The following is a 109,471-nucleotide window of genomic DNA, read 5'->3' as shown; positions in this document are numbered from 1 at the left end:
CCCACAGGCAAGAACCCCATTCTCGCATCGAGAGAATATTCTTCCCCATGGGATCATCCCGGGCCCGGTCCTGACAAGACCGGGCCCGGTGGCGTCGTCAGCCGATCCGGACGGGCAGCGCCCGCGGCCCCCGCACCTGCCCCGTCGCCCACCTGACGGCGGCGGGATCGGCGAGCGAGAACGACGGGATCCGCTCCAGCCACACCTCCAGCGCCACCCGCAGCTCCATCCGCGCGAGATGGGAGCCGACGCAGCGGTGGATGCCGAGCCCGAACGCCGCGTGCCGGTTGACCTCCCGGTCGATGACGACCTCGGCGGCCTGCGCGAACTGGGCCGGGTCCCGGTTCGCGGCGGGGAAGGACAGCAGGATCCAGTCCTCGGCCTTCATCTCGGCCCCGTGCCAGGTCATGTCCTCCTTGACGAGCCGGGCCATCGTGACGGGGGCGTAAGCGCGCAGGAACTCTTCCATCGCGGTCGGGAGGAGCGAGGGCTCGGCCACGAGGCGCGCCCTGTCGGCGGGGGTCTTCGCCAGATGCCACAGGGACGCGCCTATCGCGCTCCACGTCGTGTCGATCCCGGCGATGAGCAGCAGCCCGATCGTCCCGGCGACGTGCTGGGGGCTGAGCGGGCGGCCGCCGAGTTCGACGTCGATGAGGTAGCTCGTCAGGTCGTCGCGCGGGTTCGCGACGTGGTCGTGGATCTGCGCGTACAGGTAGTCGAACAGCACGGAGATCTTCGCGCCGCGCTCCTCCAGCGGCAGGTCGATCCCCTCCAGGACGTCCTCGACGAACCCGCGGAACTTCGGCCCGTCTTCGGGTGGGAACCCCAGCATGTCGGAGATCACCCGCATGGGGATGTGCTGGGCGTACTCCTGGGCTGCGTCCACGACCTCGCGCCCGGCCAGGTCGTCGATGAGCGCGTGGCAGAACGCGCGCGTCGCCTCCTCGCGGCGGGCCACCGCCGACTTGGTGAACGCCGGGAGCAGCAGCTTGCGCGCGCCCTGGTGGAACGGCGGGTCCGACGAGATCGGCGGGATCGAGCCGACCGGGGCGAGCCCCCGTGAAGGCCGGTAGTTGCCTACGACGATCGCCCGAGAGCTGAACTTCTCGGTGTCGTAGGCGATCTCCGCGACGTCCTCGTAACGCGTCGGCAGCCACGCCCCGCCGAACCGCTCGGTCCGCGCGATCGGGCAGCGCCCGCGCAGGTCGTCCTGGATGCGGTACGGGTCCGCCGCCCACTCCTCGTCGAGGTGCGAGAAGTCCGTCGTCCAGTCCTCGACCGGCCCGGTGAGCCGCTGCGACACCGTCCCGCGGCCGGTGGGCCGCTCCTCCCTGGAGAACCTGTCTTCGTTGCTCACGTCAGGCCTCCTCGGTGAGCAGGACGGCGCGCTCCGGGCAGTTCACCGCGGCCCGCCGCGCGTCGGCCAGCGCCTCGGGCGGGATCACGCCATCGGGGAGCAGGACGGTCCCGTAGCCTTCGTCGTCCTCGCCGAACACCTCCGGCGCGAGGTCATAGCATCTGCCGTGCCCCTGGCAGAGTCCGGTATCAATCGCTACTTTCACCACGGTCCCCCTCTTACTGGTACACCGTACGACTGTTTACACCGTACCCACCCAAAACCTCTAGACCTTGGGCCTGCCGTCTTCGGGGCGGGCCTCAGGCGTCCCACGCGTCCGGGACGCCGCGCTCGTGGTGCTCGCGCAGGCGGAGCAGCAGCTCCACGAGCAGCTCGCGCTCCGCGGGCGAGAGCGGCGTGAGGACCTGGTCCTGGAGATCGGCCTGGAGTTCGTCGAGGCGCTCGAGCCGGTGCCTGCCTTGCGCGGTGAGCGTGATGACGTTGCGGCGCCGATCGGCCGGGTCCGGCGCCCGCTCGACGAACCCGCGCTCGGCGAGTTCGTTGAGCAGCCCGACCATGTCGCTGCGATAGATCCCGGTACGCCGGCTCAGATCGGCCTGGCTGGCCGGCCCGAACTCCCGGAGCGAGGCGAGCACCGCGTAATGCCACTTCCGTGCGTCCTCGGCCGCGAGCCCGGCCCCGACCACCCGGTCGGCGTCCGCCGCGGCCATCGAGAGCAGCCTGCTCGGCAGCCTCCGCAGCCTCTCGGGCGTCTCCCGGACCGCGCCATCGCCGGTCTCCACCGTCTCCTCGGTACTGGCCATGCCCGAATTCTAACGCGGTTTGTGTTAGCCCGACTAACGATGTAGATTCGTTCATGGGGCTAACGTTAGTCGCACGAACGTTAGCGCCGTGAACGCCAGTCGCCCGTGCGTACGAGAAGGATTCGGAGCCCAGCCATGAACGTCACCGCCCCGCCTTTCGGCTCAGCCCTGATCGGCCAGACCGAGAAGGCGCTCAACGCCCTCCTCGAACGCCGGCTCACCGGCACCGGCCTCACCGAATCCCAGTGGGTCACCCTGACCCTCACCGCCACCGCCACCGGTCCCGTCGACCGCGCCGCGCTGATCGCCCACATCCACCAGACCACCCGCTTCCCCGAGTCCGCGATCTCCGCCCATCTCACGGAACTCGCCGCCACCGGCTTCCTCACCGTGGACGACGCGGGCCGGGTCTCGGTCACTCCCGAAGGCCGTACCCGCTGGACCGGGATCCGCACCGATCTCGGCTCCCTCACCCAGGGCCTGTGGGGCGATCTCCCAGCCGAAGACCTCGCCGTCGCCGAACGCGTCCTCGGCACCGTCCTCGCCCGCGCCAAGGCCGTCCTGTCCTGAGGTGGAGCCGAGGTCCCCCGCCCGGCTCTCCGCGCGACCGTAGTCGGCAGCCCCCGCTTCGGCGTCTGGCGAACTCCACCAGGCGGTCTCCGTCATGAGGCCGGCGTGACCTCCGCACCGGGTAGGCGGGGTCGGCGGGTGCCGGTGCTCGGGCTTGCCCGTCCGCCTCACAGTCCGGCCCCGCGCGCACCGTCCCGATCCACCGCCGCACCGAGGCCCGCCGAACACAGGAGGAGGAACGACGGTCCATGAGGACCGTGCTCGGGCGGGAGTACCGGTGCTCGTGTGCTCGTTCAGAACATGCTCGCCCGGATGACGCGGCCATCGCGGAGGACGAGGTTCACCCGGGCGTCGTTGTGGTCCGCCGTGGCCGCGAAGACCCGGTCGTCCTCGGCGATGATGCGGAGGACGTGACCGGCGGCGGTCTCCAGGGCCGTCACCTCGGTCAGGGACAGGCCGAGGAGGTCGGGGCGGTCGCGAGCGGCCCGGGAGCTGAACCAGGGGTCGGACTGGGGATCGTACGGGCTCATGGACGGCTCACCTTCGCTCTGGCCCGGCGATCTCGCCAAGCGGATTCCGCGGGGCGGCTCCTCGACCCGGCCGGAGGCCGCGGAGCCGTCGTCACCTCGGGGTGCGCCGGCCAGGGCGCCGTCGCACGGCCGCGGTCGCGCTACTGCGCGCCGGTGCCGCGATCGTGCTCATCGGTGTCCCGACCGAGGCGCGCCTACCGATGGTCTCTCCTTTCGCTCGGCCGAGGAAGGGCGGACTGCGCGGCACCGCGTCGGCGGCGGACAAGCCCTTTCAAGGCTCGTCAGGGGCGGGGCGGTGGAAGGTGGTGCGGTAGGCGCTGGGGCGTTGGCCGGTGTGTTCGGCGAAGAGGGCGGCGAAGGTGGCGGGGTCGCGGTAGCCGACCGCGGCGGAGATGGCGGCGACGGTGTGGTCGGTGGTTTCGAGGAGGTGGCGGGCGCGGCGGACGCGCGCGGACTGCAGGTGTTCGAGGGGGCTCCGGCCGGTCTCGGCGGCGAAACGGCGCAGCAGGGTGCGGGTGCTGACGTTGAACGTGTCCGCCAGGACGGTGAGGTCGTACCGGGTGGTGAGGTGCTGGTCCAGCCACCGCATGACCCTGCGGGAGAAGTCGTTTCCGGGCTGCGGGAGGAGGCGGGCGTCGACGTACGGGGTCTGGGAGGACCGTGCGTCGTCGAGGAGCGCGATCCGTGCGGTCGCTCGGGCGACGGCCGCGCCGCTGTGCCGGCGGATCAGGTCGAGTGCGAAGTCGTACATGGCGCTGAAGGCCGCGGTCGTCGTCACGCCCCGGTCGGTGACGACCAGGAGTTCGGGCCGGACGTCGGCGTCCGGGCAGTGCCCGGCCAGGTCTTCGGCGAGGAGCCACGCGGTCGTGGCCCGGCGGCCCTGGAGGAGCCCGGCCTCGGCGAGCAGGAACGCGCCGACGCAGATCGAGACGACCGCTCCGCCCGCGGCGGCGTGCGCGCGGATCGCCGCGATTTCGGGGGCGAGGGGCGCGAGTCTCGCTTCGACGTCGAGGCCCGGCAGGAGTTCGAACCCCGGCACGACGAGGACGTCGACCTCGCGCAGCGGTGTGACGGCCAGCGCCGTGCCGCCCGAGGCCACGACGCGACGGCGCGGTGAGACGACCGATACCTCGTATCCGGCGTGGTCCGGGCCGGCGACGTGCGCGGCCATGGTCAGGAGGTCGGGCACACCGAACACCTCTGACGCGAAGCATCCCGGATACGCCAGGACACCGACCCGCAATGCGCTCACCCTCGCCTCCTTTGGCGAGATCACCCTCGCATATGGCGATCCAGCCCGTCGCCCAGGGCCGGCGCGTCGGTCCACACTGCCGCCATGAACGCTGCCAACGAACGCTTCGACGACCCGATCACCGACTTCACCCGCCGACTCGTGGACGTGGAGGGGGTGGCGAAGACGGTGTACACCGCCGGTTCCGGCCCGGCCGTCGTACTGATGCCGGAGATGCCCGGTATTAGCCCTGACGTCCTTCGGCTGGCGCGGTGGATACGGGACGCGGGCTTCACCGTCCACGTCCCCTCGCTCTTCGGGGCCGACGGCGCCCATCCTACGGCCGAGGGCGGTACGGAGGTCATGCGTCGCGCGTGCGTCAGCGCCGAGTTCCGCGCCTTCGCCGGCGGCGGCACCAGCCCCGTCACGACGTGGCTCCGCGGGCTCGCGCGCCAGGCCCACGCCGCCTGCGGCGGTCCGGGCGTCGGCGCGGTCGGCCTGTGCTTCACCGGGAACTTCGCCCTCACCATGATGCTGGAGCCCGCCGTGATCGCCTCGGTCGTCAACCACCCGTCCCTGCCGCTGGACGACCCCGCCGCGCTCGAACTCGGCGACGCGGACGCCCGCGAGGTCGCCGCACGCATCTCTCGCGACGGCCTCAAGGTGCTCGCCTACCGTTTCGACAACGACCGATGGTGCACCGGCCGACGCTTCGCCGCCTACCGAGCGCTCCTCGGCGACGCCTTCGACGGCCGCGTCCTCGCGGGAGACTCCGCCAATCCCGGGCCGCCCCCCTTCTTCCGCGACGTCGTCGCCTCCCCCCACAGCGTCGTCACCGCCCACTTCGTCGACGAGGACGGCCACCCCACGGCGCAGGCCAGAGACGAGATCCTCGCCTACCTCACCGACCGCCTGATCACCCCGGCCTCCGAAGAGGCGACCGCCCACTGACCCCGCAGGAGGACCGACATGCCGCGCGGGCCCAGTCCGGAAACCCGCCCCCACCACGGGCGTCGGACCCGCTGCATGGCCGGCCGGGCGCCCGATGGGCGTGCGGTACCGGGCGGCGGACCACACCTCGCGCACGAGGCTTCACGACCTGCGGGAGCGGCGGACGGAGACGATCGACCACCGGGAAGCCCCGCGGGAGAGCGTCGACGCCTTTCCAACGAGTACGACGCGCCACACCACCTGAAGGATGGGTGAGGAAGGCAGGAGCGAAAGGAGGAGAAAGGGAGCCGGGAGGGCGTCAGCGCAGGAGGTCGGCTTGGTGCAGGTGGTCGAAGATGATCTGGTCGACGGGGGAGACCCGGTCCCGGTCCCGGTAGGAGAGCCAGACGACCTCGACGATCTCGCTGCTGGCGACGGGACTGCCGACATGCTCGGCGGTGTAGCAGGTCATCCGCACCACGACACCGGAGGAGTGGCCGTGTGCCTGCGCCTCGAAGACGCCGACGAGCCCGGCGGTGTCCGGAAGGATCTTGACCGAGAGCTCTTCCTCGACCTCGCGCACGAGGGTGTCCAGGTCGCTCTCACCGGGCTCCCGCTTCCCCCCGGGCAGGTAGTACACGTCCTTACCGCGCGACCGCGTACTGAGAACTCGCCCCCCGTCCAGGCGAATCCAGGCGATCTTGTCAACGATCGGCTGCACAGAGCCTCCTCCCTTTCGGCTTCCGCGCACCCTAGCCGGGCCCGGGTAAAGGCCGCACCAGAACGAACAAAGGAAGCCCCCGGCGATGTGCACTTCGACTCCCACACCCGGGCTCACCACCGCCCATCTCCACCCACAGGGGCCGCGACCGAGCCCCACCAGATGATCGCCCCGTCCAGCGGCTCCGCTGATCCCTTCAGGGCGCCTTGCAGACCACCGGCCGAGAGAAGCCCCCATCGAACGTGCCGCTCAATGCCCGGCCATCGTCCCCGACGGGGGCCATTGCCCTGGCAAAGATTGCGCGAGTCCTGAGAGCTGGTCCCCCTTTCAGGGGAACCTTCACTTGCCGCGTCCCGACGCCGCGCGTGCAAAGGCTCCTGGACACCACCTTCTGCCCGCGCATCGGTGGCGCGCGCGCTCGTCCCGCTCCTGCTCCGGACCGGTCCGAGATCCGCCACAAGGTCGTAGACCGCGGGCGCGGATCAAGAACGATTCCATCTCGGTCGGCGGTGATGAAGATCGAATATTGGGCCGCCCTAAGGCCCTGGCGTAAGGCGCAGGTCTTTCACTGAAAGCGAGTGGTTGCGTACAGATGCGGGAATTGCGAGGCCGGAGGGAGGCAGGGGAACAATTGTGGTTCCACCGAAATCTATATGGGTGGTTTTTGGTCATGGGGTGGGGACAGGTGGCGCAGATACGTCATCCGAGAGCGGGATTGATCTTGTGGGGCGGGTGCGCATGGTGGAGGGGGAGTCATACCCGTAGGAGGGTCGATTCCGGCTTCCCGACCTGGACTTCTGAGGAGGTTTCGGCAACGAATGGGAAACGGGGCTGCGGGGGTGGCCGGATGGTGCCAGGATGAGAGTTTCGCTGATCGGCTAGGGGTTCAGGAGCGGGGAATGCAGGCGAACGAGACGACGCTGAGGGATCTCCTGGAAGGACAGAAGCAGCTCCAGATCCCGCTCTACCAACGTCGATACGCCTGGGAGACCCGGCAGCTCACCCAGTTGTGGACCGACATGGTCGGGGTGGCCGACGGCCAGGTCGCATCCCACTTCCTCGGGGCCGTCGTGCTCGCGCCCAGCCAGAAGAGCACCCCGCAGTTCGGCCAGTGGACCGTGGTCGACGGGCAGCAGCGCCTCACCACGCTGGTGATCGCGCTGTGCGCGCTTCGCGACCACCTCGCGCCGGAGCGGCCCGAGGTCAAGGAGCAGCTGGACTTCCTGTTCCTGACGAACAAGTTCAAGCAGGGCGACCTGTTCTTCAAGCTCCTGCCGACCCAGTCGGACAGGCAGGCGTTCAAGGCGTGCGTCGAAGGCGGGCACGCTGAAGCGCTGTCCGGTCATGTCGGCACGGCCTACCAGTTCTTTCGCAATCGCTTCCAGCAAGCGGACGACCCCGCGATACCGGACTCGGTGTCCCGCTTCGAAGAGGTCGTCCTCGACCGGCTGAGCCTGGTCAACATCGGGGTGGACAAGGACGACAACGCCTTCCGCATCTTCGAGTCGATCAACAACACCGGAATGCGGCTGAACCAGGTCGACCTCATCCGCAACTACGTCTTCATGTGCCTGCCCAATCGGGGTGAGCACGTCTACGCCAAGTACTGGCGCCCCATGCAGGAGCTGCTGGCCGATCCCAAGGCACTCGACCAGTTGATGTTCCTGGTCCTGGTCCTGCGCCAAGGGGACAAGGCCAAGCACACTGACGTCTACCGCGGGCACCAGGAGATCCTCGAGCAGATCTCCGATGATGAGGAGAAGGTCGAGGCCTACGCTGCGGACCTCTACACGAGGGCCAAGCACCTGAAGACGATCCTCGATCCGTCGCGGGAGGGCGAAGCCGTCCGCGACCATCTCCGCTTCCTGAAGGAGTGGGAGGCCCAGACCACCTATCCGGTGATCATGCGGGTGCTGGAGCTCCGGGAGTCGGGCGAGGCCACAGACGGGGACCTCGCCCAGGCCCTGTCCTACCTGGAGAGCTTCCTCGTCCGCAGGATGATCGCCTCGATGCCGACGAACAACCTCAACCGCATCTTCATGCGCCTGACGCCCTTGCTGGACGGTGAGGACAGGGTGCAGGACATCATCCGCCAGGAACTCTCGGCCCAGCAGCGCTGGGTCACCGACACCGAACTCCGCGAGGCCGTCAGGACCAAGCCGTTCTACATCGCGGGCCGCGGGCACCAGAAGAAGCTGGTCCTGCGACGTCTGGAACAGGCCCTCGGCGGCAAGGAGAAGGTCGATCTCGACGGCACGACGATCGAGCACGTGCTGCCCCAGCACCTCACAGACTCCTGGAAGCGCCAGCTCTCCGAGGACGGCGAGGACGCGCGCGATCTGCACGCCGCCCTCGTGCACACCTTGGGCAACCTGACGCTCACCGGCTACAACTCGGAGCTGGGCGACGCGCCGTACGAGGACAAGCGGGAGCAGCTCCTCCAGACCAGCATCGAACTCACCAAGAGCGTCACGATGCACGAGGTGTGGGGCCGGCGTCAGATCCTCCAGCGCGCGGACCTGATTGCCGACCTGGCGATCGGCCTGTGGCCGGGCCCGCTGGAGGCCGAGCAGGACAAGGCCCCCAGTAAAGACTGGACCTTGCTGGGCGACGCCGTCGCCATTCTGGAGCCAGGCTCCTGGACTTCTTACAACGATCTCGCCCAGCTGGTCGGCACCGCCCCTCAGCCGCTGGCCGGGTTCATAGCCAACGCCGTCCTGCCCGGCGCCCACAGGGTGCTCACCGCATCCGGTCAGATCTCCGCCGGCTTCCGGTGGGCCGACCGCAGCGACCGTCGTGACGTGCGCGAGGTACTGCTCGCCGAGGGACTGACCTTCGACGAAAAGGGCCAAGCCGACCCGGCTCGACGCCTGTCGGCGGCCGAACTGGCGCAGCGCCTCGACCTCCCGGGAGCCGAGGACTTCGCAGAGCCGGACCCGGTCCACGTGGATCCCTCGCAGATGGAGAAGTGGGAGCTGCGCTATCACCGCCAGCTCGCCGCCCGCTCCGGTCCCGCCGTCGCGGGGACGGTGAGTGCACTTCTCGACCACTGCCGGGACCATGGCTACAAGCTGACCTTCGGCACGGCCCCGACGCTGGGCCGGTGCACTCCGGTGATCAAGCACAAGGGCGTCGACTACTGGCTGCTCAACCTGTACCCCGAGACCGCCGACGTAGCCTTCAACGCGCTCGCCAAGCGCCCTCTTTTCGACGACCTGGAGATTCGCGAAGAGATCCGGCAGTACCTGAACACCGCGCCCGGCATCGACCTTCCCGCGTCGAAGGTGAGCCTCTTCCCGAGCTTCCCGTGCTCGGTGCTGGCCGACCCGGGGGCCTGGGACACCGTCGTCGCGGTTCTGGACTGGTTCGCCCATCGGGTTTCGCTGATCGAATGAGAGTGTGCGGCCGGGCAGCCGAGCACAGGCAGCATGTAGTGGGGCACGACGAGGAGCAGGGCGAAGCGTGGACGTTTCCGGGTCCATCAGGATGGATTGCTTCGAGAGTGATTGAGCCTTCTTTTACGGCCCGAGATCACTCCGGCATCCTGACGCCTGCTTTGCGGTGTTTATGCCGAGGTGAACGAGGAGGACTCACGCCTAATGGCGTGAGTCCTCCTCGGCGCTTCTGCTACCAGTGCTCCGGCCTTGAGGCGGGGGTGAAGGGCCGCTGCGAGGTCCGGGCCGTTCAAGCCCCGGGCGCGCGGCCGCTATGGGCCGACGTTCTGCTGCTCGATGTGCTGGCGCAGGAGGCTGACCGGCGCGCCACCGACCGATCTGGCGTAGCAGGAAGTCGGCCGGAGCCGATTGCCGCGGTGGTGGTGGCGGGTGAGTTCGGGGAGCTCTTGCCGGATCCTGCGGGACGATGCCCTCTTTCAGGGAGTTGGCCAGGCGTGGCAGGGCGATTTTGGGAGGGGGTTCACCAGCAGGTGGACGTGGTCGTCGTTCTCGTTGGACTCGGTCGGCTCGACTTCGAGGTCAGCACACATGTCGCACTGAAAGTGCCGATGTCGACACAGTGGGTGGCTGTTGTGTGGGAGGGTCGGGGGTGTGCAGCTCCGTTATGCCTTCCGCCTCTACCCGACCGCAGGTCAGTGCCGGTCGTTGGCGAGTGCGTTCGGGTGTGCGCGGACGGTCTATAACGACGGGTTGCGCGCACGGGAGACCGCACGTGCGCAAGGGTTGCCGTTCCCCAAGGCCGGGGACTTGTCGAGGGCGTTGATCACGGAGGCGAAGAGGACTCCGGAGCGTGCGTGGCTGTGCGAGGTGTCGGTGGTGGTGTTGCAGCAGGCCTTGCGGGATCTGGATGCGGCCTGGCGGAATTTTTTCGACGGCTTGGCGGGGAAGCGTCCGCGTATGGGAGTGCCTCGGTACCGGTCGCGGAAGGATTCCCGTCAGTCGGTGCGGTTCACCGCGAACGCCCGCTGGCAGATCACGCCCGGCCGGAAACTCCGGCTCCCGAAGATCGGGGACGTGACGGTGAAGTGGTCGCGGAGCCTACCGTGCGTGCCATCGTCGGTGACGGTGATCAAGGACGCGGCAGGCCGGTACTTCGCGTCGTTCGTGGTCGAGACCTCATCCGAGCCGTTGCCGGAGACCAACGCTGTGATCGGGATCGACCTCGGCTTGGCGCATTTCGCGGTCCTGTCGGACGGCACGAAGATCGACAGCCCGCGTTTCCTGCGCCGCGCGGAGAAGAGGCTCCGGCGTGCTCAGAGGAGTCTGACCCGCAAGGAGAGGGGTTCGAAGAACAGGGCGAAGGCGCGGGTGAAGGTCGCCCGGGCGCACGCCAAGGTCGCCGATGCGCGCCGCGATTTTCACCACAGGTTGTCCACTGGGCTGGTCCGCGAGAACCAAGCGGTCGCTGTGGAGGACCTGGCGGTGAAGGGCCTCGCCCGCACCCGCCTGGCGAAGTCCGTGCACGACGCGGGCTGGTCGCAGTTCGTGAACATGCTGGAGTACAAGGCCGCCCTGTACGGCCGGACCCTGATCCGGATCGGCCGGTTCGAGCCGACCTCGCAGATCTGCTCGGTGTGCGGGGTGAAGGATGGCCCCAAACCCCTCAACATCCGGGAATGGGAGTGCCCGCGCTGCGGGAGCGTCCATGACCGGGACATCAACGCGGCGATCAACATCGCCCAGGCCGCCGGGCTGGCGGTGACAGCCTGTGGAGCGCAGGTAAGACCGGGACTCGTCCCGGCGCAGCGCGGAGAAGCAGGAACCCGCTCCAAACTGACACCCGCGTGGTGATGCCGGGGGCCAGGGCGCCGCTCATGTAGGCGACGATCGCGTCGCGGCCGGAGAAGCGCAGCGGGCCCTCGCCGACGTGGGAGCCGTAGTCGGCGGTGGCGTCGGGGGCGAGGGTGTCGGCGAACTCGTCCCACAGTTTCAGGTCGAGGGTGCGCAGGTACCGGTACTTGAGGCGCTGGATCTCCTCCACCGCCGCCAGGCGGGCTGTTGTCGCGTCCATGGACGGCAAACTAGAACGTGTTCTTGTTCGAGGCAAGGCCCTCGCGTCACGGGTCGATCCGCCGCGCGGGGGAGGGCGGAGATGGCTCGCACCGGCGATGTCCGGGAGGGGGCTCCCGGGCGAGGATCCGAGGCATGAACAAGAACCTGGTCTTCATCGCCGCGCCGCTGCTCACCGTCGTCTACGGGGTCATCAGGCTGCTCGACGGACGGGACGGCGAGCGCGGCCCCGGGCTCGCCTGGACGTCCGGGCACCTCGCCTTCCTCGTCGGGGTCGGGCTCTTCGCGGTCGCGCTGTGGGAGATGCGCAGGAGGGCGGGGAGCGGCACCCTGGCCACCGCGACGGCCGTCGTGGCGCTCGTCGGCGCCGGTTGCCTGGTCGCGCAGTTCGGGATCGACATCGTCGTCGGAGCCCTCGCGGAGGACCACGCGGCCATGGGGTCGATGTCCGAGACGGTGTCGGGGGTGCCCGGCGTCGAGCTCGCCGTCTACGCGCTGGGTCCGATCCTCTTCTACGTCGGGCTGATGGTCGCGGCCTGCCACCTCGCCGCCGTCGGCGAACTGCCCGCGTGGGGCGCGGGGCTCGTCGTGCTCAGCGTGCTGACGGCCTTCGCCGGGAACGACCTGATCCCGGTCGCCGGCCTGCTGCTGGCGGCCGGGCTGGCTCCGCTCGCCCGGAGCCCGCGCGGGTCCGTCACCCTCGCCGCCTGATCGCCCGATCCATGACGACTGTGGCAGAATCCGGCGCCGTGTTCGCTTCCACGCTCTTCGACCGGGCGCGTCGCCTGGCGGGGTCGCCGTGGGCGGACGCGGCGCTCGCCCTCGTGCTGGCCGCCGCGCAGGTCGCGCCGCTGCTGACCAAGACCAGCGAGTCGGGGGCGCCCTGGCACTGGTGGGGGTACGCGGCTGCGATAGGCGCGTCGCTGCCTATCGCAGCACGAAAGCGGGCTCCTGTGCTGGTGCTCCTGGTTTCCATCGCCTTCTCCGCGTCGTACGACCTCATCGAGCCGCTCGCGCCCCAGCCGCTCTGGTACGGCGTCCTGGTCGCGCTGTACGGGATCGCCGCCCTGTGCCCGACGAAGGTGCGGCTGACGGTCTTCGCCGTCGTCTGCGGGGTGGGGATGCTCACCGTGGGCTCGGCGGACACGGCGGCCCGGGGCATCGTCATGTACGTCGCGGCGTACGCGCTCGGGAGGGCCGCGGCGGGAAACCGCGCGCAGGCCGAGGCACTGGAGGAACGTGCCGTCAGGCTCGAACGGGACCGTCTGGTGGACGCCGAGCGCGCGGCCGAGCGCGAACGCGCGCGGATAGCCCGGGACATGCACGACGTGCTCGCCCACTCGATCAGCCTCATGGTCGTCCAGGCCGAGGCGGGCGCGGCCGTGGTGGAGGCGTCGCCGGGGCGCGCGGAAGGAGCCTTCGAGGCCATCGCGGGCACCGGCCGCGACGCGCTGGACCAGCTCCGCCGGATGCTGTCGGTCCTCAAGGACACCGCGGAGAGCCGCGCGCCGCAGCCGACCGTCGGGGACGTGCCCGCGCTCGCCGACCGGGTCCGCGGCGCCGGACTGGAGGCCGTCTGCGCGGTCGAGGGCGAGCCGCGCGCCCTGCCCGCCGACTGCGGTGTCGCGGCCTACCGGATCGTTCAGGAAGCGCTGACGAACGCGGTCAAGCACGCCGGGGCGGCCCGCGCCGAGGTACTGCTGCTTTGGCACGACGACGCGCTGGAACTGCGCGTCAGGGACGACGGCAGGGGTGTGCCGAGCGCGCTCCCTTCGGGCGGGCACGGGCTGATCGGCGTCCGGGAGCGGGCCGCGGCCTGCGGCGGCACCGCGACCGCCGGGCCGCGCGCCGACGGCCTTCCGGGATTCGAGGTGAGCGCGCGGCTGCCCCTCGCCGCGCGGGACGAGAGGACGGCGGCACGGTGATCCGCGTAGTGGTGGCCGACGACCAGGAACTGGTCCGCGCGGGGTTCGCGATGATCCTCGACACGCAGCCGGACATCGAGGTGGTCGCCGAGGCCGCTGACGGGTTCGCGGCGATCGGGGCGACCCGGGAGCATGCGCCCGAGGTCGTCCTCCTCGACATACGGATGCCCGGCATGGATGGAATCGAGGCCGCGCGGGTCATCTGTGCGGAGACATCCTCGAAGGTGGTGATCCTTACGACCTTCGACCAGGACGACTACCTCTTCGACGCGTTGCGCGCCGGAGCCAGCGGGTTCCTTCTGAAGGACGTGCGCCGTGACGACCTCGTCCACGCCGTACGCGCGGTCGCCTCGGGGGACTCCCTTCTGGCCCCGTCCGTCACCCGTACTCTCATCGCCGCCTTCGCCTCCGGGGCCGCGGCCCTGCCTCCCCAGACGTCACGCCTCGACGTCCTGACGGCCAGGGAGACCGAGATCCTCCGCCTCCTCGGCACCGGCCGGTCCAATGCCGAGATCGCCGCCGCTCTGGTCGTCAGCGAGCACACCGTGAAGACGCACGTCAGCAACGTCCTCGCCAAACTCTCCCTCCGCGACCGCGTCCAAGCCGTCATCGCCGCCTACGAGACCGGCCTCATCCACCCCGGCACCCGCCCGGCCTGACCCGGATCGGCGTGCTCCGAGGGCAGCCCGCGGCCGAATCGTGATCGGCGGCGCCGCCGACCGCGCGAAGACACGCTATGCGCCGGTGAGGTGCGGGCGATTCCGCATCCCGCCGACGGTGAATATCGCGGTGCCGAGCGCGGAACGGGTCGGCCGTGATCTTTCGGAGAAGGAGGTGCGCGGTCGAGATCCCGCGCCGCGCCCCGGTCCGCGGAGGCGCGGCGCCTTCGACGGGTCAGGGGATCCGCGCGGACACCGTCTGGACGACGAGGGGGCTGATGTCGTCGCGCCAGGCGAAGTCGGCGGGGGCGTACCGGCCTTCGAAGGCGACGGTCGTGTGGCCGCCGACGCGGAACATGACGGGGCCCTTGCGGCACACCCACACGGTGTCGAAGAGGGCGCTGAGCCCGCACGCGTCGGCGCCGTGCGCGCCCTGTTCGGTGCCGACGGAGGGGGCGAACCGGGTGTAGTAGCGCTCGATGAGGTCGGGGTGGGCGATCGCTTGGATCTCCACCCAGAGCCGGGTGCTCTGGTAGGTCTCTCCGGGCAGGCGCATCGCGTAGATGCAGCGGCCGTCGAACGCCGTGGCGTCGTCGGACGAGCCAGGGTCCGCCGCGAACTCGGCGGGGGAGACGCCGGTCACCGACACGGTCCCCGAGGCGATCTCCTCGGCCTCCGGCAGGATCGCCAGGACGTCGTCCTGCGTGACGAGGCGGCAGGCGCTCGGCCACTCCCGTGCCGGGAGCACCTCGTCCTTGTCGAACGAGGGAAGGGCCAGAGCCTGCCCCGGAGGGGCCGCCGCGCCGATCTCGACCTCGCCTTCCGCGAGCGGCCCGCCGTCCCGGTAGAGGAACGCGGCCGACCCGAGCGCGATGACCGCGATCACCAGCGTGACGATGACGAGTGCCGCGCACCCCGGAGGCCGACGTATCTTCCGCATCGGTCGATTGTGGTGCACTCCGTGGCGGAAAGGAGGACCCGGTCATCTCGTCCGGCGACGCGCGGCCGCACCGCGCCGTGTCATCGTGGCCTCCGCCCTCCGTTCTTCGCCCTAGGTTGGACCCTTGCGCAGCGACCCCGGGAGGACCGCATGACCGCACCCGTGCCCTTCGACGCGGAAGCCGAGTTCGACAGGCAGATGGCCGTCCTCGTCGAGCACGGATATCCCGAGGGGGCGGGGCTCGATCCCGAGGGGTTCACTGCGCTGCTCGAGCCCCTGCGCGGCTCGGTCCGGACGGCGACGGCACCCGATCCCGAGGGCGGCACGGTGCCCTTTGTTCTGGTCGTCACGCGGGAAGTCGTCCCGATCGAGTGGGCGATGCCCAGAACGTCCCTGCCGCGGAAGCGGGGTCCCGGCAAGCCGGGATTCGTCGACAGGTCCTTCGAGCCCGGCTCGATCGAGCGGTTCGTTCCGATCGACGGGGTCGAGTTGCCCGATGCTCGCGCCTACCTTCTGCTCGATGTGGAGCGGGGCGAGGAGTTCTGTAACGCGGTCCCCGAGGACGCCATGGCCGTCATCGTTGACAGGGGTCGCACCCTCCTCACCCTCGAGGAGGGGATCGCGCTGATCACGCAGTTCCCCGGCGTCCTCGTGAAGAACAAGTGTTTCTCTCTGGGGGCCTCGCGCTGCGGGGACCGGCGTGTGCCCGCCCTGTGGATCAGCGGGAACGCGCCGAAGCTCGGCTGGTGCTGGGCGGGCAACCCGCACACCTGGCTCGGTATGGCCTCGGCGTCGGGCCGCGCCGCGCGCTAGGGACGTGCCGGCCTGATCCGCGTGCGGAGCAGGCAGAACTCGTTGCCTTCCGGATCGGCGAGGACGAACCAGGACTCTTCGCCGGTCTGCCCGACGTCCGCGCGCGTCGCCCCCAGCTCCAGGAGGCGTTCCAGCTCGGCGTCCTGGTCGCGGTCGGTCGGGCTGACGTCCCAGTGCAGCCGCAGCCGCCCGCGCTTGGGCTCCCGGGTCGGCGAGAAGATGATCGTCGGCGCGATACCGCCGAACCCTTCCGGTGGGCCGATCTCCACGCCGCCCTCCTCCCGGTCCAGCACGGTGTAGCCCAGCACCGCGCACCAGAACCCGGCGAGCAGTTCGGGGTCCCGGCAATCGAGGATGAGTTCGCTCAGACGGCATCCCATGAGGCCTTGTCTCCCTACTCCGGTTTCGTCCGACGGAGCGGGCATACCGGTCTCCCGGCCGGTCAAACCCGGTGGGCCCTAGGACTCGGAACGGTCGGGGATCTCCTCGGGTTTGTACCTGGGGAGGCGGCTTGCGGGGAGGATGGCGAGGGCGCTGACGCCGGCGAGCGCGAGGAGGCCGAGGCGGAGGGTGTTCAGGCGGGCGTCGGTGTTGACGCGCACCGCGGCGGTGACCTGTGCCGGGGTGGCGTCGGTGGCGGAGAGGACCTCGCGCAACCGGTCGTTGCGGACGAAGTTCACCCGGTCGAGGTCGACCTGGGAGACGAGCGTGTCGGGCAGCTTCGGGTGCGCGGCGACGGCCAGGGCGACGTTCGTGCCCAGGACCGCGACGAGGACCGCGCCCGCGACGGCCGTGCCGAGGGCGGAGGCGAGGTTCTGGGTCGTGCCGCGGATCGAGCCGACGTCGCCCGCGAGCTCCTTCGGGGCGGCGCTGACCAGGACGTTGAAGACCAGCGTGACCAGGGCGCCCTGGCCGAGGCCGAAGAGGATGAGGCCGAGGATCGTCGGGAGGGTCTCCCAGTTGTTGGTGACGACGAACGACAGCCAGAGGAGCGCGGCGGTCGTCAGGCCGAAGGCCCACATGCCGATCGTGCGCGGCGGGTACCTGCGGTACAGCCGCACGATGAGCGTCGCGGTCACGAACACGGTGATGTTGAACGGCATCATCGCGAGGGCGGTGTCGAACGGGGTCCGGCCCTGCACGATCTGGGTGTAGAGCGGGATCGTGAAGTTGACCGCGGCCTCCATCGCGACGATGACGAACATCGCGTAGACGGCGGCGCGCTCCTGCGGGGAGCCGAGGACGGACAGGTCGACGAGCGGCACCTTGCCCTGGGCCGTGCGGCGCCGGGTCCACAGGAAGAACGCCTGCCCGAGCACGATCCCGATCACGATGAGGATCGGTGCGGGGGACACCGGCCCGAAGGAGAACGGCGCGTCCGGTTCGGCGCGCAGGCCGCCCCAGCCCTCGATGTTGTTGAAGCCGAGGGTCAGGCACACGACGCCCAGGCCGATGAGGATCGCGGCGACCACGTCGATCTCGATCCCGGGGTCGCCCGCGTCGGAGCGCAGTCTCAGGCTCAGCACGAGCACGATGGCGGCGACGGCGATCAGGATCGCGAACACGGGCCGCCAGCCGACGAGCGTGCCGAGCGCGCCGCCGAGGAAGAACGCGGTGACGCCCGAGATCGCGCGGGCGGACCCGAGCGACCCGATCGCCGTCTCCTGCTGCGCGCCGCGGTAGTTCTCCGCGATGAGCGCGACCAGCGACGGCACGATCATCGCCGCGGACGCCCCGGCCAGCGCCTGCGCGGCGATGACCCAGCCGATGGACGGCGCGAGCACCATGATGATCTCGGCGACCGCGAAGAGGGCCACGACGGTCCGGTAGATCCGCACCCAGCCGAAGCGCTGGCCGAGTTTGGCGCCGACCATCACCAGCGCGGCGACCGCGAGCCCGTAGACGACGATCGCGGTGCTCACCGCGGTCGGCGGCACGCCGAACTCCTCGACCATGCCGCCGATGGAGACGGGCAGCGCGGCGACGTTGAACGACATCAGGACCTGGGCGAGGAACAGCCCGATCATCGGCGCCCATGAGGTGCGGTGCGCGGCGGCCGGCGCGTTCGTCGCGGTGCTCATGCTTGGTCCCGTTCTGTCCCGCGGCCCGCGCTCCGGTGCGCGGCGGAGGCGAAGACGTTGAGTCCGAGGCTTCTGGACAGGAAGGCGGTCGCGCGCTGGCCGCGCACGCTGTTGCCCGCCGGGTCGAGCGGCGGCGAGAAGGTGCCGATGCCCGCCTTGCCGGGCGACACGGTGACGATGCCGCCGGAGACGCCGGACTTGCCCGGCAGGCCGATCTCGAACAGCCACTCCCCGGACCGCTCGTACAGGCCGGTCGCCGCCAGGACGGCGAGGGTGTCCCGGCACACGTCCGCGGGCACGACGCGCTCGCCGGTGACGGGGTTGACGCCGCCGTCCGCGAGGGTCGCCCCCATGACGGCGAGGTCGTGCGCGTCGACCAGGAGGGCGCACTGCCGGGTGTAGACGTCGACGACGTTGAGGGGATTGCCCTCGATCCGGCCGTAGCTCTCCAGGAGCCGGGCGATCGCCTTGTTCCGCTGGTTCGTCGCCGATTCGGAGGCGTAGACGAGTCCGTCGACCTCCAGGGGGCGGCCCGCGAACGCGGACAGGCCGTCCACGATGAACGCCCACTTGGTCTCGGGATCGCCTCCGGGCGCGAGGGCGGTCGTCGCCAGCGCGCCCGCGTTGACCATCGGGTTCATCGGGTGGCCCTCGTTCAGCTCGACCGCGATGACCGAGTTGAACGGGAGGCCCGTGTTGTTGACGCCGACGCGCTCGAGCACCTCCTCGTGCCCGAGGGCCGCGCAGACCAGGGCGTAGACGAACGCCTTCGAGATCGACTGGATCGTGAACCTGTGCCGGGAGTCGCCCGCGTCGTGCGTGCCGCCGTCGACCTCGACCACCGCGACGCCGAACAGCGAGGGGTCGGCCGTCGCCAGCTCCGGGATGTAGTCGGCGACCTCGCCGTCGCGGAGGTCCCGCTCGCGGTCATGGGCGGCCAGGACGAGTGACTCGACGTCGTCCCGGCCGGGCAGCGCGCCGGTGGAGGCCCGCTGCGCCACGTCGTGCACGCCGAGATCCAAGTGGCACCTCCTTCTGCTCGGCCGCGTGCGGCGGTGATCAGGAGATTCTGCAAATGATCTCCACGTAAACGCGCGAAAGCCCCAAGCGGCGGCTCTGCCGGCCCGGCCGGGGCCGGTTGACCTGCGAAAACTTTGTCAGCACCCCCTTGCGCCCTCGGTTGAATTGGGGTTCAATTCTTCGTTGTAAGGATTGAAACCGGATTCAGAGCTTGAGGAGAGGGGTCCGCGTGCCCTACCGGCCGACGGAGGCGACCCGGCGCAACGCCGAGTTGAAGCGCGCGGGGTTCCTGCGCGCGGCCCGGGAGCTGGTGGCCGCGCGCGGCTTCGGCGCGGCGACGGTCGCGGCGATCGCGGCCGAGTGCGCGGCGAGCGTCGGGTCGGTCTACTCCTACTTCGACGGGCGCGAGGATCTGCTCGCCGAGGTGTTCCGGAGCGCGGCGGGGCACGAGCTCGAAGTCGTGCGCAAGGCGGTCGCGGAGGCGGGGCCCGGCGCCCCCGAACGGCTCGACGTGGTCATCCGCACCTTCGCCGGCCGCGCCCTGCGCGGCCGGCGGATGGCCTGGTCCCTGCTGTTCGAGCCGGTGACGCCCGCGGTGGAGGCCGAGAGGCTGGTCTACCGGAGGTCCTACACCGACCTCATCGCGGAGATCCTCCGCGACGGCGTCGCCACCCGCGCCTTCGCCGCCCAGGACACGACCCTCGCCGCCTCCGCGGTGCTGGGCGCGATCTCCGAGGCGCTCATCGGCGGCCTGCGCCCGTCGGACGGGGACGAGCCCGCCCCGTCCCCGGACGGAGCCGCGATCGTCGAAGGCATCCGCCTGTTCTGTTTCCGGGCTCTCGGCACCGAGGAGACGCTGTGACCACCACCCACGAAGTCGTCAACCAGGCACCCCCGCGCATCGACGTGAACGAGTACCTGACCAACCAGGCGCTGGTCGAGGCCGTCAAGCGGTACGACGCGCAGTGGGCGGCCGGGGACCTCGACGGCGTGGGCGTCCTCGTCGGCCGGGCCGACTTCCAGCGGGACGCCGAACTCGCCAACACGATCACCCCCGTGTTCAACGGCCACGACCGCTGGGGCCACCGGGTCGACGCCGTCGACTTCCACCCGGCCTACCACCGCATCATCGGCACCGCGATCGAGCACGGCGCGCACACGTCGTGCTGGGCCGACCCGCGGCCCGGCGCGCACGTGGCCCGCGCCGCGACGTTCATGCTGTTCGCCCAGATCGAGCCGGGCCACGCCTGCCCGGTGAGCATGACGCACGCGGTCGTCCCGTCGCTCGCCTTCGCCCCCGGGCTGGCCGAGCAGTGGATCCCGCGCGTGTACTCCCGCGTCTACGACCCCGAGCTGCGCGACCCGGCGACCAAGCAGGGCGCGATCTTCGGCATGGCCATGACGGAGAAGCAGGGCGGCTCCGACGTCCGCGCCAACACCACCCGCGCGGTGGACGCCGGCGACGGCACCTACCGGCTCACCGGCCACAAGTGGTTCTGCTCCGCGCCGCAGTCCGACGCGTTCCTCGTGCTCGCGCAGGCTCCCGGCGGGCTCTCGTGCTTCCTCGTCCCGCGCGTCCTGCCCGGCGGCGACCGCAACGTGTTCCGCATCCAGCGGCTCAAGGACAAGCTCGGCAACAAGTCCAACGCCTCGTCCGAGATCGAGCTGGACGGCACCACGGGCTGGCTCGTCGGCGAGGAGGGGCGCGGCGTGCGGACCATCATCGAGATGGTCGGCCAGACCCGTCTGGACTGCGTGCTCGGCAGCACCGCGGGCATGCGCCAGTCCGTCGCGGAGGCCGCCTGGCACACCCGCCACCGCAGCGCGTTCGGCGCGACCCTGATCGACCAGCCCGCGATGACCGCGGTGATCGCCGACCTCCAGCTGGAGGCCGAGGCCGCCACCTGGACCGCGCTGCGCCTCGCCGCCGCCTACGACCGCGACGACGACGAGTCCGCCGCCTTCCGCCGCCTCGCCACGGCCGTCGCCAAGTACTGGGTCTGCAAGCGCGGCCCGAACCACGCCTACGAGGCGCTGGAGTGCCTGGGCGGCAACGGCTACACCGAGCAGTTCCCGCTGGCCCGCCGCTACCGCGAGCAGCCCGTCATGGCCGTGTGGGAGGGCTCAGGCAACGTCATCGCCCTCGACGTCCTGCGCGCGATGTCCCGGGAGCCGGACTCCGTCGAGGCGGTCGACCGTGAGCTCGCCTCGGCGCTCGGCCAGTACCCGGTCTACGACGCGCACATCGCCGAGACCCGCAGGCTCCTCGGCCGCGTCGCCAAGGATCCCGCCGCCGCTCCGGCACTGGCCCGCCGTGTCGTCGAGGCGCTGGCGCTCGGGCTCCAGGGCGCCGTCGTCATCAAGGAGGCCCCCGCGGCCGTCGCCGACGGGTTCGTCTCCGCCCGCCTCGGCGCGGACCGCAGCTTCGAGTACGGCGCGCTCGACCCGTCGCTGGACCTCGCCGCGATCGTCGCCCGCGCCTGACGCCTCGGGGCGCGCGCCCTCCCCGCCGGCGCGCGCCCGTTCCACCCCGATCCTGAAGGACCCCGCCATGCACCTCACCGCAGTCCTGGAGCGCGCCGCGCGCCGCGCACCCGCCAAGGCGGCACTGGTCACCGACGACCGGACCGTCACCTACGCCGAGCTGCTCGACCTCGCCCGCAGGGCCGCGACGGTGTTCCGCGACGCCGGCGTCGAGCCCGGCGACCGGGTCGCGGTGATGACGTTCAACACCCCGGGCTTCGTCGTCGCGGCGTTCGGAGCCTGGTTCGCCGGGGGCGTCCTCGTGCCGGTCAACCACAAGCTGACCGTCCCGGAGGCCCGGTACGCGATCGAGCACAGCGGCGCCGTCGTCGGCGTCGTCTCGGGTGAACTGGCCGGGACCGCCACCGCGGCGGGCCCGGACACCGCCTGGTTCACCACCGAGACGACCGTCGCGGGCCTGCCCGATTTCGACGCGTCGACGAGGGCGGCCGCGCCGATCGACGCCCCGGTCTCCGAGGACGAGGACGCCCCCGCGCAGTTCCTCTACACGTCCGGCACGACCAGCTCGCCGAAGGGCTGCGTGCACACCCACCGCACCATCTCGGCGGTGGGCCCGCTCATCACCAGCACCCTCGGGTTCACCCGCGATGAGCGGTTCCTGCTGGCGATGCCGATCTGGCACGCCGCGCCGCTCAACGACTGGCTGCTCACGATGGTGTTCCTCGGCGCGACCACGGTCCTCCAGCGCGAGTACGACCCCGTCGGCTTCCTGCGGTCGGTGGAGCGGCACAAGGTGACGGCGTTCTTCGGCGCGCCCATCGCCTACCTCGCGCCGGTGCAGCTCGCGCGGGCCGGGAGGCTGGCGCTCTCGGACTTCGACCTGTCGAGCGTCGACAAGTGGCTGTACGGGGGCGCGCCTCTCGGCGAGCAGGTGGCCCGCTCCCTGGTCGAGGCGTACGGGACCGACAGGTTCTTCCAGGTCTACGGCATGAGCGAGATGGGCCCCGTCGGCACCGCCCTCTACCCGCAGGAGCAGCTCACGAAGGCCGGGTCGATCGGACGCGGCGGTATGCCGGGCGTCGACCTTCGGGTCGTGGCCGCCGACGGCAAGGACGCCGGACCGGGCGGGACCGGCGAGATCTGGCTGCGCGCCGACACGAGGATGACCGGCTACCACGGCGACCCCGCGGCGACCGACGAGGCGTTCGCGGGCCCCTGGTTCCGCACCGGCGACGTCGCGAGGATCGACGAGGACGGCTTCCTGTTCATCGTCGACAGGCTGAAGGACGTCATCATCGTCGGCGGCGAGAACGTGCACTCCCAGGAGGTCGAGGAGGCCCTGCGCGGGCACGCGAGGATCACCGACGTGGCGGTCGTGGGCCGTCCGCACGCCGAGTGGGGCGAGACCGTCGTCGCGGTCTGCGTGACCGCGGATGGCGCGGACATCTCACTCGAGGAGGTCCGCGACTTCCTCGCCGACAAGATCGCCCGCTACAAGCTCCCGCGCGAGGCCGTCACCGTGGCCTCGCTCCCGCGCAACCCCTCGGGCAAGCTCACCAAGCACGTCATTCGTGACGGCCTGGTCAGGACCGGCGCCTGACCCGAGGCCCCGAGGGAGGCGCCCGAACCCCGGGGCGTCTCCTTCGGCGTCTCGACCGTGCCGACCGCTCGCGGATGCTCCGCCTGGTCTTCGTCTGCACCGGCCGTTGATCGGGTTGCGCGGGATGAAAGCGGCGGAAGGGCCTAAAGTGGGTGGAGGGTCTTCCCGGGGGCGGTTCCCGGGCGATCCTCGGATGAGGATCCCGGTGCGCTGATGAGCCGCGCGCCGGGGCGCGTCGTGCGGGGACGGTGGGAGAAGCGCGTTGAGGGCTGGAGGACGGGTGGAGCTGCTCGGGCGGGCCGAGATGTGCGCGACGCTGGACACGCTGCTCGACGCCGTCCGGGGCGGGCAGAGCAGGTCGCTGGTTCTGTACGGTGAGGCGGGCGTGGGCAAGTCGGCGCTCCTGGACTACCTGGCCGACCGGGCCGAAGGCTGCCGGATCCTGCGCGCCTCCGGCGTCGAGGCCGAGATGGAACTGGCCTTCGCCACCCTGCACCAGCTCTGCCTGCCCGTGATGAGCCACGTCTCCGCGCTGCCGGAGCCGCAGGCCGACGCGCTGGGCACGGCCTTCGGCCTGCGCGCCGGACCGCCTCCCGACCCCTTCCTCGTGTGCCTCGCCGCGCTGGGCCTGCTGGCCGCGGCGGCCGAGGAGAGCCCGCTCGTCTGCGTGATCGACGACGCCCAGTGGCTGGACGAGGCGTCGGCCAAGGTGCTCGCCTTCGTCTCGCGCCGCCTGTTCGTCGAGTCGGTCGCCTGCGTCTTCGCGCTCCGCGACGCGGGCCCGGGCGACGCCTTCGCCGGCCTTCCGGCGCTGGAGGTGCACGGGCTGGGCGACCGCCACGCGCGGACGCTGCTCAGCGCGCACCTGCCCGGCCCGATGGACGGGCGGGTGCGCGACCGGATCATCGCCGAGGCGCGCGGTAACCCCTTGGCCCTGATCGAACTGCCACGGGAGTCCTTCGCTCTGTCGGCGGGAGGCGGCCACGAGGACTCCAAGAGCCTTTCGGGCCGGCTGGAGAACGGCTTCAGGCGGCAGTGGGAGGAGCTGCCCGTCGAGACCCGGAAGCTGCTGCTGCTCGCGTCGGCCGAACCACTCGGCGATCTGGCGCTGCTGTGGCGGGCCGCGGACATCCTCAGCGGGGTCGGCGCGAGCGCGGCCGGCGCCGTCGAGGACATGATCGACTTCGAGGGCAGGGTGCGTTTCCGGCACCCGCTCGTCCGCTCCGCGGTCTATCAGGCGGCCTCCGCCGCGCAGCGCCGCGAAGTGCACCGGGCGCTGGCCGAGGCCACCGACGTCGAGACCGATCCCGACCGGCGCGCCTGGCATCGCGCGAACGGCACCGCGCGCCCCGACGAGGACATCGCGGCGGAGCTGGAGCGGTCCGCCGGGCGGGCACAGGCGCGCGGCGGGCTCTTCGCCGCGGCCGCCTTCCTGGAGCGGGCGAGCGCCCTCACCCCCGACCCCCTCCGCCGCGCGGAGCGCCTGATCGCCACCGCGCGGGCCAAGTACCTGGTAGGGGAGCCCGAGGCCGCCCTCTCGATGCTCACCTCGGCCGGCGCGCGCCCGCTGGACGAGGTGCGGCGGGCGGAGGTCGAGGTGCTGCGCGCCGAGATCGCGATGACGTCGGGCCGGGGCGCGTCGGCGCCGCAGATCCTGCTCGGCGCGGCCCGCCGGCTCGCCCCGCACGACCCCGGCCGGGCCCGGGACACCTATCTCCACGCGATGCTGGTGGCGGTCGGCGGACGCCGGACCCCCGCCGGCACGGAGGTCCGTGAGGTGGCCGCGGCCATCAGGGCGGCGTGGTCGCCACCGGAGACGCCGACCGCGTCCGACCTCGCCCTCGACGCGCTGGTCCGCGACTGCACCGAGGACCCGCAGGACGCCGCACCCGCGATCCGCGCGTCCGTGCGGGCCTTCATGGACGGGGACGCGACGCCCGTCGAGGCGTTCGGCTGGACCTACGCGGCGTTCCCCGCGGCCCTGTGCGCCTGGGACGACGTGGCGGTCCGCGAGCTCGCCGACCGCTTCGTCGGGTTGCTGCGGGGCGCGGGCGCGCTGGCGATGCTCCCGATGGCGCTGACCCTGGCCACCACGAGCCGCTACCTGGAAGGCGACCTCGACGGGGCGAGCATCCTGCACGAGGAGATGCAGGCGCTGGTCGAGGCCTCCGGCGCGCGCACCTCCTACGGGGTCATGGTCCGTTCGGGCGACACGATCGCCCTCGCGGCCTGGCGGGGACGGCGGGCAGAGGCCGAAACCGCCGTGGCGGAGGTGCTGGCCGAGGCCACCGCGCACGAGGACGCCGGGACGATCATGCCCTGTCACTGGTTCCTCAGCATCCTGTACAACGGGCTCGGCCTCTACGACCTGGCCAGGGACTCCGCCGAGCGGGCCGCCGAGCACACGATGGGGTGGGGTCCCGGGCGGCACTGGTCGCCCGCCGAACTGGTCGAGGCCGGCGTCCGTTCGGGCGACCGGGAGGCCGCGGCCCGCGGGCTCGCGCGGCTCTCGGCGACCACCCGGGCGGCCGGGACCTCCTGGGCGCGCGGGGTCGAGGCCCGCTCGCGCGCGTTGCTCAGCGAGGGCGCCGAGGCCGATGGGCTGTACCGTGCGGCGATCGACCTCCTCGGCCGGAGCCGCATGCGCGTCGACCTCGCCCGCGCCCACCTCGTCTACGGCGAGTGGCTGCGGCGCGAACGGCGCAGGACCGACGCGCGCGAGCACCTGCGCACCGCCGTGGAGATGCTCACCGAGATGGGCCTGGACGGTTTCGCCGACCGGGCCTCGCGCGAACTCGAGGCCACCGGCGAGACCGCCCGCAAACGCGTGCTGGAAACCGCCGCGGAGCTCACTCCCCAGGAGTCGCAGATCGCCCGCCTGGCCCGCAGCGGCCTGACGAACAAGGAGGTCGCCGAGCGCCTTTTCGTCAGCCCCCGCACGGTCGAGTACCACCTGCGCAAGGTCTTCGCCAAGCTCGGCGTCACCTCCCGCGCGCAGCTCCCGGCGGTGCCCTGACCCGTGCCCGGAGGCGAAGGGGCCGTGCCGTCGCGGGTGCGGCGGCTCAGGGGCGGGTGGGGGCGTGGGCCTTCAGCCAGGGGTGGAGCAGGGGGAGGACGTTCGTGCTGAGCATCGCGGTCAGGTGGTCGAGGCCGGGCAGGAGGGCGACGGTCCAGCCTTGGGCGGTGAGGGAGACGTCGTGGGCGGTGAGGGCGGTGGCGATGCGGACCGTCGTGTCGCCCCAGCCGGGGCCGTAGGCGATGTCGTCGTCGGACCCGGCGAAGGCGAGGCGGGGGACGGTGAGGGCGCGGCCGGCGGCGGTGTCGTCGAAGCCCTGGAGCGCCTCGTAGAGGGTGACGAACTGGCGGGTGACGGCGGGGTCGGGGGCGGCCTGGACGGTGTCCCAGTCTCCGGGGACGACCTCCTGCGCGGTAGCGGGAGGCGGGTTCGTCGCCTTCGCGTGGGCGGCGCGGGTGACGGCGAGCATGGCGGCGTAGGGGCCTTCGGCGGGCGGGTAGCCGCCCATGGCCAGGGCCCAGAGGCGGTCCGTGCGGAGGGCGAGCTGGAGTCCGGCGAGGGCGAGCCACGAGTAGCCGTAGTAAGCGAAGGCGTCGGCTTCCGCGGCGTCGGCGACGGCGAGGAGATCGGCGGCGAGCTGGTCGGGGGTGAGGGCGCCGGGGACGCTCATCCGGTGGCCCTCGTAGTCGGCGGTGACGACGGTGAAGTCGGCGGCGAGCGCCTCGGCGAGGAGCCTGCCGAGGTCGGGCTCCGCACCCCAGGCGCGCATGGCGGCGGCCGTCTCCGGGTCGTGCGGGGAGGTGCGGACGGGGAGCAGAACGGCGGGTCCGGAACCGCGGATCGTCGCGGTGAGGGTGGAGCCGTCGGACAGGCGCACCGGCAGGTCGGGCATGGGTCCTCCTATTGGTATACGGTGTAGAGAAATTATTACCGTACACCGTAGGGGAATCATGGCGACTCGGCCCGGCGCCGCCGACGACGCGGAACTGCTCAAGCTGCTGTGGCGCCGTCCGGGCGCGCAGACGCCGCGCGGTCCCGGCCGCAAGGCGTCCCTCACCCTCGACGCGATCCTCGGCGCCGGGATCGCCCTCGCCGACGACCGGGACTCGCCCGCGCTCTCGATGCGCCTCGTCGCCGACCGGCTCGGCTGCACCCCGATGGCGCTCTACTCGCACGTCGCGAACAAGCAGGCCCTGCTGCGGCTGATGTACGACCGCGTGCACGCCGAGTTCCCCGACCTCGCGGGCCCCGACCCGTCAGCCCGTGTCCGCGCGTGGGCCGACGCCCTGGCCGACCTCTACGCCCGCCACCACTGGCTCACCGAGGTCTCCTGGGCCCGTCCCGTCCTCGGCCCGCACGAGCAGGCCGTCCTGGAATCGCTGCTCGCCCATCTGGAGCCGCTCTTCCTCCCCGCCGATCGCGCCCGCGCCGTCGTCTCCGCCCTCTTCGCCCTGGCCCGCAACACCGGCCGCCTCATCGGCGACGCCCGCCACGCCGAACGGACCCTGCCGGAGGCCACCTGGTGGGCGACCCACTCGGCCGCCTTCCAGGAAGCCGCCCCCGACTTCCCCGGCCGTTTCCCCCTCTCCGCGGCCCTGGGCGCCGCCCCGAGGCCGGCCCCTCTCCCGGAGGAGGGCACCTACCTGGAACGCACCGCCCGCGCCGAACTCCACAACGCGGTCCTGCTCCTCCTCGCGGGCGCGGCGTCCCCGTGACCGGCGCTCGTCCCGCGTGCCGGAGTCAGGGGCGGCGCATCGCGAGCCGGGGGCCGAGCTCGTGCAGACCCGCGTCGATCTCGGCCTGCCAGTGCTCCCGGAGCCGCGGGCCCCACGCGGAGGGTGGCAGCTCCTCGAAGCCGAAGTGCCGGTACCAGGGGCCGTTCCACGGCACGTCGCGGAAGGTGAGCAGGGTGAGGCCATCGCCGGACTCCGCGATGGCGGCCCGGAGCAGCACGGCCCCGAACCCCTTGCCGAGCCGGTCGGCGGCCACGGAGATCTGCTCCAGATAGGGCAGGCCGTCCACGTCGGACAGCGCCGCGAACCCGAGCGGCGGATCGCCCACGACGAGCACCCGCGCCGTCCCGGCCACCTGCTCGATGACGGTCGGCCCGGCCTCGAACACGATCCCGGCCTCCGCGAACAGCGCGTCGCCGCTCGCCTCGATCCCGGGCAGCACCCCGAGGTCCCGCGCTTCGGCCCACCGCGCCTTCACCCGCGCACCGCGCTCTCGCCCAGCTCCAGCAAGGATCCCGGACCGCCCTCACACGGCCGCCAGCCCCGCTCGATCCCCTCCGCGACCGCCGCGATCACCATCGAGGGCGTCACCGCCGCCGTGGGCGGCTCGAGCCAGTTCCCCGGATGCGCCCTGGGCAGCGTCACCACCAGGCGTGACCTGGGCTCCTCGGCCCTCTCCACCACGAACGTCAGCGGAGTCCACCCCATCGCCTGGCAGTACGTGGGCCGCCTCCGCACCTTCCACCGGAACCCCGTCCCGCCCACCTCGATCAGCCGCGAGCCCTTCTTCGCCATCGCCATGCCGAGGACCCTACGTCCGCCCCTCGATCCGGCCAACGGATTTATCGCGGCCCCGCCGACGGCTCCGGGTAAGGGTCGGGGACGCGGCGGTAGCGGCCGGGGGCGACGCCGTGCGCACGCTTGAAGGCGTGGGAGAGGGAGTACTCCGAGGCGTAGCCGGTCCGGGCGGCGACGTGGGCGAGGGAGGTGTCGGTGTCGCGCAGGAGGCGGGCGGCGAGGGTCATCCGCCACCAGGTCAGGTAGCCGAGCGGCGGGCGCCCGACGAGGGCGGTGAAGCGGCGCGCGAACGCGGCCCGGGAGAGCCCGGACGCCTCGGCCAGCGTCCGCACGGTCCAGGCGCGGGCAGGATCGTCGTGCAGCGCGCTCAAGGCGGCGCTGACGGCCGGGTCGCGGAGGGCGGCGGCCCAGCCGATGCCGTCCGGCTGCTCGGCGGACCAGGCGCGCAGGATGTACACCAGCAGCAGGTCGAGCAGGGCGAGGACCGCCGTCTCGGAGCCCGGAGTGGGGTACTCGGCCTCGGCGCGGAGCAGGGCGATGGCGGTGCCGAGCCGCGGATGCCGTCCCGCGGAGAGCCTGACCGCGTCGGGCATGCCGCCCAGCAGCGGATGCACCCGGCCGGGCGCGAGCCGGTAGCCGCCGCACAGGGTGACGGTGGCGGGTCCGTCGCCGTCGCCGACGGTGTCGGAGACGAGCAGGGGCCGACCGGTCTCCGGGTCGCAGACCGGCGCGGCCATCGGCCGGGAAGGAGAGTCGGCGAGTCCGTAGCCGTGCCCGTGCGGGAAGAACACGAGGTCGCCTTCGTCGAGCCGGACGGGATCGCCGACGGGCGGCACGAGCCAGGGTGTGCCCGCGACGACGATCTGGAATCCGGCGGCATAGGGGACTTCAGGGAAGAACTGCCCGAAGGGTGCATGCCAGGCGACGAGGGCGGAACTGGGCCGTCCCGCGCGCATCACGGCGACCACGTCACTGACAAAGTCCATGCGGCGAGACTATGGCGCAAGAAGTCGAGACTTCTCGGCATTCAGCGTCTCGTCACCCCTCCCTAGGGTCGGACCCATGATGAACGCAGCGAGGTTCACCCGGTACGGCCCGCCCGAGGTCATCCGGATCGAGCGGGTCCCCGTCCCGGAGCCCGGACCGGGAGAGGTGCTCGTCGAGGTCGCCGCGACCTCGTTCAATCCGACCGAGGCGGCGCTGCGCGCGGGGCTGCTGCGGGCGATGCTCCCGCTCGACCTGCCGTACACGCCGGGATGGGACGTCGCGGGGACCGTCGTGCGCGGCGCGGGCCGGTGGTCGGCGGGCGACCGGGTGCTGGCCCGGGTCGACGCGGGCGGAGGAGCGGCCGGTCACGCGGTCGCGAAGGCCGCGGAACTCGTCGCGGCCCCCGCCGCGCCGCCGCTCGCCCACGCGGCGGCGATCCCGGTCGCCGGCCTGACGGCATGGCAGGCCGTCGTCGAGCACGCCGCGGTGGGGGAGGGCGAGCACGTCCTCATCAACGGGGCGGGCGGCGGGATCGGCGGCTTCGCCGTCCAGCTGGCCAAGTCGCGCGGCGCGTTCGTGACGGCCACCGCGAGCCCGCGCAGCGCCGAGGCGGTCCTGGCCCAGGGAGCGGACCGCGTCGTGGACTACACCGCGCGGGCCCTGCCCGGCGGCTTCGACGTCCTGATCAACCTGGTCCCCGCGCCCCCCGAGGAGGCCGCCGCGCTCCCCTCCCTCCTCCGGCCGGGCGGCCGCGCGGTCTCCGCCGCGGCCCCGATCCCCGGCCACCCCCATTTCGCGGCCCGCAACGACCCGGCGGTCCTGGCCCGGCTCGTCTCCCTGATCGACGCGGGCGCCCTCACCGTCGACATCGCCGAGACCCTTCCGCTCACCGAACTCCCGGAGGTCCACGCCCGGAGCGAACGGGGCGCCGTGCGCGGCAAGATCCTCATCGTCCCCTGAGGGGCGCGCGCAGCCGGGAGCCCCGGCGGTGGGCGGCTCGGCACGGTCGGGTCGCCTTGACGGGCTCGGTGCCGCCCGCGTATCCGTCAGGAGACCTTGACGATTCGGGTTGCGCGAAGGCTCATCGTCAGGGATTCTTGACGACCATGACATTGAGCCTTCCGGATCTGCCCGGGCACGAAGGCCGTGCCGCCGCCCTGTTCGCCGAAGGGGCGAGCGCGCCCGCCGGATATCAGGCGGTCTGCTCGTGCGGGTGGACGGACCGGCGGCGGTACCCGGCGACGCCCGAGGGGGTGGAGGGCGCGGAGTACCAGTGGTGGAGCAGGCACGTGCCGCCGCTGCTCGCCGCGGCGCCGCCCAAGGAACTCGTGATCAAGTCGAACGTGCTCGGCGAGCAGATCATGAAGCTCGCGGGGGAGCGGCCCGTCGCCGCCGTCGCGCTGCTCGCCCGGATGGAGCGCTGGCAGCGCGTCCTGCTCGACCAGGCCGTCGACCGGGCGCGTGAGTCGGGCGCCTCCTGGTCCGAGGTCGGCGACGCCATGGGCATCTCCAAACAGGCCGCGCACGAGCGTTTCCGCCGTGGCTGACCAGGCCGGATGGGCAGGCCATTTGTCCTGATTGGACCTGGTGTCCGCGTGGGTTCCGGGAGGAGCGTGGTGACCATGGTGGATTTCGGAGCGGTCCTGGGGATCGCGCTCGTCGCGTTGGGAATGGTGCTGACGCCCGGCCCGAACATGGTGTACCTGGTGTCGCGGTCGGTCGCCCAGGGGCGGCGGGCCGGGCTCATCTCGCTGGCCGGCGTGGCCTGCGCGTTCGGGCTGTACGCGGTGGCGGTGACGGCAGGGCTCATGGCGGTCTTCGCGCTCGTGCCCGTGCTCTACGTCGCGCTCAAGCTGGCCGGGGCCGCCTACCTGGGCTGGCTGGCCTGGCAGGCGCTGCGCCCCGGCGGACGCTCGTTGTTCGCGCCGCGCGAGCTCGCGCCCGACCGGCCCCGGCGGCTGTTCACGATGGGGTTCGTCACCTCGCTCCTCAACCCGAAGATCGCGATCCTCTACGTGTCGCTGCTGCCCCAGTTCGTCGAGCCCGAGCGCGGCGACGTGGCGCTCCAGAGCCTTCTGCTCGCGCTGGTGCAGATCGTTGTGGCGGTTTTCTTCAACGGCCTGTTCGTCCTCATAGCCGGGTCGCTGTCCGCGTTCCTGTCCGCGCGCCCGTTCTGGCTGACGATCCAGCGCCGGGTGACGGGCTCCGTCCTGGCCGCCTTCGCCGTCCGGATGGCCACCGACCGCGCCCCCGCCCCCGTCTGACGGGAGTAGACCGGAGGCGAGAGGGAGAGAACGCAAGAAGGGGGGGCGAAAATGAAGATCGTGGTCATCGGGGGCAGCGGGCTGATCGGGCGGCAGGTCGTCGCGAGGCTCGCGGAGCAGGGGCACGAGGCGGTCGCCGCGTCGCCGTCGAGCGGCGTGAACGCGGTCACCGGGGAGGGCGTCGCCGCCGCGCTGCGCGGCGCCGACGTGGTGGTCGACGTGGCGAACTCGCCGTCGTTCGAGCCCGCGGACGTGCTGGCGTTCTTCACCGCGTCGACCGGGAACCTGCTCGCGGCCGAGGCGGAGGCGGGCGTCGGCCACCATGTGGCACTGTCGATCGTGGGGACGTCGCGGCTGCCGGACAACGGCTACTTCCGGGGCAAAAGGGCGCAGGAGAAGCTGATCGAGGCGTCCGGCATTCCGTACACGATCGTGCAGGCCACCCAGTTCTTCGAGTTCCTCGGCGGGATCGCCGACACCGCGGCCCAAGGCGGCGCCACGGTGCCCGTGCCGCCCGTCGCGTTCCAGCCGATGGCCGCCGCCGACGTCGCCGAGGCGGTCGCGCGCGCCGCGACGGCCCCGCCGCGCGACGGCTTCGTGGAGGTCGCCGGACCGGACAGGCTCCGCTTCGACGAGGTCGTCCGCGCCGCCCTCCGCGCGAAAGGCGACTCCCGCGAGGTGGTCGCCGACCCGGACGCGGAGTACTTCGGCTCGACGCTCGAAGCGGGCAGCCTCGTCCCGGACGGCCCCGCAGACCTGGGCCGCACCTCCTTCGCCGACTGGCTGAAGACCACCGGTAACGCCTAGGAGACCCTCCCGAAGAGGGCGAGAAGACTCGCCTCGACCTCCCCCGGGCGTCCGGGGAAGGTCAGGCGGGGTCCAGGTCGTGGAGCACGCCCGAGGCGACGGCGGTGAGCTTGTCGGGGTTGGCGAGATTGTGCAGCGCGGTGATGCGGCCGTCCGGGCCGACGTCGAGGCTGACGGTCGCCAGCACCCGGTCCGGCGCGCGGAACACCAGGGCGGGCGCGCCGTTCAGGGTCACGACCCCGACGCTCATCTCTTCGGGGGCGACGCCCTCGTAGGGGCGGCGGGCCACGCCCGCGAACCACGCGGCGACCCGCTCCGCGCCGAGGACGGGCTTGAGCGCCTGGCGGACCTTGCCGCCGCCGTCCGTCCACAGGGCGACGTCCGGGGACAGCAGGTCCATGAGGGCGTTGATGTCGCCGCCGCCCGCCGCCGCGAGGAACCGTTCCGTGACGTCCCGCTGGACCGCCCTGTCGGCGGTGAACCTCGGCCGCCGCGCGCGGACGTGCTCGCGCGCCCGGTGCGCCGCCTGCCGGACCGCGGCCTCCGACCGCGCGACGGCCTCGGCGATCTCCGCGTACTCGAAGGCGAAGACCTCCCTCAGCACGAACACCGCGCGCTCCAGCGGGCTCAGCGTCTCCAGCACGACGAGCAGCGCGACCGAGACGGTGTCGGCGTCCGGCGCCTCCTCGCGGGTCAGGACGGGTTCCGGGAGCCACGGGCCGACGTAGGACTCGCGCCGCACGTGCGCCGAGCGCAGCTTCTCCAGGGCCAGGTTCGCCGTGGTCCGCGCCAGGTACGCCTTTGGATCGGCGACCGCGGACCGGTCGGCCGCGGTCCACCGGAGCCAGGCGTCCTGGACGGCGTCCTCGGCGTCCGCCGCGGTGCCCAGCACCCGGTAGGCGACGGAGAACAGGAGTCCCCGGTGCTGCTCGAACACCTGCTGCCCGGTCGTCGGGCCGGTCATCGGACGCCCCGGGTGGCCCGGCCGCCGCGCGTCCAGAAGGCGCCGGAAGCGGGCATCCGGCGCATGCGCAGGAACGTCGGCCAGGGCGAGGCGATGACCGTCTCCTTGTAGCGGACCGCCGCGCGGCCCGTCAGGAAGGCCGAGCGCGGCGTGCCGTCGGGACGGGTGAACTGCACGACGGCGTCCGCGCGGCCCAGGCTCACCGGAATGTGGAAGTACCCGAACCGGAACGGTTCCGGCGCCCTGCCACCGAGGCTCCGGACGATGGAGAGAGCCGCGTGCACCCCGGTCGGCATACCGCTCTGGCAGGTTCCGTGCATCATGCCGTAATTCTGCCGGACCGCCGCGGCATCGCCCACCGCGTACACCTCGGGGTGGGACACCGAGCGGAGCGCCGCGTCGGTGACGATCCTGCCCCGCCCGTCGACGGCGAACCCGGCGGCTTCGGCGAGCGGTGCGACCCGGGTGCCGCCCGTCCAGACGACGGCGTCGGAGGGCACCTCCGTCCCGTCGGCGAGGACGACGGCGTCGGGGAGCACCTTCACCGCCTCGCCCGTGCGCACCTCGACGCCGAGGCGGGCGAGCGCGTCCTGGAGGTGCTTCCTGGCGCGCGGGTGCATCCCCGCGCCGGGCTCCTGCCTGCCGAGAAGGACGACGCCGAGCCGGGGGTGTCTCTCGGCGATCTCCGCCGCGGTCTCGATCCCGGTGAGGCCGGTGCCCGCGACGACGACCGTGCCTTCGGCCAGCGCGTCGAGCCGCGCCGCGAGCAGGGCCGCCTCGGCGGGCCCGTCGAGGGCGAACGCGTGGTCCGCGGCGCCGGGCACCTCGGTGGTGTCGGTGACGGAGCCGAGCGCGTAGACGAGGGTGTCGTAAGACAGCGCCGTCCCGGCCTCGGTGCGCACGAGCCGGGCCGCGGCGTCCACCGCCGTCACCCGGGCCCGGACGAACTCGGCCCCGGTGCCCGCGAGCGCGTCCGGGATGCGGTGCCCGGCGGGCGCCCATCCCGTCCCGGCCTGGTGCAGCCGCATCCGCTCGGTGAACACCTCGCTGCCGTTCACCACCGAGACCCGCACCCCGTCCCGCTTCCTCAGCCGGGCCGCGAGCTGCACCGCGGCCGCCATGCCCGCGTACCCGGCGCCCAGCACGACCACCCGGTGTCCGTTCCGCACGTCCATCTCCGCCTCCTCAGGCGCCGCCGACTCCGTGTCGCCGACACCCACCAGATGGACTCGGCCCCGCCGCTGTGACATGACGCCGAGGTGACCCGTGTCACAGGGGTGAGGCGGGGCGGCGAGCGCGGATTCGCGGGGATCGTCGCCGGTCCAATCGCCTGCTCGATGGGCGATTTCGCAAGATTTTCTTTACCGCCGGACCCTTGGCGTGGCGTGCATTGTTCGATTTATCGTGAAATGTGCCGTCCATAGTTATCTGTGCATTTTGTCCGCACGCCGGAGGGCACCGTCGCCGGTCCATCCGGCACGAGCCATCTCGATGGGGGACCTTGATGAATCCCAAGAACCTGCTGGTAGGAACCGCTCTCCTCGCCGGACTCGCCTTCGCGCCGGCCCACGCCGCCACGGCCGCCGCCGTCCAGGCGTCCGCGCAGAAGACCAGCGTGGTCACGGGCGTCGAAACCGTGGAGAAGGTCAAGCCCAAGAAGAACCGGCAATACAACAGGGGCTACCGAGACGGCTACCGCCAGGGCGTCAAGGACGCCCACCGCACCTGCAGCAAGAAGAGCTCCCAGCGCAGCTACTCCTCAGGGAAGAAGGACGCCTACACGAGGGGCTGGGTGAAGGGCTACAACGACGGCTTCTCCTGGTGGTGCCGCCACCACCACTGACAGACCGCTGCTCCGGACCGCGCCGGGTGCCCCGAAAACGGGCATCCGGCGCGAACGCGTCCGGCCGGGGCCATCGGTCTTACCCGTGCGCGCCAAGGCACTGCCCCTGGCTGCCAGTTCGGACGGGCACGCCGCCCGCGGACACCGGCCGTGGCCTGGCCCGTCGCCCTGGGGACGGGACGGGCGCCGGTCCCGCGGGGCTGGGCAGCGCACCGGAGGATCCGTGAGAATCCGGGGTAAGGGACGCGTTCGTCCCGGTCAGCCTCGTGATTCTCGGTACCGCCGCTCGTCCGTCGCGTGCCAGGGAGGAATATGTGCTTCTCCTCGACACCGCCGACGTCCGGCCGCAGGACCGGATCGAGGTCTACCAGGCGACCGTGCTCGGTCAGACCGGCAGCTGCGCCGTGGAGCACGAGCCCGGCCCCGACGGCCACATCGCCAAGCGGCTGGAGGGGTGGCGGTTCGGGCCCGTCGCCATGTACTTCAACTCCGGTACGGGCATGCGCTACTGGCAGACCTCGCGGCACCTGCGCATGGACTCCTGGAACACCATCTCGGTCCTGACCCAGGCCACCGGGCACGGCAGGTTCATCTGGAACGACTACCGGCAGACCATCACGGCGAAGGATCTGTTCGTCACCACCAAGTCCGCCGGCTACTGGGAGCGCAACTGGTCCGGCCCCGGCTCGACCATCGCCTTCATGATCGACGCCGAGCAGATCGCGCTTCCCGACAGCCTGATCCACACCGCCGTGCCGCGCATCGCCCGGAGCCCCGTGACCCCGGTCCTGCTGAACCACATCCACGCCCTGCGCCGCGACGCCGACCGGCTGGAGGGGGATCCGGGCGCGGAGAACATCGGCCAGGCGACGCTCTCCCTCGTGCGCGCCCTCATCGCCTCGGTCGCCACCGACGACCGCACGCGGCGCGCGGTCGGCGACGAGACCCTCCTGGTCCGCGTGCTGGCCTACGTCCGGGCGCATCTCACCGACCCCGACCTGACGCCCGCCCGGGTCGCGGCGGTCCACAACATCTCGCTCAGATCCCTCTACCGCCTGTGCGACGACAACGGACTCAGCCTCGAACAGTGGATCATCCGCCGCCGTCTCGAGGGGGCGCGCCGCGACCTGATCGCGCCCGAGCACGCCCATCGCACGGTCCAGGCCGTCGCCCGCTCCTGGGGGTTCGCCAGCCCGACCCATTTCGCCCGCAGGTTCCGCGGCGCCTTCGGCCTCACGCCGACCGAGGCGCGGCGGCAGGGAGACGACCGTGCTGCTCTTTGACACCGACGGCGTTCCCCCCGCAGACCGGGTCGACGCCTATCGCGAAGCCGTGGTGACCGAGACCGGCAGCTGCGCGATCGACCACGAGCCCGGCGCCGACGGCCACGTGCACAAACGCATCAAGTCCTGGCACTTCGCGCCCTTCGCCCTGTACCACACCTCGGGCAGCGGCTTCCGCTACTGGCAGACCGCACGCCACCTGCGCCAGGACTCCTGGAACACCGTCTCGATCGTCACCGTGCCCGCAGGCCGCGGCGGATTCATCTGGAACGACCACCAACAGGACATGGCCGCCCGCGACCTCGCCATCACCAACAAGTCCGCCGGCTACTGGGAGGTCAACTGGACCGGGACCGGCGCCACCCTCTGCCTGCTCGCCGACGCCGCCCACGTGGGCCTGCCCGACAGCATGATCCACACCGCCGCTCCGCACGTCGCCCACAGCCCCGTCACCCCGCTGCTGCTGGACCACATGCGGGCCCTGCGCCGCGGCGCCGACCAGATCACGGAGGGGCCCGTCGCGGACGACCTCGGCCAGGCGACGCTCTCCCTGGTCCGCGCGCTCATCGCCTCGGTGGGCGCACCGCCGGACACCCGCCGCGAGATCGCCGAGGAGACCCGCTTCGACCGCGTGCTGGCCTACGTCCGGGCGCATCTCACCGACCCCGACCTGACGCCCGCCCGGGTCGCGGCGGTCCACAACATCTCGCTCAGATCCCTCTACCGCCTCTGCGACGAACACGGTCTGGGGCTCGCACAGTGGATCATCCGCCGCCGTCTCGAAGGCGCCCGGCGCGACCTCGCCGCGCCCGAGCACGCCCATCGCACCATCGAGGCCGTCGCCCGCTCCTGGGGGTTCACCAGCCCCACCCACTTCAGCCGCAGGTTCCGCGAGGCCTTCGCGACCACCCCGCGCGCCTGGCGCGCCACCGCCACTTCGCCGACCGCCGGAGACTGACATGCTTCTGCTCGACACCGACGACCTCCCGCCCGACGAGCGGGTCGACGCCTACCAGGCCATGGCGACCGCCGAGACCGGAGCCTGCGGCGTCGCGCACGAGCTCGACGGCGACCGCGGATTCCGCAAGCGCCTCGCGTCCTGGCGGTTCGGGCCCGTCACCCTGTTCCGCACCGAGGGGTCGGGCATGCGGTACTGGCAGACCCCGAAGCACCTGCGCCGGGACTCCTGGAACACCGTCTCCATCCTCACCCAGCTCCACGGCGAAGGGGGCTTCGCCTGGGACGGACGGCAGCGGCGGCTCACCGCCGACGGCCTCGCCATCGCCAGCAAGGCCACCGGTCCGTGGGAATGGCGCTGGTCCGGGACCGGGCGGAGCCTCGGGCTCATGCTCGACGCCGACGTGCTGGGCCTGCCCGACCGGATGATCCGTACCGCGGTCGCCCTGACACCCCACAGCGACATCGCCCCGCTGCTGCTCTCCCACATGCACAGCCTGCACGCCGACGCCGACCGCCTCGCCGTCGAACCCGGCGCGGACGCGCTCGGCGACACCGTGCTCGCGCTCCTCCGCGCCCTCGTCGCCTCCGCCGCCGGCGGTCCCGCCCGGCACGACGTCGCGGAGGAGACCCGCTTCACCCGCATCCTCGCCTACGTTCGCGGCAACCTGACCGACGCGGATCTCACCGCCGACCGGATCGCCGCGGGCCACAACCTCACCGTCTCCGCCCTCCACGGGCTCTGCGAGGACAACGGCCTCGACCTCGAGCGGTGGATCACCCACCTGCGCCTCGAAGGCGCCCGGCGCGACCTGGCCGCGCCCGAGCACGCCCACCGGACCACCGACGCGATCGCCCGCCACTGGGGGTTCGGCGATCCGGCCCACTTCACCCGCGGATTCCGCGACGCCTTCGGGACCACCCCGAGCGCATGGCGCGCCGCCCCGACGCCCTCGGCCTGACGCGCCCGCCCACCACCGCGTGCCCCGTCACGTCCAGGTGGGAAGCATCGAGTCGACGTAGCGGGCGCCGAAGCCGCCGTGCGGGAGGATCTGGTCGATGCGCTCCAGGTCGTCCTCGGTGAGGAAGAGATCGGCCGCCGCGGTGTTCTCCGCGACGCGGCCGGGCTTGCGGCTTCCGGGGATCGGCACGATCTGCGGCCCGCGCGTGAGCAGCCACGCCAGCGCGAGCTGCGAGACGGTGGCCCCCTTGCCCTCGGCGAGCCCGGCCAGCGCCCGGGTCGCCTCGACGTTCTTCTCGAAGTTCCCCGGCTGCCACCGCGGATCGAACGACCGCATGTCGGAGGCGTCGTAGTCGGCCGCCGGTTTGGCCGCCCCGGTGAGGAACCCGCGCCCGAGCGGCGAATACGCCACGAACCCGATGCCGAGCTCCCGCAGCACCGGGAACACCCGCTCCGCGTCCCGCTCGAACAGCGAGTACTCGGTCTGCAAGGCCGACACCGCCAGCACTCCGTGCGCCTTCCGCACCGTCTCCGGCCCGGCCTCGCTGAGCCCGAAGTACTGCACCTTCCCCGCCTCGACCAGCTCCCCGACGGCCCCCGCGACCTCCTCGATCGGCACGTCCGGATCCACCCGGTGCTGGTAGAAGAGGTCGATCCGATCCACCCCGAGACGCCGAAGGCTGTGGTCGCAGACCTCGTGGATGTGCTCAGGCCGGCTGTCGGTCCCGAACTCCCGGGTGACGCCGAACTTCGTCGCCAGCACGATCTCGTCCCGGAACCCGGCGACCGCCTTCCCGACGACCTGCTCGTTCTCCCCCCACCCGTACATCTCCGCCGTGTCGAACAGGGTGACGCCGAGATCGTGGGCCCGCCGGATCGCCTCGGCGCCCCCCTCGGCGTCCCCGGCGCCGTAGAACGACGAGATCCCCATCGCCCCGTAACCGATCGCCGACACCACGAGCCCCTGTGTCCCCAGCTCCCTCATCTCCATGTCCCGATCATCCCCACCCCACCTGACGCCGAACACCGACGATCGGAGACCCGGCGTCAGCCGGTGGTGAGGACGGTCTTGGTGGCGTCGGTGGCCATGTGGTCGGTGAGGACTTCGGGGGCGTCGTCGAGGTCGGCCAGCCGGGTCGTCACGGTCTCGGGGCGGAGCGCTCCGGTGGTGACGAGTTCGAGCACCCGGGGGATGAGCGTGCGGGTGTGGGCCCGGCCGATGTGCAGGGTCACGTTCCGGATGAAGAGCAGGCTCGCGGGGATCCGGGCCGAGTGGCGCAGGGTCCCCACGCTGCTGCACACGCCGTCGGGCGCCGTCTTGGCCAGCGCGGTCCGCATGCCCCGCGGGGACCCGCTGATGTCCACCACCAGCGGCGCCAGGTCGCGGCGGCGGAGTTCGGCGGGGCGGATCGCCTCCAGACCCAGCCGGGCCGCCTCCTCGCGCACCTGGCCGCGGGCGTCGCAGAAGGTGACCCGGCGGGCTCCCATGGACCGGGCCGTCAACCCGGCGTAGAGGGCCGTGCTGACACTGAACGGGTACCGGGCGGGGAGCGCGCCGATGATCAGGACCTCGGCGTCGGGGTCGCGCTCCAGCAGCCGCGGCAGGTGCGGGGCCACGTGCCGGAAGCCGTCGCAGACGGTGTCGGCCAGGCTCGCCGCCGCGGCGGGCGGAACGCCCTCGGGAAGCGGAACGAGCATGGCGTCGGCGAACGGAACCCCGACCAGGTCGGCGTAGGCGCCGCCCCAGTGCCCGCCGGCCAGCCCGAAACCGTACATCGACGCGGGCGGCACGGCGCGGCAGCTCCCGGTGAGCCCGGTCCGGCAGGCGCCGCACTCCCCGCAGCTGATCTCGAAGGGGACCACCACCCGGTCGCCCACCCGCACGGTGCGCACCCGCGAGCCGACCGCCACCACCTCGGCCACGCACTCATGACCGAGCTGCAGCGGTCGTGGGAACGGAGTGCGGCCGAGCACCAGCGCCCGGTCCAGATCGCAGGTGGCCATGGCGATCGGATGGACGGTGGCGCCCAGCGGGCCCGGTGGCGGGGGCGCGAGCACCCGACGCCAGGCCAGCCGACCGTCCTGCCCCGCGACCAGCGCCCGCATCCGCTCCCGCCGGGGCCTGACCTGTTCCAGCGCCGCCACCGTGGCGGCCTCACGCAGTCTGGACGCCCGCTGCCCGGCGCTCCAGCCGAAGAGCGCCTGCGACGCGGCGGCCAGGTCGCGCGGATCGGTCGTGACCAGCTGCCGCACGGTGCCATAGGGCCGAAATCGTGAAAGTGGCATCCCGCCTCCTCGACCCTTTCACGGTAACCCCGGGCCTCCCGGAGCCCCCACCGCCCCGGCCGTGCACGGCGCCGCCCGGGAGGCGAGGGCGGGGAGGCCGCTCACGCCGACGAAGAGGAACGCGACGAGGAGGCGGCGGTGCCGCAGTGGAGCGGCAGCCGCAGAGGCCGGGTGGGCTCCGCTTCGGTCGCGGAGTTCGTCGGACGGCCGCACGGCCTCCGCCTGCGGGGTCGTGTCGATGACCGGGCCGGGCTCGTCGAGGGGAATGAGGGCGGGATGCTTGCGGGCCGCCTCGTCGGCGAGGGCGCTCGCGCCCCCGGTGTCGGCCGAGGTGACCGAGCCGGGCGACCCGCGGTTTCAGGGCGCGGTCGTGAAAGCGCGGAGGGAGGCGGTGAAGGCGGAGATGAAGGACTCGCGGGTGGGGGCGTCGAGGGCGTCGAGGGAGAGATAGGGGTTCAGATCCTCCAGTTCGACGAGGAGGAGGGCGCCGTCGGGGGTGCGGCAGGCGTCGACGCGCTGGATGCCGTGGGGGAGGGCGTTCCAGGTGATGAAGCGGTGGGCGAATTCCAGGTCGGCCTCCGTCGCCGGGTAGGGGATCAGGTCCCAGCGGCGGGAGGGGTCCGGGGCGTAGAGGGCGTATTGGAAGGCGTGGTCCACGAAGTAGAAGGAGATCTCGTGGACGAAGTCGATCTTGGGCTGGATGAGGACGTCGGTGAGGTCGAGGGTGGGGAGGCGGGCGGGTGGGACGAACTCCAGGCCGATGGAGTCGGCGCCCTGCTTGGGCTTCACGGCGTAAGACTCCGAGGCGGGCAGCCGGGCCAAGTCGGCCAGGCCGTCGACCGTGGGGATGACGGGGTGGCCCGCGGTGGTGAGGTCCAGGAGGTACTGCTTGCCCGCCATGTCGCCCTTGCCGGTGACCGGGTTGTAGACGCGGGCGCGGGTGGCCAGGGCGTGGGCCCGGAAGGAGTCGTAGGCGGTCTGGTAGTGGAGGACGGGGCCGCTGTTGCGGATGACGACGGCGTCGTGGTCGTCCATGAGGGCGCGCGCGTCCTGGGGGTGGCAGAGGGCGAGGGTGAAATGGGCGCGGAGCCGGGAGGTGAGGAGGATGTCCTCGTCGCAGTAGCGGCGACCGCGGGCCGGGTAGGCGAGGTCGGTGACGTACAGGATGCGGGGGCGCGCCGCCGACATGATCACTCCTTGGTCGTTCTCCGGGCGCCGAGGTTACCGTGGACTATGTCCCTGTCGGTCCTGGTCTGGCGGCGGAGCAAGGGGGGCGTCATGGCACACTCGTTGGCATGTTTGGCGTTACGGATATCACCACTTATGCCCTGGGCGCGTTTCTGATCGTGCTGCTGCCGGGTCCGAACTCGCTGTTCACGTTGAGCGTCGCGGCGCGGGACGGGGTGCGCGGGGGTTATCGGGCGGCGGCAGGGGTGTTCGTGGGGGACACGGTGCTCATGGTCGCGTCGGCGGCCGGGGTGGCGTCACTGCTCAAGGCCAACGCCGCGGTGTTCTCGGTGGTGAAGTACCTCGGCGGCGCGTATCTGGCGTGGCTGGCGTTCGGGATGCTGCGGGCGGCCTGGGGGATGTGGCGGGAGCGGCACGCGCCCGTCGTCGCCGAGGCGAAGCCGGTGGGGGTGCCGGAGCGCAGTCCGTTCCGCAAGGCGCTGGTGATCAGCTTGCTGAACCCGAAGGCGATCCTGTTCTTCATCTCGTTCTTCGTGCAGTTCGTGGACCCGGCCTATCCGGCGCCCGCGCTGTCGTTCCTGGTCCTCGCGGTGATCATGCAGGTTTTCAGCGGGGCCTATCTGAGCCTGCTGATCTTCGGTGGGACCCGGCTGGCCGAGGCGTTCCGGCGGCGGAAGCGGATCTCGGCGACGGCCACCAGCGCCGTCGGCGTCGGGTTCCTGGGATTCGCGGCGAAGCTGGCGACGTCCTCCGTGAGCTGATCGGGCGAAAAGCAGGGCAAAGCGAAGGGGTGCGGACCGGTGGGTCCGCACCCCTTCTGTTCCCTCATCCCCAGGGATCTGCTCCGGACGGTCAGCGCCGTCCGGCGATGGTGGTGGTGCCCTCCGGGACCGCGGTGACCGAGGTGTGCAGGTCGGTCCAGAAGTTGAGCTCCTCGTCCTCCTTGAGGTGCTCGATCCGGCCCCAGAACTCGCGGTCCTCGGCCTGCTGGGCGACCTCCGCGGTGATCGCGGGCATCAGCAGCGTGCCGGACTCGGCGTCGTCGAGGTCGTAGTGGGTCATCTCGGCGGGCAGCGCGACGGGCGGGGCGCCGGAGGTGCGGTGGTGGCGCCCGCGCTTGCGCACCTGGGGCTTGGGGGTGGCGGCGACGGCGGCGGGCACGCGGGCGGCGGCCACCTTGGCCATGCCGATCGCGAGGACCGCGAGGACCGCGATGCCGACGACGCCCGTGAGCGCGGCCTCCTTGATCGGGAGGTCGTGCGCGCCGGCGCCGTCCGGGAGCGACTGCCCGGTGAGGGCGGCGGACGCGGCGTCCGGCGCGGCGAGTTCGGTGACGGTCGGGGCGGGACCGGCGTGCTTGGGCGTGTAGCCCTGGCCGGTCACCGCGTCGACCGCGTTGGCCTTGGCCTCGGCGGCGGCGACGGTCTCGGCGAAGGTCATGCCGCCGATCTCGACCTTGGACGGGTAGCCGTAGCCGACGATGTCGGAGGAGTCGCGCTCGCGGACGGCGATGACGTCGTGCGTGTTGGCCTCGATCGTGATGATCTTGCCGTTCTTGACCTCCTTGACGAGGCCGACGTGCTGGATCGACTCGAGGTCCTTGGACCCGGACCAGTTGAAGAACACCAGGGCGCCCGGCTCGGGGGTGGTGCCCCAGGCGTCCTGCGCCTTGAACCACTGGGCGTGGTCGCGGGTGGCGGCGAACTGGCCGACCCACTCGGTGACCCCGGCCTTGTCGGCGGCCCAGGCGAGGAACATGTCGCACCACGGCGCGGTCTTGTAGTAGGCGTCGCCGTCGACCTTCTTGGTCCACCAGTCGCCGAACTTCGTGTACCCGCCCGCGCCTTCGCTGTAGCCCAGCTCGCTCTGAGCGAGGTCCAGGAGCTTCTGGCCTACCGCATCCACGTAGTACTCCTCGGCGTTGCCGCAACCTTCGGGGGTTGATCACGGGTCGATCTCGGAAGAATGTAGTGGCGGTAACGCGTGGGGGCAAGCGGAACGACGAGATACGTGTGCGTGGAAACAGCCAGTCGCGTGACGGTCACAGGTTCGTTTTCGTCCGGTCAAGCCGACAGTCCGGACAAAACGGGCCCGCGGTGTAACACGTGCGACACAGATGGCACACTGTGACGTCGGAGGTAATGAATCAGATGTCCGTAGAGCCTTACCGGCGGGTGCTGGCCCTGCCGGGGGTCCGCGCCCTCATGCTTGTCGGGATCTTCGCCCGCATCCCCGTGAACGCCGCAGGCCTCACCCTGACCATGTACGTGGTCCACGAGCTGAGGCTCGGGTGGTTCCAGGCGGGCCTCGTCGGCGCGGGCGCCACCCTGGGCATCGCGATCGGCGCGCCCGTCGCGGGGCGGTTCATCGACCGCTACGGACTGCGCCCCGTCATCGGGGTGACGACGGTCGTCCAGCTCGCCTTCTGGCTGTCGGCCTCGTTCCTCCCCTACGCGGCCCTGCTCGTCGGCGCCCTTCTGTCGGGTCTCTTCGCGATCCCCGTCATGGGCCTGATGCGCCAGTGCATCTCGGTGATGGTCCCGGGCGAGCAGCGCCGTCCCGCCTACTCGCTGGACTCCGTGCTCGCCGAGATCTCCTACATGATCGGCCCGGCCGTGGCCGTCGCCGCGAGCGCCTCCTTGGGCAGCCACTGGACGATGGCGGCCGTCGGCATCGGCCTGGTCGGCGCGGGCACGGCGATGTACCGCCTGAACCCGCCCACCCGCGATCCTTCGGCGGGCCCGGCGGCCGTCGCCGAGGTCCCGCCGCGCCGCCGCGAGTGGCTGGGCCCCGCGGTCTTCGCCCTGCTCGCCGCCTCGGCCGCGGGCACCTTCGTGGTCACCGCGACCGAGCTGTCGATGGTGGCGATCCTGGAGGACGCCGGCGCGACCTCCTGGTCCGGTCTGGTCATCGGCCTCTGGTGCGCCTGGTCGCTCATCGGCGGCCTGGTCTACGGCACCCTGAAGAAGGGCGCCTCCCCGTTCGTCGTCGTCGGCCTCATGGCGCTCACGACGGCCCCGGTCGGCTTCGTCGGCGACTGGCGGTTCCTGGCCCTCGCGCTGATCCCGGCGGGCCTGCTGTGCGCCCCGTCGATGGCCTCGGTCGTCGACGCGCTGAGCCACCGGGTCCCGGACGCCGGCCGGGGCGAGGCGATGGGCCTCCAGTCCACCGCGCTGACGCTGGGCCTGGCGGTCGGCGGCCCGCTCAGCGGCTGGGTCATCGACGAGGCGGGCGCGGGCTGGGGCTTCCTGCTCGCCGGCGCGGTCGGCCTGCTGCTCGCGGGCGTCGGCGCCCTGCTGTGGCGGGTCGTGCCCACGCGCGGCGCGCTCGCCGCCAAAGCCGCCTAGGCGGCACTCCGGACACGGAGGACGCCGCCCGGTCAGGGCCCGGCGGGGGCCGGGCCGTCACCTGACGGCGTCCTGGGGCCGGGGCTTCACGCCCCGGCCCTTTCCGTTCTCTCCGGCGCGCTAGGCGAGGCCCGCGCGGCGCAGCGCGTCGGCGAGCGCCCCGCCCGGCGCGGGCTCACGGCGTCCGCCGCCCCCGCCCTTGCCGCCCTGACCGCCGCCCTTGCCACCTTGGCCACCTTGGCCGCCGCGGCCGCCCTGACCGCCCTGGCCGCCGCCGCGGGGCCGTCCGCCACCGCGCTGGTCGCCCCGGCCTTCCCGGCCCTCCTGGCCGCCCTGACGGGGCCGCGGGGCGTCCTCGTCGAGCTTGAGGGTCAGGGAGATCCGCTTGCGCTGGAGGTCGACCTCCAGGACCTTGACGCGCACCACGTCGCCGGGCTTGACGACGTCGCGCGGGTCGCTCACGAACGTGTTCGAGAGCTGGCTCACGTGCGCGAGCCCGTCCTGGTGGACGCCGACGTCGATGAACGCGCCGAACGCCGCGACGTTGGTGACGACGCCCTCCAGCAGCATCCCCGGCTCGAGGTCGGTGAGCTTCTCCACGCCGTCCTTGAACGCCGCGGTCTTGAACGCCGGACGGGGGTCGCGCCCCGGCTTCTCCAGCTCCGCAAGGATGTCCGTGACGGTCGGGAGGCCGAACTTGTCGTCCACGTAGTCCTGCGGCCTGACCTGCTTCAGGGCCGAGCTGCCGATGAGGGACCTGAGGTCCGCGCCGGTGCCCTCCAGGATCCGCCGGACGACCGGGTACGCCTCGGGGTGGACGGCCGAGGAGTCCAGCGGGTCGTCGCCGCCGGGGATCCGGAGGAAGCCCGCGCACTGCTCGAACGCCTTGGGGCCGAGCCGCGCGACGTCCTTGAGCGCCTTGCGGGTGCGGAACGGGCCGTTGTCGTCGCGGTGGGCGACGATGCTGTCCGCGAGGCCGGGGCCGATGCCGGAGACCCGGGTGAGCAGCGGCACCGACGCGGTGTTGACGTCCACGCCGACCGCGTTCACACAGTCCTCGACGACCGCGTCGAGCGACCGCGACAGCTTGGTCTCCGACAGGTCGTGCTGGTACTGCCCGACGCCGATCGACTTCGGGTCGATCTTGACGAGCTCGGCCAGCGGGTCCTGGAGCCGGCGGGCGATCGAGACGGCCCCGCGCAGCGAGACGTCCATGCCCGGCAGTTCCTGGGAGGCGTAGGCCGACGCCGAGTACACCGAGGCGCCCGCCTCGGACACCATGATCTTGGTGATGCCCGGCACGAGCTTGGCGAGTTCGCCCGCGAGCTTGTCCGTCTCCCGGGACGCCGTGCCGTTACCGATGGCGACGAGCTCGACGTTGTGCTCCTTGACCAGCTTGGCCAGCACCGCGAGAGACGCGTCCCACTGGCGGCGCGGCTCGTGCGGGTAGATCGTTTCGGTGGTGACGGCCTTGCCCGTGGCGTCCACCACGGCGACCTTCACGCCGGTGCGCAGGCCGGGGTCGAGGCCCATGGTCGCGCGGGTGCCCGCGGGGGCGGCGAGCAGGAGGTCGCGGAGGTTCGCGGCGAACACCCGCACGCCCTCGTCCTCGGCGGCCTGCCACAGCCGGGTCCGCACGTCGATGCCGATGTGCACCTGGATGCGGGTCCGCCAGGCCCACCGGACGGCGTCCTGGAGCCACTTGTCGGCGGGGCGGCCCCGGTCGTTGACCTCGAACCGCCGCGCGATGCTCTGCTCGAAGGTGCTCGGCCCGCTCTCGACGGGCTCCTCCGGCTCCAGGACGAGATCGAGGATCTCCTCCTTCTCGCCCCGGAACAGGGCGAGGATCCGGTGCGAGGGGAGCTTGGTGAACGGCTCGTCGAAGGAGAAGTAGTCGGAGAACTTGGCTCCGGCCTCCTCCTTGCCCTCGCGCACGCGGGACAGGAGGCGGCCCCGGCCCCACATGCGCTCGCGCAGCTCGCCGATGAGGTCGCCGTCTTCGGCGAACTTCTCCACGAGGATCGCGCGGGCGCCCTCCAGGGCGGCGGCCGCGTCGGCGACGTTCTCGCCGAGGTAACCCTCGGCGAGCGCCTTCGGGTCCTGGGTCGGGTCTTCGAGAAGGGTCAGCGCGAGCGGCTCGAGGCCGTTCTCGCGGGCGATCTGGGCCTTGGTGCGGCGCTTGGGCTTGTAGGGGAGGTAGAGGTCCTCCAGGCGGGCCTTGGAGTCGGCCTGGAGGATCTGCGCCTCCAGGGCCTCGTCCAGCTTGCCCTGGCTCTTGATGGACTCGAGGACTGCGGCGCGGCGCTCCTCCAGTTCGCGCAGGTAGCGCAGCCGCTCCTCGAGGGTGCGCAGCTGCGTGTCGTCGAGGGCGCCGGTCACCTCCTTGCGATACCGGGCGATGAAGGGCACGGTCGATCCCCCGTCGAGCAGCTCGACGGTCACCTCGACCTGCCGCTCCCGAACTCCCAGCTCCTCAGCAATACGCCGGTGAATGCCCGGCACGCTCACGCTCATGCGCGTATTCTTCCGGCTCCGCGGCGTCGCCGTCACCCGGATCGCCGCCACCGGTCTCGACGGCGGTCTCGCCACCGGTCCGGACGGAGGTCTCGGCGGGGACCTCGGAGGCGACGTGCCTGCGCCGGGCGAAGGCACGGGACGGGGCCCAGTCGCGGGAGTCCCGGGAGTCCGCGCCGAAGCGCGGGCCGAGGATCGCGAGGGCGGCGAAGAAGACCAGGGCGAAGATCACTTGGCACCTCTCTGGAGTGGAGTTCGTCGGGCCACTTCCCATTAAGGGGGGCAATGGCTTGCCTGTTAAGAGCCAATCAGGCAAAGTGGCCTCTATGGGTGAAGTGCGGTACGTCGGCGGGGTCCAATTGGCCCGGCTCCTTGGTCCTCTTCCGTCGGAGCGGCCCGTGTACCGGGCCTTGGGCCGGGGCATCCGGACCCTCATCCAGGACGGACGGCTTCCGCTGGGCGTCAGACTGCCCGCGGAACGCGATCTCGCGGGGGCGCTCGGCATGAGCCGCACCACGGTCACCTCCGCCTACGACGACCTGCGCGCCGACGGATTCGTCTCCAGCAGGCAGGGCGCCGGAAGCTGGACCGCCCTTCCCGCGGCCAACATGTACGCGGGCGCGGCCTTCACCGCCACCAAGCGCGACGAGCAGGGCACCATCGACCTCGGCTGCGCCTCCCATCCCGCGCCGTCGATCTTCGCGGGGGCGGTGGAGGCCGCCGTCCAGGAGCTGCCGCGCTACACGTGCGGCCCCGGCTACGAGCCGGTCGGCCTGATGCGGCTGCGCGAGGCGATCGCGCAGCGCTACGCCCAGCGCGGCCTGCCCACCCGGCCCGAGGAGATCGTCGTCACCAGCGGCGGGCAGCAGGCGTGGAACCTCCTCGTGCACGCCCTGGTGTCGCCGGGCGATCCGGTGATGGTCGAGCGGCCCACCTACCCGCACGCGCTCACCGCGCTGCGCAACCGCGGCGCCGTCCTGGCCACGGTCGGCGTCAGCGAAGGCTGGGACACCGAACTCCTCGCCGACGGCATGCGCCAGGCCGGAGTCCGCCTCGCCTACCTGATCCCGGACTTCCAGAACCCCACCGGCCACCTCATGGGCGCCGCCGACCGCGCCGCGGTGGTCGAGGCGAGCCGGGCGGCCAAGGGCCAGCTCGTCGTGGACGAGACCTTCGCGGAACTGTCGATCGACGCGGCCGAGCCGATGCCGCCCACGGCCTCCTTCGACGGAGGGGGCCGGGTGATCTCCATCGGGTCGGCCTCGAAGGTGTTCTGGGGCGGTCTGCGCATCGGCTGGATCCGCACCACGATCCCGATGGCCCAGCGCCTGGCCGTGCTGCGCGAGCCGATGGACATCGCCCCGCCCGTCCTGGAGCAGCTCATCACCGCCGAGCTGTTCTGCCGCATCGAGGAGGTGCGGGCCGAGCGGCGGATCCAGCTGCGCGAATCCCGCGACGCCCTCGTGGACGCCCTGCGCACCCGGCTCCCGGAATGGTGCTTCACCGTCCCTCAGGGCGGCATGTGCCTGTGGGCGCGGCTCCCCGTCCCCGTCGCGTCCTGCCTGAGCGAGACCGCCCTGCGGCACGGGGTCCGGGTCGTTCCCGGACCGCTGTTCGGGGCCGAAGGCGTCCTGGAGGACTACCTGCGGATCCCGTACGTGCTGCCCCCGGACCAGATGCGCGCGGCCGTCGACAGGCTGGCCGACGCCTACGCGGGCGCCGAGGTGGAGGTCACCGCGCCGGAGCAGGCGATGCCCGCCTGCGTGTGACCCGGGCGCGACCTCTGGGAAGGCGGCGGTACGGTGGGTCCGCCGCATCGAGAGGGGAGCACGGAGCATGGTCGGCTGGCTTGCGGGGGCGCTCATCGCGGTGACCCTGGCCGTCGCGGTGTGGTTCCTGCTCCTGTCCCGCGCGGACAAGATGATCCAGGCGGTCCACCTGCTGGTGATGGCCGTCCTGGAGGTCGGGCTGCTGGCCCAGGTCGTCGTGGCCGCGGTCCGCCTCACCGGAGGGCACGAGCCCGCCGAGCAGGCGACCTTCATCGGCTACCTCATCGGATCCCTCGTGGTGCTGCCCGTCGGCGCCTTCCTCGCGGTGGGGGAGCGCAGCAAATGGGGCACGGTCGCCGCCGCGGTCGCCTGCCTCACCGTCCCCGTCGTCATCCTGCGCATGCAGGAGCTGTGGAGCGTCACCGGTGTCTGACACGGCAGCGGCCCCCGCCGCATCGAAGTCGCGCGAGCTGGCCTCCGGGCCGGGCCGCGCCCTCGTCGCGGTGTACGCCGTCTTCACCCTCGCCGCGGGCGCGCGCTCGGGCGTCCAGCTCGCGCTGCGCTTCGACGACGCTCCTGTCGCCTACCTGCTGTCGGCGCTGGCCGCGGTGATCTACCTGCTGGCCACGGTCGCGCTGTGGAGCTCCAAGCGGTCGGTCGCGCTCGGCGCGATCGCGGTCGAGCTCGTCGGCGTGCTCGGCGTCGGGCTGTTCAGCTTCCTGGACCCCGACCTCTTCCCCGAGCCGACGGTCTGGTCGCACTTCGGCTCCGGATACGGCTACGTCCCGGTGCTGCTGCCGATCCTCGGGCTGCTCTGGTTGCGCAAGGCCGCCGCGCGCGTGTCGTGACGGCCCGTCACACGGGGTGATCCTAGGATCGGTGCGTCATGGCGCACTGGTTCTCGCAGGACATCCTCGACGCGGGCAAACTGCGCCTGTTCTGCTTCTTCGTCGCCTTCATCTGCGGCTTCCTGTTCATCCGGGTGAGCGTCCGGCTGATCCGCGCCGACGTCAGATGGTGGTTCGGCAACGTCGCGCCCGGCGGGCAGCACATCCACCACGTGGTCTTCGGGCTGGCGTTCATGTGCGTCGGCGGGGTGACCGGCCTCGCGATCGCCGACCCCGAGTCGGTGTGGGCCGCGGTGTCGGCCGCGGTCTTCGGTGTCGGGACCGCCCTGGTCCTCGACGAGTTCGCGCTGGTCTTCCACCTCCAGGACGTCTACTGGAGCGAGGAGGGCAGGCTCTCGGTGGAGGTCGTGTTCGTCGCGATCTCGCTGTGCGGGCTGCTCCTGATGGGCTTCAGCCCGCTCGGCATCGCCGACGGCAAGGGCGAGGAGGAGAGCATGTGGCTCTTCGCCGGATACCTCCTGGCGAACCTCTGCTTCTCCATCGTCTCGGTCCTCAAGGGCAAGACCTGGCTCGGCCTCATCGGCCTGTTCCTCGGCTTCATCGCCTTCTTCGGCGCGCTGCGCCTGGCCCGCCCCCACTCGCCCTGGGCCCACCGCTTCTACCCCAACGGCTCCCGCAAGATGATCCGCTCGGCCCGCCGCGAGCAGCGCTACATGCGCTTGGACGACTTCGGCCGCCGGCTCCAGAACCTCATCGCCGGCACGCCGGACGATGAGAACGAACACCTCGAATAGCCTCCGCCCCGGGCACCGATCCGGGGAAGGACGGCCGGACCCCGGCGAGGCCGGGGTCCCGCGGCGCCGCGCGGGGCGGCGCCGTCGTCAACGGACCCGAGGGGTCAGCCGCCCGCCTTGCGGCGGAAGGTGCGCTTGCCGCCCGCCTGGGCCTGGGTGCCGTGGATCTTCGATCCGCCGCGCCCACCGCCCGCGGCGCCGTGCTGGGCCCCGCGCTTGCGCTCCAGCGCCTCGCGGAACCTGCGCTTGGCGGCCTCTTCGGGAGTCTCCTCGACCGCCTCCTCGACGCCTTCGGCGGCGGCCTCGGCGGTGATCTGCTCGTCCTTCTCTGAATCAGCCATGACCCCAGCTTGCCACGCCCGCGGCCGCCCCGGTGACGGCCCCGGCGCCGCCCTCGTGGACGGACGCCGGAGCGCAGGTCAGATCACCCGAAAACGGGCGCGTCCACGACCCAGTACCAGTTGTTGTTCGCGTTGGAGAGCCGGAACTTGATCTTGGCGTTCTGCGCGCCCGCCGGGACCGTCGCGGTGAGGTTCACCAGCCGGGACTTGGCGTTCGCGCTGTACTGCAGGAGCTGCTGGTCGGCGCCACCGTCGAAGGAGACGAGCACGGTGGCGCGCTGGCCGCCCTCCTGGAGGTAGTGCGAGACGAACGAGATCGGCAGGGTGGTCTTCCCGGCGACGCTCACGTTAGGCGAGACCAGAGTGGTGGTGTAGGTCCCGGAGAAGGTCTTGTCGGCCCACTCGTCGGACTCGGCGACGGCGAACACCCCGCGCGCCCTGACGTTGTTCTCGCGGTCCTGGCCGGTCTGGGTGGCCGTCCAGAACTCGTCGTCGGTGAGGGTCCAGCCGCGCCACTCGGCCATGCCGCCGGTGCCCATCGCGCTGTTGTCGACGCTCCAGCCGCTCGGGAAGGTCTTGGTCCAGCCGAGGGTCGTGGCCGGGATGCCGGTCTCGTCCTGGCGGGCGGCGAGGAGCGGCCACTGGGCGTCGAACGGGTCGGTGGACGCGGTGGTGATGGGCTGTCCGTCGAGGTTGGCGGGGCGGGGGACGCCCAGCCAGTCGAGGGCGGTCGCCGCGACGTCGACGTTCTTCGGCTTCACCGAAGGCGACGAGACCGGGACGCCCGGCCCGTTGGCGATGACGAAGGAGGTGCGCTCCAGCTTGGAGTCGCCGCCGTGCCCGCCCGCGTCGGTGTGGCCGTGGTCGGCGGTGACCAGGAACAGCCACTCCTCCTGGGCGTAGGTCGGGCGGCTCTTCACCGCGTCGATGACGGCCCCGATCCGCGCGTCCGTGGACTGCATCGCCTGGGCGTAGGCGGTGCTGGCCCCTCCCGAGTCGTGCCCGGCGATGTCGACCTCGCCGAAGTACACGAACGACGCGTGCGGCCCGTTGTTCCTCAGGTAGGAGGCCGCGTCGGTCTGGATCTTGGTGTCCTCGGCGGGGTAGCCGTTGGCGTCCCCGTTGAGGACGTACTCGCGGTCCAGGCCCGAGCCGATGATGTTGTCGCCGATCGGCTTCCAGTCCACGCCCGCGTAGGTGCCGAACGCGCCGTTGTTCGACTCGACGAGGTTGAGGAAGCTCGGGGTGGTGCCGAGCGCGTTGAGCAGGAACGTGTTGTCGACGACCTTGTGCTTGTCGGGCCAGGTCCCGGTGAGGTTCGTGGACCAGCCGGGGCCGGAGAGCGTCTGGGCGAGGGGGCTGGAGTAGAGCCAGGTCGGCGAGGCGTAGCCGGTCGCGGCGAGCCCGTCGAGGGTCGGCAGGCTCAGCGACTGGACCTTGTCCCAGCGGGCCCCGTCGACGCCGAAGACGACGACGTGCCGGTTGCCGGGCGCGGCGGCGTGGGCGGGGGCGGCGAGCGAGGCGAGGGTCGCCGCGCCGAGGACGGCGGCCGAGGCCGCGGCGAGCAGGCGGTGCTTCATGGAGGTCCTTCGGTCGGGCTTGCGGATGGGGGGATCCGGAGGCGTTTCCCGGAGGGCCCGGCCCTGGCGGGACCGGGGGATCGAGGGCCGCTCAGGCGGCGATGCGGCGCCGGACCAGTGCGGACAGCTGGTCGACGGCGATGACGAGGACGAGCACGACGAGGATGTGGGTGGCCATCTCGTCGAAGCGGAACAGCTTGATCGACTGGTTGATGAGGAAGCCGATGCCGCCCGCCCCGATGAGGCCGAGCACGAGGGACGAGCGGACGTTCACGTCGAAGCGGTAGAGCAGCAGCCCGACGAACTGCGGCAGGACCGTCGGCAGGACGGCGTGCAGCACGGTCCGGAGGCGGGAGGCGCCGAGGACGCGCAGGGCCTCGCGCGGGCCCGGGTCGCTCTCCTCCATCGCCTCGGCCCACAGCTTGCCCATGACCCCGGTGTTGTGCGCGATGAGCGCGAGCACCCCGGCGAACGGCCCGAGCCCGACCGCGGTCACGAAGATCAGCGCGAAGACCACATCGGGCACCGCGCGAAGGAACGACAGCACCGACCGCGCCGCCTGGTAGGACGCCGCCCCGTAGCCGCTGCTCCGCGCGGCGAGCACCGCGAGGACCAGCGCGGACGGGATCGACAGGGTCGTGCCGAGCAGCCCGATGTACAGGGTGACCGCCGCGGCCTCCAGGCTCGGTCCGAGCACCTCCGCCCAGTCGAGGTCGAGCGGGAAGGCGTCGGAGATGAACGTGGCCATCCCGTGCCGACCCTGGATGAGGGCCGTCAAAGAGAAGTCGGTGCCCCGCCAGGCGAGGACGTGCACGCCGAGGAGGACGGCGGCGGCCGTCCACCACCAGGGGGAGGGGAGGCGGCGTGCGGGCGGTGCCGGAGTCGTCGTCATGGGAGTTCCTGGTCGGCGGGCCCGGTGGCCCGGTCGGGGGCGTAGAGGCGGTCGAGATCGAGGTCGCCGACGGTCGCGGCGGGGGCGTCGAGGTCCACCCGGCCGTCGAGGAGGCCGACGATCCGGTCGGCGTGCTTACGCGCCAGCGACGGCTGGTGCAGCACGGCGGCGACGGCGAGGCCGTCGCGGGCGAGTTCGGCGAGCAGCCCGACGACCTGGTCGGCCGCCTTCGGATCGAGCGCCGACACGGGCTCGTCGGCCAGCAGCAGCGCCGAGCGCCGGCACAGCGCCCGCGCGATCGCGACGCGCTGCTGCTGCCCGCCCGACAGCCGGTGGGCGGGTTCCGCGGCGCGGTCGGCGAGACCCACCCGGTCCAGGCAGGCCATCGCCTCCGCGCGGAGCGTCCGGGGGAACAGCGCGGGCGTGAGCGACCGGTGCAGGGGTAGGCTGCCGAGCGCTCCAGCGCAGACGTTGTCCAGCGCGCTGCGGCGGCCGACCAGGTGGATCTTCTGGAAGACCATCGCGGCCCCGCCGTCGCCGCCGACCAGGATCTCGCCCGCGCTGGGCGTCTCCAGGCCGACGACGCAGCGCAGCGCCGTCGACTTGCCCGAGCCGTTCGCGCCGAGGATCGCGAGGAACTCCCCGGCCGCGACGTCGAGGTCGATCCCGGCGAGGACGGTGCGGGCGCCGAACTCCTTGCGCAGCCCCCGGACGCGGAGCGTCATGCCTCAGACGTCCTTCTCGGTGAGGCCGAGCTTGTCGGCGAGGTCGAACAGCGGCCGGTAGGTCTCTTTGGTGACGGCGACGAGAGGGCCGGGCGGAGTCACGTCGAGGAACGCGCCGACCTGGGCGACGGCCTCGGGGGACAGGTCGAGCAGCGCGTCGGCGACCTTCTTCTTGAACGCGGGGTCGAGCGAGGAGGCGATGGTGATCGGGTCGTTCGGGATCGGGTCGGACGTCCAGACCTGCCGGAACTTCGTCTTGTCGAACTGGCCCTCGGCCTCGGCGGTCGCGAGCTGCTGGCTGTTGATCTCGGCCGCGTCGACCTTGCCGTTGGTGAGGGCGAGGAGCGCCTCGGGGTGGCCGCCCGCGTAGTTGATCTCGAGGTCGGACTCGGCGATCCCGGCCTGGGCGAGCGCGTAGCGGGGGAGGGCGTCGCCGGAGGTGGATCCCGCGCTGGACAGAGCCAGCGACTTGCCCTTGAGGTCGGCGATCGACTGGATCGGCGAGGCGGCGGGCACCCAGATGCCCCCGGTGTAGGTGGTGAGCGCGCCGGACGCGTCGGCGAAGGAGACCATCGGCTCCGCGCCCGCCTTGGTGCTGGCGAACACGAACCCGAGCGGGCCGAACTGGGCGATCTCCAGCCGGCCGTTGCGCATCGCGAGGACCTCCGCCGAGTAGTCCTCGACGACCTGGAGCTCGACCGGGCAGCCGAGCTTCTCCTCCAGGGCCCCGGCGAGGACCTCGTAGGCGGGCTTGAGCTTGGCCGGGTCCTCGTAAGGCTCGACGCCGAAGCGGACCTTCCCGTTCGGGCAGGCGCCTCCGTCGGCGTTGGTGGCGGTGTCCCCGCCGCCGCAGGCGGCGAGCAGAGGCAGGACGGCGAGGGCCGTCACGGCGGTGAGGCGAAGCAGGGACTTCATGGATTCTCTCCGTGGGGGACTTCGGGACGCGGGTCAGGGATGAGGGTCAAGGGATGAGGTCGTCCAGCACCTCGGGGGCGAGCCCGAGAGCCGTGGTCATGCCGATGCCGGAGGTCACCGAGACGACTCGGACGCCTTCGGCGGGCGTGGCGATCAGGAAGGGCTCGGGTGCGGACGCGTAGACGCCGCGCCAGCGTTCCCGGACGGTCAGGGAAGGGGCGCCGAGCAGCTTCGCGGTCTCGGCGAGGACGAGGTCGTCGAGTTCCTCGGCGCGGTAGGGCGGGACGTCGGCGGCGTAGGCGTGGGTGTCACCGATCGTCAGGTCGCCGTCGGGGAGCCGGGTGAGCATGAGGTTCACGCCCGCGTCGAGCAGGCGGGGGCTCTCGCGCTCGAACCGCGCGCGGACGTCGGCGAGGGACGGGCACGCGGTGAACCCGTCGTAGCGCAGCAGGGACAGGCCGGTGAGGACGGCGGGCTCGATCTCCCGCGGGTGCGGCTCGCGGACCCGCAGCATGTGCAGCGAGCAGCGCCGCACGCCCGCGTCGGCGGCGAGGCCGGGGAAGTGCCGGTCCACGTCGTGGCCGACCGCGACGACGACGTGCCGGGCGCGGACCGTCCCGCGCGACGTGCCGACCTCGCCGGGCTCGATCGTGTGCACCGAGGTCGACCAGTGGAAGCGGACGCCGCGCGCGGCGAGCGCGGCGGCGAGCGCGGGCGCGGCCTGGCGCGGGTTGACCCGGACGTCGAGGGGGAGGAAGGCCCCGCCCACGACGCCGTCTCCGAGCGGCACCCGCGCGTGCGTCCCGTCGGCGTCGAGGAGGTGGACGAGCCCGGGGCCGCGCAGTTCGGCGAACTCGCGCAGCACGGCGAGCTCGTCCTCCGCCCTCGCGACGACGACGGTGCCGCTCGGCCGCACCCAGACGCCGTCCTCGGCGAGGTCCAGCCAGATCCGGCGGGCCGCCATCGCGTAGCGCAGCGCGGCGCCGTCCTGGGCGGTGGCGCAGCCGTGGCCGAAGTTGCGCACCGACGCGCCCAGCGGGCGGGCGTCCCGCTCGACGACGGCGACCGTGAGGCCGCGCTCGACGGCCGCGCGGGCATGGGCGAGGCCGACGACGCCGGCGCCCACGACCACGAGGTCCACCTGGTCCAGAAGGGTGCGCAAACTTGTCATGACAAGAGCGTCCCGAGGGCGTCCCCCGTGCGTCAACAGTCTCGGCGCGAATACGCGCCACGTTCACTTCACGTTAAGGAGGCCAACCTCAAACGGCGAGATGCTGCTCCGGTGAAGGGGCTGCCACCTGTATAGTCAAGTCCATGGAGCTTCCCATGCACGAACGGATCGCGGTCGAGCTGCGGCGCCTGATCGCCACCGGCGACCTGGCCGTCGGCGAGCCGGTCCCGTCCGAGGCGCAGCTCTGCGCGCAGTGGGGCGCGTCGCGCGGGCCGGTCCGCCAGGCGCTCGCCGCGCTGCGCACCGAGGGCATGATCGGCGGCGGCCGCGGCAAGCCGCCCGTCGTGCTCCGGCAGTCGCTCGGCCAGCCGTTCGCGACCTTCATGTCGTTCTCGCGCTGGGTGCACGGGCTAGGCCGCACCCCCGGGCAGCGCACCCAGGAGATCGCCCTGCGGCCCGCGACCGCCGACGTCGCCGACGCGCTCGACCTGGAGGAGGGCACCCAGGTCGTCCAGCTCCTGCGGCTGCGCCTCATCGACGACGCGCCGACCATGCTGGAGCGGACCACGTTCATCGAACCGGTCGGCCGCCTCCTGCTGGACTTCGACTGCGACTCCGGCTCCCTGTACGCGCACCTCGCCGCCCAGGGCGTCGACATGTCCCTGGCCCGGCACCACATCGACGCGGTCGCCGCCGACGCCACCGACGGCCGTCTCCTGGACGTCGCCGAGGGCTTCCCGCTGCTGCGGGAGAGCCGGATCGCGCGCAGCGCCGACGGCCGCCCCGTGGAGTACTCCGACGACCGCTACCGGCCCGACAAGGTCGGCTTCACCATCGAGAACTCCCAGGCCGCGCAACCCGCGCTGCTGCGGAGCTGGCAGGCGTCCTAGCGCGCCGGAACGGAAGGCCCCCCAATGATCGAACTCGCCGCCTTCGATGTCGCCGGCACGACCGTGCAGGAGTACGGCGCCGTGTACGTCGCCCTTCGGGAGGCCGTAGAGGCCGCGGGCGCGACGCCCGGCACGGGTGACATCGACCGGTCGATGGGCGCGGACAAGAGGGAGGCGATCCACGCGCTCCTCGGGGGTCCGTCGCCGGAGACCGTCGAGGACGTCTTCGCCGACTTCCACCGAAGGCTGACGTCCGCCTACGCGGCCCGCAAGCCCGAGCCCCTTCCCGGGGTGGAGAAGGCGTTCGCCGTACTGCGCGCGGCGGGGGTGAAGGTCGCGCTCACCACGGGCTTCGACAGGTCGATCACCGAGGCGCTGCTCGGCCTCCTCGGCTGGGACTCCGCGGTCGTCGACGCCGTCGTGTGCGCCGACGACGTGGCGGCGGGCCGTCCCGCGCCGTACATGGTCTTCCGTGCGATGGAACTCACACGGGTGCACGCAGCCTCCTCAGTGCTCACCGCGGGTGACACCGTGCTCGACCTCCGTGCCGGGACGAACGCGGGCGCGGGCTTCGTCGTCGGCGTGCTCACGGGTTCGATGAACGCCGCGCAACTCGGGGGTGAACGGCACACCCACCTGCTCCCCGGCGTCGCCGACGTGCCCGCGCTGCTGGGCCTGGGCGGGTGATACGCGGGGTTCCGGGTGGTCTAGTCTGCGTCGGACGATCACGAGGAGAGGAGTCGGTCATGGCGGACAACGGGGGATCGAGCCTGGGGCTCGAGTCGGCGCCCAACGCACGGGACCTGGGCGGCTACAAGACCGCCGACGGCCGGTCCGTCCGGCCCGGCCTGGTGCTCCGGACCGAGGCGCTGCACCAGCTCACCGACGCCGACCAGGCCCGCCTGCGCGCCCTCGGCGTCCGCGACGTGGTCGACTTCCGGGGCGCGCCCGAGATCGCCATGAGCGGCGAGGACCTCCTGCCCGACGGGGTCTCCTACCACCACCTGCCCGTCGTCGCCGAAGACCACGACATCTACACCCTCATCGCCCCGCTCGTCACCGACCCCGACCCGGCCCTCCAGCGGCAGGTGCTCGGCGACGGCAGGGCCGAGGCGATCATGGTCGACCTTTACCGCTGGTTCGTCAGCGACGCCGAGGCCCGCGAGCCGTTCGCCCGCGCCCTGCACCTCGTCGAGCGGGCCGAGAAGCCCGTCCTGTTCCACTGCACCGCGGGCAAGGACCGCACCGGCTGGCTCGCCGCCCTGCTCCTGACGGCACTCGACGTCCCCCGCGAGACGATCCTGGCCGATTACCTGCTCACCAACGAGCGCCAGCGCAGCCTCGCCGACCTCTTCCAGGGCCACGGCAGCCCCATCGACCCGGCCCTGCTCGCCCCCCTGCTCGACGTCCGCGCCCCCTACCTCGAAGCCGCCTTCGACCAGGCCGACAAGGAACACGGCTCCGTCGAGGCCTACCTCACCGACGTCCTCGGCGCCGACCCCGACCGCCTGCGCGCCCGCCTCCTCGCCTGAGCCGTCAACGGCCCTCGAACCACTCGAGGAACTCGGAGTTCCCGAACATCCGCGCTGCCTCCCGCGCCGTCGGCGTCCCCGCGTCCGGCGACGCCCCCGCCTCCAGCAGCACCCGCACCACCTCCGCCTCCTTCTTGAACACCGCCCCCGCGAGCGGACTCTGCCCCCGATCGTTCTCCCGCCCGGCGTCCGCCCCGTGCTCCACCAGCATCCGCGCCGTCCCCGCATGCCCGTGATACGCCGCCAGCATCAACAGCGTGTCCCCCGCCTGATTCGTCAGATCCACCGGAACCCCCGCCTCCACATAAGCCCGCAGCAACTCCGTCTCCCCACTCCGCGCCAACCCGAACACTTTGGTCGCGAACTCCTCGACCTCTTCCGCATCCCCCATGCCCCCATCCTCCCCCGGGCCACCGCCGCCCATCCCCGCGGGTGGCGACACCACCGTCGATCGCGAACCCCAGCGCGCTCACACCTGCGGCCCGCCCTCCCCGGGACCTCCTGTCGGCCGTCCGCCTTCCTCGCGAGCTCGTACGCCCTCCGTCCTGTCGCGGCGCAGACAGGACGTCGGTGCGGGCGGTATCACCCGAGGTTGTTGCGCTGCCGGACGAGGTTCGCGATCGCGAGGATCTTCGGGCGCCCGGTCGCTCTGAACGACAGTCCGTGTCGAAAGATCTCGGGTATCCAGTACTGGTCGTCCTCGCGGAACACGACACCGTTGGCCGAGAGGATTGCCAGATCGTCACTCGAGAGCTGCACGGCCTCCGCCTCGAAGGGGATTCTCTTCAAGTCCGTGCTCAGATCCCTGAGGTGCCTCAGCAGGTTGCCGACTTCCGGACTCTCCACACTGATCGCCTCGATCTTCTCCGCGCTGCAATGGACGAGCGCCGTCCGCATCGCGGCGGGAGCCAGAAGACGGTCCATCCAGCGGGTGTCCCCCTCCGACAGACGTGCGGACTCTTTGAGGAAGGTGACGATGTCGCGTGCCTGGATCTGGCCGTTGAAGTCCGAGAGCGCGGCGAGGAACCATCCTTCGGAGCGGGCCTCGCGAGACCGGGTGGAACCCATCTTCTCCCCCCATACGGGAAGGAGGAGTTCGCTGAGTTTCTGGTCATTCGCCGCTGCCACCTCCTCAGAAGTGAGAGACGGCAGTGCCGAAGAACGCTGGACCACCCAGAGTGCGAGCCGCATGGCCTCAGCGGGGTTCCACTTGAGTTCGTACTCGCTGTGCCGGGCGAAGAACTGTCCATAGTTCTGCTTGATCGCGGCCTGGACCAGATCCCGTCGCACGAAGACCACAAGTCCGAGTGGACGGCCCCGGAGGCTGCGCAGCCAATCGAGGCAGTCGACCAGGAGCACGCGTAGGGCCTGTTGCGCTGAACGCTGTGAGAAATCCTGAAGGAGATCTTCCAAGCCGTCGATCAGGAAGATCCGGCTGGCGGACTGGCCCAGCCTCGCCAAGTCGTCCTCCACCCGTTCGGGAGAAGAGGAGATTCCCAAAGAGCGGGCCATGCAGGTGAGCCAGACCTTGCGCCACTCTCCATCAGAGAGATCCGTGCGAAGCGCGTCGTCGATGATCTCGCGCAAGTCGAGTTGAGAGGCGGGCTCGGTTCCCGGCGCGGTGACGGAACCCCGCTGAATCTCACTGATGCGGCTGAGTGTGACCTCATTGAGGTTCTTCGAGACGAAGACGGGAACGAGAGGCGCATCCAGGGTGACCCCTTCGACACGCACACCCTTCGCGTACTCTTGCCAGGTCCGGCGAAAGCACATCTGCAGCTGGGTGAAGGTCTTCCCGGAGCCTTTGGCGCCCACCACGACGGACAGCGGTGGCTCGGTGCGGTGGGCGGTCAGCAGGTTCTTCAGTGACTCGGTCGCGAGGAAGTCCGTGTCGTCGGCGGTCTCGGCGTACGCGAGCTGTTCCGCGAATCCCCGGAGGGCGCGGCGTCGTACGAGAAGGTCTTCCTCCGCCGTGTGGTCGGAAGGGGGAGACGGAACGCTGTGGTCCAGGCCGTTGGAGATGCTCAGCGAGTCGACAAGGGGTGCGAGCGCGTCCGCCAGTCGCTGGCGGCGGATCACCTCGATGACCTCGTCCCAGGACAGGGGCAGCGCGAGCAGGGACTCCTGAAAGACGCTGAAGAGCGGCTCGAGGGCGAGGTCGCTGTCGATGGTCAGGTCGTCGTCCGACAAGGACGGCACGAGGGACTTGGCGATCGTGTCACGGAGCTGGGCGGCGGAGCGGACCGCCAAGTCGCCGTGCCCGTGCTCACGGAACTGCGTGATGAGTGCGGCGGGGGCGGGATCAGTGGGCCGGCTCGGAGCTCGCCTACCGAGTTCCTGAATGGTGCGAAGCGTTCCCCGCAGCGACTGGTCGCTGATCGTGGTGACGAAGGTCCGCTGTACCCGGGGGTCGAGGAGGATGGGGGCGGAAAGCTCGCTGCCGCCTGCCCGTAGGTCGATGAGGACGGTCGAGGCGCCGAGCCGGTAGGCGAGCTCCGCGAGGGAATCGGTCAGGTAGTAGATGGACCGGTCGGGTGTCAGAAGGTCCGTGGGCTCCAGCCGTGGAGGGGAGATGTCCGCCAGGGATCGACGCGTCGGCATGACGATCACGTCGTCGAGTGTCTGGTTCGGCAGGAACGCGGCACCGAGGTGGACCGCTTCCTCGGGTCGGCCGTCCTCCGAGGAGTGCAGGAGCGCCAGGAAGTCCTCGAAGCTGAAGTCGACCCGTCGCCCCTGAGCGGAGAACATCCAGGTGATGCCCGGCGCCTCGAGGTCCGCGTCGACGAGGAGAACACGTCGGCCTTGCCTCGCGACCGCGTCGGCGATCGCCACACCGTGCAGTGTTCTGCCCACCCCGCCCTTGAAGGAGTGCAGAGCAGAGATCCGGACATTTTCGGCGAAGGGCCGGTCTGGTGGTGGAAGCGGCCTGCCGAGGTCGGCGACTACTCGTCTCTCCCTCCACCTCGGCTCACGCCGGAAATCGCTGGGTACCTCTCGGGAGATGGTGACCGGTAGCAGTCTCTTCGACGGATGCCCTGGCACGTCGTCGAGCCTGAGCGCTGCACCCGCGACATGGTGGACCACGGATCCGACGCCGAACCTGTCACCGAGCCAGGACAGGACCGCCGAATCGGACGTGGATGGGTCGACCGACAGTTCCAGGCCGTCCCAGAAGGCGTCGCCTTCCAGAAGCCACGAGGGCCAGTCCTGTCTGGCCGCGAGTGCCGTGAGATGCGCGTCGACGTCCACCCAGGTGTAGAGACGTTCGGGGACGGCAGAATCCTCCGGCACGATCATGTCCTCACTTCTGTCGCACACCAGGCCATCAGGTCACGGAGGACGGCGACCGCCGCCTTCTCGTCGTCCGCACGAAGTGAGTGCCCATATCGCCAGGCCTGGTGCAGGTCGCGGAAATCGACCTGCGTCTCGCTCTGTCGTCGACCGGCGCATGGCTGCATCTGCGCGCTGTAGCGCGGCGGCAGCTTCAGCTCTTTGGCCAGCCGGCGGAGGTCGTGGCTGCGCAGGTCTCCCTGGAGCTGCGCGCTGGAACGCAGTCTCCCGCGCCTCATGACGGCCGCCTTGAGTCCGCACTCTGCCCCGTAGAAGAGCAGCAGCGCTGCCTGCGGACCTTCGTCGAGGGAACGAGCGGCTCGACATAGAGCGGCAAAACTCGCGCGTAGTTGCGCGTCTCCGACGTCTACTGCCGCGGAAGGAAAGATTAGTGCAGCAGAGAGTGACGGGTCGGTGAAATCCCGATCCTGGGCGGCTGGTCAGGTGGTGAGGGGAGGCGGACGGTCATGATGAGGTGGCAGGGGGTCGGGTCGGTGGCTCGGTAGGTGGGGGGGGGTCGCCGTTGGTGAGGGGGTGGTCGGCGGTGTCGACGGTGAGGGTCATCCGGCCGGAGGTGATGGTGAGGGTTTCGGCGACGCTGGGTTGGTGGGGGTTGCCCTGGGCTGCTCCCTGGCCTATGGGTGCGCCGACTTCCTGGGCGGACTCTGCGTCCGCAAGGCCCATGTGCTGCGCACGGTCGTCGCGGCCCTCTACCCGGACGGGACGGTCCTGCTCGCCCGCTCCGCGCTGCACGAGCGCGTCGGCCGGGGGACAGCTCCGGCCTCGGCGCCGCGGCCGTCGCCGTCGGCCTCCTCGCCCTGTCCTGACGATCAAGGAGTCCGCACATGTTCATCCAGCCCTGGGACGCGAGCCTGGACGAGGCCGAATGGCGGTCCTGGATCGCCGACGGCCACGACTTCGGGCAGCTGTCCGTCAACGGGCCGCCCGGTGAGCCGCCCGTCGTCGTGCCCACCCACTTCAGCTGTGACGGGGCCGACCTGCTGGTCCATCTGGCCAGGCCGAACCCGGTGTGGAAGGCGATCGACCACGACCCGAACGTCGTCATGAGCGTCATCGGCGACTACGCGTTCGTCCCCGGCCCGTGGCGCGCCCCGGCGGGCACCCCGCCCGTCGAGGGAGTCCCGACCAGCTACTACGCGGCGGTCCAGTTCGTCTGCCGCGCCCGGATCATCGACGACCCGGAGGCCAAGGCCGAGCTGCTGCGCCGCCAGCTCGCGCACTTCCAGCCCGCCGGGGACCACGCCGTCGTCGCCGTGGACCGGCCGCCGTACGGGCGGATGCTGCCGGGCATCCGCGGCCTGCGCCTGGAGGTCGCCGAGGTCCGCGCGAAGTTCAAGTACGACGATCACAAGCCCGTCGAGCACCGCGAGGCCGTCGCCGACCACCTCGTCGAACGCGGCGAGGGCCTCGACGCCCCGGCCGCGCGCCAGCAGCAGCGGCGCCTGGACCGCATCGGCACCTGGAAGCCCTGACAAACGACCCGAAAGGGAACCGACCCTGACCACCGAATCCGCGACCCGTCCGAGCGCGTGGGAACGGCTCGACGGCGCGTCCATCGCGCCCGAGCTCGCCGCCCCGCGCCCCGATCACCGCGTCCCGCTGATCGCCGCCGACGCCTGGCCCCGATGACCGCCGAGGCACTCCAAGCCGCGGGCCAAGCCCTCGTGGACGCCCTGCGCCGGTCCAGCCCCGCCGCCGAGTTCGCCACCCGTCTCCTGAGCGCCGAGGACGCCGCCTGGTCGGGTCAGCAGGGGACGCCCGGGGCGGCGGCGGTGGCCCGGAGGAGGTCGCGGAGCAGGGAATAGTCGATCTTGGCCGGACCGCGGAAGCGGAGGCACGCCTTGCCCATGTCGTGCGGGGCGAGGCGGTCGGCGAAGGCGGCGCGGACGTCGGTGCGCAGCAGGTAGAAGGAGATGTACTGCTTCTGGGACGCGAACGCGATCTCCGCGCCGTTCTCGCGGGCGTAGGCGGGCATCCCGTAGGACATCTCCTCGGTGAAGCCTGGCAGCTCGGCCAGGCAGAGGTCCCGGATCCGCGCGACGGCCTCCCGGCGATCCCCGGGGAGCTCGGCCACGTAGGCGTCGACGGTGGAGGCGCTGCTCTGGACCATGCCCAGAGGGTAGGCGACGCCACCGACAGATCGTGGCCGCCGCCTACGCGGGCGAGAGCTCGATCATGACCATGCAGACGGCCCCGGCGTAGAAGACCGCGGCGGGGAGGCACCGGGGGACGGCCCGGCCTGGGTTCCGGATCGTCCTGGTGCAGCACCGTCAGGGGGTAGGTGACGCTCGCGACGCGGCTGACCCGCGGGTATCGGGCAGGTGGGGAGGATCGGGGCGGGGGCGGGGGTCGGATGCCGGGGTGGGGGAATGTTCGGCGGCGGATCTGGTTCAATCCGTTCATGACGATGCAGCAGGACCCGGCGACGGTGCGGTTCAGTCCCGGGCAGGAGATCTTGCATCGGCAGTTCACGGGGGAGCGGCTCGTCTATGTGCGGGCCGTCCGGGTCGTCGCCCATGACGAGCTGGGCCTCAGGCTGTGGATCCCGCGGAACACGCCGATGTCGGCGACGATGACGTCCGATGGGCGCGGCCTGCGCGACATGCCCTTCGCCGAGTGGGTCCACGTGGAGCGCGAGCTGACGCCGATGCGCTGGACCGGCCCGGACATCTTCATGTACACCCCGCCGGACTCGGGCCACTCGGTGATGTTCTTCTGGTACCCGAAGGACCAGTTCTTCGGCTGGTACGTGAACCTTGAGGAACCGGGTGTCCTCTGGCAGGACGAGAACGCCGCGGGAATCGACATCACCGACCAGGATCTGGACATGTGGGTCAACCGCGACCTGTCCTGGTCCTGGAAGGACGAGCACGAGCTCGAAGAGCGCCTGAACTACCCCGACCACTACTGGGTCGCCGACGCCGACGCCGTCAGGGCCGAGGGACTGCGCGTCGCCCGGCAGATCGAGCAGGGCGCGTTCCCCTTCGACGGCACCTGGTGCGACTTCCGCCCGGACCCGTCCTGGGACCTCCCGCGCGACCTCCCGGCCGGCTGGGACCGCCCCAGGGTCCGCGGGTAGTCGCGTTACAGGCACGACGGCCAGTATGGCCATGCCCTAAGTGACTGAATTGTCACCTTGTGTCGCTGGCCCTCCGGGCGGTGTAGTGGGGCCTGCGGGCGGCCGGGCCGCCTGCGGGACCCCGTACCGCACCAGGAAGAGGCGCCATGATCGTGAACAACGACGTACCGATGCGGCGAACGGCCATCGACCGCCAGATCACCGCGTGCAAGGGCGCCCCGCTGCCCGACGACGACCTCCTGGACGGCCACCTCCGGAGCCTCCTCGACGAGGCGGCCAGCGCGATCTCCGGGATCGAGTTCGGCGAGGCGACGAACGGGCAGCCCGCCCAGATCACCGCCGAGCGCCCCGGTTACAGCTCCACCTTCGACCCGGCCTACGTGTCCGCGACCGGCGAGCCGAGGGCCTTCCGCACCTCGGCGCTGCTGCACGAGATCCTGCACGCCTCCTGTGACCGCGCCTACGTCAAGCCGGACATCCAGGAACTCGACTTCTGCAACTTCCACGTCGTCGTTCCCGCTCCCGTCACCGACCAGGCGATCATCGCCGAGCTCAAGGGGCAGCGCGAGACGGTCACCGCGAACATCGGCAAGGCCGGCAAGGCCCTGGAGGCGGACCGCGGCAGGCTCATCTCCGACACCACCCGCGCCCACCTGAACGCGCGCTTCACCTACGCCCTCGCCCTCCCCAACGTCCACTACGACACCGTCCTCTTCGAGCTCCTCGTGTACCTGGCCCTCCAGAACGCCCAGGCCAGCCCCACCTTCCAGTTCCTCAAGAAGCTCTCCGTGGAGGCCGCCGACCGCCGCGGCGACGACTCCGGCCGCATCCAGGCGATCTGATCCTCCGCACGCCGCGGGCGCGTGCCGCGCTCGACCGGGACGAGCCGCTCGTGGGCGGTGCCGGCGTCTTCCTGGACGAGGACCGTCCCGCATCGCGGGCGAGCCGAGGTGAAGAGGGCGGGCGCGGGGTTCGCGCACCCCGCGCCCGCTCAAAGGCATCACGGGACCAGCAGAACCCGGCCCAGCGCGGCCCTGTCGTCGAGCAGCCGGTGCGCCTCGGCCGCCTCGGCGAGCGGCACGGTGGCGTGCACGGCGGTGGTGAGCCTGCCTGCGGCGAAGTAGCCGGCGAGCTCGTCCATTTCCGCGCGCGCCCGCTCGGGCCTGGCCGTCCGCCATGCCGTCAGGTTGAAGCCCGCCAGGGACTTCAGCGCGAAGAGGCTCGTGACCGGTACGGAGATCAGGTCACCGCCGGCCGCACCGTAGGTCACGGCCCGGCCGTACGGCGCCAGCACCTCGAAGCTGCGCTGCAGGATGTCGCCACCGACCGCGTCGAGCACGATGTCGACCCCGCCCGGCACCGCCGCGCGCACCTGGTCGGTCCAGTTCTCCTCGGTGTAGTTCACCGTGACGTCGGCGCCGTGCTCGCGGGCGAACTCCAGCTTGGCGTCCGAACCGGCGGTGGCGACCACCGCGCCGGCCCCGAGCAGCTTCGCGATCTGCACGGCGAGGTGCCCGATGCCGCCGGCCGCGGAGTGCACCAGTACCGACTCACCGGGGGTGAAGTCGCCCGTCCGCAGCGCGCGCAACGCGACCGGCGCACCCATCGGCAGCATGGTGGCCGAACCGTTGTCGATACCCTCGGCCACCTTGACGACCCACTGCGCCGTGGCGAGCACGTAGTCGGCGTAAGCGTCCTCCGCCACAAGGGCCGCGACCCGTTCTCCGACCGCGAATCCCTCGACGCCCGCACCGACGGCCTCGACGGTGCCGACGACGTCCCCGGTCGGCTTGCCCGGCAGCGGCCGCTGGAAGATCGCCCCCGCCTCCGGCCCCTGCCGGTACTTGGTGTCGACGAAGTTGGCGCCGATCGCCTCCGTCTTGACGAGCAGCTGCCCCTCACCGGGAATCGGCACCTCGGCCTCCTCGACCTGCAGGACCTCAGGTCCCCCGTACTCGTGGTAGCGGACGCGCCGCATGACGACCCCTCTTTCCCGGGCTAAAGTGGACCACCAGTCAACTTGTGACGAACGTACTGGACCGCCGGTCCAGTTGTCCAGGAGGTTCCTCGATGACGGAAGTCAGACGCGAACGCGCCGACGCGGCCCGCAACCGCCGCGAGATCCTGCGCGTCACGGAGGAGCTCCTGGCCCGGTACCGCCCGGAAGAGATCTCCATGGAACAGGTCGCCGCGGCGGCGGGCGTCGGCAAAGGCACCGTGTTCCACCGCTTCGGCAGCCGCATGGGCCTCATGCAGGCCCTGATCCAGGACCGCGCGCTGGCCCTGCACGATGCCGTCGTCTCCGGCCCGCCTCCGCTGGGCCCCGACGCCGACCCCCGGTCGCGTCTCCTCGCGTTCCTCGACGGCATCGTGGACGTGGTGGCCCGCAACAAGGGCCTGCTCGCGGCCCTCGGCCACGCCGTCACCACCACCCAGCACCCCAGGGCGGACGACGACCATCCTGTCTACCGCTTCTGGCACGGCCACCTCAGCATGTTGCTCGCCGAGCTGCGCCCCTCGCTGGATGCCGAGCTGGTGGCGCACGTCCTGTTGTCGACGCTGGGCAATGAGCCCATTCTGCGACTCCTGGAGAAGGGAGAGGGGGAACGGCTGGCGGTCACCTTGCGGCTGATGGCTACGACCCTGCTGGATGCGTGATCCAGCCGGCCCGGCCGAGGTCGTCGGGCTTGCGGGGCGTGGAACGCCGTCGCTCAGACGGTGTGATCCGCCGCACGCCGCGGCGGGCCTTGACCTGAACCGTGCTTGATGTCCGAGTCTCGGACCATGACGAAAACGGGAGAAGAACGCGCGGCCGTCCTCGCCTGGATCGAGGAGCGGTCGCGGCCGGTGGCCTCGGTGGACCCTGCGGCCCCTCTCGACGACCTCCGGCCGCTGCTGTCGATGGTCGGCGACGCGTCGGTCGTCGGCTACGGGGCCGGGACGCGCGGCGCGCACGAGCTGTTCGACCTCCAGACGCGGATCGCGCGGCTCCTGGTCGAGGAGGGCGGGTTCCGGGCCGTCGCGTTCGAGGTGGACCGGGGGTTCGGCCTCCGGCTCGACGAGTACGTCCGCACCGGCGAAGGGGATCTGCGGGCCCTCCTGAAGGCGGCCCCGCCGTTCACCGCCACCGAGGAGGTCTTCGGCCTCCTCACCTGGATGCGCGCCTTCAACCGGGACCACCGGGAACGCCCGGTCCGTCTGGTCGGGCTGGCCCCGCACGCCCTCGACGTCGCGCTGCACGACGAGATCGTCGACCACCTGCGGACCGTCGCCCCTTCACGCGCGCGGGAGGTCGCGGATCTCTACGCCGGTCTCCGTCCCGGCCCGGACGAAGGCCCCTGGGCCTATGTGGGCCGGGTCCGGAGCGGCGCCGACCGAGGGGCCTGGGCGCGCCGCGCCCGCGCCGCCCACGCGCTGGTGGCCGAGCTGACGACGGACTCCCGGATGGTGTGGAACGCCGCCCTCATCGTCCAGTTCCATGAGTTCCACGACCACGACCCGTCGCCGAACGATCCGCACCACATGGCCTGCCTCGAACGGTGCTTCGCCGAGAACCTCACCTGGTGGCAGGGGCACCTCGGCGAGAAGGTCCTGTGGTGGACGTCCAGTTCGCACTCCTCCAACGGTCCGGGAAGGGCCATGAGCTTCCCGCCCGCGCCGCCCCGCACGCTGCCCAACGCGGGCGGATTCCTCCGTGAACGCCTCGGATCCGGCTATGTCTCGATCGGGCTGACCTTCCGGGAGGGTGAACTCGCCTCGTACACGGAGGCGGGCGACCACCGGGTCCCGGAGGCCGCCCCCGAACTCTTCGAGTCCTACCTCGGCCCCGGTGACTTCCTTCTCGACCTGCGCGGGTCCCGTCCCCCCGCCGTCGCCGCCTGGCTCGCCCGGACGGCCCGGTTCCGCGCCATCGGCCCCGTCTACGATCCCGCGAACGACGCGGCCCACCACATGACCGGCGGCGCGCCGGCCGACTGGTTCGACGTCCTCCTCCACCTCCACCACGTCACCCCTGCCCGTCGGCTCCCCTGAGCGGCGCGCGGCTGGGATCATGGTGTCCGGCGCCGCTCGGACCCTCCTCCTTCGCCGCCCCCTGAGTCCCGCAGCCTGAGGAGCACCCATGCGCGTCATCGTCTTCGGAGCGTCTGGAATGGTCGGGCACGGCGCGCTGCGCGCCTGCCTCCGCGACGACGACGTCACCGAGGTCGTCGCCGTCGTCCGGGCCCCGCTGCCCGAGGCGCATCCCAAGGTGCGGCAGCTCGTGCACACCGACTTCACCGACTACAGCGCGGTCCTGGACGCGTTCGAAGGGCTGGACGCCTGCCTGTACTGCCTCGGCGTCTCCGCCGCGGGACTCGGGGAGACGGAGTACACCCGGGTCACCTACGACTACGCCCTCGCCGCGGCCCGCGCGCTGCACGCCGCGAGCCCCGCGCTGACCTTCGTCTACGTCTCCGGCGAGGGCACCGACTCCACCGGCAAGAGCCGCCAGATGTGGGCCCGCGTCAAGGGCCGCACCGAGAACGACCTGCTCGCCATGCCGATGCCCGCGTACATGTTCCGCCCCGGCTACATCCAGCCGGTCGGCGGCGCGACCTCGAAGACCCCGCTCTATCGGATCCTGTACCGCCTCACCGGCGGCCTGTACCCGCTCCTGCGGCGGGTCTTCCCCCGCTGGGTCACCACCAGCGACGCCGTGGGGAGCGCCATGCTCGCCGTCACCCGCCTGGACGGCGACGGCCCCAAGATCCTGCGCAACCCCGACATCAACCGCCTCGCCGAGGCCGCGCCCGACGCGACGCCGCACTGACACGCGCATGGCGGACGACCCGCGGTTCCGCCGTGACGCCGGAGGCCGCCACCACCGCGCTCGGCGTCCTCGCCGCGCTCGGCACCATCGTCTACGAGGACTTCCAGCCCAAGGGCCGCCATCACCGGAACGGCGAAGGGCCCGCCGCGTGCTGCGGCGGGCCCTCGCGCGTGGGTTCCCGGGGCGCGCGGAGGCCCCGGGAGTCCGGGTGTCAGGGGGTGAAGACCAGGGAGACGTTGTGGCCGCCGAAGCCGAAGCTGTTGGCGACGGCCGCGCGGACCTGCGTCTCGCGGGGCGCGCCGACGGCGACGTCCACCTTGATCTCCGGGTCGATCTCGTTCAGGTTCAGCACGGCCGGGATGATCCCGTCGCGGACCGAGAGCATCGCGCTCATCGCGCCGAGCGCGCCGCTCGCGCCGATGAGGTGGCCGGTCATCGACTTGGTGGCGGTGACGACCGGGTGGGTGCCGAGCGCCGTCGCGATCGCCTCGGCCTCGGCGACGTCGCCCTGCGGGGTCGACGTGGCGTGCGCGTGGACGTGGTCGATGTCCAGCGGGGTGAGCCCGGCGTCGGTGAGCGCCATGCCGATCGCGCGGGTCTGGCCCTCGGGGTCGGACGCGGTGATGTGCGCCGCGCTCGAGGTGATCCCGGAGCCGGCGACCCGGCCGTGGATGCGGGCGCCGCGCGCCTTGGCGAACTCCTCGCTCTCCAGGACGATCACGGCCGCGCCCTCGCCCATGACGAACCCGTCGCGGGTCACGTCGAAGGGGCGGGAGGCGGTCGCGGGGGAGTCGTTGCGGGTCGACAGCGCCCGCATCTGGGCGAACGCGGTCATCGTCAGGTGGTGGACGCAGGCCTCGGCGCCACCGGTCACGACGACGTCGGCCTTGTTCAGCCGGATGAGGTCGGCGGCGAAGGCGATCGCCTCGGCCCCCGCGGCGCAGGCGCTCACCGGGGTCCGCGCGCCGCCCTTGGCGCCCAGCTCCATGCTGACGTAGGCGGACGGCCCGTTCGGCATGAGCATCGGGATCGTGTTCGGCGAGACCCTGCGGGCCTTGCCGTCGAGGATCATCTCGTACTGCTCGAGCATGGTGATCGCGCCGCCGATGCCGGTGCCGATCACGACGGCCAGGCGCACCGGGTCGACCTCGGGCTCGCCCGCGTCCTTCCAGGCCTCGCGGGAGGCGACCAGGGCCATCTGCTCGACGCGGTCGAGGCGGCGGGCCTCGTGCCGGGGGATCGACTCGGTCGGCTCGACGAGCAGCCGTCCGGCGATCCTCGAGGGAATCTCGGCGGCCCACTCGTCCTCGATGAGGGTCACGCCCGACTTGCCCGCGAGCAGCGCCGCCCACGTCGAGGGCAGGTCACCGCCCAGCGGGGTGGTCGCGCCGAGGCCGGTGACGACGGCTTCACGCATGCTGTCTCCCGTATAGATCGCACAAACGACGTTCGTTGGCTGGCGAACGGCGTTCCATCCTGAGACCCGAGTTTGCCAGGGAAGAGGCCGCATGGCCTTACAGATCATCGACCAAGCTGACCCATGGGCCTTTGTAGGTTCACCACAAGGCTGGGTCAATCACGATTGGTTTTAGAATCTCCGGTGTGGACATCGAAGCGATCGCCCTCCTCCAGGACCCCGTCCGGCGCCGCCTGTACGAGTTCGTCGCGGGCGCCGGGGCCGACGTGGACCGGAACGAGGGCTCGGCGGCCGCGGGGATCTCCCGTACGCTCGCCGCCTTCCATCTGGACAAGCTGGTCGAGGGGGGGCTCCTCGACGCGGTCTTCCGCAGGCCGGAGGGCCGCGCGGGGCCGGGGGCGGGCCGTCCGGCGAAGTACTACCGGCGGTCCGAGGGCGAGTTCGCCGCCAGCGTGCCGCCTCGGGACTACCGGGGCGTCGCGTCCCTGCTCGCCGAGACGGTCGCCGAAGCGGGGCTCGATGAGCAGGCCGTCGAGGCGGCGCGGGAGGCGGGCCGCGCAGGGGAGCGAGTGCCTTTGGTGGAGGCGCTGCGGGCGCGCGGCTATGTGCCGCTGGAGAAGGACGGCGAGGTCAGGCTGCTCAACTGCCCGTTCCACACGCTCGCCGAGGAGTTCCCGCCGCTGGTCTGCGCGATGAACCTCGCGTTGCTGGAGGGCCTGGCCGACGGGACGCCCTGGACGGCCCGGATGGCCCCCGGGGCGGGCCGGTGCTGCGTCGCACTTTCTAAAACCAATGAACTTTGACATATTGGGACCCATGCAGATCGCCGTCGTCAATGTCGCCCGTGCCCTCGCCCCGACCGACTCACCGGTCCTGGCCGCCTTCATGGCCGGGCTCGAACCCGTCAACGCGCTCGCCGACTCCTCGCCCGGGTTCGTCTGGCGGCTCGTCGACGAGTCAGGGGAGGACGCGACCTCGCTTCGCCCCTACGAGGACGACCTCATGATGATCAACCTCGCCACCTGGGAGTCCGTGGAGTCCCTCTTCGACTTCACCTACCGGACCGCCCACCTGGAGTTCCTCCGCCGCCGCAGGGAGTGGTTCGAACACCTCGGCGAGCCCGCCGTCGCCCTGTGGTGGGTCCCCGACGGCCACCGGCCCACCCCCGAGGAGGCGGTCTCCCGGCTGGAGCACCTGCGGGCGCATGGGCCGTCACCTGAGGCGTTCACCTTCCGCGACCGTTGCCCGGCCCCGTCCCCGAGGATCTCCGTCTCCTAGACTCGGCCCGTGACCGAGGACGAAAGGCGTCTGCTGCGAGCGCGCGCACGGGACGAACTCCGCCCGGCCGTCCTGGGCGTCGTCGCCTTGGGCGGCGCACTCGGCGCGGTCGCCCGCTGGGCCCTGGTCGGCCTCTTCCCCGAGACCGCCTCCGCCTGGGCCATCTTCGGCGTCAACCTGAGCGGCGGCCTCCTCATGGGCGTCCTCATGGCCCTGGTCACCGACCTGCCCGCCCTCCCCGAACTCACCAGGCCCTTCCTGGGCGTAGGCGTCCTGGGCGGCTATACCACCTTCTCCACCTACGTCGCCGACGCCCTGGACCTCCCCGGCGCAGAGGCCCTCGCCTACCTGGTTCTCACCCCGGTGGCGGCTCTGCTGGCGGTGGCCGTAGGAGTCCGACTCGCCCGAGCGGCCCTACGCCGATGACCCTCCTCCTGGTGGCCCTGGGCGGCTCCCTGGGCGCCCTCCTCCGCTACCTCACCGACCGCCTCATCCACTACCGATACGCCCCCGCCTTCCCCTGGGCCACCTTCACCGTCAACGTCACGGGCTCCGCCCTCCTGGGCCTCCTCCTCGCCCTCTCCCCGAACGACGGCGTCATGTCCTTCGCCGCCACCGGCGTCTGCGGCGCCCTCACCACCTACTCCACCTTCTCCTACGACACCTACCGCCTCGCCACCGCCGACCGCCTCCCCCTCCGCGCCACCACCTACACCCTCACCACCATCACCGCAGGCCTCCTCGCGGCCCTGGCCGCCCACCACCTCGCCTCCCCCCTCTGACGCGAGGCCCACGACCCGCTAATCCGACCTTCTCCGGTCGTCGGCCTTCCGGGGACGGGGAACCTCGGCGGGTCCCCCGCCCCGTCGTCCGGGCGATCAGGCGAGGCTTTGGGCGCCGTCGATGGTGAGGATCTGGCCGGTGATGTAGGTGTTGGACATGAGGAGGATGGCGGCGGCCGCGGCCTCTTCGGGGGTGCCGTAGCGGCCCAGGGGGGTGGTGCTGCCGGCGGCGGCGATGGCCTCGTCGGTGGGGAGGCCGCCGAGGGTGCGCATGAGCGGGGTGTCGAACGAGCCGTAGCGGACGGCGTTGACGCGCAGGCGGCGCGGGGCGAGTTCGACGGCGAGGGCGGGGGCCAGGGTCTCGACACCGCCGATCGCGGCGGCGGCGCCGCTCACGCCCGGGATGGGCCGGATGGTGAACAGACCCGAGGTCAGGGTGATCGAGCCGCCCGCGGGCAGGCGTTCGGCGGCCACCCGCGCGGCGGCGAGCGCGGCCCAGACCCGGCCGTCGAAGGCGGCGCGGACGCTTTCGGCGGTCAGCGTCTCCAGCGGGCCGCCTCCGGTGAGGCTGCCCGCCGTGAGCAGGACGTGGTCCACCCGGCCCGCCAGGTCGAAGACGGCGCGGACGGCGTCCTCGTCGGCGGCGTCCGCGGTCGCGCCGAGGACGGTGCCCGCCGCGTCTCCGGCGGAGACCTCCGCGACGGCGGAGTCCAGCCGGTTCCGGTCGCGGCCGACGAGGACGACGCGGGCGCCGACCCCGTGCAGGAGGCGCCCGGCGGCGAGGCCGATGCCCGAGGTGCCGCCGAGGACGACGACGGTCGAGCCGGCCAGGCCGTCGGGCAGCGGGGAGCGGACGGGGGCGGGCGCGAGTGCGGTGACGCTCATGGAAGTTCCTCCTGAATAAACCATCCGGTTGGTTTAAACCTTGGACCCGCTCAGGCGAAATGTCAACCGGATGGTTTATTCTTTCGGCATGAGCTACGACGCCGAGGAGACCCGCCGCCGCATCTTCCTGGCGGCCTCGGCGGAGTTCGCCGCGCACGGCCTCGCCGGCGCGCGCGTCGACCGCATCGCGACCGCCGCCAAGGCCAACAAGCAGGCGATCTACCTGTACTTCGGCAACAAGGAGGCGCTGTTCGGCAGCGTCGTCCAGGCCAAGGTCGACGAGGTGTGCCACGCCGACCTCCTCGACCCGGCGGCCGCGGGGGAGAGCGTCGGCCAGCTCTTCGACTGGTACCGCGAGCACCCCGACCTGATCCGCCTGCTCCTGTGGGAGGCCCTGGAGACCGCCGGCGGACCCGTCGTCGGTGAGGCCGAACGCCGCGAGGGCTACGTCGCCGTCGTCAACGACCTCGTCGAGGGCGGAGCCGCCGACGCCTTCCCCGAAGGCGAGCCCCGCACCCGGGCCGCCCAGGACTGGATGTTCACCCTGCTCGGCCTCGTGGCCTGGAACTTCGCCGTCCCCCAGCTCTGCCGCCTGGTCCTCGACGAGCAGGACCAGGAGATCGCCCTGGACCGCCGCCGCGCCACCCTCGTGGAGACCGTCCGCGCCCTCACCGCGGCCCGCACCCCCGCCGGACCCTGACGCCCGGGAGTCCCGCGCTCAGGGAGCGGGAAGGACGAGGTCGCCGTCCGCGACGGTGATCGTGCGCGGATCCCGCCGGGCGATCCGGGCCTTCTCGCCCTCCCCGACGACGGCGTAGGCGTTTTCGTAGCGCGCGGCGGGGCCGGTCACCTCGAAGCCGATCGGGGCGGCCGCCTCGGGGCGGGTCTCGCTCGACAGGTCGAGGGCGGACGTCCGGCCCCGCGAGGAGACGACGAGCCGGGCGAGGAAGCGGCAGTGCCGGGCCGAGGTGAAGACGACCTCGAACCTGTGCGCCTGGAAGGCGTCCAGGGGCAGGCCGGGGAAGGGCGTGCCCGGGGAGTCCAGGCGCGTCGCCGACGGCTCCGGGGCGTCGAGATCGACGGTGAGCCCGACGACGGGCTCGCCGGTTCCGGCGCCTCCGGCATGCGTGACGAGGAGGGTGCCCGCGACCGGGGCCTCGCACCGGAGGTGGTCGACGCGGACGCCCTCCACCCTGATCGGCGCGTCCAGCGCGAGGAGCGTGAACAGGCTCGCGGTCCGCGCCCCGGGCGCCGCGTGGCCCAGGATCGCCAGCGCGCGCGCTGCGGGGTCGGCAGTGGGCGGGATGCCGTCGAGGTCGGGGACGAGGGTGTCGCTCGCGTACCAGGTGTCGCCGTGCCACAGCCTGCCGACGCCGGGCGAGAGTTTCGCGACGGGCCCGGTCGGCCGTTCCTGTTCGGTGGGGCGGTCCGGGACGTCGAGGACCCGGAAGGCGAGTCCGGCGACCACGGCGCACGTGACCGCGGCGCCGAGCGCCCGCACACCGCGCGATTCCGCCAGGGAGCGGGCGAGGCGCAGCCATCGCGGCGGCTCGCGGTCCGGTCCGCCGCCCGCCAGAGGTTCGGTCCGCCAGCCCTCGGGGTCGTCCACCGCCGCCTCCCGCCTCGTTGGCCGCGAGCCTAGAGCGGACCCCGCGTAAGGTCCACAGGCAGACTTGCCGGGAATTTGACCCGTTCGGGTCTTCGTGTGGACGCGTACGTGGCAATACCCCCTCAGCAGGGCAGATGCCGCGTCAGTAAGCGCATCGCGCACGTCGGGGAGGGGGAAGGTGCCGGATTCCGCGGTCGGCCGACGACCCTGCGCGCTCGGTCCGCCGCGTGCGGTGCTTCGTGCGCCCGGCCGGGACCCGCGATGAACACCTGGTCGATCCGGACGCGCCTCACCGTCATCGCCACCGCCGTGATGGCGGTCCTCTGCGTCGTCGCCTCGTCCCTGCTGACGCTGGTCAACCACGGCCAGGCCGTCACCCACCAGATCGAGAGGGCCCAGGGCGCCGCGCTCAAGACCGTCCACCTGATCAAGCGGGCCGACCTGCCGCGGGTGATCCCGCCGAAGGTCGCCGAAGAGGGCACCATCCAGGTCATCGACGCCAAGGGCGTGGTCGCCGCGGGCACGGGCACCCTCTCGGCGCAGGAGCGGCTGTCGGATCTGATCCCCCCGGCCGACGACACGACGGGCACCGGGGTCCGGTGCGACATGCCCGGCATGCCCGACTGCAAGATCGTCGTGGTGTTCCGGGTCTACGAGCCCGACGGCGACTGGTACGTCTACTCCTTCGACGACACCGTGCCCTGGTACATCAGCGACGGGTTCCTCGCCCAGCTCGCCATCGGGAGCCTGTTCCTGCTCTGCCTCACCGCCCTCGGCACGGCCCTCGTCGTCGGCCGCGCGCTCAGGCCCGTCGAGCACATCCGCAGGGCCGCGCGGGACATCGGCGCGTCCGTCGCGGGCGGCCGCGCGCTGGGCAGCCGGATCGTCTTGCCCGCGCACCACGACGAGCTGCGCGCGCTCGCGGTGACGGCGAACGAGATGCTCGACCGCCTCGAGTCCTCGCTCCGCCGTGAACGCGAGTTCACCTCCAACACCTCCCATGACCTCCGCACCCCCGTCACGGCGATGCGCGCCGAACTCGACGGGGCCATGCTCCACCCCGACGAGACCGACTGGGCCTCGACCGCGGAACGCCTGACGGTCAGCGTCGACCGCCTCCAGGAGATCATCGAGGACCTGCTCGTGCTCAGCCGCCTGGACTCCGGCGCGGTCGGCGACAAGGAGCGCCTCGACCTGGCCCGCCTCGTCCGGGACGAACTGGACCGCCGCCGGCTCGACGGCCGGATCGACCTCGAAGGGACCCCCACTTATGTCGAAGGCTCCCGCCTCAACCTGGCCCGCCTTTTCACCAACCTCCTCGACAACGCCCTGCGCCACGCCACCTCCCACGTCACCGTCCGCATCCACCCCGACGGCCCCTACGCCGTCCTCCAGGTAGAGAACGACGGCGACTCCATCCCCCCGAACATGCGCGAAGCCGTCTTCGAACGCTTCACCCGCCTCGACGCCTCCCGCACCAAGGACACCGGCGGCAGCGGCCTCGGCCTCGCCATCGTCCGCGAGATAGCCCACGCCCACCAGGGCACCGCCACCGTCGCCGACACCCCCACCGGCACCCGCATAGACGTCACCCTCCCCCTCGCCTGACGAGGTCGGAGCGGGATCGGGGCTCTCCACCGGGCCCGCCACGAGGAGCCGCGGCCGGGCTCAGAGGTGCTGGTCGGGGAGTTCTCGGGCGAAGGATTGGAGGCGGAGGTCTCGGGAGCGGGTGAGGTGGTGGGTGGCGGTGGTGCGGGCGGTGGCGGGGTCGCGGGCGGCTATGGCGTCGAGGAGGGCGGTGTGTTCGGTGCGGGTGTGGGCGAGGTCTTCGGGGGTCTCGTGGGGGGTGCGGTCGTAGATCCGGAGCTGGGCGGTGAGGCGGGTGAGGAGGGCCTCGATGGTGGCGTTGTGGGCGGCCTGCCATAGGGCGCGGTGCCAGCGGGAGTTGGCTTCGCGGGCGGTGGCGGGGTCGGAGGCCTCTTCGTGGAGGTGGCGGAGCCGGACGAGGTCGAGGTCGGTGCGGCGTTCGGCGGCGGAAGCGGCGGCCTGGCCTTCCAGGGCGATGCGGGCCTCGTAGATCTCCAGGACGTCTTCCGGGGTGCCCGCGCGGACTTCGTAGCCGCGCGCCGCGCGCTTGAGCAGGCCGTCTTGCGCGAGCCGGGTGAGGGCTTCGCGCACGGGGGTCCGGGAGACGCCGTACTGGGCGGCCAGGACCGTCTCCAGAAGCGGGGCTCCCGAAGGGAACCGGCCTGCCAGGACGTCCTCACGCAACCGCTCGTAGATCACCCGTGGACTCTAACGTATACACACGGATACCGTCGAATTCGACTTTTCCTACTTGTTCACCATAGTATTCCGCCCGGTATGGCCTACGAAGTCGCGTATGCCCTGGTGGAAGGATGTTTGAGATGAGACGAACCGCGCGAGCGGCCGCGCTGGCGGCGACGGTCCTGCTGGCGGTCTCCGCCTGCGGCGGCTCCGACGGAAAGGCCGAAGGGGACGCGGCGAAGGGGACGAGCGAGGTGACCGTCGCGCTCAGCTGGTCGCCCAACACCGACTACACCGGCCTGTACGTCGCCGACAAGCTCGGCTACCTGGCCGACGAGGGCATCGACCTCAAGGTCATCCCCTACGCGTCGACCGCCCCCGAGACCCTCGTCGAGCAGGGCACCGCCGACTTCGGCTACTCCTACCAGGCGGGCGTCGCCTACGCGCAGGCCGCCGGCCACGACGTCGTCGCCGCCTTCGCGCCCAACCAGAAGGGCACCTACGCCATCGCGGTCCGCGCAGACCGGGACGACATCGCCTCGCCGAAGGACCTCGACGGCAAGACCTACGCGGGCTTCGGCACCCCCGACGAGGGACCCGAGCTCAAGCACATCATCAAGAACGACGGCGGCAAGGGCGACTTCAAGAACGTCAGCCTCAGCACCTCCGCCTACGAGGCCGTCTACAACGGCCGCGCCGACTTCACCATCTCGGTGAAGACGTGGGAGGTCGTCCAGGCCGAGCTCGCCGGCAAGCCCGTCAAGACCTTCGAGCTGACGGACTACGGCTTCCCCGACCAGTACTCCAACCTGCTCGCGACGAGCCGCAAGTACCTGGACGCCAACGGCGACGAGGCGCGCGGGTTCCTCGCGGCGGTCCAGAAGGGCTACGCCTACGCGGCCGACCATCCGAAGGAGGCGGCCGGCATCCTCGTCGAGGCCGAGAAGTCGGCGTTCCCCGACCCCTCACTGGTCGAGAAGAGCCAGCAGGCCCTCGCCGACGGCGGCTACCTGCGCGACGCCGACGGCGACGTCGGCCACCAGAGCGCCGAGTTCTGGGAGGCGTACGGCGACTTCCTCTACGACAACGGCCTGCTGAGCGACGCGGACGGCAAGCCCCTCACCGCCAAGCCCGACTGGTCCACCTACTACACCAACGACTACCTCCCCAAGGCGGCCCAGTAATGAGCACGCACGTCAGGGTCGCCCTCGAATACCTGCACCCCTGGACGAACTCGGGCGGGCTGTTCGTGGCGGCCGCCCAGGGCTGGTTCGCCGACGCGGGCCTGGACGTCGAGCTGGCCTCGGCCGACCCGTCGCGCGGCGACTCCCTGGCCTACCTCGCCCGGGGCGAGACGACCTTCGCCGTGTTCCCCGTGAACCGGCTGTTCGTCCGGCGCGCCCAGGGCGAGCGCCTCACCGGCCTCGCCGCGATCAACCACCGCGCGATGGAGACGATCCGCACGTACGCGGGTTCGGGGATCGAGCGCCCCCGCGACCTCGAAGGCCGCCGGATCGCTTACAACCCGACGCCGCGAGGCACCGCCATGGTCCGGCACCTGGTCGCCGCCGACGGGGGAGACCCCGACGCCGTCCAGGTGGTGGACAGCGGCCTGCGCGAGCTGACCGTCGCCGACCTGGAGGCCGGGGCCGCCGACGCGAGCTTCGGCAACTACTGGGCGTGGGACGTGCTGTTCGGCACGCCCGGCGTCTACTGGCCGGTCGACACCATCGGCGCGCCCGGCTTCCATAGCTATGTCCTGGGCGCCGCGGACACCACCCTGGACCGCGACCCGGCCCTGGTCCGGGCGTTCCTCGCCGGGGCCCGGCGCGGCTACCTGGCGGCCGTGGAGAAGCCCGAGCTGGCACTGGAGGCGTTCGAGCGCTACATCCCGTACTTCGAGCGGGAGCTCCTGGAACGGTCCCTCACGCTGATCTCCGGGACGTGGACGCACGACGGCGTCTGGGGCGTCCAGCGCGAGGAACTGCACGCGCCCTACGCCGCCTGGCTCGCCGCCAACGGCGTCCTGCCCGACGGCGAGATCTGGCGCGAGGCCACCACCAACGCCTACCTGGAGCCGGCGTGACCGCGCTGCCCGAGGCCGCGCGGGCGCTGGTCGACGCCCCCGAGTTCGCCGTCCTGGCGACGGGGGAACGGCACCAGTGCGTCATGTGGGTCGGCCGCGACGGCGACGAGCTGTTCATGGTCACCAAGGACTTCCGGCGCCAGGCCCGCGACGTCGCCGCCGACCCGCGCGTCAGCGTCGTGCTGTACGCGCGCGACAAGCCGCAGCACTACGCGCGGATCGAGGGCGTCGCAAGGCTGGAGAGCGAGGGCGCGACCGCCCTTATGGACCGGCTGGCGCTCGCGTACACGGGAGCGCCCCACGTCGTCGCCGATCCCGCGCAGGAGACGTCCCGGGTCGTCCTGCGCATCACCCCCGACAAGGTCGCCGTCTACGGGAGCCCCCGATGAGCGACCTTGCGGTCCTGCTGCGCGCCGCCCCTCCGACCGCGGGGCGCACCCGCGTCCTCGCGGTCGACGGGCGGTCCGGCTCGGGCAAGTCCACCCTCGCCGCCCGGGTGGCCGCCGAACTCGGCGCCCCCGTCGTCAGCCTCGAGGACCTGTACGGCGGCTGGGACGGGCTCGAGGAGGGCGTCGACAGGCTCGTCGCCCACGTGCTCGTCCCGCTCGCCGCGGGCCGTCGCGCCCTCGTCCCGCAGTACGACTGGCACAGGAACGCGTGGACGCCGCCGGTCGTCCTCGACCCGCCCGAGTACCTCGTCGTCGAGGGTGTGGGGGCGGGCGCGGAACGGGCGGCCCGGTACGCCGGAGTCCTCGCCTGGATAGAGGTCGCCGACGAGGTCCGCAAGGCGCGGGCGATGGAGCGCGACGGAGAGACCTACGTGCCCTACTGGGACGCGTGGGCCGCGCAGGAGGACGCCATGCTCGCCCGCGAGCGCACCCCCGAACGGGCCGACGTGGTGGTGCGGCCATGAGCGACGTCAAGAAGCCCGGGTCCAGGCTGTCCGTGGGCAAGTGGCTGCCTTCCCTCGCGCTGGTCGCGCTGCTCGTGGCCGCCTGGCAGGTCTACGCGACCTCCGGCGGGCTCGGCACCGACGTGCTGCCCAGCCCGTCACGCGTGCTCGACCAGGGCTGGGAGCACCGCCGGGACCTGCTGGACAACGCCCTGCCGACGCTGCGCGCCACCCTCGCGGGCTTCGCGCTGTCGCTGACGGTCGGGTTCGCCCTCTCGGTCCTCATCGACCTCTCGGGCGTGCTGCGGCGTGCGCTGATGCCGGTCCTCATCGTCAGCCAGACGCTGCCGCTCATCGCGATCGCCCCCCTGGTCGTGCTGTGGTTCGGCTTCGACCTGCTGCCGAAGGTGCTGCTCGTGGCGTTCGTGACGTTCTTCCCGATCGTCGTCGGGCTCGTCGAGGGCTACGGCGCGACCGACAAGGACAGCACCGCGCTGCTGCGCAGCATGGGCGCCGGCCGGTGGCGGATCTTCCGTACCCTGCGCGTGCCGACCGCCCTCCCGTTCTTCTTCGCGGGCCTGCGCATCTCCATCACCTACGCCGTCGTCGGCGCGATCTTCGCCGAGTACGCGGGGGCCACCGAAGGGCTCGGCATCTACATGCAGAACGCCAAGAACTCCTTCCGCACCGACCTCGTCCTCGCCGCGGTAGGGGTGAGCGCCGTCCTTACGTTGACGCTCTTCGCGCTGACGTACGCGGTCGAAAGGGTCGCCACTCCGTGGACGCGCAAGGGGGACCGGACATGACGAGCAAACTGGAGATCCGCGGGCTGAACCGCTCCTTCGACGGAGTCCCCGTCCTGAAGGACCTCTCGCTGGACGTGGCCGAAGGCGAGTTCGTCTCCATCCTCGGCCCCAGCGGCAGCGGCAAGTCCACCACCTTCTCCGTCCTGACGGGCGCGCTGTCTCCGACGTCGGGGGAGGTCCGCGTAGACGGGAGGTTGCTCTCGGAGAGCCCCGGACGCTTCGCCTTCATGCCGCAGAAGGACGCCCTCCTTCCGTGGCGCAAGGTGATCGACAACCTGACGCTCGGCCTCGAGGTCGCCGGTATGCGCCGTAAGGAGGCCCGCCGTAAGGTCGAGCCCCTACTGGAGACCTTCGGCCTCGCCGGATACGAGCACTCCCATCCGGCGCAGCTCTCCGGCGGGATGAGGCAGCGCGCCGCCCTGCTGCGGACCGTCGTCCAGGACCGCGAGGTGCTGCTCCTGGACGAGCCCTTCGGCGCCCTCGACGCGCTCACCAGGGCCCGCATGCAGCAGTGGCTGGAACGGGTCCGGGAGGAGTACCGCTGGACGGTCCTGCTCATCACCCACGACGTCCGCGAGGCGGTGTTCCTGTCCGACCGCGTCTACGTGTTCTCGCCGCGCCCCGCGACCGTCGTCGAGTGCGTCGAGGTCGGCCTCCCGAGGCCGCGCACCGTCGACGCCTACGCGGATCCGGCGTTCACCCGGATCGAGAACGAACTACTGCGAACCCTGCTGGAAGAGGAGAAATGAGCAAGCGCATCCGCCTGAACGGGCTCCGCCAGTCGACCGTCGGGCACACCGCGATCGGCCTGTGGCGGCACCCGGACAGCCGGGCCCACGAGTACCGCGAGCTGGCCCACTGGACCGAGGTCGCCCGGATCCTGGAGCGCGGCACCTTCGACACGCTCTTCGTCGCCGACGCGCTCGGCCCCCTCGACACCTACCAGGGCAAGGTGGACGTGGCGCTGCGCGACGGCGTCCAGACCCCGACCGACGACCCGCTGCTGCCGATCAGCGCGATGGCGGCCGTCACCGAGCACCTGGGCTTCGCGGTCACGGTCTCCACGACCTACGAGCAGCCGTACGGTTTCGCGCGCAAGATGACGACCCTCGACCACCTCACCAAGGGCCGGATCGGGTGGAACATCGTGACGTCCGCGCTGGAGAGCGCCGCCCGCAACCTCGGCCTGGACCGGCAGATCCCGCACGACGAGCGGTACGCGCAGGCCGAGGAGTTCATGGAGGTCGTCTACAAGCTCTGGGAGGGGAGCTGGCGGGACGACGCCGTCGTGCGCTCGGTCGAGGACGGGGTGTTCGTGGACCCGTCACGGGTGCGTCCGGTAAGGCACGAAGGCGAGTACTACAAGGTGCGCGACATAGCGCTCTCGGAACCTTCGGTGCAGCGCACGCCCGTCCTCTTCCAGGCCGGCACGTCGCGCGCAGGCAGCGCCTTCGCCGGACGGCACGCGGAGGGCGTCTTCCTGTCCACCTACGAGACGGCCGGGGCACGCCGCCTAGTGACGCAGGTGAAGGACGCGGCCCGAGCGGCCGGAAGAGACCCCGAGTCGTTGAAGTTCTTCCCCATCACCACCGTCGTCGTCGCGGAGACCGACGCGGAGGCGCGCGCCAAGTACGCCGACTACGCCTCCTACGCGAGCTGGGAGGGCAGCCTCGCGCGCTGGAGCGCCCTCATGCAGATCGACCTGTCCGCCCTCGACCCGGACAAGCCCCTGGAGTACGTCGACACCGACGGCATCCGCGGCATGGTCGAACTGTTCACCACCCTGGACCCCACGCGGACGTGGACCCCTCGGGCCATCGGGGAGTTCGTCGGCGTGGGCGGCGGAGGGCCCGTCCTCGTAGGCTCGCCCGCCACCGTCGCCGACGAGCTCGAGCGCTGGATGGACGACGCCGACGTCGACGGCTTCAACATCGCCGACCCCGTCGCGCCCGCGGGCCACCGCGACTTCGTCGACCTCGTCGTCCCCGAACTCCGCCGCCGCGGGCGCGTCTGGTCGGAGTACGAGGGCGAGACGCTGCGCGAGCGCTTCACCGGCGCCGCGCGCGTCCGCGAGGACCACCCGGCGCACGTCCACAAGTGGGCCGAATGAGCGCGCTGATCACGCCCGCCGAGCTCGCCGCCCGGCTCGGCGACCCCGCGCTGCGGGTCTTCGACACGACGGTCCGGCTGCCGCGCCCGCCGGGCGGCGGCCCGTACACGCCGGAGTCCGGGCAGGACGTCTACGACAGGGGGCACGTGCCCGGCGCGGGCTTCGCCGACCTCGTCGGCGACCTCGCCGAGCCCGGCCCGCTGCCGTTCGCCCTGCCATCGCCCGAGCGCTTCGCCGACGCCGCCGGACGCCTCGGCATGGGCCCGGGGACCCACGTGGTCGTCTACGCCCAGGAGAGCCCGATGTGGGCCACCCGGATGTGGTGGCTGCTGCGCTACTTCGGCTTCGACGCCGTCAGCGTCCTGGACGGGGGCCTGCCCGCGTGGCGCGCGGCGGGCCTCCCGCTGGAGACGGGCACGTCCGCCTACCCGGCGGCGCCCTTCACCGCCCGCCCCCGGCCGGAACTCCTCGCCCGCCGTGCCGACGTCGAAAGGATCGTCGCCGATGGCTCGTCCTGCCTGGCGAACGCCCTGGCGCCGGAGGTCTTCCGCGGCGAAGGCAAGACCTCCTACAGCAGGCCGGGACGCATCCCAGGGAGCGTGAACGCCCCCGCGAAGGGCCTGCTCGACGCCGACGGAAACTTCCTGCCCACCCAGGAGCTGACCGACCGCCTTGGAGGGCTCCTGGCGGAGCCGTCCGTCGTCGTCTACTGCGGAGGCGGCATCTCCGCCACGATCCCCGTGTTCGCGCTGGCCCTCCTCGGCCGCACCGACGCACGCCTCTACGACGGCTCCCTCGCGGAGTGGTCCGCGGACCCGGCGCTGCCGCTCGAGACCGGCTGATCCCCGCGGCCCGCGCGCGGCGGCGCGGCAAGGGCCGCCGTCACGCGGGCGACATAAGGCCGGGCCTGCTCATGGGTGGCGGCGCCGAGCGCGGGGGAGCCGACGACCGAGCGCAGCACGCCCATCCCGACCAGGAGCGCCCCGATGAGCTCGGCGCGCAGCGCGGCGTCCGGGCCCTCCAGCCGGTCGGCGAGCGTGTTCAGGTACCCGTCGCACAGCCGCTCCCTGAGCAGGTCCCGCACCCCGGTGTGCCCCGCGGAGCGCAGCATCGCGATGAGCGGGTGCTCGCCGTCGAACTCGGGCCAGTCCCCGAACACCACGTCCCGCAGCAGCGCGTCCGCGAGATGCGGGACCGGCGCGTGCACGTCCGCCGCGAGCCCCGCCGGTACCTCCACCTGCACCGCCTCGGCGTAAAGCGCCTGCTTCGTCCCGAAGTACCGGGGGATCAACGCCGGATCCACCCCCACGTCCCCGGCGATCTCCCGCAACCCCGTCCCCTCGAATCCGTGCCGGGCGAACCGCCGTCGCGCCGCGTCCAGCAGCGCGGCCCGCGTCGCCGCCTTGTCCCGCCGCCGTCGCGCCGCCCCGCCCGTGGTGTCCTCGCTCATCCGCCCAGCGTAAGTCACCACCCGTTGACTCGCTCGCCGACGGCCACGGGAAAGGCCCGGGATCCGGCGATGCGGTTCCCGGACCTCCTCGGGCTGGATCTTGGGCCACCGGGCGCCGCGGGTGCCCTTCGGGGTGTGAAAGCTCCCCCCGGAACCCCTCAGGCCTGGGCGGCGGCGCGGATGCGGAAGACGCCGGGGGTGAGCTCGCCCTCGGCGCGGGCCTTGTCCAGGGTGGTGGACCACCAGGCGAGGTCGTCGAGGAGGACCTGGAGGCTGACGTCGGTCATCGGGTCGGCGGGCTCGCCCGCCTCGTCGAAGGCCCGGTCCACGAACGGGACGACCGCGGCGTGGCGCAGCGGGACGGCCTCGGACTCGACGAGCATCTGGGACAGGTGCTCGATGGCGCGGATGCCGCCGCCGATCCCGGTGCTGTAGCCGATCGCGCCGACGGGCTTGTTGCGGAACCCGAACGACAGCCAGACGCTGTCGAGGGCGTTCTTCAGCGCGCCGGTCACGCTGTGGTTGTACTCCGGCGTGACGATGAGGAACGCGTCGGACTCCTTCACCTTCTTGTTCCACGCCCGCACGATCGGCTCCGAGTACGTCGGGTCGTTGATGTCGCCGACCGTGCCGAAGTGCTCGGCGAACAGCGGCAGCGGCCAGTCCCGCAGGTCCGCGAGCTCGACCTCGAACCCCGCGTGCGCGGCGGCGCGGGCCATGACCCACGGCACGACCCGGTCCGAGGCGCGGGTGGGCCGGGTACTGCCGACGATGACGAGAAGCTTCGACATGTGCACTCTCCGTAATGATCTTTGGGTGCGCGATGGCGCGATGGTGCGCGGCCGGGGTGTGAAACGCGCAGGCCCTGCCGGGCCAGATGGTTAACGAGGCATACAGTACGTGGCATTAACTATATGCGCAATGTACCTTGGTAGGCGTGAACGAGACGGCAGCGCAGATCCCCCCGGCCGACGGTGCGGCGGCCTGTTCGCCCCCGAGCGGCCCGTGCGGCGCCGACGTGGACGTGGCGGCCGGGCTGCTCCAGCTCGCCACCCGCGTCCAGGTGATCTACACGATCGTCTCGGAGCGGTACGAGCTCACCTCGGTCCAGGCCAAGCTCCTGTGCGTCCTGCTCGACGGCCCCCGCGGCATGGCCGAACTCGCCCACTGCTTCGACGTCGAGAAGGCCGCCCTCACCGGCCTGATGAACCGCGTGGAACGCCGCGGCCTCGCCGAGCGCGGCCCCGTTCCCGGCGACCGCCGCGCCGTCCAGGTCACCCTCACCGACGCGGGCCGCGAAGCCGCGCTCGCCTTCCACACCGACGTCGGCGCGGAACTCGCCCACCTCACCGCACACCTCGCCCCCGCCGAGAAAGACCACTTCGCCGCCACCATGGCCGGCATCCTCGAACGCTGCCGCGGCGGCCACGCCGAGGCCTAGGAGCCCTGGGGTCAACACAAGTCACCAGTTGTTGACCAGGCTCCGGCGCGGTTTCTAACCTTCAAGTCACCGAGCGATGACTTGAAGGAGAGCGGCTGTGCGGACTCATGTGATCACCGGCGGTACCGATGGGATGGGCAAGGGGCTCGCCTTGAAGTTCCTCGCCAGGGGGGACCGCGTCTTCGCGCTGGCGAGCGGCCAGGCCAAGGGCGCGGCCCTGCTCGCGGAGGCGGCCCGGCTCGGCGCCGCGGACCGTGCCGTGTTCGTCCGCGCCGACCTCGCCACCGTGGCGGGCATGCGCAAGGCGCTCGCCGAGGTGACGGACCAGACCGACGTCGTGGACGGACTGGTCTTCGGCGCGCAGAGGTTCGCCTCGAAGCGGATCGAGACCGTCGACGGCCTGGAGTTCACCTTCGCGCTCTTCTACCTGAGCCGCTACGTCCTCGGCCATGGGCTCCTCCCCGCCCTGGAGAGGGCGGACGCCCCCGTCGTCATGAACCTCGCCGGGCCCGGCGGCCTTCCGGGGACCATCTACTGGGACGACCTCCAGCTCACGTCCGGCTATCAAGGCAGGCGTGCCGCCATGCAGGGCTCCCGGTGCGTCGACCTGCTGGGCGCGGCCTTCCCGCTGCGTCACCCCGACGCCCGCACCCGCTACGTCCTCTACAACCCCGGCTTCGTCCGCACGGGCATGGCCGACCCCCTCCCGCCGGCCTTCAAGCTCCTCACCAAGACCCTGGGACTCGTCGCCGCCCAATCCGTCGACCGCGCGATCGGCCCCATCGCGGCCCTGATCGACAGCCCCCCTGCGGAGCCTCTCTCCGCCTTCATGCGCGCCAAGCGCCTCCCCCTCGAAGGCGACGACTTCGCCCCCGACCGCGCCCTCCGCCTCGACTCCTTGACCGCCCGCCTACTCGACGGCCTCTGACCGCAGGGCCGGGATCGTTCATGCACTTTTCCGGCGAAAAGGCCACCAAGCGCGCTAGACATTGGGTTCCCTTAGACGTGCTCGAAGGAGCTCTCCCATGACGTTCGACCCCGAGGCGTGGCACCGCGATCTCGCGCACGCCTTCGCGGTGCTGCTCGGCCGGCCGCTCGACGCGTTCCCCGCGACCGCGGAGTACGCGCTCTTCACCTGGAACGACGAACTGTCGTTCCTGATGCTCGAAGACCTCCTCAGCGGCGACCTCGACCTCGCCGCCCTCGCGCGCGGCGAAGTCGAGGAGGCCGAGGGCGACGCCTACCCCGACGACAGCCCGCGCTTCGGCTGGGAGGACCTGCCCGCCGACCACCCGGGCTCCCTGTGGGTGTTCGAAGAGGACCTGCTCGAGGAGGACGGCGGCCTCGGCGGCCGGATCGGCCCGGCGCTGCGCGCGGTCGCCTCCGGGACGGGCCACGAGCGGACGGTGTCCGGCGCGGACCTCCTGCGCGTCCTCGCCGAGCACGCCGACGACCTCGGCGAGGCCGACGGCGACGAGCTGATGGGCCGCGTCCAGTGGCTCCAGCGTGTCCGCACCGACGGCACCCTCCTCGCCGCGATGCGCGCCGCCACCTGGACCCTGAACGGCCCCGACGAACTGGTCCCCTTCGAGCCCGGGGCCGAGGTCGAACCCGCCTGGGACGAGGCCCTGCGCTCCGTCGCCGACCCCCGCCTGCGCGACCACCTCCGCATGCTCTGCCTGACGGCCCACTGGGCTCGCAGCGACGGTGCCTACTACCTCGGCCAGGGCGAATGCCCTCATGACTTCACCCGGCTCGCCGAGCGGCCCGGCTACGAGACCGTCACCGGCTGGGAGTTCGGCGAGGGCCAAGCCTCCTCCGCCGTCTTCCAGATCAAGTGACCGCCGCCGCGTCGCCTCCCGGACGAACTCCGCGGGGCGGCGCGGCGTCTCCACCGACATGACCCCTCGGCAGCCCTGGCGCGTGGACCTTCCGCGCTGGCCGCACCTGCTCGTCACCGGCGAGGACGTGACGCCGGAGCAGGCGAACGACATCCTGCTCCGGACCGCCCCCGACCACCTCTGGGCCCGCGACTGGCGCGCCGTCCAAGCCGTCGCCGAGGTCTTCGGCGTCCCGTGCGGCCCCGCCCGCGTCGACGACGCCGGATTCCTCGCCGTCCTCGCCGACCTGGACCACCTCCCCCTGGAGTTCCTCACCAACGAGCGCATCCTCTCCACCCACCCGATCGGCCCCCACGGCTGGTGCGACTGGAACGGCGCCATCGGCTGCGACTTCCACGCCATCGGCCCCGACCCGTCCCTGGCCGCCCTCACCGCCGAGACCGACGCCATCGCCGCCGCCTGGCCCTTCCTCCACCTGGACCTCCAGCTCTGCACCGCATCCCCGGACGGCACCTACCTGCCCCTCGCGCACTGGTCCCTCCGCGGCGGCCGAGCCGCCATGGCCGAACCCGAGGGCCTTCTCACCGAGCCCTACGGCCCCTGGAGACCCGGCCACTACGAGGACGACGTCCCCTACGTCGCCATGGGCGTCACCGTGGACCGCCTCGCCGAAGCCCTGGCCCAGGTCCGAGCCCGCCCCTGAGTTCTCTGCGGATCCTCGTCGGTGCGGCGCGGCGGTCCGGTCGGGGCGGCGGACGCAGCAGGCGGCGACGACGCCCGCGATCGCGCTCCCGGCCGGGAACGTGGCGCGCGTACCGGCGGCGTCCGGGTGCGTCGCCCAGGCGTGCGGCGCGCCCGGTGAGCAGGTCCAGGATCCGTGTCGCGGTCGACTGCCGGCCGGGAACCGCCCGGCCGTTGACCAAGGACACAGGGCTCGGGCCGGCGGGTCAGCGGTTCTGCGGGGCCGGGGGGAAGATCGCGGTGACGGCGCGGACGACGGCGGTGCGGCGGGCGGCCGGGGCGGGGTCGGCGGCGGCGCGGTGGGCGACGGCGGCGAGGGCGGTCTGGTCGGACCAGGTGTGGGCGATCTGGGAGACCAGGGCCATGATGTCGACCGGGTCCCAGGTCGGATCGAGCAGGCCGTCCTGCTGGGCGCGGCGGATCCGCTCCAGTTTGCCGACGATCGCGGTCTGGTAGGGGCCGGGGTCGTCGCCGGAGGGCTCGGCGGCGAGCTCGAGGCGGCCCCAGGCGATGAAGCGGTGCTGGTCGGGGTGGGCGGTGAAGTAGTCGAACATCTGGGCCGCGTAGGAGGGCAGGTCGGCCGGGTCCAGGTGGACGGCGTCGGCGACCGCCGCGAGCTCGATCGAGGCCACGTGCGCGTAGAGGGCTTCCTTGCTGCGGAAGTAGGCGTAGACGCGTTCCTTGCTGGTGCGGGCGGTCTTCGCGATCCGGTCGATCCGGGCACCGGCGATCCCGTACCGGGCGAACTCCGCGCGCGCGGCTTCGACGATCCGGTCGCGGGTGTCGGGGGCCATCCCTCAACCCTAGCCGACCCGAACCGTTCGGTTTGACACACCCGAACCGCGGAGTACTCTGACCCCAGAGGCATACCAAACGGTTTGGTTTGTCCACGATCGAGAGGATCTGCCGTGCAGCAGCGCACTTTGGGCACCCAGGGCCTGACGGTCTCGGCGATCGGCTACGGCTCGATGGGCCTGACCATGGCCTACGGCCCCGGCGACGAGCAGGCCGGCATCGCCGCGATCCGCCGCGCCTACGACCTCGGCGTCACCTTCTTCGACACCGCCGAGCTCTACGGCATGGGCACCGGCTCCAACGAGATCCTCGTCGGCGAGGCGCTCAAGGACGTCCGCGACGACGTCGTCATCGCCACCAAGTTCGGCTTCGACCTCGAGGGCGGCTTCCGCGGCGGCCTCAACAGCCGTCCCGACAACATCCGCAAGGTCACCGACAACAGCCTGCGCTACCTGGGCGTCGACCAGATCGACGTCCTCTACCAGCACCGCGTCGACCCGGACGTCCCGATCGAGGACGTCGCCGGGACCGTCAAGGAGCTCGTCGACGCCGGAAAGGTGAAGTACTTCGGCCTGTCCGAGGCCGGCCCCGAGACGATCCGCAAGGCCCACGCCGTCCAGCCCGTCTCGGTCCTCCAGACCGAGTACTCCCTGTTCGAGCGCGACGTCGAGCGGCTCTTCCCGACGCTCCGCGAACTCGGCATCGGGTTCGTCGCCTACTCCCCGCTGGGCCGCGGCTTCATCACCGGCGCGGCCAAGCCCGCCGGCGAATACGACGCCACCGACATGCGCAACGGCGACCCCCGCTGGCAGCCCGGCAACTTCGAGAAGAACGTCGAGGCCGTCGAGAGGCTGACCGAGCTCGCCGCCGCCAAGGACGCGACCGTCGCCCAGCTCGCCCTCGCCTGGCTCCTCGCCCAGGGCGACGACATCGTCCCCATCCCCGGCACCCGCAGCCCGGCGCGCATGGAGGAGAACGCCGCGGCCGCCGACCTCGCCCTCACCAAGGCCGACCTCGACGCCATCGCCGAGATCCTCCCCACCGGCGGCTTCGGCGCCCGCTACGCCCGCGGCCTGCCCACCTGGATCTGACCCGGCCGCCGCGCCCCGTCAGCCGGAGACGGCGGCGAGGGCCGCGGCGTACTGCTCGTCGGTGACGGGTTCCAGCCACGTGGTCCCGTCGCCGGTGCCGTCACCGACGACCAGGGCGAGGTGGGCCATCAGGGTGGTGTCGGTCCCGCCGTGCCAGTGCTCCTCGCCCGGCGGGCAGACGACGGTCTGGCCGGGCGTCACCCGCACGACCAGCCCGTCCCGCGTGCCGACCAGCCCGACGCCGTCGGTGATGTGCAGGGTCTGGCCCAGCGCGTGCGAGTGCCAGTTCGTCCGCGCTCCCGGCGTGAACCGCACGAGGGCCGCCGCCAGCCGGGCGGGCTCGGCGGGCGTCTGGATCATGTTCAGGTAGACGTCGCCGGTGAAGCGCTCGGCCGGGGCCTTGACGGTGGGCGTGCTGGTGACGAGTTCCATGGCTCTCCTTGTCAGGCGTCGTAGGCACGGCCGGAGCCGACCTTCGGCAGCGCGTCCGAGACCTTCACGGGATCGCCCGGCTGCCGCCGCTCGGTGCCGATGAACGGCCACTACCCACCGCGCGGCCGGTGGGCTCCCGGTAGCCCACGTCCTTTGCCGGATCACGGGCCGGCACCTCGGCGCACGGCTCTCGGGGCCCTGCCGGGTTTCCCGCGGCAAGGTTCAGGCGCGCGGCAGCACGCCCACGAGCGTCGCGGTGATGGCGGCCCGCAGGGCGTCGTGCAGCTCCATGTGGAGGACGCCGAGGGCGGGCTCGTCCGCGTAGGCGGCGAGGAGGCTGGGCGGCGGCGGGACGTACGCCGACAGGGCGCCCGCCGAGACCAGGCTCATCAGGCAGAACATCTGCACGTCGTCGCCGAGCTCCGGCAGGTGACGGCGCACGAGCCCGGTCATGTCCGCGAGCCTCGTGAGGGAGGCGCGCTTGTGCCGCTTGACCACCTCGACCGAGACGTTGTGCTCGAGGACCCCGCCCTGCGCGCCGAAGAGGTCGCAGAGCACCACCCGCTCCGCCAGCGACCGGCTGAGGATCTCGGCCAGCTGATGCGCCCGCGCTTCCGGTGCCGCCTGTGCCTCGACGCCCGCGGCCAGTTCGTCCGACAGCTCGGCGAGCCAGGTCCCCAGGAAGGCGTCCAGCAGTTCGAGCAGTACCGCCTCGCGTGACTCGAAGTACCGCAGGACGTTCGACTTGGCCAGGCCCACCCTCCGGCTGAGCTCGTTGAGGCTCACCTCGGCCACGGGCATCTCGTCGAGCATCGCCGCCGCCGTGTCCAGGATCGCCCGGCGGCGGACCTCCCGCTGCTCCTCGCTGCGCGCCCGCTGAAAAGTCACGCCCTCACCCTACTAAAGACCGCCGGTCCCTTGACAGGAGACCGGCGGTCTTTTACGTTGAGGCCCATAAGAGACCGGCAGTTCGTTAGGAGCGCGTCATGAGCGGCAACTGGACCGAGCAGCACATCCCCGACCAGCACGGTCGGGTGGCGATCGTGACCGGCGCCAACACCGGGCTGGGTTTCGAGACCGCCCGGATGCTCGCCGCACGCGGGGCGTCGGTGGTCCTGGCCGTCCGCGACACCGAGAAGGGCAGGCGGGCGGCCGCCCGCATCAGCGGCGACGTCACGGTCCAGGCCCTCGACCTGGCCTCCCTGGACTCGATCCGCTCCGCGGCGGCCGACCTGCGCGCCGCCCACCCGCGCATCGACCTCCTCATCAACAACGCGGGCGTGATGTACACCCCGCGGCAGACCACCGCCGACGGCTTCGAGCTGCAGTTCGGCACCAACCACCTCGGCCACTTCGCCCTGACCGGCCTGCTGCTGGACCGGCTCCTGCCCGTCCCCGGCTCCCGCGTCGTGACGGTCAGCAGCACCGGCCACCGCATCCGGGCCGCCGTCCACTTCGACGACCTGCAGTGGGAGCGCTCGTACAGCCGCATCGGCGCCTACGGCCAGGCCAAACTCGCCAACCTGATGTTCACCTACGAACTGCAGCGCCGGCTCGCACCCCACGGCACCACCGTCGCGGTCGCCGCCCACCCCGGCGTGTCCAACACCGAACTCACCCGCAACGCGCCCGCCGCGATCCGCCTGCCCGTCACCTGGCTCGCGCCGCTGCTCACCCAGAAGGCCGAGATGGGCGCCCTGCCCACCCTGCGCGCCGCCACCGACCCGGCCGTCGCCGGCGGGCAGTACTACGGCCCCGGCAACCGCTGGGAGATCCGGGGATATCCGAAACCGGTCGGCTCCAGCCCCGACTCCCACGACGAAGCCGCCCAGCAGCGCCTGTGGACCGTCTCCGAGGAGCTCACCGGCGTGACGTTCCCCCTCGGCCGGCCCGTACGGTGACCCGCGTCCGGGCCGGCCGGCCTGCCGATCCCGATCCACGCCCGGCCGTCAGAGCGACGGCCTTAAGGGCGGCCCTCCGCGATGCGGCGTAGGGGGCTCAACGTGGGGACGGACGAGCGGGGGAGCTCGTGGCGGGGGAAGAGGAAGATGCCGAGGGCGAGGAGAGCGAAGCCGCCGTAACGCAGGAGCAGGGGGCCGGTGTCTTCTGGCCACGGTTCGTCGAACAGGACCGTGCTGCACAGGACGAGCATCGCCCGGCCCGTCACGGTGAGGATCACCGCGACGATGACAAGACGGCAGCGCTGCAGCGCGACCTGGAGCTGGAGAAGCGAGATCCCCGCCATTCCCAGCGTCAGGTACGGGTACGGGGACTCCAGCACGGCCAGGACGCTCTCCTGGGAGGCCCACACGGCGGCGATCCCTCGGATGCCGGTCTCCGCGACGCCGGCGCCGACACCCGCACCGATCCCGTACGCGACCCCCGCCAGGGGCTTCGCGTGGCGTCCACCCCTGCGACGGTCGCCTACGAGCCACACGAGGCCCGCGATGAGAAGCGGCGGAATGACCACCAAGGCGAGGAGTGGAAGAGAAGGCGCGGAGGCGTCGAGTTCGTCGGCCCTCTGCCCGCCGGACAGTCCCAGCATGACGATCGCGGCCCCGAACAGCCCGACGCTCACCCACTCCCGGCGGCTCAGCCTCTCCCCGAGGTACGCCGCGCTGTAGGCGATGAGGACGAGAAGGCTCGCCGCGAAGGCCGGCTGGGCGACCCCGAGGGGCAGCCACAGGAAGGCGATCACCTGGTAGGCGAGCCCGACGAACAGCATGAGCCCGCCCATGAACCACACGCCGTCGGCCAGCATCGACCAGGCCGTCTGGAAGGGTCGGCCTCCGCGCAGGGGCGGCATCCGAAGGGCGGCGTGCCGGAAGAGCACGAAGGCGACGTAGTAAACGCCGGTGCCGAGGAGGGCCGCGCCCAGGGAGCCGAGGGTCGATCCGTCCAAAGGCAGCGCAACTCCTCGTCGTCCGGGGTGGATTCCTCCCAGGATGTCGGGGGTTGCGGTCTCTGGGCAAGGGTGTCAAGAAAGTAAAGGTGACCCAGGTCTCCCTGTGCGGCGGCCGCCGTCCGCTGTGCCGGGGCCCCTCAAGGGCCGGGCCGCCCAGGACGTGGGCTACATTAAGCAATCGCTTAATCAGGACGAACCGGGAGGCAGCCGATGCGCCGCACACTGTTCAACGAGGACCACGACGCCTTCAGGGAGACCGTCCGGGGCTTCGCCGACCGCGTCCTGAAGCCCAACTACCCGAAGTTCGTCGAGCAGCGCTCGATCGACCGGGACGTCTGGCGCGAGGCCGGCGAACTCGGCATCCTCGGCCTCGAGGTCCCCGAGCAGTACGGCGGCTCCGGCGCCGACGACTTCCGCTTCAACGTCGTCGCCAACGAGGAGTTCGCCAAGGTCTCCATGGGCTACGCCTCCTGCCTCGGCATCCACGCCGACATCGTCGCCCCCTACCTCGTCAAGCTGACCAACGAGGAGCAGCGGCGGCGCTGGCTCCCGCGCTTCTGCACGGGCGAGCTCTGGACGGCCATCGGCATGACCGAGCCGTCCGGCGGCTCCGACCTCGCCGCCCTGAAGACCGTCGCCGTCAAGGACGGCTCCGACTGGATCATCAACGGCGGCAAGACCTTCATCACCAACGGCTACAGCGCCGACCTCGTGATCGTCGCCGCCCGCACCGACCCGTCGAAGGGCTCCAAGGGCATCAGCCTCTTCGCCGTCGAGGCGGACATGCCCGGCTTCGAACGCGGCCGCAAACTCCACAAGGTCGGCCAGCCCGAATCCGACACCGCGGAACTCTTCTTCAGCGACGTCCGCGTCCCCGCCGCGAACATGATCGGCGAAGAGGGCCTCGGCTTCATCTCCATGATGAAACTCCTGCCCCAGGAACGCATCGGCTCCGCCGTCACCAACCTCGCCCACGCCACCCAGGTCCTCGACGAGACCCTCGAATACGTCAAATCCCGCGAAGCCTTCGGCCAGCCCATCGGCAAATTCCAGCACAACGCCTTCTTGCTGGCCGAACTCGCCACCAAGGCCGACGTGACCCGCGCCTTCATCGACGCCTGCCTCGCCAACCACCTCAACGGCGAAATGTCCCCGGTCGACGCCGCCAAGGCCAAATGGTGGTCCGCCGAAGTCCAGAACCAGATCATCGACGCCTGCGTCCAACTCCACGGCGGCTACGGCTACATGACCGAATACCGCACCGCCCAAGCCTGGACCGACGCCCGAGTAACCAAAATCTGGGCCGGGTCCAACGAGATCATGAAGATGATCATCAGCCGCGACCTCGGCCTATAGCCTGACCTGCGGCTCCGCCCAACTTCATGAACCCGTTGAGACCGTACGCTAGCAGAAAGTTAGCGAAAAAGTTAGCTGGGTGACCGAGCTGTCACCCAGCGGCTACCCCACGCACCGCGTAGTAGCCCGTGTCGCTCGGTCCGAGCGGCCTCTCCGGGCTGCTCGCGGCGACTCGGCGTCGGAGGCCGCCCTGCGCCTCGGATGGGTTGCATGCGAGGTTGGTCCGCTTTCATGGGTGTATAAGCCTGGATGGCGCCGGGGCATGTCCGCGGGGTTGTTTCGTTGCGAAGTGCGGACCCGGGCCTCGGATGGCCTTCTGTCCGGTGGTCCGATCCTTTTCCTGTGGCCCGGTCAATGGGTGGCAGGCATCGACGAGGCCCCTGGTGATCGGTTTTTGTCGGCGCTGTCGAGATCTACTGTGTAAAGGTGCGTGCCTGGTTGTCTGAGTGCTTTTACCGATTCGGGTTTCGGTCAAAAGCATATTTCTTTCCCGTCGGGAGCCTTATCATCCATACCTCTTTCTCTCTGATTCCCGGGCGCGTGTGATCCTCTTCGGGTCACAATGCCTCCGAGGGGGTCAGGTGGGCGACCGTGGGGGAGCGCGCCTGGCTGGCCCCCACCGGAGTCGTGACTCGATAGAAAGAGGTGAGGGCTGGCGGTGTCGCCAATGCCCGGCGGTGAGAAGAATTCGGGACGCCGAATCCCGATGCTCCGATGTCCCTCATTTCTGCGGCCCTTCGGCAGGCAGACCCGGTTGCATGGCCATGGCCGTCGCAGGGAATGCCGGGATCTCGTCCGAGAGCTCGAAGTCCCCGACCCATGGAACTTCGACACCTTCCGCTCTCACTTGGAGACGAAGCGGGGCCGCCCTCTCCGGGTCTTCGCGACCTTGCCTGCCGGCATCGGTTCGCCTTACGGCTTGTACATCCCGACCGACAGCGCTGACCACGTCTTCACGATCCGGGGCACGACCCGCTACCACCGTGAGCACATCGCGCTGCATGAGATAGGCCATCTGCTCTTCGAGCACGAGGATTCGGGGATGAGCGTCGAGGAGTTGGCTTCGTTCCTTCTGCCTTCACTCGATCCCGCTGTGGTCCGGAAGGTGCTGGGCCGCATTTCTTACAGCGACCACCAGGAAGAACAGGCCGAGTATTTCGCGAGCCTGGTGCTCGCGCGGGCGGGCGAAGACGTGCGGGCCGCATCAGTTCGGGATCGAGGTGCTGCAGAGGTACTGACCCGTCTGGAGGGCGTCTGGGGCCGCCGACGGCGGGGGAGCGGGCAGCTGTGATCGACGCGGTGTTCTTCTCCATCGCCGTCGTGACGTTCGCCGCGGCCGCGTTCAAACTGCGAGACCTCCGGCGAGGACCGGTGCGTGCAGGCCAGCGCGCACTGTGCCTGCTGCTGGTGACGCTGGGCCTGTCCTTCGTGGTGTTGTCGGACACCGCCCAAGCCGTCGAGAGCTTGATCTTCCCGAATCTGGGCCGGCTCCTGTCCAACATCTGCACCCTGGTGGTGGCGTTCGGCATCGTGGCCCACCTGATCGGCGTCAGCCTGCCCGCTCCCCGGGCACAGGCGGCCGTGCGGCGGCTCGCCTTCGCCTACCTCCTGGCGATCGCGACCATGGCAGCGGCGTTCCTCGCCAGCCCGGTGCCGGCCAGAGTCGGCGACTTCGGAGACCTTTACCGGGACAAGCCCGGACTCGTCCTCTACACGGACATCTTCGTCGTCATGCTCGGGAGGGCCATGGTCGCTCTGCTCCTCCTCAGCCTCCGCTATTCGCGGCACGCCCATCGCGCAGCCCTGCGGTTCGGCCTGTGGAGCGTGGCGAGCGGCGCCGTGATCGCACTCGTGTACCTCACGGAGAAGTTCATCTTCGTCCAGTCCACGTTCCTGGGCGTGGATCTGCCTCTGTCCGGACACGACGGTGCATGCCCGTCCGTCGTGTGGCCCGTCGGATGCCTGTTCTCCGTCACGTTCCCCGCCGTCGGAGCCCTGCTCATCGTCGTGGGCATGACGGTGCCGACCTGGGGCCCGATGCTAACCGCACCCCTCGACTGGTGGAAGGACCGCCGTCTCCACACCCGCCTCGAACCCCTCTGGCGCCTGCTCTACGAGGAGTTCCCCCAGATCGTCATGCCAGGGACCGCGCACCTCGACTCCCGATGGCGCCTGCAGCGCAGGGTGATCGAAATCCGCGACGGCCTGACCGCCCTGACCCCCTACCGGAACTCAGCGGCCCGCACCGCAGCGGAAGCGGCAGCCGACACCGCAAAGATCCCGGCGCCAGAGCGCGCAGCCGTCATCGAGGCGACCCTGATCACCCTGGCTCTGACAGAGCGCCGCAAGAACAACCCCGCAGCGATACGGGACGAGCCCGCGCACTCTCCCACCAGCCCCGCCGACCTGACAAGCGATGCCCGCCAGCTCGCAGACATCGCCGCGGCCCTGCCGTCGGTCCTCACCCTCCAGCAGGTGGCCCATGTTTGATGACGAGTTCTTCCGCGACCCCTACCCGCTCTACGACCGCCTGCGCGAGCAATGCCCCGTCCAGCGGATGGACGGCGGCCGTTTCCCTTTCTGGCTGATCACCGGCTACGCCGAAGCCCGCGAGGCCCTCGCCGACCCGCGCCTGAGCAAGGACACCTCCGCCTTCGAGCACGTCCTGGCCCCCGACGGCCGCACCCGAGACATCGCCCCCGCCATCGCCCGCTCCCTCCTCGCCACCGACCCACCCGACCACACCCGCCTACGCCGCCCCGTCACCCGAGCCTTCACCCCCCAGCTCACCGACCGGCTCACCCCCCGCATCGAACAGATCGCCGCCGACCTCGTCGCCGACCTGGCCGACCGCCGCGAAGCCGACCTCGTCGCCGACTTCGCAGTCCCCCTGCCCCTAACGGTGATCTGCGAGCTCCTCGGCGTCCCACCCGAAGACCGCCCCGCCCTCCGCACCTGGTCCCAAGACCTCTTCCTCCACGGCGACCACCGCCACCGAGACGCCGCCTCCCACCACATCGCCGCGTACATGACCGACCTCGTCACCACCCGCCGAACAACCCGCGGCGACGACCTCCTCAGCGCCCTCCTTAACGACCAGGACGAAGCTCCGACGATGTCCCCTGAGGAACTGGTGTCCCTGGCCACGCTCTTCGTCGTCGCCGGCCACGAGACAACCGCGAACCTCATCGCCAACACCGCCCTGATGCTCCTCACACGCCCAGCCCTCATGTCGGACCCGCACACGACCCTCGAAGCCCTTCCCCAAATCATCGAGGAAGCCCTCCGCTTCGACGCCCCCCTCGGCATCGCCACCATCCGCTTCACCCGCGAACCCGTCACCTACGCCGACACCGAAATCCCCGCCGATCAAGCCATCATGATCTCCCTGGCCGCAGCCAACCGCGACCCCCGATCCTTCACCTCCCCCCACACCTTCACCCCCACCCCCCGCCCCCAACCCCACCTCTCCTTCGGCCACGGCCCCCACTACTGCCCCGGCGCCCGCCTAGCCAAGCTAGAAACCCACATAGCCCTCACCACCCTCCTCACCACCTTCCCCACCCTCACCCTCACCCAGCCCCCCTCCACCCTCCCCTGGCGCCAAAGCCGCCAAATGCGCTCCCCCCAGACCCTCCCCACCCTCCTAAGCGCTGCCCCGCCCCCTCAACCCCTGTAACCTGTCCCCAGGTACGGAAATCCAACTAACAAATTCCGGCCGTGTCGACTCACGAACGCCCAGGTCAACAAGTGTCGGCCCCGCGCCCACGGATGCTCCGATCTCGGAGGCGGGCGAGACCATCCTTCGTGAGGTCGGCCCGTGGGGTCTGTTTAGCGAATGGTGGGACAGGTTGTTGTTGCTGTTCAGTGATGGTTGCGGGTGAGGCGGCCGTCGAAGGCGAGGTCGAAGGCGCCCAGGGCGGCTTTCCAGCGGCGTCCCCAGCGGGCCTGGCCGGTGCCGGTCGGGTCCAGGCTCATCAGCGCCAGATAGACGCATTTCAGGGCGGACTGCTCGTTGGGGAAATGGCCTCGGGCGCGGACGGCCCGGCGGATACGGGCGTTGACCGATTCGATGGCGTTCGTCGAGCAGATGACTTTTCGGATCTCGATGTCGAAGGCGAGGAAAGGTACGAATTCGGGCCAGGCGTTGTCCCACAATCGGACGATTGCCGGGTAGCGGCCGCCCCAGGTGTCGGCGACTTCGCACCAGCGCTCGAGGGCGGCGGCCTCGGTCGGGGCGGTGTAGACGGGTTTGAGTGCTTCGGCGAGCCTGGGCCAGTGCTGGCGAGGCACGTAGCGGAACGTGTGCCGCAGCAGGTGGACGATGCACGTCTGCACGACGGTCTGCGGCCAGGTGCCGTTGATCGCCTCCGGCAGGCCCTTGAGCCCGTCGCAGACGGCCATGAGCACGTCTTTCACGCCGCGGTTCTTGAGTTCGGTCAGGACGTGCGCCCAGAATTTGGCGCCTTCTCCTCCGTCGCCGGCCCAGATGCCGAGAATGTCCCGGAACCCGTCGGCGGTGACACCGATGACGAGGTAGTGGCTCGTCCCTGAACGTTCCTGGGCTATTTGATCTCTGCGGGTGGGCGCGGGAGCCTTGTCCCAGGCCTGTTCTGGGAGGTGGTCGTGGCGCGTAAGCCCGAGGTGTTCGTGCGTGCGTTGTCGATGGAGGAGGGCCGGAGGCTTCAGCGGATCACCCGGTCGGCGAAGGACCCGGTGAAGCTGCGGCGGGCGATCGTGGTCCTGATGTCCGCCCAAGGCCAATCGGCGGCTGCGATCCGGTCGTTGATGCAGGTGAGCGACGACTATGTCCGCTCGGTGGTGCATGCGTTCAACGAGCGGGGGTTCGACGCGCTGGACCCAAAATGGAGCGGGGGCCGTCCGAGACGGATCGGTGAGTGGGTGCGTGAGCGCATCTGCCTGATCGCCCGGACGACCCCCTCCGAGTGGGGCATCACCGCGTTCTCCACGTGGAGCCTGGCCAAGCTCGCCGCCCACCTGGAGAACATCGGGCTGGTCACGTCGCTCAGCGTTGAGCACCTGCGGCGGATCCTGAAGGCCGGCGGGGTGTCGTGGCAGACCACCACGACCTGGAAGAGCAGCAACGATCCGGATTTCATCGCCAAGATGCATGCCGTTCTGGCCCTCTACGACACCCCGCCGCAGGGCGGGCGGGTGATCTGCGTGGACGAGTTCGGGCCCCTCAACCTGATGCCGCGCAAGGGCAAGACCTGGCGGCCCGCCGGGCATCCGGCCCGGCTGCGTGCCACGTTCAACCGCAACGACGGGGTCCGGCACATGCTCGGCGCACTCGACCTGGCCACCGGCAGGATCTACTACCGGATCCGGCACCGGAAGCGATGGCGGGAGTTCCTGTCCTTCCTCAAGTCCTTGCGCGCACGATGGCCCGGCCAGCGCCTGCACGTGATCTGCGACAACTACTCGCCCCACAAACACCCCGAGGTCAGGACATGGGCGACCGCCAACGACGTCGAGCTGGTTTTCCTGCCGACCTACGGCTCCTGGCTGAACTGGATCGAATCCGAGTTCGCCGCCCTGCGCTACTTCGCCCTCAACGGCACCGACCACCGCAGCCACGAAGAGCAGAACACCGCGATCGCCGCCTACATCCGCTGGCACAACCAGCACGCACGCCCCAAGACCAGCTTCGCCGCCAGCTCCCCGATCCGCTCCTGGACCAGTTACCCCAGCAAGGTTGCGTGACGCGCCAGTAGATCGGCCGGTTCGCGACTTTCCCGTCCCGGATCTTCACGTGAATGGCATCGATGAACAGAACGGCATAAACCGCATCGAGGGGCCGGCTCTGCCATTCGCCCATACCTTCAAGAACACGGTCGGTGATCGTCGTGATGGTCGCTTTCGACACTTCCGCCCCATAGATCTCGGCGAGGTGAGCGGAGATTTCTCCGTGGGTGAGGCCTTTGGCCGAAAGAGACAGGACCATGTCGTCGACCCCGCCGAGCCGCCGCTGGCGCTTGCGGACGATCTTCGGCTCGAACGAGGCGTCCCGGTCCCGCGGCACCTGGATCTCGACCGGCCCGACATCGGTGACGACCGTTTTGGGCCGGGCTCCGTTGCGGTGGTTGACCGTTTCGCCAGGGTCGGTGATCTCGCCGTGGCCGCGGCCGAGATGGGCGTCCATCTCGCCCTGCAACGCGGTCTCCAGCACGAGCTTGACCAGCCCCGCCAGCATCCCGTCCCGGCCGACGAGTTCCCGCCCTTCGGCCTGGGCCGCCTCGACCAGCCGGCCCACCAGCGCCCGCTCCTCCGACTGCTGCTTCTGCTTGTCCTGCCGCGAACCGGACAGACCGGCCTCCACGATCTCAGGGGAATCCTCGCTCACAGTGTCTCCTCAGATTCTCTGAGTCACACCCTTCGCGGAACAGTCCCGGCCCGTGCGCGGGGATTCGCCGAGCTTCAGCCCCAGGGTGTTGAAGCGGCTGGCGTTGGCCCCGCGACCCTCGGGGATGCCCCGTGATGTCCTTCAGGTCGTCGTTCGCGATGCCGTCGGCCCTGCGCCTGCGGAAATACTCTGCCGACTGTCGGCACTGCGATGCACACGTGGCTGCCGACGCCGCGCCCGCTGGGATCCTGCGAGAACTTCGTTCTCGCGATGGTCGTCCCGGCGGCGGTCTCGAGAACGCGAGAGTGCTCCTGCTGGGGGAGCCACCCCGTTCGGCGGAGAAGTGTCGGCGCTGAGGCGATCGCGGTTCTGGGAGGGGACGCTGGTCGTCGCGCGATGCTCGGTGGGAGCGCACCGGGCGGAATAGCGAATGCGTCACGGGGTTGGACGTGAGGTGGGAGGAGGGGCAGTGAGGAGGCGGATAAGTCCGTGGGTGGGGACTCAGTAGGAGTTGCCGATGTGGAGGATGGGGCAGGGGAAGTGGTTGGTTTTGGCGAGGCGGTAGGCCTTGGTGCGGGAGATGCCTAGGAGTTGGGCGGCGGTGGGGATGTCGAGGGTCGGGGGGAGGTTGTGGAGGTCGCGGACGGTGTACATGTGGGCTCCTAACGGGGTGTGGGGCGGGTTGCGCCGGCGTATTCGGATTCGCGGGATGGGTCGCCTGCCCAGCGGCTGATCTGGACGGGTGAGCCGGTTTGGGGTGCGTGGACCATGCGGCCTTCGCCCAGGTGGATGCCTACGTGGTGGATGGTGCTCGGGTCTTTGGGGTTGGTGGCGAAGAAGACGAGGTCGCCGGGTTGGAGGGCTGTTCGAGGGATGTGTTGGCCGGCGTGGAATTGGTCGGCTGCTACGCGGGGGAGAGCGACTCCGGCTTGGGCCCAGGCGTGGAGGGCGAGGCCGGAGCAGTCGAAGCCGCGGGTTCCGGCGCCGTGTTCGATGCCGTAGGTGGGGCCTGTGGCGTTGCCGCCTCCCCAGGAGTAGGGGGTGCCGATCCAGCGGAGGGCGGCTTTCGCGGCGGTGGCGCCCGGGGTGGTTGCGGTCTTGGCGTATTCGGCGGCGCGGTCGAGGACTTTGCGGACGTACCAGTCGGCGTGGTTGTAGTGCCACAGGGCGCGCTCCAGGTGGCGTCCGCCTTTGGTGGCTCCGTTGGCTGCGAGGTAGGTGGCGGCGGTCGGGATGGCGTCTTCGGGGTCGCAGATGTCGGTGTCGCCGTCGTGGTCTCCGTCGACGGCGTAGCCCTTCCAGGTGGAAGGAAGGAACTGCATCGGGCCGATGGCGCCCGCGGAGTTCGGGGCGCAGTCCTTCGGGTTGCGGCCGTGGTCGGATTCGATGTCGCCGACGGCTGCGAGGACGGCCCAGGTGAGGCCTGGCGGGCGCGCGTACTGGCGGTAGAGGGCGAGGTAGTCGGGTGGGATGTCGGCGATGGCCTCGTCGGTGGGCGTCAGGGCGGTGCTCGGCGCAGGCGCCGAGGTGGCGGCCATGGCGATGAAGAGGGGGATGCCGAGGAGGAAGAGGCCGGTGCCCGCGATGGCGGTTTTCAGCACGGGCACCGCCGGGTGTTAGTCGAGGGCGTCGCTGGCGCGGGCGCGGCGTTGGGCGCGGAAGCCTGCGCCGTGGGGTGGCTGGGCAGTGGGGTCCTCCTCGGTGGTGATGGGTTGCCAGAGGCGGGCTTTGACGGCTTCCCAGGAGAAGCGGAAGTCGCGGGTGCCGGCTTTGAGGGCGGGCAGGGTGCCTGCGTGGGCCATGCGGCGGATGGTCTGCGGTGAGAGGCCGAGGCGGTCGGCGAGTTCGGTGGTGGTGAGCATCTGGTCGACGTCGGCGTCGGGGAGCAGGGCTCGGCCCGGGTTGCGGAGTTCGGCTTTGACCGCGGCCCACAGGAAGCGGTAGTCGCGGCCGGATTTGAGGCCGGGGAGCTGTCCGGCGTTGGCCATGCGGCGGACGGTCTGGGGGGAGAGGCCGATCTTGGCGGCGAGTTCGGTGGTGGTGAGGATCTGGTCTTCGGTGTTCATCTCGTCCTTTCTGTGAGTGTTTGGCGTTGTCTGTGATTCGGGGAAGCTGTTCAAAGCTTTATTGCGCTACTTGCGCTCTGTAATCATGCCACGTACTGTCACCGCTGCACCACTCATCGACGTGATTCGGAGGTACATGGGTGCGTCTTCGACAGGACAGGCGACGGTTCGCGACACCGCGGCCGGACGGGCGGCAGGAGATCGCGGTGGTCGGCGCGCATGGCGGGTCGGGCTGTTCGACGCTTGCGGCGCTGCTTCAGCCGTCGTGGGATCTGGGGTCGATCGGACATCTGTACGAGGTCGGCGAAGCGCCGGTCCGCTCGGACGGCAGGCCGCTCGTGGTGGCGTGCCGCAACACTGTGCCTGCGGCAAAGGCGGCGACGACCGCGGTGACGGTGCTGGGCAGCCACCGCGAGTGGGTCGCGTGCCTGGTCGTGGTCGGTGACGGGGCGGCCGAGCCGAAGGACGCCTCGGCGCGGTTCACCCTTCTTCAGGCGCGGGTCGGCGGGATCGTCCGCTTTCCTTACCTGCGCGAGGTCCGGCTCGTCGACGATCCGGCGCTCGTCGAGCTGAGTGGATCGGCGCGGCGTGCGCTGCGGGACATCCGCGGGTACGCGGCGGAGGCGGTCGTCCCTCGGCGTGAAGGTTCGGGAGGGATGCGCTGATGGTGCTGGCGTTCTACATCTCGGTGACCGAGGCGGTGCTGCGGGCTCCGGATCCCGAAGTGCCTGAGGAGGGAGGAGGTCTTGCGCCGAATCCGGCGCCGGCTGCGCCGCCCGGGCTGGGGGAGAAGATGGATCTGCTGATCTCCTGGGGCAAGTGGGGTGTGTACGCGGCCGGGGTGATCGGTCTGCTGACGTGCAGCGCCATGATGATGGTCGGCCGCAAGAACCGCTCGTCCCTGGCCGCCGACGGTGCCACCGGCGTCCCGTGGACCCTCGGGGGTCTGTCGCTGGCCTCGGTCACCGCCGCCATCGTCGACGCCTTCGGGAGCTGAGCGATGAGGGAACCCGGCGAGTGCAACCTCTTGAACTTCCCCTGCATCCAGCCCTCACCGGGCCCGGTGGAGAAGGAGTTCCAGGAGCACATCAACGACTTCATCATCCCGGACTCGGTCGAGAACTTCGGCTCCAACACCATGGACGCCATCGGCCGGGCCTTCCAGGAGGCCGTCGGCTGGTTCTTCACCGAGACGTCGGCCTGGTGGGTCCGCATCGATGCCCCCGACCTGGCGAACGAATCGGCTGTCGACCGCCTTCACACGCTGTTCCAGCCGATCGAGATAACCATCGCCGTCCTGGCGCTTCTGCTGGCCGGGGGGAAGATGGCGGTGCTGCGCAAGGCTGATCCCCTCCTGCATGTCGGGTCCGGGCTCGTGCTCGTCGCGTGCGTCGCGGCCCTCGGGGTGGCGTTGCCGAACCTGCTGCTGCAGTGGGTCGACATCTGGACGGCCTGGGCGCTCAACACCGCCTCCGACAACGACTTCGCCAAGAAGATGACCGACATCGTGCAGGCACGCGAGACGGTCCCCGGCGTCCTGGCCTTCGTACTCGGCCTCGTGGCACTGCTGATCGGCGGCATCCAGGCGATCCTGCTGCTGTTCCGCCAATCCTCGGTTGTCATCCTCGCCGGCGTCCTTCCCCTTGCCGCCGCGGGGACCCTCGCTCCCGCGACACGCGAGTGGTTCAAGAAGATCTCGGGCTGGATGCTCGCGCTCATCTTCTACCCGGCCGCCGCCGCGGCCGTGTATGCGGCGGCCTTCACGATGATCGGCCACGGGAAAGACTTCAAGACGACTCTGACCGGTCTGGCGATGCTCGTCCTGGCCCTGGTCGCGTTCCCTGTGCTGCTGAAGTTCTTCAGTTGGCCGACCGGCTCGACCGGCTCCCAGAACGCGGGCGGCGGGCTTCTCGGCGCGGTTATCGGCGGCAGTACCGCGGTCAACGCGGCAGGAGGTTTCGGCGCGGCGGCGGGGTCTGTCGGCGCGGTCACGGCCGGTGCGGCCAAAGCCGCGGAGCACGCGGGACACGTGGCGCAGAGCCTCGATCCCGGGTCCGGAGAGCCGAAGGCGGCACCTGGAACTCCGGGCTCGATGCCTGCCGCGGGAAGCGACGCGGACGGGGGCTCCGATCAGGGCGGCTCGCATCAGGCCGACGCGGGCGGTCCAGGCCCTCTGCAAGGGGCTGGTCATCCTCCGGGCTCTGCGGCCGGAGGCCGTGAGGATTCGGCGCTTCCGCAGAATCCCGCCCAGAGCAGCCAGGCGCCGCGCATGACGAACCCGCGCTTCCCTTCGGCGGCGCCGATCACCTGGATGCGTCACAGCGACGGTCCGAGCGGAGGTAGCGATGTCTGACGTGCTGCGGACCTACGGAGGTTGGCGGAGGCGTCGCGGTCTCGGGCTCGCCGGCCTCGACACGGCCACGACCTTCGTCGTCCTCGCCTTCGCCCTCGTCTTCCTCACCACGGCCATTGCGGCACCGCAGGCCGCGCTCTACCTGGTGCCACCCGCCGCGGTGGTCGGGGTCTTCGGCCTCATAAGGATCGGCGGCCAGACCCTGGCGGTGCTCACGCTCGCCCGCGTCCGCTGGTGGTACGGCGTCCTTCGCGGCCGCAACCGTTACCGGGCGGGGATCGTTGTCGACCACCCGCGTGCCTTCCAGCTCCCCGGCGTGCTCGCTCCGCTGACCCTGTTGTCGGCGGAGGACGGCTACGGCGGCCGCTTCGGCGTCATCTGGGACCGCCGGACGGGTCTGCTCACCGCGACGCTGTCCGTCATCCCATCGTCGACGTGGCTCGCGGAGCAGCGGGAGGCCGACGCTTGGGTGGCGACCTGGGGAGGGTGGCTGGCCTCGCTCGGGCACCTGCCGATGATCAGATGGGTCTCCGTCACCGTGGACACCGCGCCGTCGCCCGGAGCCGCACTCGCCGACGCCGTCCGCGGCGCCATGAGCCCTGCGGCGCCGGAGCAAGCGCGACGGATCATGGACCACCTCGTCGCCTCCGCTCCTGCAGCTTCGGCCGAGGTCGCTACCCGGGTCTCCATCACCTTCGACCCGAAGGTGACCGAGGCGGCCGACGTGACGGAAGCCTGCGCGGAGTTCGGCAGGACGCTGGACTCGCTGGCATCCCGGCTCGGCGGCTGCGGCGTCGCCGTCACCGGCCGGATGACCGCGGCGGAACTGGCCGCCGCGATCCGCACGTCCTTCGACCCGCGCGCCCGCGGGGAGGCCACCCGCCTCGTCAACCGGCCTGACTCCGCGGAGATCCTCGGCTGGTCCGACGCGGGCCCGGTCCACGCCGCCGAGTACACCGACCGGTACGAGCACGACGGCGCTGCGAGCGTCACCTGGGGATGGCAGGAGCCTCCCCGCCAGAGCGTGCACTCCGACGTCCTGGCCCGGCTCGTGGCCCCGGGACCGTACCCGAAGCGGGTCACGCTGCTGTACCGGGCGCTGAGCTCGTCGACGGCCAGCCGGGTACTGCAGAACGAGGTCAACGCCGCCGCGTTCCGCGCCCAGGTGCGCCGCCGCACCGGCCGCGACGAGACCGCGCACGACGCCTGGGACGCCGCGCGCGCTCGGCAGGCCGCGGCCGAAGAAGCGGCAGGCGCCGGCCTGTGCCTGGTGTCGCTGTACGCGACGGTCACCATCACCGATCCCGGGCAGCTGCCGCATGCCGTCGGCGATGTGGAGTCGGCGGCCGAGTCCAGCAAGATCCGGCTGCGCCGGCTGTGGGGCAGCCAGGCCGCGGGCTTCGCGACGACCCTGCCGTGCGGGATCTGCCCGCCCGACCTGACGAGGAGGTCCTTGTGAAGACGCGAAACGATGCGGGGGAGGGGCTGCGCCGCCGTAAGGGCGCGACGGGCCGGAAACCGCTGCGCGGTGTCGAGGAACTCGTGGCCGCCGAGCCGCTCGCCGGAGTCCGGGGCTGGCCGGAGCGCTTCGGCGGCTGGGCCGCCCACGTGGCCGTCGCGCCCGAGTTCCAGGCGACGACGACCCAGCTGTGCGGTCTGTTCCCCTACGTCGCGGGTGCGGGAAGCCCGACGGTCGGCACCCCCGTCGGCCGCCACCTCCTGCACGGGG

The 109,471-nt window shown here is 71.5% G+C and carries 113 protein-coding genes and 3 pseudogenes (2 of these 116 cut by a window edge); 66 read left to right on the top strand and 50 right to left on the bottom strand.

Annotated features, from left to right (window positions below; translation table 11 throughout):
- From EDD29_RS28975 to EDD29_RS28960, 4 genes are all read right to left on the bottom strand, one after another.
- Positions 1–5 carry the 5' portion of a DUF427 domain-containing protein gene (locus EDD29_RS28975; protein ID WP_246053443.1) on the bottom strand. The gene continues 397 nt to the left of window position 1, outside the view, so only the first 5 of its 402 coding nucleotides appear in the window; the start codon lies at positions 3–5; its stop codon lies off the left edge, out of view.
- A 92-nt stretch (positions 6–97) separates the two neighbouring features.
- Positions 98–1,357, bottom strand: a complete 1,260-nt coding sequence (locus EDD29_RS28970; protein WP_211359980.1) for a cytochrome P450 — start codon at positions 1,355–1,357, stop codon at positions 98–100.
- A 1-nt stretch (position 1,358) separates the two neighbouring features.
- A complete protein-coding gene (locus tag EDD29_RS28965) occupies positions 1,359–1,562 on the bottom strand; it encodes a ferredoxin (RefSeq protein ID WP_123667486.1) in 204 nt (67 codons plus the stop codon).
- 94 nt (positions 1,563–1,656) lie between these two features.
- Complete coding sequence (locus tag EDD29_RS28960; RefSeq protein ID WP_123667485.1) at positions 1,657–2,160, bottom strand: MarR family winged helix-turn-helix transcriptional regulator; 504 nt, start codon at positions 2,158–2,160, stop codon at positions 1,657–1,659.
- 135 nt (positions 2,161–2,295) lie between these two features.
- Between EDD29_RS28960 and EDD29_RS28955 the strand changes: the two genes are divergently transcribed.
- On the top strand, positions 2,296–2,730 hold the full coding sequence (locus EDD29_RS28955) for a helix-turn-helix domain-containing protein (protein ID WP_123667484.1): 435 nt from the start codon (positions 2,296–2,298) through the stop codon (positions 2,728–2,730).
- Positions 2,731–3,023: 293 nt separating this feature from the next.
- On the opposite strand, the gene EDD29_RS28950 is transcribed toward EDD29_RS28955, so the two are convergent.
- Positions 3,024–3,260, bottom strand: coding sequence for a hypothetical protein (locus EDD29_RS28950; protein WP_123667483.1), 237 nt, complete (start codon positions 3,258–3,260; stop codon positions 3,024–3,026).
- Between the two features lie 271 nt (positions 3,261–3,531).
- Positions 3,532–4,512 (bottom strand): GlxA family transcriptional regulator, encoded by a 981-nt coding sequence (locus EDD29_RS28945; RefSeq protein ID WP_123667482.1) that lies wholly within the window; start codon positions 4,510–4,512, stop codon positions 3,532–3,534.
- An 84-nt stretch (positions 4,513–4,596) separates the two neighbouring features.
- Between EDD29_RS28945 and EDD29_RS28940 the strand changes: the two genes are divergently transcribed.
- Positions 4,597–5,442 (top strand): dienelactone hydrolase family protein, encoded by an 846-nt coding sequence (locus tag EDD29_RS28940; RefSeq protein WP_123667481.1) that lies wholly within the window; start codon positions 4,597–4,599, stop codon positions 5,440–5,442.
- A 298-nt stretch (positions 5,443–5,740) separates the two neighbouring features.
- Here the strand turns inward: EDD29_RS28940 and EDD29_RS46510 are convergent, their stop codons facing one another.
- Positions 5,741–6,142, bottom strand: a complete 402-nt coding sequence (locus EDD29_RS46510) for an NUDIX hydrolase (protein ID WP_211359978.1) — start codon at positions 6,140–6,142, stop codon at positions 5,741–5,743.
- Positions 6,143–7,041: 899 nt separating this feature from the next.
- Between EDD29_RS46510 and EDD29_RS28930 the strand changes: the two genes are divergently transcribed.
- Together EDD29_RS28930 and EDD29_RS28925 are read left to right on the top strand one after the other, a co-directional pair.
- Complete coding sequence (locus EDD29_RS28930) at positions 7,042–9,537, top strand: DUF262 domain-containing protein (RefSeq protein ID WP_170201631.1); 2,496 nt, start codon at positions 7,042–7,044, stop codon at positions 9,535–9,537.
- Positions 9,538–10,188: 651 nt separating this feature from the next.
- A complete protein-coding gene (locus EDD29_RS28925) occupies positions 10,189–11,388 on the top strand; it encodes an RNA-guided endonuclease InsQ/TnpB family protein (protein WP_123667478.1) in 1,200 nt (399 codons plus the stop codon).
- Between the two features lie 49 nt (positions 11,389–11,437).
- On the opposite strand, the pseudogene EDD29_RS47195 reads toward EDD29_RS28925, so the two are convergent.
- Positions 11,438–11,608, bottom strand: a pseudogene (locus tag EDD29_RS47195) (nuclear transport factor 2 family protein); the annotation flags it as partial.
- A gap of 134 nt (positions 11,609–11,742) precedes the next feature.
- Here EDD29_RS47195 and EDD29_RS28915 point away from each other — a divergent pair.
- From EDD29_RS28915 to EDD29_RS28905, 3 genes are read left to right on the top strand one after another with little or no spacing between them, the layout of a single operon-like run.
- On the top strand, positions 11,743–12,318 hold the full coding sequence (locus EDD29_RS28915; RefSeq protein ID WP_123667476.1) for a hypothetical protein: 576 nt from the start codon (positions 11,743–11,745) through the stop codon (positions 12,316–12,318).
- Between the two features lie 38 nt (positions 12,319–12,356).
- A complete protein-coding gene (locus EDD29_RS28910; protein ID WP_246053067.1) occupies positions 12,357–13,532 on the top strand; it encodes a sensor histidine kinase in 1,176 nt (391 codons plus the stop codon).
- Positions 13,529–14,191, top strand: coding sequence for a response regulator (locus EDD29_RS28905; RefSeq protein WP_123667474.1), 663 nt, complete (start codon positions 13,529–13,531; stop codon positions 14,189–14,191). The genes EDD29_RS28910 and EDD29_RS28905 overlap by 4 nt, the downstream gene beginning before the upstream one ends.
- Positions 14,192–14,426: 235 nt before the next feature.
- Here EDD29_RS28905 and EDD29_RS28900 read toward each other — a convergent pair whose 3' ends face one another.
- Positions 14,427–15,131, bottom strand: a complete 705-nt coding sequence (locus EDD29_RS28900) for a hypothetical protein (RefSeq protein ID WP_123667473.1) — start codon at positions 15,129–15,131, stop codon at positions 14,427–14,429.
- Positions 15,132–15,281: 150 nt separating this feature from the next.
- Between EDD29_RS28900 and EDD29_RS28895 the strand changes: the two genes are divergently transcribed.
- Positions 15,282–15,944 (top strand): DUF5701 family protein, encoded by a 663-nt coding sequence (locus EDD29_RS28895; RefSeq protein ID WP_123667472.1) that lies wholly within the window; start codon positions 15,282–15,284, stop codon positions 15,942–15,944.
- Here the strand turns inward: EDD29_RS28895 and EDD29_RS28890 are convergent.
- From EDD29_RS28890 to glsA, 3 genes are all read right to left on the bottom strand, one after another.
- Positions 15,941–16,324 (bottom strand): VOC family protein, encoded by a 384-nt coding sequence (locus EDD29_RS28890; RefSeq protein WP_123667471.1) that lies wholly within the window; start codon positions 16,322–16,324, stop codon positions 15,941–15,943. The genes EDD29_RS28895 and EDD29_RS28890 overlap by 4 nt on opposite strands.
- 78 nt (positions 16,325–16,402) lie before the next feature.
- The gene (locus EDD29_RS28885) at positions 16,403–18,025 is read right to left on the bottom strand and encodes an MFS transporter (RefSeq protein ID WP_211359976.1); all 1,623 of its coding nucleotides are present in this window, start codon (positions 18,023–18,025) and stop codon (positions 16,403–16,405) included.
- Complete coding sequence (glsA, locus tag EDD29_RS28880) at positions 18,022–19,047, bottom strand: glutaminase A (RefSeq protein WP_123667470.1); 1,026 nt, start codon at positions 19,045–19,047, stop codon at positions 18,022–18,024. The genes EDD29_RS28885 and glsA overlap by 4 nt, the downstream gene beginning before the upstream one ends.
- Positions 19,048–19,274: 227 nt before the next feature.
- On the opposite strand from glsA, the gene EDD29_RS28875 reads away from it, so the two are divergent.
- The 4 genes from EDD29_RS28875 to EDD29_RS28860 all read left to right on the top strand — a co-directional run bounded on the left by EDD29_RS28875 (position 19,275) and on the right by EDD29_RS28860 (position 26,145).
- Positions 19,275–19,907 (top strand): TetR/AcrR family transcriptional regulator, encoded by a 633-nt coding sequence (locus tag EDD29_RS28875; RefSeq protein ID WP_123667469.1) that lies wholly within the window; start codon positions 19,275–19,277, stop codon positions 19,905–19,907.
- Entirely contained in the window at positions 19,904–21,529 is a 1,626-nt protein-coding gene (locus EDD29_RS28870; RefSeq protein ID WP_123667468.1) for an acyl-CoA dehydrogenase family protein, read from the top strand. Before EDD29_RS28875 ends, EDD29_RS28870 begins: the two co-directional genes overlap by 4 nt.
- A 67-nt stretch (positions 21,530–21,596) precedes the next feature.
- Complete coding sequence (locus tag EDD29_RS28865) at positions 21,597–23,129, top strand: class I adenylate-forming enzyme family protein (protein WP_123667467.1); 1,533 nt, start codon at positions 21,597–21,599, stop codon at positions 23,127–23,129.
- Positions 23,130–23,391: 262 nt separating this feature from the next.
- Positions 23,392–26,145, top strand: a complete 2,754-nt coding sequence (locus tag EDD29_RS28860; protein ID WP_211359975.1) for an ATP-binding protein — start codon at positions 23,392–23,394, stop codon at positions 26,143–26,145.
- A gap of 46 nt (positions 26,146–26,191) precedes the next feature.
- On the opposite strand, the gene EDD29_RS28855 is transcribed toward EDD29_RS28860, so the two are convergent.
- Positions 26,192–27,037 carry an alpha/beta hydrolase gene (locus EDD29_RS28855; RefSeq protein ID WP_123667466.1) on the bottom strand — a complete coding sequence of 282 codons (846 nt, stop codon included), beginning with the start codon at positions 27,035–27,037 and terminating at the stop codon, positions 26,192–26,194.
- A gap of 58 nt (positions 27,038–27,095) precedes the next feature.
- On the opposite strand from EDD29_RS28855, the gene EDD29_RS28850 reads away from it, so the two are divergent.
- A complete protein-coding gene (locus EDD29_RS28850) occupies positions 27,096–27,860 on the top strand; it encodes a TetR/AcrR family transcriptional regulator (RefSeq protein WP_170201630.1) in 765 nt (254 codons plus the stop codon).
- Positions 27,861–27,885: 25 nt separating this feature from the next.
- Here EDD29_RS28850 and EDD29_RS28845 read toward each other — a convergent pair whose 3' ends face one another.
- The 3 genes from EDD29_RS28845 to EDD29_RS28835 are packed head-to-tail and all read right to left on the bottom strand — an operon-like array spanning position 27,886 to position 29,662.
- The gene (locus EDD29_RS28845) at positions 27,886–28,356 is read right to left on the bottom strand and encodes a GNAT family N-acetyltransferase (RefSeq protein ID WP_123667464.1); all 471 of its coding nucleotides are present in this window, start codon (positions 28,354–28,356) and stop codon (positions 27,886–27,888) included.
- Positions 28,353–28,679, bottom strand: coding sequence for a hypothetical protein (locus EDD29_RS28840; RefSeq protein WP_123667463.1), 327 nt, complete (start codon positions 28,677–28,679; stop codon positions 28,353–28,355). The genes EDD29_RS28845 and EDD29_RS28840 overlap by 4 nt, the downstream gene beginning before the upstream one ends.
- A gap of 41 nt (positions 28,680–28,720) precedes the next feature.
- Complete coding sequence (locus tag EDD29_RS28835) at positions 28,721–29,662, bottom strand: AraC family transcriptional regulator (protein ID WP_123667462.1); 942 nt, start codon at positions 29,660–29,662, stop codon at positions 28,721–28,723.
- Positions 29,663–29,738: 76 nt separating this feature from the next.
- Here EDD29_RS28835 and EDD29_RS28830 point away from each other — a divergent pair, with 76 nt between their 5' ends.
- The 4 genes from EDD29_RS28830 to EDD29_RS28815 all read left to right on the top strand — a co-directional run bounded on the left by EDD29_RS28830 (position 29,739) and on the right by EDD29_RS28815 (position 32,734).
- Positions 29,739–30,623 (top strand): NADP-dependent oxidoreductase, encoded by an 885-nt coding sequence (locus tag EDD29_RS28830; RefSeq protein ID WP_211359973.1) that lies wholly within the window; start codon positions 29,739–29,741, stop codon positions 30,621–30,623.
- A 146-nt stretch (positions 30,624–30,769) separates the two neighbouring features.
- Positions 30,770–31,210: a hypothetical protein gene (locus EDD29_RS47190; protein ID WP_170201629.1), complete on the top strand. Its 441-nt coding sequence runs from the start codon at positions 30,770–30,772 to the stop codon at positions 31,208–31,210.
- Between the two features lie 75 nt (positions 31,211–31,285).
- A complete protein-coding gene (locus EDD29_RS28820; protein ID WP_123667459.1) occupies positions 31,286–31,927 on the top strand; it encodes a LysE family translocator in 642 nt (213 codons plus the stop codon).
- A gap of 51 nt (positions 31,928–31,978) precedes the next feature.
- On the top strand, positions 31,979–32,734 hold the full coding sequence (locus EDD29_RS28815; RefSeq protein ID WP_123667458.1) for an SDR family oxidoreductase: 756 nt from the start codon (positions 31,979–31,981) through the stop codon (positions 32,732–32,734).
- A 61-nt stretch (positions 32,735–32,795) separates the two neighbouring features.
- Here EDD29_RS28815 and EDD29_RS28810 read toward each other — a convergent pair whose 3' ends face one another.
- On the bottom strand, positions 32,796–33,698 hold the full coding sequence (locus EDD29_RS28810; protein ID WP_123667457.1) for an RNA polymerase sigma-70 factor: 903 nt from the start codon (positions 33,696–33,698) through the stop codon (positions 32,796–32,798).
- Positions 33,695–34,873, bottom strand: coding sequence for an NAD(P)/FAD-dependent oxidoreductase (locus EDD29_RS28805; protein ID WP_123667456.1), 1,179 nt, complete (start codon positions 34,871–34,873; stop codon positions 33,695–33,697). The genes EDD29_RS28810 and EDD29_RS28805 overlap by 4 nt, the downstream gene beginning before the upstream one ends.
- Before the next feature lie 329 nt (positions 34,874–35,202).
- Between EDD29_RS28805 and EDD29_RS28800 the strand changes: the two genes are divergently transcribed.
- From EDD29_RS28800 to EDD29_RS28785, 4 genes are all read left to right on the top strand, one after another.
- A complete protein-coding gene (locus tag EDD29_RS28800) occupies positions 35,203–35,541 on the top strand; it encodes a hypothetical protein (RefSeq protein ID WP_123667455.1) in 339 nt (112 codons plus the stop codon).
- Between the two features lie 314 nt (positions 35,542–35,855).
- Positions 35,856–36,824, top strand: coding sequence for a helix-turn-helix domain-containing protein (locus EDD29_RS28795; RefSeq protein ID WP_123667454.1), 969 nt, complete (start codon positions 35,856–35,858; stop codon positions 36,822–36,824).
- A complete protein-coding gene (locus EDD29_RS28790; RefSeq protein ID WP_123667453.1) occupies positions 36,811–37,782 on the top strand; it encodes a helix-turn-helix domain-containing protein in 972 nt (323 codons plus the stop codon). The genes EDD29_RS28795 and EDD29_RS28790 overlap by 14 nt, the downstream gene beginning before the upstream one ends.
- A gap of 1 nt (position 37,783) precedes the next feature.
- Complete coding sequence (locus tag EDD29_RS28785; RefSeq protein ID WP_123667452.1) at positions 37,784–38,743, top strand: helix-turn-helix domain-containing protein; 960 nt, start codon at positions 37,784–37,786, stop codon at positions 38,741–38,743.
- 27 nt (positions 38,744–38,770) lie between these two features.
- Here the strand turns inward: EDD29_RS28785 and EDD29_RS28780 are convergent, their stop codons facing one another.
- The 3 genes from EDD29_RS28780 to EDD29_RS28770 form a co-directional block, all read right to left on the bottom strand.
- Entirely contained in the window at positions 38,771–39,733 is a 963-nt protein-coding gene (locus EDD29_RS28780; RefSeq protein WP_123667451.1) for an aldo/keto reductase, read from the bottom strand.
- 56 nt (positions 39,734–39,789) lie between these two features.
- Entirely contained in the window at positions 39,790–40,995 is a 1,206-nt protein-coding gene (locus EDD29_RS28775; RefSeq protein WP_170201628.1) for a zinc-dependent alcohol dehydrogenase, read from the bottom strand.
- Between the two features lie 390 nt (positions 40,996–41,385).
- On the bottom strand, positions 41,386–42,216 hold the full coding sequence (locus EDD29_RS28770; RefSeq protein ID WP_123667449.1) for an ATP-grasp domain-containing protein: 831 nt from the start codon (positions 42,214–42,216) through the stop codon (positions 41,386–41,388).
- A gap of 107 nt (positions 42,217–42,323) precedes the next feature.
- Between EDD29_RS28770 and leuE the strand changes: the two genes are divergently transcribed.
- Positions 42,324–42,977 (top strand): leucine efflux protein LeuE, encoded by a 654-nt coding sequence (leuE, locus tag EDD29_RS28765; RefSeq protein ID WP_123667448.1) that lies wholly within the window; start codon positions 42,324–42,326, stop codon positions 42,975–42,977.
- Between the two features lie 91 nt (positions 42,978–43,068).
- On the opposite strand, the gene EDD29_RS28760 is transcribed toward leuE, so the two are convergent.
- Positions 43,069–44,121 carry a CHAP domain-containing protein gene (locus EDD29_RS28760; protein WP_123667447.1) on the bottom strand — a complete coding sequence of 351 codons (1,053 nt, stop codon included), beginning with the start codon at positions 44,119–44,121 and terminating at the stop codon, positions 43,069–43,071.
- Between the two features lie 245 nt (positions 44,122–44,366).
- On the opposite strand from EDD29_RS28760, the gene EDD29_RS28755 reads away from it, so the two are divergent.
- A complete protein-coding gene (locus EDD29_RS28755) occupies positions 44,367–45,563 on the top strand; it encodes an MFS transporter (RefSeq protein ID WP_123667446.1) in 1,197 nt (398 codons plus the stop codon).
- Between the two features lie 120 nt (positions 45,564–45,683).
- Here EDD29_RS28755 and EDD29_RS28750 read toward each other — a convergent pair whose 3' ends face one another.
- Together EDD29_RS28750 and EDD29_RS28745 are read right to left on the bottom strand one after the other, a co-directional pair.
- The gene (locus EDD29_RS28750; RefSeq protein WP_123667445.1) at positions 45,684–48,077 is read right to left on the bottom strand and encodes a Tex family protein; all 2,394 of its coding nucleotides are present in this window, start codon (positions 48,075–48,077) and stop codon (positions 45,684–45,686) included.
- Positions 48,037–48,309 (bottom strand): hypothetical protein, encoded by a 273-nt coding sequence (locus EDD29_RS28745; protein WP_123667444.1) that lies wholly within the window; start codon positions 48,307–48,309, stop codon positions 48,037–48,039. Before EDD29_RS28745 ends, EDD29_RS28750 begins: the two co-directional genes overlap by 41 nt.
- Before the next feature lie 94 nt (positions 48,310–48,403).
- Between EDD29_RS28745 and yczR the strand changes: the two genes are divergently transcribed.
- The 4 genes from yczR to EDD29_RS28725 all read left to right on the top strand — a co-directional run bounded on the left by yczR (position 48,404) and on the right by EDD29_RS28725 (position 51,488).
- Complete coding sequence (gene yczR / locus EDD29_RS28740; RefSeq protein ID WP_211359971.1) at positions 48,404–49,846, top strand: MocR-like transcription factor YczR; 1,443 nt, start codon at positions 48,404–48,406, stop codon at positions 49,844–49,846.
- A gap of 67 nt (positions 49,847–49,913) precedes the next feature.
- Positions 49,914–50,279 carry a hypothetical protein gene (locus EDD29_RS28735; RefSeq protein WP_123667442.1) on the top strand — a complete coding sequence of 122 codons (366 nt, stop codon included), beginning with the start codon at positions 49,914–49,916 and terminating at the stop codon, positions 50,277–50,279.
- Positions 50,272–50,694, top strand: a complete 423-nt coding sequence (locus EDD29_RS28730; RefSeq protein ID WP_123667441.1) for a hypothetical protein — start codon at positions 50,272–50,274, stop codon at positions 50,692–50,694. The genes EDD29_RS28735 and EDD29_RS28730 overlap by 8 nt, the downstream gene beginning before the upstream one ends.
- Positions 50,695–50,732: 38 nt before the next feature.
- Complete coding sequence (locus tag EDD29_RS28725) at positions 50,733–51,488, top strand: hypothetical protein (protein ID WP_123667440.1); 756 nt, start codon at positions 50,733–50,735, stop codon at positions 51,486–51,488.
- A 104-nt stretch (positions 51,489–51,592) separates the two neighbouring features.
- On the opposite strand, the gene EDD29_RS28720 is transcribed toward EDD29_RS28725, so the two are convergent.
- The 6 genes from EDD29_RS28720 to EDD29_RS28695 form a co-directional block, all read right to left on the bottom strand.
- Positions 51,593–51,829 (bottom strand): DUF5302 domain-containing protein, encoded by a 237-nt coding sequence (locus tag EDD29_RS28720; protein ID WP_170201627.1) that lies wholly within the window; start codon positions 51,827–51,829, stop codon positions 51,593–51,595.
- 83 nt (positions 51,830–51,912) lie between these two features.
- Positions 51,913–53,409, bottom strand: a complete 1,497-nt coding sequence (locus EDD29_RS28715) for an alkaline phosphatase family protein (RefSeq protein ID WP_123667439.1) — start codon at positions 53,407–53,409, stop codon at positions 51,913–51,915.
- Between the two features lie 91 nt (positions 53,410–53,500).
- Positions 53,501–54,301 (bottom strand): phosphonate ABC transporter, permease protein PhnE, encoded by an 801-nt coding sequence (gene phnE, locus EDD29_RS28710; RefSeq protein WP_123667438.1) that lies wholly within the window; start codon positions 54,299–54,301, stop codon positions 53,501–53,503.
- Positions 54,298–55,026 carry a phosphonate ABC transporter ATP-binding protein gene (locus EDD29_RS28705; protein ID WP_123667437.1) on the bottom strand — a complete coding sequence of 243 codons (729 nt, stop codon included), beginning with the start codon at positions 55,024–55,026 and terminating at the stop codon, positions 54,298–54,300. The genes phnE and EDD29_RS28705 overlap by 4 nt, the downstream gene beginning before the upstream one ends.
- A gap of 3 nt (positions 55,027–55,029) precedes the next feature.
- The gene (locus tag EDD29_RS28700) at positions 55,030–55,941 is read right to left on the bottom strand and encodes a phosphate/phosphite/phosphonate ABC transporter substrate-binding protein (protein ID WP_123667436.1); all 912 of its coding nucleotides are present in this window, start codon (positions 55,939–55,941) and stop codon (positions 55,030–55,032) included.
- 46 nt (positions 55,942–55,987) lie between these two features.
- Complete coding sequence (locus tag EDD29_RS28695; RefSeq protein WP_123667435.1) at positions 55,988–57,112, bottom strand: TIGR03364 family FAD-dependent oxidoreductase; 1,125 nt, start codon at positions 57,110–57,112, stop codon at positions 55,988–55,990.
- A gap of 143 nt (positions 57,113–57,255) precedes the next feature.
- Between EDD29_RS28695 and EDD29_RS28690 the strand changes: the two genes are divergently transcribed.
- Genes EDD29_RS28690 through EDD29_RS28680 form a run of 3 tightly spaced genes read left to right on the top strand, consistent with a single transcriptional unit; the run spans position 57,256 to position 59,534 of the window.
- The gene (locus EDD29_RS28690) at positions 57,256–58,002 is read left to right on the top strand and encodes a GntR family transcriptional regulator (RefSeq protein WP_123667434.1); all 747 of its coding nucleotides are present in this window, start codon (positions 57,256–57,258) and stop codon (positions 58,000–58,002) included.
- A gap of 24 nt (positions 58,003–58,026) precedes the next feature.
- Positions 58,027–58,689, top strand: a complete 663-nt coding sequence (locus EDD29_RS28685) for a phosphonatase-like hydrolase (protein WP_123667433.1) — start codon at positions 58,027–58,029, stop codon at positions 58,687–58,689.
- A 59-nt stretch (positions 58,690–58,748) separates the two neighbouring features.
- Positions 58,749–59,534 carry a tyrosine-protein phosphatase gene (locus EDD29_RS28680; protein ID WP_123667432.1) on the top strand — a complete coding sequence of 262 codons (786 nt, stop codon included), beginning with the start codon at positions 58,749–58,751 and terminating at the stop codon, positions 59,532–59,534.
- Positions 59,535–59,538: 4 nt separating this feature from the next.
- Here the strand turns inward: EDD29_RS28680 and EDD29_RS28675 are convergent, their stop codons facing one another.
- From EDD29_RS28675 to EDD29_RS44995, 3 genes are all read right to left on the bottom strand, one after another.
- A complete protein-coding gene (locus EDD29_RS28675) occupies positions 59,539–59,925 on the bottom strand; it encodes an ankyrin repeat domain-containing protein (protein ID WP_123667431.1) in 387 nt (128 codons plus the stop codon).
- 191 nt (positions 59,926–60,116) lie between these two features.
- Complete coding sequence (locus EDD29_RS28670; RefSeq protein ID WP_123667430.1) at positions 60,117–62,831, bottom strand: KGGVGR-motif variant AAA ATPase; 2,715 nt, start codon at positions 62,829–62,831, stop codon at positions 60,117–60,119.
- A complete protein-coding gene (locus EDD29_RS44995) occupies positions 62,828–63,103 on the bottom strand; it encodes a hypothetical protein (RefSeq protein WP_148086126.1) in 276 nt (91 codons plus the stop codon). The genes EDD29_RS28670 and EDD29_RS44995 overlap by 4 nt, the downstream gene beginning before the upstream one ends.
- A gap of 606 nt (positions 63,104–63,709) precedes the next feature.
- On the opposite strand from EDD29_RS44995, the gene EDD29_RS28655 reads away from it, so the two are divergent.
- Positions 63,710–64,357 (top strand): FMN-binding negative transcriptional regulator, encoded by a 648-nt coding sequence (locus EDD29_RS28655; protein ID WP_123667428.1) that lies wholly within the window; start codon positions 63,710–63,712, stop codon positions 64,355–64,357.
- A gap of 272 nt (positions 64,358–64,629) precedes the next feature.
- Here EDD29_RS28655 and EDD29_RS28650 read toward each other — a convergent pair whose 3' ends face one another.
- Positions 64,630–64,995 (bottom strand): iron chaperone, encoded by a 366-nt coding sequence (locus tag EDD29_RS28650; protein ID WP_123667427.1) that lies wholly within the window; start codon positions 64,993–64,995, stop codon positions 64,630–64,632.
- Positions 64,996–65,286: 291 nt separating this feature from the next.
- Between EDD29_RS28650 and EDD29_RS28645 the strand changes: the two genes are divergently transcribed.
- Together EDD29_RS28645 and EDD29_RS28640 are read left to right on the top strand one after the other, a co-directional pair.
- Positions 65,287–65,964: a DUF402 domain-containing protein gene (locus EDD29_RS28645; RefSeq protein WP_211359969.1), complete on the top strand. Its 678-nt coding sequence runs from the start codon at positions 65,287–65,289 to the stop codon at positions 65,962–65,964.
- Between the two features lie 146 nt (positions 65,965–66,110).
- The gene (locus tag EDD29_RS28640; RefSeq protein ID WP_123667426.1) at positions 66,111–66,806 is read left to right on the top strand and encodes a hypothetical protein; all 696 of its coding nucleotides are present in this window, start codon (positions 66,111–66,113) and stop codon (positions 66,804–66,806) included.
- 158 nt (positions 66,807–66,964) lie between these two features.
- On the opposite strand, the gene EDD29_RS28635 is transcribed toward EDD29_RS28640, so the two are convergent.
- The gene (locus tag EDD29_RS28635; protein ID WP_123667425.1) at positions 66,965–67,942 is read right to left on the bottom strand and encodes a quinone oxidoreductase family protein; all 978 of its coding nucleotides are present in this window, start codon (positions 67,940–67,942) and stop codon (positions 66,965–66,967) included.
- A gap of 92 nt (positions 67,943–68,034) precedes the next feature.
- On the opposite strand from EDD29_RS28635, the gene EDD29_RS28630 reads away from it, so the two are divergent.
- The 3 genes from EDD29_RS28630 (at position 68,035) to EDD29_RS28620 (ending at position 70,774) form a co-directional block, all read left to right on the top strand.
- A complete protein-coding gene (locus EDD29_RS28630) occupies positions 68,035–68,622 on the top strand; it encodes a TetR/AcrR family transcriptional regulator (protein WP_123667424.1) in 588 nt (195 codons plus the stop codon).
- Positions 68,623–68,748: 126 nt separating this feature from the next.
- On the top strand, positions 68,749–69,996 hold the full coding sequence (locus tag EDD29_RS28625) for an erythromycin esterase family protein (protein ID WP_123667423.1): 1,248 nt from the start codon (positions 68,749–68,751) through the stop codon (positions 69,994–69,996).
- A gap of 88 nt (positions 69,997–70,084) precedes the next feature.
- Positions 70,085–70,774: an NAD-dependent epimerase/dehydratase family protein gene (locus EDD29_RS28620; protein WP_123667422.1), complete on the top strand. Its 690-nt coding sequence runs from the start codon at positions 70,085–70,087 to the stop codon at positions 70,772–70,774.
- Between the two features lie 211 nt (positions 70,775–70,985).
- Here EDD29_RS28620 and EDD29_RS28615 read toward each other — a convergent pair whose 3' ends face one another.
- Positions 70,986–72,191, bottom strand: coding sequence for a beta-ketoacyl-[acyl-carrier-protein] synthase family protein (locus EDD29_RS28615; RefSeq protein WP_123667421.1), 1,206 nt, complete (start codon positions 72,189–72,191; stop codon positions 70,986–70,988).
- Between the two features lie 185 nt (positions 72,192–72,376).
- Here EDD29_RS28615 and EDD29_RS28610 point away from each other — a divergent pair, with 185 nt between their 5' ends.
- The 4 genes from EDD29_RS28610 to EDD29_RS28595 are packed head-to-tail and all read left to right on the top strand — an operon-like array spanning position 72,377 to position 74,251.
- Positions 72,377–72,994 carry a helix-turn-helix transcriptional regulator gene (locus EDD29_RS28610; RefSeq protein WP_342774447.1) on the top strand — a complete coding sequence of 206 codons (618 nt, stop codon included), beginning with the start codon at positions 72,377–72,379 and terminating at the stop codon, positions 72,992–72,994.
- A gap of 13 nt (positions 72,995–73,007) precedes the next feature.
- Entirely contained in the window at positions 73,008–73,469 is a 462-nt protein-coding gene (locus EDD29_RS28605; protein ID WP_123667419.1) for a DUF3291 domain-containing protein, read from the top strand.
- 9 nt (positions 73,470–73,478) lie between these two features.
- Positions 73,479–73,895 (top strand): fluoride efflux transporter FluC, encoded by a 417-nt coding sequence (locus tag EDD29_RS28600; RefSeq protein ID WP_123667418.1) that lies wholly within the window; start codon positions 73,479–73,481, stop codon positions 73,893–73,895.
- Positions 73,892–74,251, top strand: a complete 360-nt coding sequence (locus EDD29_RS28595) for a fluoride efflux transporter FluC (protein WP_123667417.1) — start codon at positions 73,892–73,894, stop codon at positions 74,249–74,251. The genes EDD29_RS28600 and EDD29_RS28595 overlap by 4 nt, the downstream gene beginning before the upstream one ends.
- Before the next feature lie 96 nt (positions 74,252–74,347).
- Here the strand turns inward: EDD29_RS28595 and EDD29_RS28590 are convergent, their stop codons facing one another.
- On the bottom strand, positions 74,348–75,136 hold the full coding sequence (locus EDD29_RS28590; RefSeq protein WP_211359966.1) for an SDR family oxidoreductase: 789 nt from the start codon (positions 75,134–75,136) through the stop codon (positions 74,348–74,350).
- Positions 75,137–75,224: 88 nt separating this feature from the next.
- Between EDD29_RS28590 and EDD29_RS28585 the strand changes: the two genes are divergently transcribed.
- Positions 75,225–75,836 carry a TetR/AcrR family transcriptional regulator gene (locus EDD29_RS28585; RefSeq protein WP_123667415.1) on the top strand — a complete coding sequence of 204 codons (612 nt, stop codon included), beginning with the start codon at positions 75,225–75,227 and terminating at the stop codon, positions 75,834–75,836.
- 18 nt (positions 75,837–75,854) lie between these two features.
- Here EDD29_RS28585 and EDD29_RS28580 read toward each other — a convergent pair whose 3' ends face one another.
- Positions 75,855–76,745 (bottom strand): hypothetical protein, encoded by an 891-nt coding sequence (locus EDD29_RS28580; protein WP_123667414.1) that lies wholly within the window; start codon positions 76,743–76,745, stop codon positions 75,855–75,857.
- Positions 76,746–77,006: 261 nt separating this feature from the next.
- Here EDD29_RS28580 and EDD29_RS28575 point away from each other — a divergent pair, with 261 nt between their 5' ends.
- Positions 77,007–78,353, top strand: coding sequence for a sensor histidine kinase (locus tag EDD29_RS28575; protein WP_123667413.1), 1,347 nt, complete (start codon positions 77,007–77,009; stop codon positions 78,351–78,353).
- Between the two features lie 60 nt (positions 78,354–78,413).
- Here EDD29_RS28575 and EDD29_RS28570 read toward each other — a convergent pair whose 3' ends face one another.
- A complete protein-coding gene (locus tag EDD29_RS28570; RefSeq protein ID WP_123667412.1) occupies positions 78,414–79,031 on the bottom strand; it encodes a GntR family transcriptional regulator in 618 nt (205 codons plus the stop codon).
- A gap of 122 nt (positions 79,032–79,153) precedes the next feature.
- Between EDD29_RS28570 and EDD29_RS28565 the strand changes: the two genes are divergently transcribed.
- Genes EDD29_RS28565 through EDD29_RS28530 form a run of 8 tightly spaced genes read left to right on the top strand, consistent with a single transcriptional unit; the run spans position 79,154 to position 85,749 of the window.
- Entirely contained in the window at positions 79,154–80,197 is a 1,044-nt protein-coding gene (locus EDD29_RS28565) for an ABC transporter substrate-binding protein (protein WP_123667411.1), read from the top strand.
- Complete coding sequence (locus tag EDD29_RS28560; protein ID WP_123667410.1) at positions 80,197–81,099, top strand: ABC transporter substrate-binding protein; 903 nt, start codon at positions 80,197–80,199, stop codon at positions 81,097–81,099. Before EDD29_RS28565 ends, EDD29_RS28560 begins: the two co-directional genes overlap by 1 nt.
- Positions 81,096–81,488 (top strand): pyridoxamine 5'-phosphate oxidase family protein, encoded by a 393-nt coding sequence (locus EDD29_RS28555; protein WP_170201626.1) that lies wholly within the window; start codon positions 81,096–81,098, stop codon positions 81,486–81,488. The genes EDD29_RS28560 and EDD29_RS28555 overlap by 4 nt, the downstream gene beginning before the upstream one ends.
- Positions 81,485–82,012, top strand: a complete 528-nt coding sequence (locus tag EDD29_RS28550; RefSeq protein WP_123667408.1) for a nucleoside/nucleotide kinase family protein — start codon at positions 81,485–81,487, stop codon at positions 82,010–82,012. The genes EDD29_RS28555 and EDD29_RS28550 overlap by 4 nt, the downstream gene beginning before the upstream one ends.
- Positions 82,009–82,797: an ABC transporter permease gene (locus tag EDD29_RS28545; RefSeq protein WP_123667407.1), complete on the top strand. Its 789-nt coding sequence runs from the start codon at positions 82,009–82,011 to the stop codon at positions 82,795–82,797. Before EDD29_RS28550 ends, EDD29_RS28545 begins: the two co-directional genes overlap by 4 nt.
- Positions 82,794–83,546, top strand: coding sequence for an ABC transporter ATP-binding protein (locus EDD29_RS28540; RefSeq protein WP_123667406.1), 753 nt, complete (start codon positions 82,794–82,796; stop codon positions 83,544–83,546). The genes EDD29_RS28545 and EDD29_RS28540 overlap by 4 nt, the downstream gene beginning before the upstream one ends.
- Positions 83,543–84,907 carry an LLM class flavin-dependent oxidoreductase gene (locus EDD29_RS28535; protein WP_123667405.1) on the top strand — a complete coding sequence of 455 codons (1,365 nt, stop codon included), beginning with the start codon at positions 83,543–83,545 and terminating at the stop codon, positions 84,905–84,907. Before EDD29_RS28540 ends, EDD29_RS28535 begins: the two co-directional genes overlap by 4 nt.
- On the top strand, positions 84,904–85,749 hold the full coding sequence (locus tag EDD29_RS28530; RefSeq protein WP_123667404.1) for a sulfurtransferase: 846 nt from the start codon (positions 84,904–84,906) through the stop codon (positions 85,747–85,749). Before EDD29_RS28535 ends, EDD29_RS28530 begins: the two co-directional genes overlap by 4 nt.
- Here EDD29_RS28530 and EDD29_RS28525 read toward each other — a convergent pair.
- Positions 85,689–86,357 (bottom strand): TetR/AcrR family transcriptional regulator, encoded by a 669-nt coding sequence (locus EDD29_RS28525; RefSeq protein WP_123667403.1) that lies wholly within the window; start codon positions 86,355–86,357, stop codon positions 85,689–85,691. The genes EDD29_RS28530 and EDD29_RS28525 overlap by 61 nt on opposite strands.
- Positions 86,358–86,515: 158 nt before the next feature.
- A complete protein-coding gene (locus EDD29_RS28520; RefSeq protein ID WP_170201625.1) occupies positions 86,516–87,148 on the bottom strand; it encodes an NADPH-dependent FMN reductase in 633 nt (210 codons plus the stop codon).
- Between the two features lie 146 nt (positions 87,149–87,294).
- Between EDD29_RS28520 and EDD29_RS28515 the strand changes: the two genes are divergently transcribed.
- The 4 genes from EDD29_RS28515 to EDD29_RS28500 all read left to right on the top strand — a co-directional run bounded on the left by EDD29_RS28515 (position 87,295) and on the right by EDD29_RS28500 (position 90,342).
- Complete coding sequence (locus EDD29_RS28515) at positions 87,295–87,798, top strand: MarR family winged helix-turn-helix transcriptional regulator (RefSeq protein WP_170201624.1); 504 nt, start codon at positions 87,295–87,297, stop codon at positions 87,796–87,798.
- A 97-nt stretch (positions 87,799–87,895) separates the two neighbouring features.
- Entirely contained in the window at positions 87,896–88,726 is an 831-nt protein-coding gene (locus EDD29_RS28510; protein ID WP_148086125.1) for an SDR family NAD(P)-dependent oxidoreductase, read from the top strand.
- Between the two features lie 97 nt (positions 88,727–88,823).
- The gene (locus EDD29_RS28505) at positions 88,824–89,639 is read left to right on the top strand and encodes a hypothetical protein (protein WP_123667397.1); all 816 of its coding nucleotides are present in this window, start codon (positions 88,824–88,826) and stop codon (positions 89,637–89,639) included.
- Positions 89,640–89,721: 82 nt separating this feature from the next.
- Positions 89,722–90,342: a hypothetical protein gene (locus EDD29_RS28500; protein ID WP_148086124.1), complete on the top strand. Its 621-nt coding sequence runs from the start codon at positions 89,722–89,724 to the stop codon at positions 90,340–90,342.
- A 244-nt stretch (positions 90,343–90,586) separates the two neighbouring features.
- On the opposite strand, the gene EDD29_RS28495 is transcribed toward EDD29_RS28500, so the two are convergent.
- Complete coding sequence (locus EDD29_RS28495) at positions 90,587–91,174, bottom strand: TetR/AcrR family transcriptional regulator (protein ID WP_123667393.1); 588 nt, start codon at positions 91,172–91,174, stop codon at positions 90,587–90,589.
- Between the two features lie 114 nt (positions 91,175–91,288).
- Between EDD29_RS28495 and EDD29_RS28490 the strand changes: the two genes are divergently transcribed.
- Positions 91,289–92,266: an aldo/keto reductase gene (locus tag EDD29_RS28490; protein ID WP_123667391.1), complete on the top strand. Its 978-nt coding sequence runs from the start codon at positions 91,289–91,291 to the stop codon at positions 92,264–92,266.
- An 18-nt stretch (positions 92,267–92,284) separates the two neighbouring features.
- On the opposite strand, the gene EDD29_RS28485 is transcribed toward EDD29_RS28490, so the two are convergent.
- Both EDD29_RS28485 and EDD29_RS28480 read right to left on the bottom strand, forming a co-directional pair.
- The gene (locus tag EDD29_RS28485) at positions 92,285–92,698 is read right to left on the bottom strand and encodes a (R)-mandelonitrile lyase (RefSeq protein WP_123667389.1); all 414 of its coding nucleotides are present in this window, start codon (positions 92,696–92,698) and stop codon (positions 92,285–92,287) included.
- Positions 92,699–92,920: 222 nt separating this feature from the next.
- On the bottom strand, positions 92,921–93,586 hold the full coding sequence (locus EDD29_RS28480; protein ID WP_123667387.1) for a TetR/AcrR family transcriptional regulator: 666 nt from the start codon (positions 93,584–93,586) through the stop codon (positions 92,921–92,923).
- Between the two features lie 98 nt (positions 93,587–93,684).
- On the opposite strand from EDD29_RS28480, the gene EDD29_RS28475 reads away from it, so the two are divergent.
- Positions 93,685–94,599 (top strand): SDR family NAD(P)-dependent oxidoreductase, encoded by a 915-nt coding sequence (locus tag EDD29_RS28475; RefSeq protein WP_123667385.1) that lies wholly within the window; start codon positions 93,685–93,687, stop codon positions 94,597–94,599.
- Positions 94,600–94,661: 62 nt separating this feature from the next.
- On the opposite strand, the gene EDD29_RS28470 is transcribed toward EDD29_RS28475, so the two are convergent.
- On the bottom strand, positions 94,662–95,600 hold the full coding sequence (locus EDD29_RS28470) for a hypothetical protein (RefSeq protein WP_123667383.1): 939 nt from the start codon (positions 95,598–95,600) through the stop codon (positions 94,662–94,664).
- A gap of 213 nt (positions 95,601–95,813) precedes the next feature.
- On the opposite strand from EDD29_RS28470, the gene EDD29_RS28465 reads away from it, so the two are divergent.
- The 4 genes from EDD29_RS28465 to EDD29_RS28450 all read left to right on the top strand — a co-directional run bounded on the left by EDD29_RS28465 (position 95,814) and on the right by EDD29_RS28450 (position 100,638).
- Entirely contained in the window at positions 95,814–96,959 is a 1,146-nt protein-coding gene (locus tag EDD29_RS28465; RefSeq protein WP_123667381.1) for an acyl-CoA dehydrogenase family protein, read from the top strand.
- 919 nt (positions 96,960–97,878) lie between these two features.
- The gene (locus EDD29_RS28460) at positions 97,879–98,250 is read left to right on the top strand and encodes a M48 family metalloprotease (protein ID WP_170201623.1); all 372 of its coding nucleotides are present in this window, start codon (positions 97,879–97,881) and stop codon (positions 98,248–98,250) included.
- The gene (locus EDD29_RS28455; RefSeq protein ID WP_123667377.1) at positions 98,247–99,449 is read left to right on the top strand and encodes an MAB_1171c family putative transporter; all 1,203 of its coding nucleotides are present in this window, start codon (positions 98,247–98,249) and stop codon (positions 99,447–99,449) included. Before EDD29_RS28460 ends, EDD29_RS28455 begins: the two co-directional genes overlap by 4 nt.
- Positions 99,442–100,638 carry a cytochrome P450 family protein gene (locus EDD29_RS28450; RefSeq protein WP_123667375.1) on the top strand — a complete coding sequence of 399 codons (1,197 nt, stop codon included), beginning with the start codon at positions 99,442–99,444 and terminating at the stop codon, positions 100,636–100,638. The genes EDD29_RS28455 and EDD29_RS28450 overlap by 8 nt, the downstream gene beginning before the upstream one ends.
- Before the next feature lie 185 nt (positions 100,639–100,823).
- Here EDD29_RS28450 and EDD29_RS28445 read toward each other — a convergent pair.
- Positions 100,824–101,498, bottom strand: a pseudogene (locus EDD29_RS28445) (IS256 family transposase); the annotation flags it as partial.
- Between the two features lie 87 nt (positions 101,499–101,585).
- On the opposite strand from EDD29_RS28445, the gene EDD29_RS28440 reads away from it, so the two are divergent.
- A complete protein-coding gene (locus EDD29_RS28440; protein WP_246053064.1) occupies positions 101,586–102,683 on the top strand; it encodes an IS630 family transposase in 1,098 nt (365 codons plus the stop codon).
- Between the two features lie 7 nt (positions 102,684–102,690).
- Here the strand turns inward: EDD29_RS28440 and EDD29_RS47185 are convergent.
- The 4 genes and pseudogenes from EDD29_RS47185 to EDD29_RS45795 all read right to left on the bottom strand — a co-directional run.
- Positions 102,691–103,287 (bottom strand): annotated as a pseudogene (locus EDD29_RS47185) (transposase); the annotation flags it as partial.
- Between the two features lie 537 nt (positions 103,288–103,824).
- Positions 103,825–103,977: a helix-turn-helix transcriptional regulator gene (locus EDD29_RS28430; RefSeq protein WP_123667371.1), complete on the bottom strand. Its 153-nt coding sequence runs from the start codon at positions 103,975–103,977 to the stop codon at positions 103,825–103,827.
- A gap of 8 nt (positions 103,978–103,985) precedes the next feature.
- Positions 103,986–104,930, bottom strand: a complete 945-nt coding sequence (locus EDD29_RS47180; protein ID WP_123667369.1) for a C40 family peptidase — start codon at positions 104,928–104,930, stop codon at positions 103,986–103,988.
- A 9-nt stretch (positions 104,931–104,939) separates the two neighbouring features.
- Positions 104,940–105,389: a helix-turn-helix domain-containing protein gene (locus EDD29_RS45795; RefSeq protein WP_170201622.1), complete on the bottom strand. Its 450-nt coding sequence runs from the start codon at positions 105,387–105,389 to the stop codon at positions 104,940–104,942.
- 206 nt (positions 105,390–105,595) lie between these two features.
- Between EDD29_RS45795 and EDD29_RS28415 the strand changes: the two genes are divergently transcribed.
- The 5 genes in view from EDD29_RS28415 to EDD29_RS28395 are tightly spaced (at most 3 nt apart) and all read left to right on the top strand, a layout consistent with a single transcriptional unit that may run on beyond the window.
- Positions 105,596–106,054 carry a hypothetical protein gene (locus EDD29_RS28415; protein WP_123667367.1) on the top strand — a complete coding sequence of 153 codons (459 nt, stop codon included), beginning with the start codon at positions 105,596–105,598 and terminating at the stop codon, positions 106,052–106,054.
- A complete protein-coding gene (locus EDD29_RS28410) occupies positions 106,054–106,386 on the top strand; it encodes a hypothetical protein (protein ID WP_123667366.1) in 333 nt (110 codons plus the stop codon). Before EDD29_RS28415 ends, EDD29_RS28410 begins: the two co-directional genes overlap by 1 nt.
- A gap of 3 nt (positions 106,387–106,389) precedes the next feature.
- Positions 106,390–107,742, top strand: a complete 1,353-nt coding sequence (locus tag EDD29_RS28405; RefSeq protein WP_123667364.1) for a TrbL/VirB6 family protein — start codon at positions 106,390–106,392, stop codon at positions 107,740–107,742.
- Positions 107,735–109,201, top strand: coding sequence for an SCO6880 family protein (locus EDD29_RS28400; RefSeq protein ID WP_123667362.1), 1,467 nt, complete (start codon positions 107,735–107,737; stop codon positions 109,199–109,201). The genes EDD29_RS28405 and EDD29_RS28400 overlap by 8 nt, the downstream gene beginning before the upstream one ends.
- Positions 109,198–109,471, top strand: the start of a protein-coding gene (locus EDD29_RS28395; RefSeq protein WP_246053066.1) for an ATP-binding protein. The gene runs 1,232 nt beyond the window's last position; only the first 274 of its 1,506 coding nucleotides appear in the window; its start codon is at positions 109,198–109,200; the stop codon falls past the right edge of the window. Before EDD29_RS28400 ends, EDD29_RS28395 begins: the two co-directional genes overlap by 4 nt.

The organism is Actinocorallia herbida (assembly GCF_003751225.1).
GTDB lineage: Bacteria > Actinomycetota > Actinomycetes > Streptosporangiales > Streptosporangiaceae > Actinocorallia > Actinocorallia herbida.
The sequence above is the reverse complement of the archived record's forward strand: the minus strand, read 5'-3'. Positions and strand labels throughout refer to the sequence as shown.

Coding starts and splice junctions, on each gene's coding strand:
- EDD29_RS28960 (WP_123667485.1), bottom strand. CDS start 2,160: ATGGCCAGTACCGAGGAGACGGTGGAGACCGGCGATGGCGCGGTCCGG.
- EDD29_RS28955 (WP_123667484.1), top strand. CDS start 2,296: ATGAACGTCACCGCCCCGCCTTTCGGCTCAGCCCTGATCGGCCAGACC.
- EDD29_RS28950 (WP_123667483.1), bottom strand. CDS start 3,260: ATGAGCCCGTACGATCCCCAGTCCGACCCCTGGTTCAGCTCCCGGGCC.
- EDD29_RS28940 (WP_123667481.1), top strand. CDS start 4,597: ATGAACGCTGCCAACGAACGCTTCGACGACCCGATCACCGACTTCACC.
- EDD29_RS28930 (WP_170201631.1), top strand. CDS start 7,042: ATGCAGGCGAACGAGACGACGCTGAGGGATCTCCTGGAAGGACAGAAG.
- EDD29_RS28915 (WP_123667476.1), top strand. CDS start 11,743: ATGAACAAGAACCTGGTCTTCATCGCCGCGCCGCTGCTCACCGTCGTC.
- EDD29_RS28900 (WP_123667473.1), bottom strand. CDS start 15,131: ATGCGGAAGATACGTCGGCCTCCGGGGTGCGCGGCACTCGTCATCGTC.
- EDD29_RS28895 (WP_123667472.1), top strand. CDS start 15,282: ATGACCGCACCCGTGCCCTTCGACGCGGAAGCCGAGTTCGACAGGCAG.
- EDD29_RS28890 (WP_123667471.1), bottom strand. CDS start 16,324: ATGGGATGCCGTCTGAGCGAACTCATCCTCGATTGCCGGGACCCCGAA.
- EDD29_RS28885 (WP_211359976.1), bottom strand. CDS start 18,025: ATGAGCACCGCGACGAACGCGCCGGCCGCCGCGCACCGCACCTCATGG.
- EDD29_RS28865 (WP_123667467.1), top strand. CDS start 21,597: ATGCACCTCACCGCAGTCCTGGAGCGCGCCGCGCGCCGCGCACCCGCC.
- EDD29_RS28855 (WP_123667466.1), bottom strand. CDS start 27,037: ATGCCCGACCTGCCGGTGCGCCTGTCCGACGGCTCCACCCTCACCGCG.
- EDD29_RS28850 (WP_170201630.1), top strand. CDS start 27,096: ATGGCGACTCGGCCCGGCGCCGCCGACGACGCGGAACTGCTCAAGCTG.
- EDD29_RS28840 (WP_123667463.1), bottom strand. CDS start 28,679: ATGGCGATGGCGAAGAAGGGCTCGCGGCTGATCGAGGTGGGCGGGACG.
- EDD29_RS28835 (WP_123667462.1), bottom strand. CDS start 29,662: ATGGACTTTGTCAGTGACGTGGTCGCCGTGATGCGCGCGGGACGGCCC.
- EDD29_RS28830 (WP_211359973.1), top strand. CDS start 29,739: ATGATGAACGCAGCGAGGTTCACCCGGTACGGCCCGCCCGAGGTCATC.
- EDD29_RS47190 (WP_170201629.1), top strand. CDS start 30,770: ATGACATTGAGCCTTCCGGATCTGCCCGGGCACGAAGGCCGTGCCGCC.
- EDD29_RS28820 (WP_123667459.1), top strand. CDS start 31,286: ATGGTGGATTTCGGAGCGGTCCTGGGGATCGCGCTCGTCGCGTTGGGA.
- EDD29_RS28815 (WP_123667458.1), top strand. CDS start 31,979: ATGAAGATCGTGGTCATCGGGGGCAGCGGGCTGATCGGGCGGCAGGTC.
- EDD29_RS28810 (WP_123667457.1), bottom strand. CDS start 33,698: ATGACCGGCCCGACGACCGGGCAGCAGGTGTTCGAGCAGCACCGGGGA.
- EDD29_RS28805 (WP_123667456.1), bottom strand. CDS start 34,873: ATGGACGTGCGGAACGGACACCGGGTGGTCGTGCTGGGCGCCGGGTAC.
- EDD29_RS28800 (WP_123667455.1), top strand. CDS start 35,203: ATGAATCCCAAGAACCTGCTGGTAGGAACCGCTCTCCTCGCCGGACTC.
- EDD29_RS28785 (WP_123667452.1), top strand. CDS start 37,784: ATGCTTCTGCTCGACACCGACGACCTCCCGCCCGACGAGCGGGTCGAC.
- EDD29_RS28780 (WP_123667451.1), bottom strand. CDS start 39,733: ATGGAGATGAGGGAGCTGGGGACACAGGGGCTCGTGGTGTCGGCGATC.
- EDD29_RS28770 (WP_123667449.1), bottom strand. CDS start 42,216: ATGTCGGCGGCGCGCCCCCGCATCCTGTACGTCACCGACCTCGCCTAC.
- leuE (WP_123667448.1), top strand. CDS start 42,324: ATGTTTGGCGTTACGGATATCACCACTTATGCCCTGGGCGCGTTTCTG.
- EDD29_RS28755 (WP_123667446.1), top strand. CDS start 44,367: ATGTCCGTAGAGCCTTACCGGCGGGTGCTGGCCCTGCCGGGGGTCCGC.
- EDD29_RS28750 (WP_123667445.1), bottom strand. CDS start 48,077: ATGAGCGTGAGCGTGCCGGGCATTCACCGGCGTATTGCTGAGGAGCTG.
- yczR (WP_211359971.1), top strand. CDS start 48,404: ATGGGTGAAGTGCGGTACGTCGGCGGGGTCCAATTGGCCCGGCTCCTT.
- EDD29_RS28735 (WP_123667442.1), top strand. CDS start 49,914: ATGGTCGGCTGGCTTGCGGGGGCGCTCATCGCGGTGACCCTGGCCGTC.
- EDD29_RS28725 (WP_123667440.1), top strand. CDS start 50,733: ATGGCGCACTGGTTCTCGCAGGACATCCTCGACGCGGGCAAACTGCGC.
- EDD29_RS28720 (WP_170201627.1), bottom strand. CDS start 51,829: ATGGCTGATTCAGAGAAGGACGAGCAGATCACCGCCGAGGCCGCCGCC.
- EDD29_RS28715 (WP_123667439.1), bottom strand. CDS start 53,409: ATGAAGCACCGCCTGCTCGCCGCGGCCTCGGCCGCCGTCCTCGGCGCG.
- phnE (WP_123667438.1), bottom strand. CDS start 54,301: ATGACGACGACTCCGGCACCGCCCGCACGCCGCCTCCCCTCCCCCTGG.
- EDD29_RS28705 (WP_123667437.1), bottom strand. CDS start 55,026: ATGACGCTCCGCGTCCGGGGGCTGCGCAAGGAGTTCGGCGCCCGCACC.
- EDD29_RS28700 (WP_123667436.1), bottom strand. CDS start 55,941: ATGAAGTCCCTGCTTCGCCTCACCGCCGTGACGGCCCTCGCCGTCCTG.
- EDD29_RS28695 (WP_123667435.1), bottom strand. CDS start 57,112: ATGACAAGTTTGCGCACCCTTCTGGACCAGGTGGACCTCGTGGTCGTG.
- EDD29_RS28690 (WP_123667434.1), top strand. CDS start 57,256: ATGGAGCTTCCCATGCACGAACGGATCGCGGTCGAGCTGCGGCGCCTG.
- EDD29_RS28685 (WP_123667433.1), top strand. CDS start 58,027: ATGATCGAACTCGCCGCCTTCGATGTCGCCGGCACGACCGTGCAGGAG.
- EDD29_RS28680 (WP_123667432.1), top strand. CDS start 58,749: ATGGCGGACAACGGGGGATCGAGCCTGGGGCTCGAGTCGGCGCCCAAC.
- EDD29_RS28675 (WP_123667431.1), bottom strand. CDS start 59,925: ATGGGGGATGCGGAAGAGGTCGAGGAGTTCGCGACCAAAGTGTTCGGG.
- EDD29_RS28670 (WP_123667430.1), bottom strand. CDS start 62,831: ATGATCGTGCCGGAGGATTCTGCCGTCCCCGAACGTCTCTACACCTGG.
- EDD29_RS44995 (WP_148086126.1), bottom strand. CDS start 63,103: ATGAGGCGCGGGAGACTGCGTTCCAGCGCGCAGCTCCAGGGAGACCTG.
- EDD29_RS28655 (WP_123667428.1), top strand. CDS start 63,710: ATGTTCATCCAGCCCTGGGACGCGAGCCTGGACGAGGCCGAATGGCGG.
- EDD29_RS28650 (WP_123667427.1), bottom strand. CDS start 64,995: ATGGTCCAGAGCAGCGCCTCCACCGTCGACGCCTACGTGGCCGAGCTC.
- EDD29_RS28645 (WP_211359969.1), top strand. CDS start 65,287: ATGACGATGCAGCAGGACCCGGCGACGGTGCGGTTCAGTCCCGGGCAG.
- EDD29_RS28640 (WP_123667426.1), top strand. CDS start 66,111: ATGATCGTGAACAACGACGTACCGATGCGGCGAACGGCCATCGACCGC.
- EDD29_RS28635 (WP_123667425.1), bottom strand. CDS start 67,942: ATGCGGCGCGTCCGCTACCACGAGTACGGGGGACCTGAGGTCCTGCAG.
- EDD29_RS28630 (WP_123667424.1), top strand. CDS start 68,035: ATGACGGAAGTCAGACGCGAACGCGCCGACGCGGCCCGCAACCGCCGC.
- EDD29_RS28625 (WP_123667423.1), top strand. CDS start 68,749: ATGACGAAAACGGGAGAAGAACGCGCGGCCGTCCTCGCCTGGATCGAG.
- EDD29_RS28620 (WP_123667422.1), top strand. CDS start 70,085: ATGCGCGTCATCGTCTTCGGAGCGTCTGGAATGGTCGGGCACGGCGCG.
- EDD29_RS28615 (WP_123667421.1), bottom strand. CDS start 72,191: ATGCGTGAAGCCGTCGTCACCGGCCTCGGCGCGACCACCCCGCTGGGC.
- EDD29_RS28605 (WP_123667419.1), top strand. CDS start 73,008: ATGCAGATCGCCGTCGTCAATGTCGCCCGTGCCCTCGCCCCGACCGAC.
- EDD29_RS28595 (WP_123667417.1), top strand. CDS start 73,892: ATGACCCTCCTCCTGGTGGCCCTGGGCGGCTCCCTGGGCGCCCTCCTC.
- EDD29_RS28590 (WP_211359966.1), bottom strand. CDS start 75,136: ATGAGCGTCACCGCACTCGCGCCCGCCCCCGTCCGCTCCCCGCTGCCC.
- EDD29_RS28585 (WP_123667415.1), top strand. CDS start 75,225: ATGAGCTACGACGCCGAGGAGACCCGCCGCCGCATCTTCCTGGCGGCC.
- EDD29_RS28575 (WP_123667413.1), top strand. CDS start 77,007: ATGAACACCTGGTCGATCCGGACGCGCCTCACCGTCATCGCCACCGCC.
- EDD29_RS28565 (WP_123667411.1), top strand. CDS start 79,154: ATGAGACGAACCGCGCGAGCGGCCGCGCTGGCGGCGACGGTCCTGCTG.
- EDD29_RS28560 (WP_123667410.1), top strand. CDS start 80,197: ATGAGCACGCACGTCAGGGTCGCCCTCGAATACCTGCACCCCTGGACG.
- EDD29_RS28550 (WP_123667408.1), top strand. CDS start 81,485: ATGAGCGACCTTGCGGTCCTGCTGCGCGCCGCCCCTCCGACCGCGGGG.
- EDD29_RS28545 (WP_123667407.1), top strand. CDS start 82,009: ATGAGCGACGTCAAGAAGCCCGGGTCCAGGCTGTCCGTGGGCAAGTGG.
- EDD29_RS28540 (WP_123667406.1), top strand. CDS start 82,794: ATGACGAGCAAACTGGAGATCCGCGGGCTGAACCGCTCCTTCGACGGA.
- EDD29_RS28535 (WP_123667405.1), top strand. CDS start 83,543: ATGAGCAAGCGCATCCGCCTGAACGGGCTCCGCCAGTCGACCGTCGGG.
- EDD29_RS28530 (WP_123667404.1), top strand. CDS start 84,904: ATGAGCGCGCTGATCACGCCCGCCGAGCTCGCCGCCCGGCTCGGCGAC.
- EDD29_RS28525 (WP_123667403.1), bottom strand. CDS start 86,357: ATGAGCGAGGACACCACGGGCGGGGCGGCGCGACGGCGGCGGGACAAG.
- EDD29_RS28520 (WP_170201625.1), bottom strand. CDS start 87,148: ATGTCGAAGCTTCTCGTCATCGTCGGCAGTACCCGGCCCACCCGCGCC.
- EDD29_RS28505 (WP_123667397.1), top strand. CDS start 88,824: ATGACGTTCGACCCCGAGGCGTGGCACCGCGATCTCGCGCACGCCTTC.
- EDD29_RS28495 (WP_123667393.1), bottom strand. CDS start 91,174: ATGGCCCCCGACACCCGCGACCGGATCGTCGAAGCCGCGCGCGCGGAG.
- EDD29_RS28485 (WP_123667389.1), bottom strand. CDS start 92,698: ATGGAACTCGTCACCAGCACGCCCACCGTCAAGGCCCCGGCCGAGCGC.
- EDD29_RS28475 (WP_123667385.1), top strand. CDS start 93,685: ATGAGCGGCAACTGGACCGAGCAGCACATCCCCGACCAGCACGGTCGG.
- EDD29_RS28465 (WP_123667381.1), top strand. CDS start 95,814: ATGCGCCGCACACTGTTCAACGAGGACCACGACGCCTTCAGGGAGACC.
- EDD29_RS28450 (WP_123667375.1), top strand. CDS start 99,442: ATGTTTGATGACGAGTTCTTCCGCGACCCCTACCCGCTCTACGACCGC.
- EDD29_RS28430 (WP_123667371.1), bottom strand. CDS start 103,977: ATGTACACCGTCCGCGACCTCCACAACCTCCCCCCGACCCTCGACATC.
- EDD29_RS45795 (WP_170201622.1), bottom strand. CDS start 105,389: ATGAACACCGAAGACCAGATCCTCACCACCACCGAACTCGCCGCCAAG.
- EDD29_RS28410 (WP_123667366.1), top strand. CDS start 106,054: ATGGTGCTGGCGTTCTACATCTCGGTGACCGAGGCGGTGCTGCGGGCT.
- EDD29_RS28405 (WP_123667364.1), top strand. CDS start 106,390: ATGAGGGAACCCGGCGAGTGCAACCTCTTGAACTTCCCCTGCATCCAG.
- EDD29_RS28400 (WP_123667362.1), top strand. CDS start 107,735: ATGTCTGACGTGCTGCGGACCTACGGAGGTTGGCGGAGGCGTCGCGGT.